The organism is Hyphomonas sp. (genome assembly GCF_022844445.1).
Lineage (GTDB): Bacteria > Pseudomonadota > Alphaproteobacteria > Caulobacterales > Hyphomonadaceae > Hyphomonas.
The window spans coordinates 1-112,807 of the sequence record NZ_JALHLS010000012.1; the positions used below are offsets into that span (position 1 = coordinate 1).

Genomic DNA, 112,807 nt, shown 5'->3' on the forward strand with positions numbered 1-112,807 from the left:
AGGATGATCGTGATCGCTGCCGTCAGCGTCGTCTTGCCGTGGTCAACGTGGCCAATCGTGCCAATGTTCACGTGCGGCTTCGTACGCTCAAACTTTGCCTTGCCCATCGGGCCTCTCCTTTGTTCTGAACTTGAGGACCGGGCTTACGAGCCCGAGACTTCCTGGATGATTTTCTGCGCTTCGGCGCGCGGGACTTCGTCATAGTGATCGAACAGCATGGTGAACTGTGCGCGGCCTTGCGACATGCCCCGAAGGTTGGACACATAGCCGAACATGTTGACCAGCGGCACCATCGCCGTGATCGCCGTGGCATTGCCCCGGGGCTCTGAACCCTGGATCTGGCCGCGGCGTGAGTTAAGGTCACCAATCACGTCACCCATATAGTCTTCCGGGGTGACAACTTCGACCTTCATGATGGGTTCCATCAGGCGCGGATCGCCCTTGCCTTTCAGCTCGCGGAATGCGCCGCGGGCTGCGATTTCGAAGGCCAGAACGCTCGAGTCGACATCGTGGAACGCGCCGTCAACCAGTCTGGCCCGGAAGTCGGTCACAGGATAACCGGCAAGCAGCCCGTTTTCCTTGGCCATGTCGAGACCCTTGCTGACGCCGGGAATGTATTCCTTCGGCACGGCGCCGCCGACGATTGCGCTTTCGAAGATGAAGCCCGAACCCGGCTCAAGCGGCTCGAACTCGAGCTTGATGCGGGCGAACTGGCCGGTACCGCCCGACTGCTTCTTGTGCGTGTAGTCGATCATCGCAGCGCGGCCGAGTTTCTCACGATACGCCACCTGCGGCTGGCCGATATTGGCTTCAACCTTGAACTCGCGGCGGAGGCGGTCGATCAGGATGTCGAGGTGAAGCTCGCCCATGCCTTTCATGATCGTCTGGCCGGATTCGAAATCGGTTTCGACGCGGAAGGACGGGTCTTCGGCAGCGAGGCGCTGCAGACCAACCGACATCTTCTCCTGGTCAGCCTTGGTTTTCGGCTCGACGGCGATCTCGATGACCGGCTGCGGGAACGTCATCGTTTCGAGAACGACGGGCTGGGCCGGATCGCAGACCGTATCACCGGTCGTCGTTTCCTTGAGGCCCGCCAGCGCCACGATGTCGCCCGCAAAGGCTTCAGCGATTTCGTCCTGCTTGTTGGCATGCATCATGACCATGCGGCCGACGCGTTCTTTCTTACCCTTGGTCGCGTTGAGGAAGGAGTCGCCCTTCTTCAGCTGACCGGAATAGATCCGGGTAAAGGTGAGCGTGCCCATGTAGGGGTCGTTCATGATCTTGAACGCAAGTCCGGCAAACGGCTGGCTGTCATCGGCCGAACGCGGAATGTCGCGCGTTTCGGTTTCGTCGCCCGGCTTGAAGCCCATGTAAGCGGGCACATCGAGCGGGCTCGGCAGGAAGTCGACCACGGCGTTCAGCATCGGCTGGACGCCTTTGTTCTTGAACGCCGAGCCGCACAGGACAGGCATGAATTTCAGGGCCAGCGTGCCCTTACGGATCAGCGCGCGGAGGGCAGCGATATCCGGCTCCTTGCCTTCAAGGAACGCTTCCATCGCGTCGTCGTCCATTTCGACGGCGAGCTCGATCAGATGCGCGCGCATCTCTTCGGCTTTCGCTTTCAGGCTCTCGCGGATCGGCTTCAGCACCCAGGTGGCGCCGAGGTCTTCGCCTTCCCAGACCCATTCCTTCATCGTGATGAGGTCGATGTGGCCTTCAAGCTCGGTTTCCGAGCCGATCGGAAGCTGGATCGGCGCCGGGGTTGCACCGGTGCGCTCCTTGATCATCGTCACGCAGTTGAAGAAATCCGCGCCGGTCTTGTCCATCTTGTTGACGAACACGATGCGCGGAACCTTGTAGCGGTCGGCCTGGCGCCAGACGGTTTCGGTCTGCGGCTCAACGCCGGCGTTGCCGTCCAGAAGAACGACGGCGCCATCGAGCACGGCGAGCGAACGCTCGACTTCGATCGTGAAGTCAACGTGGCCGGGCGTGTCGATGATGTTGAAGCGGAATTTCGGCGACTGGGCGGTCGAGCCGTCTTCGGTGCGTTCCCAGAACGTCGTCGTGGCAGCCGACGTGATCGTGATGCCGCGTTCCTGCTCCTGCTCCATCCAGTCCATGGTGGCGGCGCCATCGTGCACTTCGCCGATCTTGTGCGACTTGCCCGTGTAGTAGAGGACGCGCTCAGTCGTCGTGGTTTTGCCGGCATCGATGTGTGCGATGATGCCGAAGTTCCGGTAGCGCTCCAGCGGGTATTCGCGGGCCATGGTGTAAACCTTCGTGTTCAGTGTTCCAGGTAGCGGAAAGGGGTGTCTCGCCCGGGCGAGCAACCTCTTCCGCCCGGACAGTTAGTGCTGGTTACCAGCGATAGTGCGCGAACGCCTTGTTGGCGTCGGCCATGCGGTGCGTGTCTTCGCGCTTCTTCACGGCATTGCCGCGGCCTTGCGCAGCATCCATCAGCTCGCCGGCAAGACGCTCACGCATCGTGTTCTCGTTGCGGGCAGCAGCCGCAGCGGCCAGCCAGCGGATGGCAAGCGCCTGACGGCGCTCGGTGCGGACTTCGACCGGAACCTGGTAGGTGGCACCACCGACGCGGCGCGAGCGCACTTCAACCGAAGGCGCAACCGCTTCCAGCGCGTTGTGGAACACTTCGACCGGGTTCTTCTTGGAACGGGTCTCGACCAGTTCGAACGCGCCGTAAACGATGCGTTCGGCGACCGACTTTTTGCCGTCGCGCATGATCTGGTTCATGAATTTCGAAACCACGAGATCCTTGTACTTGGGATCGGTGAGGACTTCGCGTTTCTCGGCTTGGTGACGACGGGACATGGAGCTCTGGACCTCTTACTTCGGCTTCTTGGCGCCGTAGTGCGAGCGGCGTTGCTTACGGTTCTTGACGGGCTGGGTATCGAGGGCGCCGCGCACGATGTGGTAGCGCACGCCCGGAAGGTCTTTCACGCGGCCGCCGCGGATGAGCACGACCGAGTGCTCCTGCAGGTTGTGGCCTTCGCCAGGGATGTAGCACAGCGATTCAAATCCGGAGGTCATCCGCACCTTGGCCACTTTGCGAAGTGCCGAGTTCGGCTTCTTCGGCGTGGTGGTGTAGACGCGCGTGCAGACGCCGCGGCGCTGCGGACAGGCCTTCAGGGCCGGCGTCTTCGTACGGGTGCGCTTGGGCTCGCGCGGATTGCGGATCAGCTGCTGGATAGTCGGCATCGGGCCTGATGTCTCTTCATACGTTGTGGCCCGGGGGCCGATAATGACAACTGCCCCGAAGGCCTGATGTGGCATCCGGGACGGCGGGAATTTGGGGGCCAGATTGACCGGTGCATCGCTGCGGCCGGTGCGGTTTGCAGGCGCAGCGCCCGTTTACCTCTCTGACGATTTGGCGGCGTGTAGACTCGCGCGGGCGGCGCGTCAAGGGCGCCGAACCGTTGCAAGACCGTAAAGAAGAGGCCGGGCAAGCCTTCTAGAAAGGCAAAACACCGCCCCAGCTGCGAAAACACATCCAGGCGATCAGGGCGACGGCGGCCGCCGCGCACCCCGCCCCGGCCAGGTCAGCTTTCGAGAGTTTCATCGGCGCGAGTCCCGAAATGAAAAAGCCTGCCGGAAATGGCAGGCTTTTCCGTTGGTTTCAAGCGGTCAGGAGGGCGTTCAGGCGCCCGTCTTGTCCGGTGCCGGCAGGCCGGTCAGCACGAGGCTTTCCTCGGCCTTGGCCATGGCGGCGGCGCGCTTGGCCTTCAGTTTGGCATCGCGTTCGGCAGCGACCCGGCGGAACTGGCGGATACCGCCGCCGGTGCCGGCCGGGATAAGGCGGCCAACGATGACGTTCTCTTTCAGGCCTTCGAGCGTGTCGGTCTTGCCCTGTACAGCCGCTTCGGTCAGCACGCGGGTCGTCTCCTGGAACGAGGCGGCCGAGATGAAGCTCTTGGTCTGCAGCGAGGCCTTCGTGATACCGAGCAGCAGCGGCGTGGCCGTCGCTTCGACCTGGTCCTTCTTGCGCGACCGGCGGACGATGTCGTTGGCTTCCTCGAACTCGCCCACATCGATGTGCTCGCCGACGATAAACGGGGTATCCCCGCCATCGACGATCTCGACCTTCTGCAGCATCTGGCGAACGATCACCTCAATGTGCTTGTCGTTGATCGGCACGCCCTGCAGGCGGTAGACCTTCTGCACTTCGTCGATGAGGTAGTTCGCGAGGGCCTCGACGCCGAGCGTGGAGAGGATGTCCTGCGGGGCGGGGTTGCCGTCCATCAGGAACTCGCCGCGCTTGATGAAGTCGCCGTCCTGGACCGCGAGGTGCTTGCCCTTCGGAACCAGATAATCGATCGGCGGCTTGCCTTCTTCCATCGGAACGATGGTGACCTTGCGCTTGTTCTTGTAGTCGCGGCCGTATTCGACGCGGCCATCGACATCGGCGATGATCGCGTGGTCCTTCGGACGGCGGGCTTCGAAGAGTTCAGCCACGCGCGGCAGACCGCCGGTGATGTCCTTGGTCTTGGCGCCGCCGGTCGTGACACGGGCCAGCGTGTCGCCGGGCTCGATCTTGTCGCCGTCAGAGACGGAGAGGATCGCGCCGACGGAGAGCACGTAGGAGGCGGTCGAACCGTTCGGCAGCTTAACCGGCTTGCCGTCCTTGCCGATGATCTGGATCGACGGCTTGAGGTCGTTCGACTTGGAGGTCGAGCGCGGGTCGATGACGACGCGGGCCGAGATGCCAGTGGCTTCGTCTGTTTCCTCGCGGACGGTGAGGCCATCCGACAGGTCGATGAAGCGGGCTTCACCGGCGACTTCCGAAACGATCGGCTGGGCAAAGGGATCCCAGTCGGCAAGCAGCAGGCCCGGCGCAACCTTGGCGCCGTCCTTGACCATCAGGCGGGTACCATAGGCCGGGCGGAACGACTGGCGCGTACGTCCGTCGGCGTCGACGATTTCGACCTGCATGCGGCGGCCGACCACAATGATCGTCTTGTCCTTGCGGGTGACGTACTCGCCGTCCACGAAGCGGACCGTGCCTTCGAAGCTGGCTTCCAACGACGACTGGTCGGCCACCTGGGCCGCGCCGCCGATGTGGAAGGTGCGCATCGTCAGCTGCGTGCCGGGCTCGCCGATCGACTGGGCGGCGATGACGCCGACCGCTTCACCGCGGTTGACCGGCGTGCCGCGGGCAAGGTCGCGACCATAGCAGGCCACGCAGATGCCGTTCTTGGCTTCGCAGGTCAGGGCCGAACGAGCCTTGATGCGGTCCACAGCCGCCGCTTCGATGGCGGTTGCCACGTCTTCGTCAATGTAGGTGTTGGCCGGGATGATCAGCTTGCCATCGGCGCCCTTGATGTCCTCTGCCGTGACACGGCCAAGGATACGCTCGTAGAGCGAGACAACGACATCGGCGCCTTCCATGACGGCCGAGATCTCGATGCCCTTCTCAGTGCCGCAATCATCCTCGTTGATGATGCAGTCCTGAGCGACGTCGACGAGACGGCGCGTGAGGTAGCCCGAGTTGGCAGTCTTGAGCGCCGTATCGGCGAGACCCTTGCGGGCGCCGTGCGTCGAGTTGAAGTACTCGAGAACGGTGAGGCCTTCCTTGAAGTTCGAGATGATCGGCGTCTCGATAATCTCGCCCGACGGCTTGGCCATGAGGCCGCGCATACCGGCGAGCTGTTTCATCTGGTTCTTCGAACCGCGGGCACCGGAGTCGGCCATCATGAAGATCGAATTGACCTGGGCCTTGCGGTCGCCCTTGGCAGCCTGGGCCTTCGAGGCCGAGTCCATCATGGCATCTGCAACCTTGTCAGTGCAGGTCGACCAGGCATCAACGACCTTGTTGTACTTTTCGCCGCGCGTGATGAGACCATCCGCATACTGACGTTCGTACTCGGAAACGAGTTCCTTGGTCGCGTCGACCAGTTTCTTCTTCGCTTCCGGGATGACCATGTCATCCTTGCCGAAGGAAATGCCAGCCTTGCAGGCCTCCTTGAAGCCGAGCTCCATGACCTTGTCGCAGAAGATGACCGTCGCCTTCTGACCGCACAGGCGGTAGACTTCGTCGATGATCTTGCCGATCGCCTTCTTGGTGAGAACAGCGTTGACGAGTTCCGGCCCGATGCCGAGCTTGCGCGGCAGGAGGTTTGCCACGAGGAAGCGGCCCGGCGTCGTGTCGATGACGTAACGGCGCGGTTTGCCGTCGGCATCGATGCCGTCATACATCGCCTTGATTTTCGAGTGCAGCGTGATCAGCCCGGCTTCGAGCGCGTGCTCCATCTCTGCGAGGTCGGAGAACTTCATGCCCTCCCCCGGCTCGCCCTTCATGTCGATCGAGATGTAGTAGAGGCCGAGAATGATGTCCTGCGACGGAACGATGATTGGCTTGCCGTTGGCGGGCGAGAGGATGTTGTTGGTCGACATCATCAGCACGCGGCATTCCAGCTGGGCCTCGAGGCTCAGCGGGACGTGGACAGCCATCTGGTCGCCGTCAAAGTCCGCGTTGAACGCGGCGCAGACGAGCGGGTGCAGCTGGATGGCCTTGCCTTCGATCAGCTTCGGCTCGAACGCCTGAATGCCGAGACGGTGCAGCGTCGGCGCGCGGTTGAGCAGCACGGGGTGTTCGCGGATCACCTCGTCGAGGATGTCCCACACTTCCGGCTTTTCTTTTTCCACGAGCTTCTTCGCAGCCTTCACCGTGCCGGCGAGGCCTTTCGCGTCGAGGCGCGCATAGATGAACGGCTTGAACAGCTCGAGCGCCATTTTCTTCGGCAGGCCGCACTCGTGCAGCTTCAGGTTCGGGCCGACCACGATGACGGAACGGCCGGAATAGTCGACACGCTTGCCGAGAAGGTTCTGGCGGAATCGGCCCTGCTTGCCTTTCAGCATGTCAGAGATCGACTTCAGCGGGCGCTTGTTGGTGCCCGTGATCGTACGGCCGCGGCGGCCGTTGTCGAACAGGGCGTCAACCGACTCCTGAAGCATGCGCTTCTCGTTGCGGATGATGATGTCCGGCGCGCGAAGTTCCATCAGGCGCTTCAGGCGGTTGTTCCGGTTGATCACGCGGCGGTAGAGGTCGTTGAGGTCCGACGTCGCGAAGCGGCCGCCATCGAGCGGCACCAGCGGGCGCAGGTCCGGCGGGATCACCGGGACGACCGTCAGGATCATCCATTCCGGTTTGGCTTTCGACTGCAGGAAGGACTCGACCACCTTGAGGCGCTTGGAGGCTTTCTTCGTCTTCAGTTCCGAGGTCGATTCCTTCAGGTCCTCGCGCAGCTGGTCAGCCAGCGTCGGCAGGTCGAGCGACTTCAGGATCTCGCGGATGGCTTCAGCGCCGATCAGCGCCGTGAACGCGTCTTCCCCGAGACGGTCCTGCGCATCCATGTACTCTTCTTCGGTCAGAAGCTGTTTTGGCTCGAGCTCTGTCAGGCCCGGCTCGATCACGACATAGCTTTCGAAGTAGAGCACGCGCTCGACATCCTTGAGCGGCATGTCGACGAGCGTCGCGATCCGGGACGGGAGCGATTTCAGGAACCAGATGTGGGCAACCGGCGCAGCCAGGTCGATGTGGCCCATGCGCTCGCGGCGCACGCGCGCCAGCGTGACTTCCACGCCGCACTTCTCGCAGACGATGCCGCGATACTTGATGCGCTTGTACTTGCCGCAAAGGCACTCGTAGTCCTTCGTGGGTCCGAAGATCCGCGCACAAAACAGGCCGTCGCGCTCCGGCTTGAAGGTACGGTAGTTGATGGTCTCGGGTTTCTTGATCTCACCAGACGACCACGAGCGGATCTTCTCCGGGCTCGCAATCGAAATACGGATCGCCTCGAATGTCGGGGCGGGCGTATTCTGGTTGAACATGTTGGCGACGTCCTGGCGCATCGGTGTCTGCTCCTTCGGGTGGGCGTTGGGAGGCTTCGGCCCCCTGCCCTGAAAAATTCCGGTATCAGGCTTGGCCCCGCCGGCAGATCCGGACTGCCTGCGGGGCTTTGACTCTAAGCTTTCGCGTTTATTCGGCGGCCACCGACGCATCTTCGTTGAGCGCGGCGCTGCCTTCTTCGATCAACTCGACGTTCAGACCCAGCGAACGCATTTCCTTGACGAGCACGTTGAAGCTCTCGGGGATGCCGGCCTCGAACGTGTCGTCGCCGCGGACGATCGCTTCGTAGACCTTCGCGCGGCCGGCAGTGTCGTCCGACTTTACGGTCAGCATTTCCTGCAGCGTGTAGGCGGCGCCGTAAGCTTCGAGGGCCCAGACTTCCATCTCGCCGAAGCGCTGGCCACCGAACTGTGCCTTGCCGCCCAGCGGTTGCTGCGTGACGAGCGAGTACGGACCGGTCGAACGGGCGTGAATCTTCTCGTCCACAAGGTGGTGGAGCTTGAGGAGATACTTGTAGCCCACGGTGACCTGGCGGGTGAACGCCACACCGGTACGGCCGTCGTACAGCTTCACCTGGCCCGAGGTGTCGAGACCGGCACGCGTCAGCATGTCGTTGATGTCGTCTTCACGCGCGCCGTCGAACACCGGCGTTGCCATCGGCACGCCGTTGCGAAGGTTGCCGGCGAGTTCGACGATCTCTTCGTCCGTCTCCGGCATTTCCTGGTCCTTGCCATAGGCCGTCACGAGCGCCTTCTTGAGGCCTTTCATGTCCTGCTTCTGGTGGAACTCGTCGAGCGCCTTGTCGATGATCCGGCCGAGACCACGGCAGGCCCAGCCCGTGTGTGTCTCAAGGATCTGACCCACGTTCATCCGCGACGGCACGCCGAGCGGGTTGAGCACGATATCGACCGGGGTACCGTCCTCGAGGAACGGCATGTCTTCGCTCGGGTTGATCTTCGAGATCACACCCTTGTTGCCGTGACGGCCGGCCATCTTGTCGCCCGGCTGCAGCTTGCGCTTCACGGCCAGGAAGACCTTGACGACTTTCATGACGCCGGGAGGCAGGTCATCGCCGCGCTGGACCTTCTCGACCTTGTCGTTGAAGCGGGCTTCGAGTTCGCGGATCGAGGCGTCGAACTGTTCGCGCAGGGCTTTAAGCTCGGCTTGTGCCTTCTCCGATTTCAGCTCGATATCCCACAGCTGCTTCTCCGACAGGTCTTCAAGAGCCGCGGCCGTGATGCGGCCCGGTTTGAAGCCTTTCGGACCGGCTGCGGCTTCCTTGCCGGAAAGCAGGTCGTGGAGGCGTGCATAGGTGTTGCGCTCGAGGATCGACTGTTCGTCTTCCTTGTCTTCCTGCAGCTGTTCGATCTGCTCACGCTCGATCTGGAGTGCGCGCTGGTCCTTGTCGATGCCGTGGCGGTTGAAGATGCGGACATCCACCACCGTACCGGAATCGCCCGGCGGCACGCGCAGCGAGGTGTCGCGCACGTCCGAGGCTTTCTCACCGAAGATGGCGCGCAGGAGTTTTTCCTCCGGCGTCATCGGGCTTTCGCCCTTCGGCGTGACCTTGCCGACCAGGATGTCGCCCGCCTTCACTTCGGCGCCCACGGCAACGATGCCGGCTTCGTCGAGGTTGCGGAGCGCTTCTTCACCGACGTTCGGAATATCGCGCGTGATCTCTTCCGGACCCAGCTTCGTATCGCGGGCGGCGACCTCGAACTCCTCGATGTGGATCGAGGTGAAGACGTCGTCTTTCACGATCCGTTCGGAGATCAGGATCGAGTCTTCGAAGTTGTAGCCGTTCCAGGGCATGAACGCGACGAGCACGTTGCGGCCGAGCGCCAGTTCGCCGAGATCCGTGGACGGACCATCCGCGATGATGTCGTTCTTGGAAACGATGTCGCCGACTTTTACGATCGGGCGCTGGTTGATGCACGAGTTCTGGTTCGAGCGGCGGAACTTGGCGAGACGGTAGATGTCCACGCCCGATTTTGCGCCATCGATGTCCTCGGTGGCGCGCACCACGATACGCAGCGCGTCGACCTGCTCGACCACCCCTGCCCGGCGGGCAACGATGGCGGCGCGGCTGTCGCGGGCCACGACGGCTTCCATACCTGTGCCGACGAACGGCGCTTCCGACTGGACGAGCGGCACGGCCTGACGCTGCATGTTCGAGCCCATGAGCGCGCGGTTGGCGTCATCGTTCTCGAGGTAGGGAATCAGCGAGGCAGCCACCGAGACGACCTGTTTCGGCGAAACGTCCATGTACTGGATTTCGTCCTTCGAAACCATCGTCGCTTCGCCGGCGACGCGGGCGTTGACGAACTCGTTCACGAGTTCACCCTTCGCGTTCACGGTCGCGTTGGCCTGGGCGATCTTGTAGATCGATTCTTCCATGGCGGAGAGGTAGACGACCTCGGAGGTCAGCTTGCCCTTCAGGACCTTGCGGTACGGGCTTTCGATGAACCCGTACTTGTTCACACGGGCGTGGGTGGCGAGCGAGTTGATCAGGCCGATGTTCGGGCCTTCCGGCGTCTCGATCGGGCAGATGCGGCCATAGTGGGTCGGGTGCACGTCGCGCACTTCGAAGCCGGCACGCTCGCGCGTCAGGCCGCCCGGGCCAAGGGCCGAGAGACGGCGCTTGTGGGTGATTTCGGAGAGCGGGTTGGTCTGGTCCATGAACTGCGACAGCTGCGATGAGCCGAAGAATTCGCGGACAGCGGCGACCACCGGTTTGGCATTGATCAGGTCGTGCGGCATGACCGTGTCGATGTCGACGGCGCCCATGCGTTCCTTGATCGCGCGCTCCATGCGCACGAGACCGATGCGGTAGTTGTTTTCCATCAGCTCGCCGACCGAACGGACGCGGCGGTTGCCGAGGTTGTCAATGTCGTCGACTTCGCCCTTGCCGTCCTTCAGGTCGAGGATGACCTTCATGACGCCGATGATGTCTTCGTGGCGCAGGACGCGCATCGAGTCTTCGGCCGACTCGTACTCGCGCACGGCCACCGAGAGACGCATGTTCATTTTGACCCGGCCAACGGCCGACAGGTCATAACGCTCGGAGTCGAAGAACAGCTGGCCGAAAAGTGCATCAGCCGCTTCCTGCGTCGGCGGCTCGCCGGGGCGCATGACACGGTAGATATCAGAGAGCGCCTCGAAGCGCGTCTCGTTCTTGTCGGCTTTCAGCGTGTTGCGCAGCCAGGGGCCGCGGCCGCCGGCGTCGATGTCGAGCACTTCGATCATCTTCAGGCCGTAATCGCGCATTTCGGCGATCGACTCTTCTTCCAGCGTGTCACCCGCCTCGCCGAAGATTTCGCCGGTTTCCATGTTCACGACGTCGCGCGCCAGGAACTTGCCGATCAGGGCTTCCGACGGAACAAGGATTTCGTCCGTCCCGCCTTCAGCGATGCGTTTCGCTTTCAGCGCCGTGATCTTCTTGCCGGCTTCCGCAACGACCTTCTTCGATTTTGCATCGACGAGATCGTATTCCGGTTTCACGCCGCGCCAGGCGTCGGGGCGGAAGCTTGCGATCCAGCCTTTCTTGTCGAGGCGGAAGATCGAGCGGCTGTAGAAGCTGTCGAGGATCTGCTCGGTGTTGTAGCCGAGCGCGTAAAGGATCGTCGTCGCCGGCAGCTTGCGCTTGCGGTCGATCCGGATGTTCAGGATGTCTTTCGCGTCGAACTCGAAGTCGAGCCACGAGCCGCGGTAAGGGATGATCCGGGCGGCAAACAGCAGCTTGCCGGACGCGTGGGTCTTGCCTTTGTCATGATCGAAGAAGACGCCCGGCGAGCGGTGCATCTGCGAGACGATCACGCGCTCGGTGCCGTTCACGACGAACGTGCCCTTGTCGGTCATCAGCGGGATGTCGCCGAGATAGCATTCCTGCTCTTTCACTTCCTTGACGGAGCGTGCACCAGTTTCCTCGTCCACGTCGAACACGACGAGCTGGAGACGGACCTTGAGCGGCGCCTGGTAGGTCAGGTCGCGCTGCATGCACTCTTCAACGTCGAACTTCGGCTGTTCGAATTCGTAGGAAACGTATTCGAGCGTGGCGCGTTCGGAGAAGTCGGTGATCGGGAAAACCGACTTGAAGACACCGCCGAGACCATCATCCGTGCGCTTCTCGCGCGGCGTGTTCATCTGGAGGAAGGCTTCGTAGGACTCGCGCTGGACCTCGATCAGGTTTGGCATTTCGATGGCTTCGGGAATGCGGCCGAAGTTTTTGCGGATACGTTTCTTTTCCGTGAAGGAGAGTGCCATCCCAAGTTCCCATTTTTTCGGCGCCGCCAGGAGGGGCGGCAAGCCGGAGTTTGAAACGCGAGCACGCGGCGGCCTGAAAGTCAGACCGCCGCGCTGATCCAGAACAGGATGGTGCCTCGCGCGAACACCGTCCGGATACACGCCATAAGGCGCTTACTTCAGTTCGACTTTGGCGCCTGCGTCTTCGAACTTCTTCTTCAGGGCTTCGCCGTCAGCTTTCGAAACCGCTTCTTTCACGGTTTTCGGAGCGGACTCGACGAGGTCCTTGGCTTCTTTCAGGCCGAGCGAAGGAACAACTTCGCGGACGAGCTTGATGACTTCGATTTTCTTCGCACCGGCATCGGTGAGAACAACGTCGAATTCGGTTTGCACTTCGGCAGCAGCAGCGGGAGCACCGCCACCAGCAGCTGCAACGGCGACCGGCGCAGCGGCCGAAACGCCCCATTTTTCTTCGAGAAGTTTCGCAAGTTCAGCCGCTTCGAGAACGGTCAGAGCCGAGAGGTCTTCGACAATCTTGTCCAGATTTGCCATGGTTCAATGTCCTGTTGTTTGGGTCTTTGTTGAGGTCGTAGGTTTGCGAAAACGGGTATCTTAAGCCGCGTCTTTCGACGCGTAAGCGGACACCACGCGGGCAAGTTGCGATGCCGGCGCCTGAAGGATGCCAGCGATCTTCGTCGCCGGCGCCTGCACGAGGCCGATAATCTTGCCACGCAGTTGATCGAGAGAGGGCAGCTTTGCGAGCATCTCGACGCCTTTGGCATCAAGCACCTGCTCGCCCATCACCGCACCGATGATCACGAGTTTCGAATTTTCCTTCGAGAACTCGTCAGCCGCTTTCGCAGCCGACACCGGATCCGGGGAATAGGCGATGGCAACAGGACCCTGGAAGAGTTCTGCAGCCTTGTCGCCGCCCGTCCCGCCAAGGGCGATTTTCGCCAGGCGGTTCTTGACCACTTTGAAGTGCGCGCCGTCCTTGCGGAGCATGCCACGCAGCTTCGTCATTTCCGCTACGGTGAGACCGGTATAGTGGGTCACGATGACCACGCCCGACTGTTCGAACACCCCTTTCAGGGTATCGAGAGCCGCGCTTTTTCCAGCTTTATCCATTGCGGGTCTCCATTGAGGCGTCCGGACCATCCGGCCGCCCTGGTAATCGCCTTCCGCCTTGCGGCATCCAGCGCCTGCCCAGGGATTGGCCTGCCCGGTACGCCCTTCCCTGAAAAATCCAGGAAAATCCGAACCGTATCTACGCCTCACCCCGTCTGCATAGGTGGCCTTGCGGCCCTTGGCACCCTGTAGAAGAGCGGCCTATGGTCTGTGACAGGAAACGGGAGTCCCCCGAATACACATCGGTGAACTCCCGTCAAGCGGCGGGCATTAACGCTTTTTCCACCGGTCCGCAACCCCCTGCCCGCTTTTTTGTGAAGGCAGTTTTCAGCCAGAAAAAACCCGGCCCCCCGCAAGTGCAGAGGCCGGGCTTTGTGACTTGAGGCGGGTTGGCCTGCGCCGATCAGCCTTTGGCTTCGGCCAGATCGATGACCACGCCGCCGCCCATGGTGGACGACAGGGTGACCTTGCGCACGAACGTGCCCTTGGCGCCCGACGGACGGGCCTTGACCAGCGCGCCGAGGAAGGCGGTGACGTTCTTCTCGATGTCAGCATCGGAGAAGGACGCCTTGCCGACGCCGGCGTGCACGATACCGGCCTTTTCGACCTTGAACTCGACGGCGCCGCCCTTGGCGTCCTTGACGGCCTGGGCGATGTTCGGGGTGACCGTGCCGACTTTCGGGTTCGGCATCAGGCCGCGCGGGCCGAGCACCTTACCGAGACGGCCGACAAGACCCATCATGTCCGGGGTCGCGATGACGCGGTCGAAGTCCATGAAGCCGCCATTGACCTTCTCAAACAGGTCTTCGGCGCCCACGATGTCGGCGCCGGCGGTGCGGGCTTCGTCAGCCTTCTTGTCCTTGGCGAACACGGCAACGCGGATGTTCTTGCCGGTACCGGCCGGCAGGTTGACCACGCTGCGGACCTGCTGGTCGGCATATTTGGGGTCAACGCCGAGGTTAACGGCGATCTCGATGGTTTCGTCGAACTTCGCTTTGGCGTTCGATTTCACGAGCTTCACAGCATCGGAGATCGTGTACGTCTTGGTGACGTCGATCGTCTGCTCGATGGCGCGGGTACGTTTTCCTTTGGCCATGATGCTTACTCCTCAACCCGAAGGCCCATCGCGCGGGCAGAGCCGGCGATGATCTTGGTGGCAGCGTCCAGATCGTTCGCGTTAAGGTCATTCATCTTGACCTTCGCAATCTCGCGGACCTGGGCCATGGTGACCTTGCCGACGGTGTCATAGCCGGGCTTCTTGGCGCCCGAGGCCGGTTTCTTGCCGAGTTTCAGGCCAGCGGCCTTCTTCAGCAGCACCGAAGCCGGCGGCGTCTTGGTGACGAAGGTGAACGACTTGTCCTGGTAATATTCGATGACCACGGGCGTCGGAATGCCTTCTTCGAGCCCTTGCGTACGCGCGTTGAAGGCTTTGCAGAATTCCATGATGTTGATGCCGCGCTGGCCCAGGGCGGGGCCCACGGGCGGCGACGGGTTAGCCTTACCGGCCGGGATCTGGAGCTTGATCTGCCCCAGAAGTTTCTTAGCCATTTTGTCCTCACAACTTTGGCGGTGGGGCGGTGGTCTTTCGATCCGCCCGGTTGATAACGAGGCTCCGCGGTACGGCTGGCAGCCTCCCGCGGAAGCGGGGCGTATGACCCAATGCCCCTCCCCGGTCAAGCGCCAGACAGAGAAAAGCCCGGACAGCGGGGCCATCCGGGCTTCAAAAGAAGGTTACTGGCAAGTCCTACATCAGGGCATAGCCGCGGGCGTTGATATAGCTGCGCAGCTCTTCGGCCCGGCGGACTGGATCGGGGTGTGTGGACATGAACTCCGGCGGGCGCTGGCCTTCGGACTGCGCAGCCATCAGCTCCCAAAGCCGGACGGACTGTTTCACGTCATAGCCGGCGCTGTGCATGTAATCGACGCCCAGCCTGTCGGCCTGCAGCTCGTGCTTGCGGCTGTAGGGCAGCACCACACCGAACTGTACGGCCGCGCCGCCGAGGGCGCCGATCATACTGCCATACTTGGACAGCTCTTCGGACGAGGCCACCGCAATCTGGCCCGCCATCAGGCCGACCTGCGCCGCGGTCGTCACCGACATCCGCTCTGCTGCATGGCGGCCAACCACGTGTCCGGTCTCGTGGCCAAGTACAGAAGAGATCTGATCATCATTCTCGGTCAGCTCAGTAATGCCGCGATACACGCCGACACGGTTGCCCGGCATAACGAAGGCGTTGACATCATCGGTGTCGAAGACGGCGACATCCCACTGGTCGTTCGGGTTCACATGGCCCTGCGCGGCAGCGCCCTTGATGGTCCGGTCCCAGATGCCGAGCACCCGGTTCTTGAGCTGCGCGTTCGACGTCTGCGGCGTCTGTGCCTTCATGTCGGTCCAGGCAGTCGCCGCCATGCTGGCGATCTGGTCATCGCCGAACAGGAGCAGCTGGCTGTCGCCGGTTGCGGCGTTGGTCGTGCAGCCGGAGACGAACGGGAACACGCTGCCGGCGGCAAGGCCCATAACGATACCCCGCCGCGACAGGCGCACGCGCGGTGCTTCGGCGAGCAGTCGGCTATCGAACGTTTCACCCAGATCATAATCACGCGACATCGGTTCATTCTCCTGTGACGGGCTTCGCGGTGAGCCTACTGCCAGCTTCACAAAAAGCAAACAGCCCGCGCCAGTGCACGGGGGTACTAGGAGAGGCGGCGTGAACCCGCTCTGAATGCGCCGGTTACGCGTCGGCCGCTTCGCCGACAAGCACGGCGGCCTGCTCAACCCAGCCTTCGCGCACGATGCGTCCGGAGAAACTCAAATACTCGTCGACCCATGCAACGTTCTCGGGCTTCCAGTCGGCAATCTGGTCAAAGTGGAAAACACCGAGCGAGTTCAGCACGTCCTGGATCTTCGGTCCGATGCCTCCGATCAGCGTCAGATCATCTGGCGTATCGGCAAACGGCCGCTCCAGTGCCATTGGCCGAACCCTCGGGATTTCCTTTACGGCTTCTGCATCCGCCAGTTCGTCCGCAGCTTCCAGCTGGCCGAGGATCGCTTCGGCGGCGCTCGGCGCTGCGCGTGTGTCCTGCTCTTGCGCCTCCGCTGCGGCCTCAGCCTTGCCGGCTTCCGTGTCACCTTCAAAATAGGCGAGCCGCCCTTCAAGGAACCGAACGCGCCAGCGCAGGCGGGCGATCTCTTCCTCGGCCGGTGCGGCTGTCTCGGGCGGCGCAGCCGCTGCGGGGGCGTCGGCGACCGGCTGAGGCGCAGCTACAGCCGGCGGCTGCGCGGGCACGTTTGCGAGCTCGGTCTGCAGCGCTTCGACGCGCGTGCGCAGATAGCCCACTTCCCATTCCAGCTTCGATGTATCGACAGCCGGCGCAGCGGGCTCCGGCGCCGCCTCGCCCGGTGCGGGCGCCGGCGCCGCCACAACGGCAGACTGCGCTTTCTCAAGTTCGGATTCCAGATGCACGACCCGGCTCTCAAGGTGCCGGTTGCGCCAGACCAGCGTATCCTCGACCTGCGCGGCTGCAGCCGGAGCCGTTGCCACCGCCGCGCCAGCAGGCGCGGCATTTGCCGCGGCCTTCAGCGCATCGATCTCGGCAGACTTACGCGCCAGTTCGGCGGTCAGCGATTCCACTTTGCGGGTCAGGATCGGATCGGGTCCGGCGGCGACCGGTGCCTCACCATTCGTAAGCTTGCGCTGCGCCGCAAACAGGCGCTCGACCTCTTCCCGCGCTTCGCCGAGTTCGACCTTCACCATGTCGCGTTCGACCATCGCCTGACGCATCTTGCCGGACAGCATCATGCCGCGGATCGACCAGCCGAGAAGCAGGGTCACAACACCGGTTGCCGCGAGCGCGATCCACATATGCGTCATCAGCCAGGTCATCGTTCGCTTCGCTCCCGTACAGTAAATTCGCGCGGCCTGTCTGAAGCCACGGCCGCGCCAGTGTCCATACCCTCGACCCCCGTTGCCGGGCCATAGGCGATTGCAGCAAGCTGCGGCCGGGACACGCCCGCACGTTCCAGATAGTCCGCCAGCGCCGCGGCGCGTGCCTGTGCCAGAGCATCCCCGTTGACGGCAAGTTCCAGCCTGACCCTGGCATCGCAGCGCCGCGCGATCCCGGCCAGCTGGTCGAGCGCGCCGGCATTCTCCCGTCGAAACTCCGCGCGGCCCGGCACGAACCCGACCGCCTCGGTTTCCAGCATCCGGTTGATGTCGTCCGTGCAGGCAGCCTCCGGCGCCAGCGCGCCGGCATCCACCACCTCGGGCACCGCCGCGATCACAACGCGCCACCGCCCCGCCGTTCGCGCCATGTCCTCGCTGAGGAACTGCAGCCTGCTCGCCGGCGCTTCGCCCTCGAAGGTGAATCCGTTCACGCCCGGATCAAACGTCATCGTGCCAGACCGGAATGCGGCCAGGTGGCCAAGGCCCGCCTTTGCGCCCTCAAGCCAGTCTGCCGCAGAAGCCTCTGCCACCACCATCTCGTCGCGCACTTCGCCGTCGAACCCGCGCCGGGCATGCGTCATCAGGGCGCGCCGATCGGCCTCGCCCGGTACCGCGCCCGACAAGACGAGTTCGCCTTCGGAACGCGTCGCTGACCAGAGCGGCACGCCCTGCACCAACGCCACCCCCCGGAACGGCGCGGCCAGCGCCAGGGTCGCCGATGTCAGCTGCGCCCGGCGCGCTTCGTCGCTCGCCTCGCCGCGCAAAGTCAGCACATGATCGGTGAGCACGGCGCTGCCTTGATCGAGGTCCGCCGTCTGCAAGAGCGCAAACTGCGCGATCCCCTGCCAGTTCCCCGCCGGCGCGCCGGCTGCCACCACCATCTCGTCGATTGGCGGTCCGTTGGACTCCGCGCCCGCTTCTTCAAGGAGCGCGGCCCGCGCCGCTTTCGACGGCACATGCCCCGAGAGTTTCAGCTGACCGCTCGCCAGTTTCTCGACGCGCCAGACATAGGGCCGGACGGGTTCGGCCGGATGCACCCGCGTCTCAACCTGGGAGACCCCGCCAAACAGGAGGCCGCCCCGGCCGCTGCTGCGCAGGACGATGCCCGCAGCTTCCTCGGCAACATCCGGCGAGGGCGCCGGTCCGGTCAGAATGGCTGTCTGCCCGTCCATGTTAACCTCAGCCCAGTCGAGCCCGGCGAGCAGCAACGCCTGCTGCGCCCGGGCCTCGAGCTGCGCTTCGAGCCTTGCGGCGCTATGGGGGGATTGGTTCACGCCCCACCACGCGATAAAGGGCAGCGCAAGGAGCGAAATGAAACCCGTCAGGTAGTCAAGCAGGCGCACGACGTCGCTGACCTCCTGTAATCATTGTCCCTCCGTCGAGGGATGCCCTATCCCTGATCGAACCGCAAGACATCAGCCCACAGGCTTCCCGATCCATGAAACGCCCCCCTGAAGTCCTGACCAGCCCATCAAACCCGCTGATCAAGTCCCTGAAAAGCCTCGAGCGGAAGAAGGAGCGTGCCGAAACCGGCCTCTTCCTGGCAGAGGGCGCGCGGATCGTGGGCGAAGGCCTGGCCCGGGGCTGGGCGGCAGAAACTGTCGTGATTGCTGCAGACATGGCCGAGCGCACTCATATCGCGGCCCTCGCCCGCGAGGCTGAGACAACCGGCGCCCGTGTCGTGCTGGCGCCTGAGCGGCTGATGTCAAAGATCACCCAGAAGGACAACGCGCAGAGCGTCGTCGCCGCCTTCCGGCAGCGCCACCTCACCCCGGAAGCTTTGCCTGCGCCGAAACCTGGCGCCCCGCTTTATGTGGCACTCTACGAAGTGCGTGACCCCGGCAACCTCGGCACGATCCTGCGCACCGCCGACTGCGCCGGCGCCAGCGGCGTCATCCTGGTCGGGACCTGCTGCGACCCTTACAGCTTCGAGGCTGTCCGCGCGTCCATGGGCTCGCTGTTCGACATGCCTTTTGCCAATGCCAGTTTTCCTGCCTTCGACGCCTGGCGCCGCAAGCAGGGCCTCTCCCTCACGGCCGCCAGCGTCAACGCCACCGCCCGCCATGACGCAGCCCCATTCACCAAGCCATCGGTCATCCTGATGGGCAACGAACAGGCCGGCCTTCCGGCCGAGGTCGAAGCCGCCTGCGACACCCTCTCGCTGATCCCCATGCGCGGCGGCGCCGACAGCCTGAACCTCGCCCAGGCCACCGCCATCATGATTTACGAAGCCTGGCGCCAGCGGGGATATGCCTGATGAAGACCGAAACCCGCCTGCTGGTCGCTGATGACTGGGACGACTACGCCCTGCTCGACAGCGGCCACCTGCAGAAACTCGAGCGCTTCGGTGGCCAGACCGTCATCCGCCCGGACCCGCAGGCCTTCTGGAACCCGGCCCGCCCGGTGCAGAGCTGGAAGGCCGATGCCCGCTTCGCCGCCAAGGGCCCGGACGAGGACGGCGCCGGCAGTTGGGAACTCCTCTCGCCGCGGGCGGTCGATGCTTGGCCGATGCGCTGGAACGGCCTGACCTTCACGGCGCGCCGCACGGCCTTCCGCCACATGGGCGTGTTTCAGGAACACTCCGTCCATTGGCGTTTCGCGCAGGAGCAGATCCGCGCCGCCGGCCGTCCCATCAAGGTGCTGAACCTCTTTGGCTATACCGGCATGATGTCGCTCGCCTGCGCAGCTGCAGGCGCCGAAGTCGTGCACCTCGACGCCAGCCCCAAATCCAACGGCTACGGAAAGGACAACCAGTCCCTTTCCGGTCTCGATGGCCAGACGATCCGCTGGATTGCCGACGATGCGATGAAGTTCGTCGCCCGCGAGCAGCGACGGGGCAGCAAGTATGATGCCGTCGTGCTCGACCCGCCGAAGTTCGGCCGCGGCACAACGGGCGAAACCTGGCGCTTCGAGGAAGACCTGCCCGCGCTCCTCGACGGCGTGCAGGCCCTGCTCGCCGAACGCCCGCTCTTCGTCATTGCGACGGCCTATGCGGTACGCCTCTCCTATCTCGCGCTCGCGCAGACGCTGGCCGACCGGATGGCGCCCTTTGGCGGCGTCATGGAGCAGGGCGAGATGGCCATCCCGCAGCAGGGCACAGACAGGCTCCTGCCGACCGCGCTCTACGCCCGCTGGCGCGCGGGCTGAGGCGCCGGAGCAGCAAGGTCAGGCCGGATCTGTCGCCGCAATGTGCTTACGCGCCGCATCTATCCAGCCCGCGCCATCCTCAATCAGATAAGGCCCTGTGAGCGGCGCGCTGTCACATGCGATCGCCTTCACCTTCTGGATGGATGGGCCCAGGATCGGCACGAATGCCTGATTGTCGTCCGACATCATCGCCGTGCCATCGGGCGCATACCGGGTGCGCGGCCCGACGCGCACGGTGTTCGCCTCGCAGTTCACCGTCATTGCCGGATATTCCTGCCAGCCGACAAACTTCTCTTCGAACTTCACCGTCTCGGGCATGTAAACATAGACTAGGCGGAAGGTCGCGGTGCCGCCCTCAGCCGGCGCGACCGGCGCGTTGGTGAAGATCGCGAAACGCTTCTCCACCTGCTCCAGTTTCAGCCACTGCGCCGGCGCTCCCGCGCCGGGCGTGGACGCACATCCTGCCAGCAAGGCGGCTGCCATGAGGGCGCCGCCAGGCGCCGCCTTGTTCCGTCCACTGAACTTGCTGCTGCGAGCCAATGCAAATCCCTCCCCTGAATCACGCGCCAAAGATGGCAGACCGTACTGCGATGTCAAAGCCCCGCGCGCCGCTGAGGCGCGCCGAAGAACACGTGCGCCTGTCACAACGAAAAACGGCGGCCCCCTGAGGGACCGCCGCCATTCAGTCTGGTCAGGCCCGGCCGGATTACTCCGGCCGCAAGCCCTAGGATCAGAAGACGAGCTTCACACCCACGAAGGCCGAGCGACCGAGAACGTCGTAGAGCGACGGATCGGTGTTCGCCTGGACGTTCGGAGTGTAGAGGCGCGGTTCCTGGTCGAGGAGGTTGTTGATACCGCCGCGCAGGATCACGTTTTCCGTGAGGTTATACGTGCCGTTCAGGTCGAGATACCAGGTCTGGTCAACGCCGGTGTTGGTGATCGGGCTACCGCCGGTCACAACGTTAGCGTTGATCATATCCTGAACGTAGCGAAGGGCCAGGTTCATCGACAGGTCGTCGTTGGAGTAGTTGGAGTTGAGCGTATAGCGCCACTCCGGCGACGCGGTACCCGTGGTCGAACCGATCGTGCCGACAAAGTCATAGATCGGGTCAGCCGCGCCGACGAGGGTCTGGCTGTCGTCCTTGACGGTGTAGGTCGCCACGGCGTTCCAGTTCAGCGAACCAATATCCATACCGACATCGGCGAGGTCGAAGCCCCAACGCGCGGTGATGTCGACGCCAGCCTTTTCAACACGGGCGTCGTTGTTGTTGAGCTGGTTGAGGTTGATGATGCCGCCGTCGCTCTGATCGCGGTTGAACAGCTGGCACCAGGAGTTCGCCGGATCATAGGTCGGGTTGGCGTTGTCGCGGTTGAAGCAACGCTGGGCAATGGTCGTGGCCGTGAAGGCACCGATCGACTGGTCCAGCTCGATCCACCAGTAGTCAACCGTCAGGCCGAGGCTTTCCGAGAAGGAATTGCCCGTGAACGGCGAGGTCATGACGATACCAGCCGTCCAGGAGGTCGACTCTTCCGGCTCCAGGTTCGGGTTGCCGCCGACAATACCGCGGGCCTGGCCGAAGGGCTGAACGTAGCCAGCACCGCCGGCCACGGCAGACTGAGCTGCACAAAGCGCGGCAACGTTTGCTCCGTTCGCACCATTCCGGCCGAATTGAGCGTTCGAAGCGTTTGCACCCGTAGTGTTGCAGGGGTCCTGGTTGGTGAAGGTCGGGAAATTGTTCACAGCGGGTGCGAACAGTTCCGCGATGCCCGGCGAACGGATAGCTTTCTGATAACCACCGCGAGCGCGGAGGTAGTCGTTGATCTTCCAATCCCCATTAAGCTTCCAGGTGTCCGAGGAACCCGAACGGCTGTTTTCCGTGAGACGGTAGCCAGCGGTAACCGACAGTTCTTCGACCAGCGGAAGATCTTTGAGGACCGGGATCAGGGCTTCCGTGTAAACGTCGTACCAGTCAAGGTAACCCTTGATCGGCAGTTGCTCGTTAAAACCGGCGACCTGACCAGGCTGCAGGCCCGAGTCCGGCCGGAAATTGAAGTCAAGCTCTCGGTACTGGAGACCAAATGCAGTTTGCAGCGCGCCGGCGGGAAGCTGCAACAGTTCCCCTTGGATCGTGCCTTCGATGACCTTCTGCTCGATCTCGGTGAGGTTTTTCGCTTGCAACGAAATATAGGCCTGGCAAGCTTGGCTGATCGGGGTGTTGCCGAACAGGTTCAGACCACCGGCGCAAATTCCTGCGCCGCCATCTGCGCGGTCAAGGAGCTCCTCGACCCGCGGAAGACGGACGTTGCCGCCTTGTACTTCGTTGAGGGTCGATCGGCCCTGCGAGAAGTAGACGTCATAGGTCCAAGTGTCGGTGCCGGCGAGCTTGCCGTCCATGCCGACCATCATCTGCCAGACGTCATGCGTCGTGCTGCCGTTACGACCGCCAAGCGCGTTGAAACGCTTGTTGAACGTGAAAGGAGCAAGCACCGGATTCGTGAAGAGCCGGTTGTCGGCTACTGCCGAGTTCGGCGATGAACCACCAACGGCCAAGCCGCCGTTTGCCAGTCCTCCGAAGCATCCACCCGCCGCGATGTTGGTCGGGGTAGCAGGGCAGGTGATAGTCGAACCAGTGCGTGTCCCGAGAAGAGCAGACAGTTCAGCCGGAATGAATGGGTTCGTTACCGGAACGGTGAAACCGTTGGCAGGGGTCGGCGCCAATTCTTGCTGGGCGTTGTAGTTCGTGAAGGTGAACTGGCCGTAGACGCGGGCGCTGTCGTTCAATTCGTAGTCGACCGAGGAGAACATGTTCCAGCGGTTGAGCGGAAGGACAAGGAAGTTGTCCGGCTCGAAGTTGTAAGAGAAGAAGTCAGGCGCAAATGCCGTTGCGATCGCCGAATCGGGACCTTCATAGCCCACGATGTTGAACCCGTTGCCAGCCGTACCGGTGCAGAACAGCGTTCCATCCGGGTTGAAGCCGAAGCCGGCCTGACCGCCGCTGCGCTCACAAAGACCTGCGCCGAAAATGCCCGTTACAGCAGCCGCAGACGGCTGGTTGGTTCCGGTCGAGTAGGAACCATCCGGGAAGGTGCCCGTGGAACTGCTGGCCTGAACGGAAAAATCACGGGCGCCTTTGCCAACGACTTCACGGGTGAAGTAGTTCAGCGACAGGACGGCGTTACCACGGTCGTCAGCAAAATTGCTGCCCAGCGTGATGCCGGTGCCCCACTCGACGCCGTCGCCTTCTTCGATCGCGGCCTTGTACTGGGTGTCGACCTCGATGCCTTCGAAGTCCTTACGGAGCATGAAGTTGGCAACGCCGGCCACGGCGTCAGCGCCGTAGGTCGAAGCGGCACCACCGGTGATGATCTCGACGCGCTCAACGAGCGCCGACGGAATGGTGTTGATGTCGATCGTGCCGGTCGCGAACGACGGCATGCCACGCTTGCCATCGATCAGGACGAGGTTGCGTGCGGAGCCGAGACCGCGAAGGTCAAGGACGGCGCGGCCGTTCGAGCTCGGGTTGTTCGACTGGGACGACAGGTTCGGCGTGATTTGCGGCAGCGTGTTCAGGAAGCCGTCAACCGTCGTATAGCCGGACTCAAGCAGGGCGTCCTGGGAAACCGTAAGGATCGGGCTTTCCGCAACTTCGTCACGGCGCGCGAAACGCGAACCGGTGATCGTGATTTTCTCCTGACGAGCTTCCGCCTCGGTCGACTCGGTCGTTACCGCGACAGTAGCGTCGTCAGCTTCCTGCGCAACGGCAGCAAGCGGGCTTGCGACGGCGAAAAGCGCGCCGGCGAAAAGCGAGGACGAAAGCAAACGCTTTTTCCACATTGGTTCGGTCAAGTTACCCTCCAAAAAAACATGCGCGGCACACGCGCGCAAAGGCTCCGCACCCAAGAATGAGTGTTCGATCCGACTCCCCGGACCTTAACCGGCAGTAATGAAGGCTGGTTCGTGACAGTCAATCGCAACCCCGCCAATCTTTAGACAAATTCCCGCCAGTGTGACTATTTGGCTTCAGGTTCAGGCAGCCGCTGCAAATTTGAGCCTTCAATCGGTCAGAGCACGCTTTCTATTTGTTCGCGGCCGGTGAAGAATGGGCACAATCGTGCGCGAACAAGCCAATCAGGGAGTAAAGTGATGATTTTCAGGATCCTTCTGGTCAGCGCCGCCGCAGTCGGCCTCGCCGGCCCCGCCCTCGCCCGCCAGTCCGTCACCAACCCGACAGACCCGATCTACGCCTGCGCCGTGATTGCAGAGGATTCGGCCCGTCTCGCCTGCTTCGACGAGGCGGTGGGCACCTTGCGAACGAAGGAAGAAGCTGGTCTCGTCCAGACCATCGATGTCGGTCAGATCGAAACCATCGAAAAGGAAGCCTTTGGCTTCTCGATGCCGAGCCTGCCGGGTCTCTTCAGCCGGTCTGCGTCAGCCGAGAAGAAAGTCGAACGCGAGGAAGTCGATGAGATTACCGTCGCCGTGAAATCTGCCCGCATCCAGGGCGTGACCGGCAAGGCCATCGTCACGCTGGAAAACGGCCAGACTTGGGAGCAGACGGACACGGCCAAGATCCAGGCCTCGTCCCTGCGCAAAGCCAAGGAAGCCCGCGTGCGCAAGGCCGCACTCGGCAGCTTCATGATGACCGTTGATGGAGGCCGCAGCTTCCGCGTGAAGCGCACCAACTGAAGATAAAGGCGCGCCGCGCACCGATCTGCGCTCGCGAACCGGAAACACGCTCAAACGTGGTTGACTTCCCGTGTGAACGCCCCAGAGTCATATCGATTATCAGCAAGGAGATCAGTTATGCGGACACACCGCTTCTGGAAACTCGTGAGCGCGACAGCGTCCGCATTCGCCATCGCACATGTGTCGTCCGCCGAACCGATTCCGATTGAGGACATTGCCCGCCTTCCGGCCATGACGTCGGTCTCGGTCTCGACCGACGGCAAGACGATGGTCGCCCTGATCGGTCCGTCGACCGGCAAGGATACCGACCGCGCCGTAATCGCTGCCTGGGACCTGACGGACCTGTCGAAGCCCCCGATCACGGCTGCGCCGGATGGCAAGGAATCGGAGTTCATCGGCGTTCGGGCTCTAAAGGACGGCAAAGTCGAGGTCTACGTGCGCCAACCCTTCACCGGACGCCTTTCAGGATGTGATGAAGGCAACGCGATCGGCACCACCCGGACCTGGACCCGCAAGGCGCTGCTCACCGACACGACCTTCAAGAAGTTTGAAGAGCCCTTCATCAATCTTGGCAGCACCCGCGGCATCGGCAAGTCCACCGAGGACTGCATCCGTATCACCGCCCGCGGTTCGGTCACCTCCCGCCTGCCGCTGGATCCGGACAACGTGCTGATCTCGCGGATCAATTCTGACTTCAACTCGGAAGTCGGCCTGCTGAACCTCAAGACCTCGGCCTTCAAGTCGCTTTACAAGGGGTCAGGCGATACCGGCGCAGGCTATACCGACCCGGCCGACGGCGAAGTGATGAGCGCGTCCGGCGTCGACGAGAAGCGCAAGTCGTTCGAGCGCTACACCCAGCTGAAGGCCGCCAAGGGCGCCAGCCTTGAAGACCACGACGCGCTGACCGTCGACGAATCTGCCTTGCAGGAAATGTCGGTCATCCACCGCGACCGTGCGACCGGCCTCTACTACGTCCTCACCAACAAGTTCTCGGACAAGAAACAGATCTTCACCTACGACCCCGCCTCCAGGGTGCTGAACCCCGAGCCCGTGTTCGCGCATCCGGACTTCGACGCCTCCGGCATCGTCACCTCCACCGCGACAAATGATTTCGGCAAGATCCTCGGCTATGCCTTCGATGCGGATGTAACCCGCTATGAGTGGCTGGATGCGGAATATGGTGGCATCGTTCTCGGCCTCGAGCAGCAGCTGAAAGCTGAAACCGTCGACATCATCTACCGCAATGACGATTTCAGCCTGATCATCTTCAGCGCGTCGGGCTCCAACATGCCGGCCCGCTATTATCTGCTGCGAGACCGCTCGAAACTCGAGCTGCTCGGGGCCGAGCGCCCGTGGATCGACACCAAGGGACTCTCGCAGACGCAGTTCATCAACTACGCCGCCCGTGACGGGCGCGCTCTCCCCGCCCTCCTGACACCCCGTCAGGGCTGGAAGGAAGGCGAAGCGCCCGGCAAGGCCGTCGTCCTCCCGCATGGCGGGCCCTGGGCGCGTGACTTCGGCGGCTGGGACATGTCCGGATGGGTGCCCTTCCTGACCTCGCGCGGTTACACCGTCCTTCAGCCGCAATACCGCGGCAGCGTTGGTTGGGGCATGGACCTCTGGCGCGCCGGCGATGCGCAGTTCGGGTACAAGGCGCAGGACGACAAGGATGACGGCGCCGCCTGGCTCGTCTCGCAAGGCTACGCTGCGCCGGACAAGATGGTGATGTTCGGTTATTCCTATGGTGGCTACGCCGCGATGGCCGCTGCAACCCGCAAGGACAGCCCCTACCAGTGCGCGATTGCGGGCGCCGGCTACGGCGAATCCGACAAGATCAATATCGGCATCGACAGCAGCCGCTTCGGCCGCATGGCCATCGGCAGCAAACTGTCAGGCCGCGATGTGATCAAGGATGTCGCCAATGCCGAAATCCCGATCCTGATCTATCACGGCGACCGGGACGTGCGCGTGCCGGACACTTACGGAAAGGCATTCTACAATGCGATCCGCAAGTACACGACGGCGAAGTATCTGAACGTCCCGGACATGCCGCACAGCCTGCCCTGGACGCCGGACCAGCAACGCCTGACGCTTGCCGAGATTGAGAAATTCCTCGTCGGCGAATGCGGCCTGAACTAACCAGGCCCTGCCTGGCCGAAACGGAAAAGGCGCGCTGCCCGGCGCGCCTTTTTCTTTTGCAAGGCCGTCTGTGGACGGCAAGTCCCTGACCCTCAAGGATCAGTCCCGGTAACCGAGCAATGCCCGCATGCCGGGCATGGCCACATCCACGAGGCGCTTCTGGATATCCGGCAGCACCGCCGGGATACGGTCATCATCCACCGACAGGTTTTCCCGAGCCGTGGCGCTCTGCTTGCGGTCCGATCCGATCAGCACGCGCTGTTTCCAGTCGGCCGGCTTCTCGATTCCGCAATCGTCCAGCAGCTTCGCGAAAAACGCTTCGGCTTCCGGGCTGTCGATGGACTTCAGTTGACGGACGATCTCCTCATACTGGTAGACGACCGTGCCAGTGCCGATCCAGGCGGCGGCATTGAACTGGTAGATGTCCAGCATCGGCGGCGCCTTGGTATGGATGCCGAAGATCATCATGTTCAGCAGCGCTTCCGGCGAAATCTGCGGGCCCTTCAGGTGCTCGAGCCCGGCTTCGAAATTCTCCGACACGAAGAACCGCGCCCGCGCCAGAACCCAGGTATACGGATCGCGTACCAGCAGGATGCGGCGTGCGGTGCGGGTCGCCATCACGGATTCATCCGAGAACAGAAGATGCCCCCAGCTCAGCATGGGACTGGCCGGATGGAACGCCTTCATGGCATGCCCGCGCAGGTTCGGGATCTGGATAAAGGTTGCGTGATACTGCTGCTCCACCGGAACGAACATCCGCATGATGTTGCGGATGAGGTGCGTGCCGCTCTTGGGAACCGAGTTCAGGAAGACCGGCGTGCGCAGCGGCGCCTGGACAAACTCCAGGTTCCGTTCGTTCAGGTTATCCTGCTTCATCGTAATGGTCGGCAAGGGCTTCGCTCCCGTATTCTGTTCCGGAAAAGAAAAAAGCGGCGGGTGTTGAGCCCGCCGCTTTCGTATTTTTACCTCGAGAAGTCTAGAACTTCTTGTTCACGTTCACGAAGAACCGGCGACCCAGCCAGTCATACTGCGACGTGAAGGCCGAGGTGCCGACGGTGTTGTACTCGCCGAGGTTCTGCGTGGTGACAGCCGGCGGGGCTTCGTCGAACACGTTGGAGACACCGGCACGGACCGTGATCTCGAACGGCAGTTCGCGGCTCAGTGACACGTTGTGATAGATCGTGTCCTCGGTCTTCAGCTTGTAGCGGACCGGGGTGCCGAAGTAGGTGCCGGTATTGCCGCCGAAGCTGTCGATGTTCGAGGTCTTGCCGATGAAGTCGACGCCCCAGAAGAGCGACCAGGGGCCGCGCTCGAGCGTTGCACTCACTTCGCCAACCCATTTCGGATCACCGAACTCGCCGTTACCATCGAGCGGGGCGCTCGTCGGCAGCAGCTGGATTTCGTCGGTGAGCTGGAAGGTGTGCGAGGTGTTCATCGTCAACGTCGCGAAGCTGAAGTCGCGGCTGTATTGCGCCTGAACATCGACGCCTTCGTTCGTTTGCTCTGCGATGTTGATGAAGTTGTTGGTGACCGAGTTGACGAGGAACAGGGTCGGGTTCCGGGTGAAAAGGTCACACAGCGGCTCGGTCGCGAACGTGTCCGAGTTGTAGCATCCCAACAGGATGTTACCTGCGCCGAGCTGGGTGATCTGATCTTCGATCTCGATCTTGAAGTAGTCCACCGACACACGGAAGTCTGCGAACGACGGCGACCACACGGCCCCGACGTTATAGGCTTTCGAGGTTTCGGCTTCGAGGTTGCCGATGTTGCCGCTTTCGAAGATTGTGGCGCTGGAACCGGCACCGGCATATGCGCCGGGAATGCCGTCTGCAGCGCAGTTGTCGGCAAGACGTTGCGAGATCGCACCGGAGGCAAGGTTACCGGCCCAGTTGATGCACGGGTCGATCGTGCGCTGGCCCGCGAAGCTCGTCTGCGAGTCAAGGAACAGCTCGAACAGCGCGGGCGCGCGGAACGACGTGCCGTAGGTCGAGCGCACACGCAGTTCCGGCGTGATCTGCCAGCCGAGACCGGCCTTGTAAGTCGTGTCCGAACCGTAGACGTCGACATCCGTCAGACGGGCCGACAGAGACAGGTCGACGGCTTCTGCGAACGGCTGGTCCTTGAGCAGAGGGATCGCAAGTTCCCCGAACACGGCCCGGGTCGTCTTGCGCCCCTTGGTGATACCGGCGCTCGAAGAGCCCCAGGCGTTGCCCTGCTGGAAGGTTTCACCCGGAACGTCGTTGATACGTTCGGCAATCCGGCTGAAGCCGATACCGGCAATCACATCGCCGGCCGGCATGGCAAACAGCGGGCCATCGAAGAAGGCTTCAAGCTGGGCTTGCTCATAGACCGTATTGCCGGTGTCGACACCGAACAGGAAATCGCGGTCAGCCTGCGAGATGTTACCTGCGAGGAATTGCGGGCTGTACCAGTCGGGCTGGCGGCAGGCCACGCCGCGCACGGGCGTGACGGGCAGAGCTGCGCAGGAACCGGCTCTAAACCAGGCGTACGGCGTGATGGCGTCGTCGTAGATCAGGTCCTGGGTGTAGTCGCCGTCCGAACGGGAGAACTGGAAGAAGGCATCCCAGTTCCAGCCTTCGACTGCGAAGTCGCCCTTCGCACCGACAACGCCGTTGACATAGTCAACCCTCACCGCCGCGTCGCTGTGATCTGTGATTGCGGTGGGGCTGAAGCCGATGAAGTTGCCCGGAGCGGTCGGGGCGGCAAGGAAGCCGTTGGCGATCACGCTCGGGTTGTTGGTGAAGGTGTAGCCAAAGTAGTTATAGGCATAGTCATACTGCCAGAACTGACGGTAGCCGTTAACCTTGGTATCGCGGCGGTTCAGGAGAAACTCGCCGTAAACCTGCATGGAGTCGGTCAGCTCATAATCGCCGCTGGCGAAGAACGTCATCCGCTCGGTTTCGGGGATCAGCGATTCGTCGTCCTGGAACGGGTGGTCACCATTGAGGAGCGCTTCCGACAAACGGGCTGTCGGCGTGTAGACCGGATCGTTGGTCGCGCCCGGGAGGAGCAGTTCGCCAAGGGCAACCGGGAACCAACCCGGCCGCAAGCTCAGTCCGAAGCCGTTCGGACCCCAGGGGGCAAGGCCGTTGGCAGCCAGCGAACCATCATAGTCATACTGCAGGAGCTGCGGACGGCCCTGATAGGGACGTCCTACGAGAGACGGCGAGTTGTCATAGTTGTAAAGCCACACATGGCCCCACGGCAGGTCATCGCAGCGGAAGCTGCCGGTGCGCGGATCGACGAGGTCGGCGCGTTGGCCGTCGGCGCCGAACACATAGGCTTCACCACACTCGAAGTAGTCGCGCTGGCCGCGGGCCAGTTCTTCCTCTTTCGTGTAGTCGATCGACACGAGGAGGTTGCCGCGATCCGTGACCGCGCCGCTCCAGGTGCCGCTGGCGCGCAGCTGTTCGCCGCCTTTTTGCTCCGGACCGCTGTAGAAGAAATCGACTTCGCCGCCTTCATCCGTTTTCGTGATGATGTTCACCACGCCGGCAACGGCGTCAGAACCGTAGATCGACGAGGCGCCGTCCTTCAGGATTTCGATGTTCGAGACAGCCGAAAGCGGGATGGCGTTGAGGTCGAATGCCGAAACACCGCCGCGGGTACCGGCGGGGCCTGCCCGGCGGCCGTTGATCAGCGTCAGGGTGCGGTTGGCGCCGAGGCCGCGCAGCGAGATCGTTTCGGTACCGATACCGCCGTTCTGCACGAAGGCAGACGACGTGGCCGAAGTAACCTGCGGCGAACCGGCTGCGACCGTGGCGGTCTGCAGCAGCGTGCTGACATCGCTGATACCTTCAAGGGCAGCAGTGTCGGCCGAGATCACGTCGAGCGGCGCGATGCTGGTATAAGGGTTGGCAAGGCGCGAACCGGTGACGCGGACGGTGTCGAGCACGCGGCCATCCGGGCCGGTCTCGGCTTCGCCTTCAGCGGCCGGAGTCGTCGTGACCGGTGCTTCGTCCTCGGTCTGCGCATAGGCGCTGAACACAAAACCCGTGGCGAGCGCAGTCACTGCGGCCGTCCGGAACAGGAATCCGTTATTGAACTTCTTTGCCATTGAAGGCCCCTCTCACACTCGTGACGCGACGTCATGTCACTCTGGTGTCCCTGGGGCGCTCCACCGCCCCGATACACCAGATCGTCAAACTGCAGGAACGATTGCAGCTCGGTAATGTGGAAATCAACCGCAAAAACGCAAAACCTCGGTATGGCCGGCAATATGTGTCCTCACCGCAACAAATTCGTCATCTGGGGTGAATTATTGCGCTCACATCGAGCAGCAAAGGCACAACCATTCCCCCTTTGGACGAACAGGCTCCATCCTTGGCAGAAATGCCGCCCGTCAACGCCGACTCAGCTCGGCACCAGATCAAATGCGACCGTCAGCCGGGGGTCGGTCCCGCTGAACTTCTCCGTCCCATGCCACATGTAGGACGGGAACAGCGCCAACAGGCCGGGTTCCGGCTTTATCCAGTGCTCGGCCGGCAGGTCCCGTCCCAGCGGCAGCCCGGGCTTGCCGAACCGGAGCCAGCCTTCCCTGCCCCCGGCCGAAACGGCAGCTGGAAGCTCGATGTAACAGGCCGACGAGATCCATCCGTCCGGGTGCACATGGTCGGCATGATGCCCGCCCGGCCGCAGCCAGACCGACCAGTTGCCGATCATCTGCGCGCTTTCGCGGTTGCGCGACCGGAAGGGGTCCGGGCCGGCCCCCAGCCGCTCCATGAAATCGCTGACCGGCTTCGAAATGGCCTCTGGAAAAGCGGCGATCGCCCGCGTCTGCACCGACAGCACGTCGGAGCGCTGACTACCGAGACGCACCGAGTGCCCGAAGGGTTGCGCCTTGAACGGATGCGCCTGCTTCAGCTCCAGGACCAGGTCGGCAAGGTAGGCTTCCAGCGTCGGCCAGGCCGCCGGCACGCTGATCGGCGCTGCCTTCACGAAGCGCTGGTAGTCGTACAGCGCACCATATCGCGGATCACCGATCAGCCGCCAGGCCGTCGTCTGAAAGGCGATGTAGCGCTGGTTCTGCGGATTCGCCGCCAAGAGGCGCGCCGCCTTCTCGTACGCCCCCGCTGCCAGCAGCGCCCGCACCTCGGCTTCGAGCGCGCCCGGATCCCCGGGCTGGGCCAGTTGAAGGGCTTCCGTCGCAAACGAGAGGGCGCCCTGCCCGTCGCCGGCATCCCCGGCGAGATATGCTGCATAGCCCAGCATCGGTACGCGCAAGGCGGGACTGAGACCTTGCCCGCTGATGAGGGCGCGCATCAGCATCAGGGCTTCGGCGGGCGCATTCATGAACTCCAGCGCCTGCGCTTTCAGCTAGGCGAGATATGTTTCGACCGGGGCCGATACGCCGACAGGCGGGTCGAACACCGACAGCGTCGCCGTGCGTCGCCGGTACGCATCCAGGTCATCTGGGCAAGTTCCATACGCGCGGCGCCGTTTTCCGGCTGGCCTGCGATGATCGCTCTGTAGAATGCCTCGGCCCCGCCGAAATCGTTCATCCCGAACCTCGCCCGGGCCCGCACCAGCAAGGTCTCCGGCGCATTCAGCCCTGCTTGCATCGCCATAGCCGCAACACGGTCGGCGTCGATGTGATTGCGCGCGTCGCCATATGCGGCCGCCAGATTGTGCAGCGCCACGGCGCTCGCCGGAAAGGCCCGCACAGCGTCCTGGTAGACATCGATCGCCTCGCCGATCCGGCCTTGCGACTTTAACGCGTTGGCATCACGGGTCAGGTCCTCTAGCGTCCGCAACATTCAGGCCTCAGGTCAGGTAAAAGCTCAGCAGCACAAGACCGGCCGCCAGCAGGTTGAGAACGATCAGGCCGGCGATCAGCAGGAAGAAGGTCCGAAGGAACGACATGATGTAGCCGGTGTCATAGGTCACCCGCAACATCCGCAGCAGGTAGACGAACACGATCAGAAACGAGCCGCCTGCCGCAAACGGCGTGAAGGGCGGGTACATCCAGGACGCGATCATCAGCACGGTCGCCAGCACATACACGAACGTCTGAAAGTGCAGCCCGGTGATCAGGTGGTCATAGATGTAGCGTTTGCGGTGCCAGGCATAGGACAGCGCCAGCAGCAAGGAAAAGATCGGGAGGAAGAGCACCGTGAAGCGCGGCGCCCATTCCTTGAGTCGGGCGCCGAAGCGTTCCTGGTTCTCGAACAGGTTCGCGAGCCGGTCTGCCGCCGCCTGCGCAAGGGCGAGGTCCTGGCCTGTAAGGTCCGGATTGGACTCCGCCACCGAGAGGCGCAGCGCCTCCCGGTCGACCGTGCCGTCCGGGCGCATCATCATGGCGGCGCTGTTGCCGTTCTGCTGGAGCGCGGCAATCTCCGCCTCGATTTCGCGCCGGCGCGGCGCGTCCAGATCGGCGCCGTCCAGCTCCGCCTCTAGCGCCGCGAGCCGTTCCGATCCGCCCAGCTTGAAGCTCGTGTCGCCAAAAACAACGAACTCGCCTTCCGGCTGCCAGCCCGGGGCGAGTTTCATTTCCTTCATCCAGGGCTGGTTTTCCAGCACCGTGAAGACTGTCAGGAAGAAGATCACCGAGGTCAGCAGGAACAGACGGAACGGAGGCACGAACCGCGCCCGGCGCCCGTCGATATAGTCCCGCGTCATCCGGCCCGGGCGCAGCATCAACATCGGCAGTGTCCGCCAGAGGCGTCCGTCGAGCGCAAACATGTCGCCGATGCTGGACGTGACAAGGTCCCAGATCGGCCTGTGGAAATCAGCCCCCAACTGGCCGCAGACCGTACAGAACCGTTCCTGGACAACCCCTCCGCAATTGCGGCAGGGCGCTCCCTTCTCGACGGGGTGATGCGTCCCGCTGTGCAGCCCGCCGGCCGCTGCCATGCCGGCAGCTTCGGCTTCATGCTCCATCCGTTACTCCCCGAGAGCGTGGACTCAGGGGGTCTTCATACCCTCCCGGCAGAGGAAACGCGAGCGGTGGTTGTCCTTGGCATTGTCTACCCAGCCCGTCAGCGTCGGGTCGACCAGGTTCTGCGTCACCTGAACCCACATCGGCGTGATCGGATATTCTTCCATCATCAGCGCTTCGGCCTGGGCGAAGATCTCGGCCCGCTTGGTGAGGTCCAGTTCCTGGTTCGACTGGTTCAGCAGCGCATCATACTCGGGGTTCGCGTACTTGCCGTAGTTCTGCTGGCCAGTCGTCGATTGCAGCAGGTAGAGATAGTTGATCGGATCATCGAAGTCCGCAAGCCAGGCGGCATCCGACACCTCGAAGTCGTTCTGGCGAAGGCGGGCGTAGAGCACCTTGGTGTCCTGCTTCACGATTACCGGCTGCACCCACGGCGCAATCTCGGCCCAGTTCTGCTGCGCCACCGGGGCAACCTTCGGATTGTCACCGGTCGAGCGGTGAATGAACTCGAACTTCAGCGGATTGTTCGGGCCGAAGCCGGCCTCTTCCAGCAGGCGTTTCGCTTCGGCCAGGCGCTCGGGGCGTGGCATCTCCTTCCAGCTGACCTGCGGGCGCGGCACCTCATAGTTCGACATGCCCGGCGGCACGAAGGCATAGGCCGGCTCAAAGCCCGGCGTCAGCACATTTCGCACCATGAACTCGCGGTCGAGCGACAGAGAAAGCGCCTTGCGCACGCGCACATCGTTGAACGGCGGTTTGGTCTGGTTGAAGGTCCAGTAGGTTACCAGCAGGCCAGGCGTCGTTCGCGGCCAGCCGGGAAACTTGGCCTCTAGCTCTGCTTTGCGCGGTCCCGAGAAGACATTGTTGATATCCAGTTCGCCGGCCGCGATCTTGTTCTCGTAGGCCGCTTCGTTCTCGATCTCGAAATAGGCGACGCGGTCGAAGCAGGCTTCCGCCGCACCGAAGCCGGTCGGGTTCTTTTCGGAGACGAGCTGGTCGCCGGTGCGCCAGTAGACGAGCTTGTAGGGACCGTTGACGACGATGTTCTCCGGCTGGATCCAGGCATCGCCGAACTGCTCGACCACGTGCTCAGGAACCGGATAGGTCGTGTAGTGCGTCAGGAGGCCCGGCAGGTAGGGCGCCGGATACTCCAGCGTCAGTTCCAGTGTCTTGTCATCGATGGCGCGCGCGCCGAGCTGGTCCGGCGGAAGTTCGCCAGCGTTCACCTTCTCGGCGTTCTTGATCAGCCAGAGCATCGAGGCGTACTGCGAGGCGATCACCGGATCCTGGATGCGGCGCAAGGCGTAGACGAAGTCGCTCGCCTTCACCGGCTGGCCGTCGGACCAGTTGTAATCGCCGATCTTGAATGTCCACACCGTGCCGGTCGGGTCCGTTTCCCAGCTTGTTGCCATGCCGGGGATCGGCTTGCCATCCACGCCATCCGTCGTCAGGCCGATCAGCATGTCGCCGATCACGATATTCTCCCACTGGGCCGAGGACTTGTGCGGGTCGAGCGTATCCACCTTGGCCGAGATGCCGCGCCGCAGGGTCGGCACGTCGCCCGGCTTTTCTTTCGCCCCTCCGCCGCCGCAGGCGGCCAGGGCAAGCGCGGCGAGCGCGAAGACGGAAGCGGTGAGAACCGAGCGGCGAGTGGTCATCGAAAGCATCTCCTGATCGCAAAAGGTGTCCCGCGCGGTTCAATTGCGCGCGTTCGGCCGGAATGGACGAAATTTCTGGCCCCTTGCTGCCAGACGCCCAGCGGATTGCAAAGCCTTAACGCGCCGCGATGAACAGTCGCTGACCGGAAATCAAGCGCGCTGGGCCACAAGATCAAACTTCGAGCGGGGCGTGGGCGCCGCATCGGGTGTCACCACGAGGCCGCGTTCGATCAGATCAAGCATGTGGCCAAGTACGCTCATTGCGGCGGCAGGGTGGAGGCGCTGGTCCACATCCTTGTACATCCGCGTCACCATTGCGGGGATCGACGTCTCGCCGCCACGCAGCTCGGCAAGGATCGCCGCTTCGCGCGCCCGGCGGTGGGCAGCGTACTCGGAAATGAACTCCGCGACAAAGGCCTTGCCGCGCACCGCGTCGCCATGCGTTGGCCACAGGATGTCGAACCCGCGCGCCGCGATCTTTTCGAGGCTGCGCATGTAATCGCCCATGTTGCCATCCGGCGGCGCGACGACCGTGGTCGACCAGCCCATGATATGATCACCAGAGAAACAGGCATTCTCTTCGCGCAGACCGAAGCAGATGTGGTTGGCGGTATGGCCCGGCGTCTCGATAACATCGAGCGTCCAGCCCGGCCCGGAAATCACCGCGCCGTCGCCAATTTCGATGTCCGGTACAAAACTCAGGTCGTCTTCGCTGCCGAGTTCGTCCTTCGCGGTATGGATGCCGCGATACAGCGAATAGGTCTTGCAACCCGCCCATGCGGCGAGCGGCGCGGCCAGCGGCGAGTGGTCGGAGTGGCCATGCGTTACCAGCACGTGCGTTACGCGTTCACCGGCGAGAGCCGCTTTCAGCGCTTCGAAATGGTCGTCCTGCATTGGCCCCGGATCGATCACGGCCACATCGCCCTTGCCAATTATGTAGACGCCGGTGCCCATGTAGGTGAAGGGGCCCGGATTGTTGGCAATCACGCGGCGGACCAGCGGGGATACCTGGTCAACGCGGCCGTATTCGAATTCGATACCGCGGACGTATGGGATGGCCATGTGAAGAGGAACCTTCAGTTAACGGACGGATCCGGCTCTCATCGTTTCTTCGGTGCAAAGGTCTCTGCGAAGGCACGGGCCATGCGGCGTGTTGCGCGCAGCTTCCCGCCCAGTTTCAGAGCGACCGGCGGACCCATGTCCGTCTTGTTCGCATCGACGATGAAGATTCGTCCCGTCGACCGATCGCGTAGGACATCCACCCCACCCCAGTCGAGCCCGATTTCAGCAGCAAAGCGCTCTATCACGCGAATTTCATCAGGCGAGTAGCAGTTGCGTGGCTCATCGAGCAAAACTTCAACATTCTCGTTGAGAAAGCGGCGTTCCAGCGGACGGCGCTTGCGGAAAACCACAATCGGTGTTCCGCCCACCAGGCAGCAGCGCAGGTCTTCGACCAGCCCGCCGGGGATCTCGTTGTCGATCAGGCGCTGATACGCCTTGCCCGGAACCGCCTCGTCCAGCGGCCCTTCGATAACCCGCCCGTCATGCGCGGCATTGGCTTCCGACTTCTCGACCATCCGGCCGCGGAAGGTCAGCGGGTCCACCAGAAGCGAATCGCCGCTGGCGGTTTCAAACGCAGCGGCGACCCGTGTCTTGGAAATGTCATTGCACCCGAAATTGATCAGGCGCGCGCCCGTCTTCACCTGCGGCGCGCGGTGCCCGGTCTCGGTCGAATCATCGAACTGCATCACGATGTCGGCCGCAGAGACGTCCTCGACCAGCTTGGCGCCGGAGACGTGCATCACAGACCAGATGAAATACCAGGGCCGCGGCTTGTCGGGATAGAAGGCGATGGTCGGGCGTTTGTGCCCGGTAATCAGGCGCCAGGTGCGCCAGTTCTGAACGAAGAAATAGAAACAGAACCACGTAAAGACGCTGTGCAGGAGCGCGATGTCCGGCACGATCCGCGCGCCGGTTTTCTTGACCAGGATAACGCCCTGCTCAAGCTTGAAGTCATCGGTCCACATACGGCCTGACATGTACTCTGCTCCCGGTTTGCCGCTTGCGCTGGCCGGATCCTCTACAGGACGTGACGCCTCGCACGCCTCGGCGTCCGCTTCAACTCCCGCTTTGTGGCGCGACTGTGTCAGCCGCCCGGTCCTACAGCAGTTCGCGCAGGCTGGAGAGGTCGTATCCGGCCCCCGCGGCCGCGTCGATGATGTCGTCCCCGGCGCCCTGACCGGCATGCACGAGGGCCCAGGCCGTGATCGAGCGCGTACCCGTCCGGCAGTAGGCCAGCACCGGTTGCGGGGCCTCGTTCAGAATATGCCCCATCCGCTCGACAATCTCCGGCGTCGGCGCACCGGAAAACGGCAATGCGGCGAATGTCAGCCCCAGGGATTCGGCTTTCGCGCGAATCGCGCCCATGCGCGGCTGGTCTACGCCGCCTTCCCCATCGGGGCGATTCGCAATCAGCGTCTTGAAACCGGCCTTGGCCACGGCGTCCAAATCGGCTTCAGTAAGTTGCGGGGCGACCGCGAAATCAGGGGTCACCTGACGGATATCGGCCATTTGTGTGCTCTCCTCGAGTGCAGCGTGTCGCTTGATCGCTTCGCGTCTCAAGCTAAGGAATGTAAAGGCCCCTGCCAAGCGGGCGTTGCCGCCCCGAACGTTCAACCTGTTGTGTCCAGAGGCTTTTCACCAACGTGTCTATGCTGCAACGCGCTTTCCGCAGGATTCCATGGGGCTATACGCTAAGGCGGCTCCTGATTGCCATCCCCACGATGCTGGCAATCATCACCGTGGCCTTCCTGATGATGCGCGCCGCCCCTGGCGGCCCCTTCGACGGCGAACGCAAGCTCCCCGCCGCCACCGAGCGCGCCATCGCCGAGAAGTTCGGCCTCGATAAGCCGCTCCACGAACAATACCTCGACTATGTTGGCGGCGTACTGCAGGGCGATTTCGGCCCCTCCTACAAGACCCTCGGCAAGAGCGTGAACGACCTGATCGCGGACGGCCTGCCCGTCTCGCTGACCATCGGCGCGCTGACCATGGTCATCTCCCTCATCCTCGGCACCGCCCTCGGCATCTTCGCGGGGCTCAGGCAAAACTCGGCGGCAGACTTCAGCGTCATGGGGGTGGCGATGGTCGGCATTTCGGTGCCGAGTTTCGTCATCGGCCCAATCCTCATCTTGATCTTCGCGCTGGGTGCCGGCCTCTTCGCGGTCGGCGGGCTCGGGACCTATCCCAACATTGGCATGAGCTGGCACAACCTCACGCTGCCGATCATCACCCTCTCGCTCGCCCAGATCGCCATCATCTCGCGCCTGATGCGCGCCTCGATCATCGAGACGATGCGCGCCAACCATATCCGCACCGCCCGCGCCAAGGGCCTCTCGGAATGGGACGTGATCACACGCCACGCCCTGCCGTCCGCCCTGCTGCCGCTCGTCTCCTATGCCGGCCCCGCGATGGCCCGCGTGATGACCGGCTCGGTTGTCATCGAGAAGATCTTCGGCCTGCCCGGCCTCGGCTCCTACTTCGTCGACGGTGCCCTGAACCGCGACTACACGCTCGTGATGGGCGCGATCATCGTCTATGCGGGCCTGATCATCCTTCTCAATCTCGTGGCCGACATTCTCTACGCCATGCTTGATCCCAAGGTGAAATACGACTGATGGCGCACCTCGATCCGGTTCTTGATCCGACTGGCCGCGTCGAAGCGGTCAACCTCGCCATCCAGGGCGGCCGCTCGCTGTGGGACGATGCCCGCGCGCGCCTCCTGCGCAACAAGGCCGCCGTCGTCTCGATGATCCTGTTCGGAATCATCGTGCTGATCGCCGCTTTCGGCCCGCTCGTCTGGGTGCACAATCACGAGACCATCTCGGACCTGCGCACCATCCCGCCGACCTTCGAGAACTGGCACATCCTCGGCACCGACTTGCAGGGCCGCGACCTCTTCGCCCGCCTGTTGATCGGCCTGCGCATCTCGCTGATGGTCGGCGTGGTCGCCACCATCGTCAGCCTTGTGATCGGCGTCACCTGGGGCGCCGTCGCAGGCTATCTCGGCGGGCGCATCGACAACTTCATGATGCGCATCGTGGATGTGCTCTACGCCCTGCCCTTCATCTTCTTCGTCATCCTGCTGCTGACCGTCTTTGAACGGAACATCGTGCTGATCTTCGCTGCCATCGGCGCGATCGAATGGCTGACGATGAGCCGCATCGTGCGCGGCCAGACCCTGTCGATTAAGAACAAGGAGTTCATCGAGGCCGCCCGCGCCGCCGGTGTCTCGCAGGCCGGCATCATCACGCGCCACATCCTGCCGAACGTCATCGGCCCGGTCGCCGTCTACGTGACCCTCACCATCCCGGTCGTCATCCTCGCCGAAAGCTTCCTCTCCTTCCTCGGCCTCGGCGTGAACGAACCGCTGACCTCGCTCGGCGTGCTGATCGCCGACGGCGCCGACATGATGGAAGACAAGCCCTGGATGCTGATCGCCCCGGCGGTCACCATGTCGGTCACCCTCCTCTGCCTCAACTTCATCGGCGACGGCCTGCGCGACGCGCTCGACCCGAAGGAGCGCTAGAGCGTACCAACGCCCGTTCAGTTGCAGTTCAGCCTGCTGGCACCAGATCGCCCATCCGCTCAGTAGGCCGCGATGGCAAACTTCAAACGCAAGGGCGCCAAGTGCGAACACACGGCGCGCGAAACGGCCAAGCGAAAAGTCGCCGCCGAAGACATCCGCCCGGCCGATACGCGGCGATAACGCCGCGATACCGAGCGATGAAAAATGAGAATGAATGAGAAAAACTCGAGTCCCGTGTGCGTTGAATGCGGACGGATGAAGCAGCCTGGAGAGGGATGGCGAGCTCAGCACCCCGAACTTGCGCCTACAAAAACCGCGCTTCCGGAAAAACAAAAAGCCAACGCGCTCAAGCCCTTGTAGGATACTCCTCAATTCCTTCCGCTACACCTCCGTGCACGGAGTTATACTCCCGGCATGATCTCTCAGGAAATTTTCAATCCCCAAGACCCCAACCGCCTACTCCGCCGCCGCCCCAACCCGCCAGGGCGGGAACCGGCGGTTCTGCCCGGCCGAGTAGAGGCAGACGCGGTTGCCGGCGGGATCGCGGAACCAGGCCTCTGTCCAGCGCCAGTCCTGGCGCTCGGGCTCGCCCAGCGGATGGATACCCACCATGCAGCGCCCGCCGACTTCCATGAAAACGTCCTTCACTTCGAAATACACTGCAGGCCAGTCCGCCGTCAGCGACGCCTCCACCTGGTGGATCGACAGCGTCGACGGCTCCTCACCGTCGAACACGGGGCACTCGAACCGCGCATAGCGCGGCGGCGAGTCGACAATCAGCGTCAGCCCGAACCGCTGCCACCAGGCCACGCTGGCGGCATATTCGGTACAAGGCAGGGTCACCTGATTGAGGCGCATGGAACAGCTCCGCTTCTTCGTCGTTGACTAGATGCCAGCGAGTTCAGCGGCCAGCAAGGCTGGCCCTGCCCGCCGGTATGGCTGTAGAAGGTAGGCAACGGCCGAGGACCGGTCCGCCCAAGGGAGAGCTCAGATGAAGTGGCAAGGCGGACGGCGCGGTGGCAATGTGGAAGACCGGCGCGGGATGAGCCCTGCGGCAGCGGTCGGCGGCGGCGGTCTCGGCGTGATGGTGATCGCGCTGATCGGCTACTTCGTGTTCGGCATCGACCCCTCGCAGACACAAGCCGTTCTCGGCGAAGCCTCGCAGGTGACCAGCGAGCAGCAGGCCGGCGTCGAGGGCACGCCTGCCGATGAGGCCGGCCTGTTCGTCGATGTGATCGGCGCCAACATCAACGATGTCTGGGTCCAGGCCCTGCCCGGCTACACGCCGCCCACCGTCGTGCTCTACGAACAGGGCACCAACACCGGCTGCGGCTTCGGCCGGGCCGCGATGGGGCCGTTCTACTGCCCGCCGGACCAGACCGTGTATCTCGATCTCTCGTTCTGGCAGGAAATGGAAACCAAGCTCGGCGCCTCAGGCGCGGAATTTGCCCGCGCCTATGTGATCGCGCACGAGTTCGGCCACCATGTGCAGACGCTGACCGGCCAGTCCCAGAAAGTACGCGAAGCGCAGCAAGCCGCGCGCAGCCAGGAAGAAGCCAACCAGTATTCCATCGCGCTGGAACTGCAGGCCGACTGCTATGCCGGCGTCTGGGCCGCGCAGGCGCCCGGCGTCTCGGGCGGCGCCGTTGCGCTGGAACAGGGCGACATGGAAGAAGGCATGAAGACCGCCAACGCGATCGGCGATGACATGATCCAGAAGCGGATGACCGGCAGGGTCACGCCCGAAGGCTTCACCCACGGCACCGCCGCGCAGAGAATGGAATGGCTGGAGCGCGGCTACCAGAGCGGCGACCCGAACGCCTGCGACACGTTCAGATAGTCGCTGGTTCCGGCGCAAGAACCGACACGGCGACACTCTGGTCCACCAGCGCGGCGGCGCCAAAGATCGTCATGAAGCTGATATCGGTCGCGTCCCGCCCGACCGCGATGCGCACGAGGCTGTCCTCGCCCGACAGCCGCGTCGGGTCGATCAGGTGCCAGGCATTGCCGAGCCAGACTTCGACGACCGCATGGAAATCCGGCGGATTGATCCCCGGCGCATAGGCCGACACCATCCGCGCCGGAATGCCGACCGCGCGGCAGAAGCTGATCAACGTATGGGCAAAATCCCGGCAGACCCCGCGACGCATCAGGAACGTATCCGTCGCCGTCGTCGTCGCATCACTGACCCCCAGGGCGTACTCGAAATTGCGGTAGATCCAGTCGGCCATCTCCAGCACCTGGTTGCCGCCCTGCGCACCGGACGAGAACTGCGTCTCGGCAAACGGCGCCAGCCGGTCGGACTCGCAATACCGGCTCGGCATCAGATAGGTGATCACCTCATGCGGCAGGTCCCGTCGCGGCGGCACGTAAAGACCCGCGATGTTGACATGCCCGCGCGTGACATCGACCAGCGCCTGGTAGCGGATGTTCACATCCCCGCCCGCGGTCGTCCACTGCCGCCGGCCCATCAGCTCCGGGCCATCCGCCAGCGTCAACGGACTCATCGGCGAGAGCGTGAGCTGGTCAGAGACGATCACCTGATCCACCGCCCGGATCGCCTCCAGCGCCAGCACGACATCCGCCGGCTGAGCAAAGTGGTAAGACAGTGAAGCGTCGATCTTCACGCGCATGGGCGGGGTCCTGGATTGAAGGGGCGGAGCATTTTAGATTTCGGCAGTCGTGGCTGATCAAGCGCACGGAACGCCGGTTCGTTGCATTGCAGAGAAAGAAAAAGGGCGGCCCGAAAGCCGCCCTTTGGATTTGGATCAGGTATCCAGGAAGCTTCGCAGCTTCCGCGACCGGCTCGGGTGCTTCAGCTTGCGCAGCGCCTTGGCTTCGATCTGGCGGATGCGTTCGCGGGTGACCGAGAATTGCTGGCCGACTTCTTCGAGCGTGTGGTCGGTGTTCATGCCGATGCCGAAGCGCATGCGCAGCACACGTTCCTCACGCGGGGTGAGCGAGGCGAGCACGCGGGTGGTCGTCTCGCGCAGGTTCGACTGGATGGCCGCGTCCACCGGAAGCAGCGCCATCTTGTCCTCGATAAAGTCGCCAAGGTTTGAATCCTCGTCGTCGCCAATCGGGGTTTCCAGCGAGATCGGCTCTTTTGCGATCTTGAGGACCTTGCGGATCTTCTCGAGCGGAAGGCCGAGCTTTTCGGCCAGTTCTTCCGGGGTGGGCTCGCGGCCGATCTCGTGCAGCATCTGGCGCTGTGTACGGATGATCTTGTTGATCGTCTCGATCATGTGCACCGGGATACGGATCGTGCGGGCCTGGTCCGCGATGGACCGGGTGATCGCCTGACGGATCCACCAGGTGGCATAGGTCGAGAACTTGTAGCCGCGGCGGTATTCGAACTTGTCGACCGCTTTCATGAGGCCGATGTTGCCCTCCTGGATGAGATCCAGGAACTGCAGGCCGCGATTGGTGTATTTCTTGGCGATCGAGATCACGAGACGGAGGTTGGCTTCCACCATCTCCTTCTTTGCGATGCGGGCTTCGCGCTCGCCCTTCTGCACGGTCTGCACGATCCGGCGGAAGTCGTCGATCGGGATGCCGATCTCGGTGGCGATCTCGGTGATCTCCGTACGGACGATTTCGATTTCGCCGCCCTTGCCGTCGATAAGGCGCTTCCACTTGGCCGAAATCGCGCGCACGCGCTCGGACCAGTTGGGCTCAAGCTCGCAGCCGATATAGTTCTCGAGGAATTCCTTGCGCGGCACGCCGTGCGCGTCAGCGAGACGCATCAGCTTGCCTTCAAGGCCCATCAGCTTCTTGTTGATCGCATAGAGCTGTTCGACCAGCGCCTCGATACGGGCGTTGTTGATGTGGATCGTCTTGAGGTTCTCGACGATCAGCAGCGACAGCTCATCATACTCGGACTGCGCTTTCGGCGTCAGGTCCTTGCCTTCGAGGCGGCGGCCGACGAGGCGGTCCTGCAGCTTGCGAAAGCGGCCGAAGCTTTCGGCGATTTCGTCGAGCTTGGCGAGCACGCCTTCGCGCAGTTCACCTTCCATCGCCGACATCGACATGGCGGCCGCGTCGTCTTCCTCTTCCTCTTCCTGCTGCTGCTGGCGCAGGCGTTCGGCTTCGACCTCGTCGATCTCTTCCTGGGTCTGGCGCTTGCCTTTGCCTTTCGCGAGGGCGACCGGCTCGGGCGGTTTCTCCTCGATGACCTTCGGTTCGGGCGGCGGGTTTTCTGCGCCGTAGGTGGCTTCAAGGTCGATGAGGTCGCGCAGCAGGATGCGCTCGTTCATCAGCTCGTCGCGCCACACCATCATGGCTTCGAAGGTCAGCGGGCTTTCGCAGAGGCCCCGGATCATCGCGTCCCGGCCGGCCTCGATACGTTTCGCAATCGCGATCTCGCCCTCGCGGGAGAGCAGCTCGACGGCGCCCATTTCGCGCAGGTACATCCGCACGGGGTCGTCGGTACGGTCGGAGCCGCGCGCGTTGCCTTTCTTGGCGAGGACTTTCTTGTCCTCGAGCTTGGTCAGGGCCTTGCCCTGCTCCTCGGCTTCTTCCTCGGTCTCGACAACCGCAATGCCCATCTCGGAGATCTGGGACATCACGTCCTCGATCTGGTCCGAGCTCATGTCCGAATCCGGGAGCAGCTGGTTGATTTCGTCATGGGTAATGAAACCGCGCTTCTGGGCGCGCTTCAGGACCTTTTTGACGTCTGTCGCGTTGAAATCGACAAGACCCGCTTCGGTCTCTTTATCGTCTTCGCCCTCGCCGTCGCCGGCCGTGTTTTTCTTCTTTTTGGTGGCTATCGCCATAGTCCGGTTTCTCCCTGGCGAAGGTGGCCGCCTGTTGCCGCCCCACGCCTTTTGCCAATCGCCCTGCCGTCAGCTGTCGCTGCGTTTGCCTGCTGCCTCGTTCATGCGGGCTTTGAGGGCCCGTCGCTCCGCGACCATTTGGTGCCTGCGCCGCCAACCCGAAGGCGACGTCGAGGCTCCCCCGCTCGCATCATCCATGCCAGAGCCGAGGTTTTCCTGGCCGGGACGCCCGGCTGCCACATACTGCTCGAGGGCGATCAGCCACTCCCGTGCCTCGGGCCCATCGGCCGCTATCTGAGACGTTACGGGATAATCTTTGAGCAAACTGGCAGCACGCATGAACCCAGTTTGCGTTAAATGGGCGGTCAGTATCGCCCGGTCAATAGGCTTTCCGGCATTTGCCATGTCGAGAAGCAGATCGCGTATTTTTACCACATCCGGGTCCGCCAAAGCGCAGGCCGCGAGGGTTTCGGCCCCCATGGCCAGCAGGAAGGGGCTGTCGATGGCCCGGACAAGGGCACCGAGGCCGCGCAGCTTGGCGGGCGCGCCCTTCTTGAGTTCGGTCTGGGCGGGCTCGCCTTCTGCGGGATTTTGTCCCGATCCGGGGCGGCCCTTCCTGTAGCTGGCACTGCGCTTTGCGTCCCTGAGGGCCCACATATGGTCGCGCAGACGGGACTTTAGATCGCGCTCGTAGGCAGCCTTAACGCCGCCATGCCGGATCTGGCCGCAAGCAGCCATCAGGCGGGCTTCGAGACCGGCCTGGCGCTCGGGCGTGTCCAGCGGCTCGGCGTCGCGTTCGCGGCGCCACAGAAGCTCCGACAGCGGTAGCCGCCGCTCGATCTCTTCACGCATGGCGAGGGCGCCGCGGGCCCGAATCAGGTCGTCGGGGTCCATGCCGTCCGGTAGCAGGACGAAGAAGATGGACCGGCCCGGCTCGACGAAGGGCAGCGCCCGGTCGAGCGCGCGGTAGGCGGCGCCGAGGCCGGCGCGGTCACCGTCGAAGCACATCACGGGCTCGGGGCCGGCTTTCCAGATCAGCTGCAGCTGTTCTTCGGTCAGTGCGGTCCCGAGCGGGGCGACGGCCTGACCGAAGCCGGCTTCCGCCAGTGCGATCGCGTCCATGTAGCCTTCGCAGACGATCAGCCCGCCGCCCTCGCCCGAGCCAAGGGCTTCGCGGGCCACCTTGTAGCGGTAGAGCACAGTGGACTTGTGGAAGAGTTCAGTGTCGCCGGAGTTCAGGTATTTGGGTTTCGCATCCGGCGTCAGGCCCCTGCCCCCGAAAGCGATGACGGCGCCGCGCACGTCGGTGATCGGGAACATCAGGCGGCCGCGGAAAAAGTCGAACGGCTCGCCGCCCTTGTCGCTTTCGCGGATCAGGCCGGCCTCGACAAGTTCCCTGTCCGTGAAACCTTGCTCGACAAGGTGCGCGCGGGTGCGGCGCCAGTCGTCCGGAGCATATCCCAAGCGGTGTCGTTTCCAGGCAGCGGGCTCAAGGCCGCGTCCGTCGAGATAGGTGCGGGCGGCGGCGCCTTCGCTGGAATGGAGCCGGTCCTCAAACCAATTGGCAGCCGCTTCGCAGGCCGAGACGAGACGCTTGCGGTGGTCATAGGCTTCGGCGGCTTCCGGGCTCGCCTTCGGCAACTGCATGCCGGCTTCTTCTGCAAGCTTCTCGACCGCCTCCATGAAGGAAAGGCGCTCGGTTTCCATGATGAAGTTGATGACGTCACCGCCGGTGCCGGAGGAGAAGCATTTGAAGATGCGTTTCTGGTCGTTGACGTAGAAGCTGGGCGTCTTCTCGTTGGTGAAGGGCGACAGGCCTACCCATTCCTTGCCCTTCTTGGTCAGCTTCACCTTGCGCCCGATCACATCCGAAGGCCGGATGCGGGCTTTCAGCTCCTCAACGAAGCCGTCAGGTATGCGGACCGTCTGAGACATCGCGCCAGTCTATCGCTTTCGGGAGACCGGGGGAACGAAGCAAATCACGCCGCTGCAAAAGAAATGGGCCCCGCCTTGCGGCAGGGCCCTCACTCGGGACGTTACGGGCCTAGTCCCGGGGGTACGCGGGAGCGGCCGCAAAGCCCACAGCATCGATGTCGAGCACCAGTTCGCCGTCAGCATCGCCTTCAGCGATGGAGATGTTACCGGCATCCACCAGGATCTGGTCCGTGCTGGCGAGGTCCGGCGAGATCACAGCATAGCGGGCCTGGCCGGTCTCGGAGAGGATGAGATCGTTGATACGGGCCGACTCTCCACTGTAGCTGATGGCCAGGGTCGAGCCGATCATTTCCGAGGCGAGGCGGAAGTCGTCCGCCGAAGCCTGCTCAAAGGAAGGCAGTGTCGACAGGTCGCCGCCGCTCATCTTCACGAACACGTCCGGTTCGCCGTCGGTGTCTTCCGGGTCCGGCGCAATCGTGGCGACGTCATAGGCCAGAGTACGCAGGTCACCGCCAACGCCGGCAACGCCGCCGTCGCGCACCACCAGCATCGGGGCCGCGCCGTTGGTGCCGAGCCAGACGTCTGAGACAGTGGCGATTTCCTCGCCGGCCGCGTTATGGACCGGGGCGCCGATCAGGTCAGAGGCTTCGTACTCGCCGGAGGCCAGAGTGTAAGTGGCCGGAGCGGCGCCGGCGACCTGCGGGGCGTCGTTCACAACCTCTTCGGTGCCCGCTCTCTGGGCCGCACCGGGGGACTCGTTGGTTGCCGTGTCCGATGCGCCGCAGGCGGCCGCGGACAGCATGAGGGCGAGGGCGCCGGCAGAGGAAAGAAGGGCTTTCATGAGAATTTCCTTTCGGGTGGGTTAGGAATTCCATGAACGGACGCTGGCCGGTTACGTTCCGGACCTAACGGCCTTTTCAGACTCGCGGCCAAGGCAAGGCGCCCGCAGGAAGGCGGCAACCAGGCAAACGGGGCGACGAAGTCAGACGGAGCGGCTGAGCGCGGTACGCACGGCCTTGCCGGCGCTGGAGGCCTCGATCAGGCCCGGATAGCGTTCCTTGAGCGCCGTCACGCAGCGGCCAAGGTCGGTCAGCTTGCGGGCGCCGAGATCCTCGACGACCTGCTTGACCGCAATATCCAGCGCCTTGCCGGAGAGCGGCTTGGGCAGGAACTGCTGGATGATCTCGATTTCGGACCGTTCGCGAATTGCATCCTCGATACGGCCTTCGTCATCATGCTCGCGGGCGGAATGTTCACGCTGGGCGACCAGCGTTTCCAGCACGATACGCACATCTTCATCGGGGCAGGAGGCGCCGTCGCCCCGGCCGCGAGCACAGACATCGCGGTCACGGATGGCGCATTCAACGAGACGCAGGGTGGCCCGCTTCGTCTCGTCGCCGCTGGAAGCCGATTCGTCCTTGAGCGCCTGCAGAATCCGGGCTCTCAGGCCCTTGCACGCTGACACATCTTCGCGGCCCATGCCGTCCTATGCCTTTCCACGCCTGCACGCTCAGCACATTGCTTGACGGTGCAGAGACTCAGCCCCAATAAGCGGCCAAGTTTTAGCCAGACTGGTTAACGATGAGTCAAGCCAGTCGAGCGCGGTGAGGTAATCGGTCTGTGACAAAGAATCAAGATATGGACTCAGCCACCGGGGCTCTTGCCCTTGCGGACGGAACGGTTTTTGCGGGGCAAGGCGCCGGGGCAACGGGCATCCGGACCGGGGAACTCTGCTTCAATACGGCGATGACAGGCTATCAGGAAATCCTGACAGACCCCTCCTACGCCCAGCAGCTGGTGCTGTTTACCTTCCCTCATATCGGCAACGTCGGCGCCAATCCCGAAGACCATGAAGAGTCCACTCCGCCAGCCGCAGATGCGGCCCGGGGCGCGATTTTCCGCGAACCGATAACGGCGCCGTCGAACTGGCGCTCGGCCGAGAATTTCGGCGTTTGGCTGGCCCGCAAGGGGATTGTCGGCCTGTCGGGCGTGGACACGCGCGCGCTGACCCGGCGCATCCGCGAGCTGGGCATGCCGAAGGCCGCCATCTGCCACCAGCCGGAAGGCAAGATAGATTTCAAGGCGCTGATCGCCGCCGCCCAGGCCTGGGCCGGACTTGATAACGCTGACCTCGCCGCGGATGTCGTCCAGGAAGAAGCGTTCGAGCATACCGAAGGCCTGTGGAAGCCGGGCGTTGGCCATGCGGCCTGCGGCAATGCCGAGTTCCATGTCGTGGTCGTCGATTTTGGCGTGAAGAAGAATATCCTGCGCAACCTCGCGAGCGCCGGCGCACGGTCAACCGTGCTGAACGGAGATGCAACCTCCGCCGAGATTCTCGCGCTGAAACCAGACGGCGTCGTGTTCTCAAACGGCCCCGGCGACCCGTCAGCGACCTATGTGCGCTCCGGCGCGATGATCCGTGAACTGATCGCTTCGGGCATCCCGATCCTCGGCATCTGCCTTGGCCACCAGATGCTGGCCCTCGCGCTCGGCGCCAAGACGATGAAAATGGCGCAGGGCCATCACGGCGCAAACCATCCGGTGAAGGATCTCGCGACCGGCAAGGTCGAGATCGTCTCGATGAACCATGGCTTCACGGTTGATGTCGCGACCCTTCCCAAAGGCGTTTCGGAAAGCCATCGCTCGCTGTTCGACGGCACAAACTCCGGCCTCGCGGTGGCGGGCAAGCCGATCATCTCGGTGCAGCACCACCCAGAAGCCTCGCCCGGCCCGCAGGACAGCTTCTACCTGTTCGAGCGTTTTGCTGGCCTGATGCGGGACCATCGACGGACATAGCTCCGCAGGCAGAGGCTGACGCAGCATGTGTGGCCGTTTTTTCCGCGAAGGCGTGACTTGGGCCGAGTATTTTGCAGCGCTGAACCTTCTCGGAGAGCTTCCGGAAACGGTCGAGCCGCCGGAAGCCACGTATAATGCGGCGCCGACGCAGATCCATCCTGTGGTGCGGCTCAACGAAGTCACGCGGGCGCGCGAGATGGTGCCGATGCAATGGGGGCTGGTGCCCTCATGGTGGACGAAGCCATTGTCGGAAAAGAAGTTCACGACCATCAATGCGCAATCCGAAACCGCGCACGAGAAGCCGGTGTTTCGCGGCGCCTTCCGGCACAAGCGCTGCCTGGTGCCGATCTCGGGCTATTATGAATGGTCCGTGAGCGGAAAGACGAAGACACCGTTTGCCTTCAAGCTGAAGAACCGGCTCTGGTTCTGCGTGGCGGGCCTGTGGGACGCGGCGCTGATCGACGGCTCCGAAATCCAGACCTTCACGATCCTGACTACACGGCCCAACGATTTCACCGCCGGCATCCATGACCGGATGCCGGTGATACTGGCGCCCGAAAATTACGGCTGGTGGCTGGACCCAGCGATGGGCGATCCCACGCCCCTGTTCGAACCGTTTCCAAGCGAGGACATGATGGCCTGGCCGATCGGCAATGCCGTCGGCAACGTCCGCAACAACTATCCGGCGCTTCTGGACGAGGTCTGACCGAGGCCGCGCAGCAGGCGTTCGAAGGTCTCGAGGAATTGTTCCTTGGAAATGCCGAGCTTGCCCTGTGCCAGCGCATAGGCGGAGGCATTGAGCGAGGCCTGCAGCATCAGTGCGACGGGCACCGACATGGATTTCGGGAAGAGGCCGCGCCCGGCCAGATAATCCGTACCCGGAACCAACGTCCCGTTACCGAGTTCGAACTCCAGCTGGTGCCAGCGCGCGGGGCCGAGAACAGAGGGCCCGTCCGCCAGGACAATGCGCTGGTATTCCGGCCGTGAAGCCCAGTCGAGATAGACCCGGCTGCCAGCGAGGAAGGCGGCGAACGGATCGCTGCGGTCGAGCGCGGCCAGGCCTGCCGCACGGGCTTCAACGTCCATTTCCAGCTGCAGGTCGCGCCAGATCTGGAGGAAGAGCTCCTCCTTGCTGGTGAAATGGTGGAACAGGGCCCCCTTGGTGACCCCGGCGGCCTCGGCGATCGCCGTGACACTGGCGGCTGAATAGCCCTGCGAGGCAAACAGCTGGCGGGCGGCGCGAAGGACGGCTTCGCGCGTTTCTGCGGCCTGCTCTGAAGTGCGTTTCGCCATGCATTTGCCTGTTGAGCCCTTATAATACCGATGGTATGTAAAAAGTCGAACTGCTTCTTTCAGGGGCAGCGAACCTAAGCTCTCTCACTCAATGGCTCGCAGGCTGGGTGGGGCCCGTTCGCGGGACCAGACTGCACATTCGGACCGCGCAGACCGCCTTATGGCGGCGTTTGCGCGGTCCTTTTTTTGTCCAGCCGGGCCTGCCGCAGGGCCTTTAGGTCGCCGCCGAGTCGCTCTTCGAAATACCGGTCGCAGCCGAGGCAGGCATTGGCGACTTCCCGCCCCTTCCCGTCCATAGCCACGGAGCGCGCGCGGAACTCCTCGCGGCTCCAGCCAGTCTCCAGACCCATGCCTTCCGGATCGCCGTCGTTGAGAGCCCGGATGGCCGGCAGCGTCTGCACACTGGTGAGGATTTCCTCCAACCGCTCTTCGGCGAGTGAGCCGAGCGGTGCTTTCGTCTTCAGGCAGCAGGGATAGATGGAACCGTCCGGCTCGATGGCGATTTCGCTGCCAGCGGCGTGCATCTTCAGGAAGTTCTTTGCCCCCGACCAGCGGGCGCAAAAGTTCGTCTCGTAGCCGGCATTGGTAAGGCCGTTGGCCCAGGCCCGCCCGCGCGGCCAAAGTTCGCCGATCCAGAGTTCAGGCTGGGCGCCGAAAAAAGGAAAGTCGGCTCGCCGCCGCGCGGCCGCGCGGCGGGATCGGGCGCGCGCAGCTTCGCGCTCTTCGCGCCGCCAAGTGAGACCTCGCGCACCCCCTTCTCGGCCATCATCGCCCGGATCTTCTCCATGAAGCGGAACTTGCGCTCCCCCTTCATGCCGACATGGTAGTCGTCGATCGAGGCAATCGCGATGGTCGTGACACCGCGGGCAAGCATGGCGTCGATATGTTCCGGCTCGAGCACGTCTCCCGTCGTCTGAACAGACAGGCGAGGCGGCGCATCCGGCCAGCGGCGGCGGATGGCGTCGAGGGCGGGGTAGAACAGCTCTTCCCGCACACCGTCGATCAGCAGTTCGCCGCCCGCCATCACGATCAGGGTCGGCTGGCGGGCCCCGGCCGCGTCGGTCCATGTCATGTCGTCCGGCAGGTTCGCCAGGATGGCCTCATAGGCCCTCTGCCCCTCGGCGACGACATCCGTCAGGGCGCTGCGCACATAGGGGCGGAAACGGTCATCGTAGCAGTGCGCGCACTTGCGGTGGCAAGCCCAGGTAAGCACCCAATAGAGCGATTGCATATCGTTTCCCCTGCTGACCTTGCTCCAGGGTGCGACCTTAGCTGCTCGGCCCTGCCGAAATCAGCAGAACCATGAAACTTCTCGGCTTTCCATGCGTATCAGCCAGCTGACGCAGTCTTGACGACGGCACTTGAGAAAGTCGAAGCAGACGTGTTCGACATAGCGATCCTCGAGGCCGGACCGTGCTGCCGGTGGCCGACACGCTGCTCCGCAAGGGTATTCCGTTCGTGTTCACTACCGCGACGGCAGAGTTCGAAGACCTGCCGGCCCCTTACAACGGCGCGCCCGTCTGTCGCAAGCCTGCCAACGAGGCCGAGCTGGCGGACCTTTTGGTCAACCTGACGCGCAGAGAAGCCCTGCCTGGCGGCGCAGAATCCCAGGGCGGCGGAACGGTCGCGGTCCCCCACCTGTTGCAGCCCGTTCAGGTTCAACTCTCTAGAACAACCTCAGAGGGTGGGGGGAAGCATACTCCTCCCTGTTCTTGGGGAATGGCCCTTTGGCGGCCCTCGCTCACAAGGCGGGGGCCGTTCTGATTCCGGAAATCAGCGCAGCTCCCCGCAGCGGGCCTCGTACTCGGCGATCGCGTCCGGCATCCATTTACGAAAGTTCTCGGCGCGGGTTTCCGAGGCCGGGTGGGTGCTCATCCATTCCGGCGGGCGCTGGCCACTTCCGATCGCGCCCATCCGCTCCCAGAGCTCCGGAGCCTCGCGGGGGTCGTAGCAGGCCCGCACCAGCAGATCGAGACCGATCTTGTCGGCCTGCGTTTCGTGATCGCGCGAGAAGGCGAGGAAGCCGCCCTGCGCCGCCACGCCGAAAGCCTGCATTACCATCTGCTGCTGGCCGGCGCTCATGTCGCCCATGCCGACGGCCACCGCCATCTGGCCGATCTGTAACAGCTGCTGCGTGCTCATCCGGGCTGCGCCGTGGTGGGCAAGCGCATGGCCGATCTCGTGGCCCATGACGACGGCGAGTTTATCTACATCCTCGAGGTCGGCGAGCGTGACGCGGCCATCATTATTGCCGGTGATGTCGAGGATGCCGGTATAGACGGCCACATAGCCGCCCGGCAGGCAGAAGGCGTTGGGCGTTGCGGAATCGACGACGTAATAGGTCCACTCGAACTTCTCCACGACGCCCGGCATATTGTAGCCGGCCGTGCGATAGTCGTTCTCGAGTTCAAGCGCCGCCTTCTCCAGCCTCGCGCCGATCTCGCGGACGGTCTCGGTCACCTCGCGCGCCTCGCCGATGCAGCTGGCCTGATCGGCGCACAGCACGGTGTTTCCCTGCTGCTGCTCGCCCTGCAGAATCTGCAGGTAGGACTCGGCGCCGAGCTTGATCTCCTGCTCGACCGACATCGTGTTCAGCTGCTTACTGCCGGGCGCGAAAGGCACCTCTTTCTGGTTCGACTGCCAGTAGATGAACAGGCCGACGAGCGCGAGCAGGATGATGCCGAACCGGCCGCCGAGCAGATCCCCGAGCCCGTTGGCGCGGATGCGGCTGTCGTCACGTCGCATGGGTCAGTATCCTTGGTTTGGCAGGCTCTGAGTATAAATAGGCGAGCGCTGGCGTCAGGGAAAGCGGCGAAGACCGGGTTTGCGAACCAGCCCCGCCACCGCTATGTGAGATGCATGACCCAGACCACAACCGCCCCCAAACTCGAGATCCGGATCGTTCCGGTCACGCCGCTGCAGCAGAACACGTCGATGATCTGGTCGACGGAGACAATGGAGGGCGTGTTCGTTGATCCGGGCGGCGATATTGACCGGCTCATGGGCGCCGCCGAGCATTTCGGGGTGAAGATCGTCGCCGTCTGGCTGACGCATGGCCACCTCGACCATGCGGGCGCGGCGATGGCGGTGAAGGAGCGCACCGGCTGCCCGATCATCGGGCCGCACAAGGACGACCAGTGGCTGCTCGACGAGATCGAAGCGCAGGGCGCGCGCTATGGCATCACCGACGGCAAGAACGTGATGCCGGACCGTTATCTGGATGACGGCGACGTGCTTGAACTGGCCGGCAACAAGTTCGGCGTGGCCCACTGTCCCGGCCACACGCCGGGCCATGTGGTCATCTACAGTCAGGAAGGCGCGATGGCCTTTGTCGGTGACGTGCTGTTCCGCGGCTCGGTGGGGCGCACGGATTTTCCGCGCGGCAATCACCAGCAGCTGATCGATTCGATTACCGGCAAGCTCTGGCCTCTCGGCGACCAGATGCGTTTCGTGCCGGGCCACGGACCGATGAGCACTTTCGGCCAGGAACGCCTCGACAATCCCTTCGTCGCGGATGCGGTGACCGGATATGCGGGCGCCGAGAAGGGCGAAGTCGACATCATCGGCCAGCGCCTGTCCAAACGGTGGACCTGATATTCCTGTAATGCGCCGGAACCGCCATATGAGGCGGGCGTTGCTTCTTCAGTATCTGAAAAGGAGCCATCGCATGAAGATCTCTCTCAAAATTGCCGCTGTCAGCACCGCCGCCCTGTTCATGGCGGCCTGTACGTCTTCTGGCACTGCCGAACGCAACGCCCTGGGCGGCGCCGCCGTCGGCGCGGTTGCCGGCGCCGCAATCGGAAACAATGTGGGTGACGGCGATGCCAAGCGCGGCGCTGCGATCGGCGCGGCTGTCGGCGGTGTAGCCGGCGCGGTGAAGGGTTGTAGCGAGGCCGGCGACTGCGGCGGCAGCAACCCGGAGACACGCGATTCTGACGGCGACGGCTATGCCGACGCCAATGACCGTTTCCCGAACGACCGCTATCGCTGGTAGCCAGTCATCGGGCTGAAAACAGAAAACCCGGCTCGCCGTAGCGGCAGCCGGGGGTCTTCTTGTATCCGTGCGAGGCTTATTCGGCAGGTCCCGGTTCGGCCGGCTCCGTCAGGTTGAGCAGGATGTTCAGAAGCCAGGGCGGCAAAGCGGGCGGCGAGCGGCACGGCTCCCGCGTTTTCCGCAAGTCTGCGAAAGATCAGGCCGGACGCCACCCGGCATTGCAGGCGCCGCTTACTTCACTTCCGAGACGACGACGAATTGCGGCGCTTCGGCGAAACCCATGAAGCTGCCCATGACGGTCTGCACCGTCTCGCCGCCCATATCCTCGGCGACGAAACCATCGAGGTCCGGAATGGCGAAGGCTTCGATATAGGCGATGCCCGGGGCGCCCTCGCCCATCAGCAGACGCTCGGCGCGGTAGGTGCGGAAATCCTGCACGCGGGCGAGCGAGCGCATGGCGGGCTGGTCGGCCGTGCGCACCCACTCTTCGAACTGCTCGGGGGTGACGCCCTCTTTCAGAGTGTAGAGGATAAAGAGGTTCGGCGTGGTGGTAACGCGTACCTCCTTGATGACCTCAACGGTTGTGACTTCCGCTGCGGCAGGCTGCGCCGGCAGCTCCGTCTCTGCGCCGATGGATACGCAAGCCGGCAAGGAAAGCGCGGCAAATGCAGCAATGGAAGCGGTGACGAAACGGCGCATGATGAGAAACCTTGTGCTAGGGATGCGAAAGCGCGCTATCCGCAGCAGGATTCGCGGGCGCTTTCCATGCGTTTCAGAACATTGCAGTGCTTGCCCGCTGCCCCGACTCCCCGCTATAGGGCAGCCGTTTGCCCGCCGACCCAGGAGAGTCCCCCATGCCGAAGCGCACAGATATCTCCTCGATCCTCATTATCGGTGCCGGACCGATCATCATCGGCCAGGCCTGCGAGTTCGACTATTCGGGCGTTCAGGCCGTCAAGGCGCTGAAGGCGGAAGGCTACCGCGTCATCCTGGTGAACTCGAACCCCGCCACGATCATGACCGATCCGGACCTGGCGGACGCAACCTATATCGAACCGATCCTGCCGGAGATCGTCGAGAAGATCATCGCTATCGAGAAGCCGGACGCCCTCCTGCCGACAATGGGCGGGCAGACAGCGCTGAACTGCGCCCTCGACCTGCACCATTCGGGCATTCTGAAAAAGTATGGCGTGGAGCTGATCGGCGCGAAGGCGGAAGCCATCGAGATGGCCGAGGACCGCAAACTCTTCCGCGAGGCGATGGACCGAATCGGCCTCGAGAACCCGCGCGCCGCGATCATTGCCTCGCCGGAACTTCCCACCGAGGCCGGCAAGCCCAAGCGCTTTGACCGCATCTCCGGCCTCAAGGCAGCGATGGATGCCATCGACATCGTCGGCCTACCTGCCGTCATCCGCCCGGCCTTCACGCTCGGCGGCACCGGCGGCGGCATTGCCTACAATGTCGAGGAGTATGAAGAGATCTGCCGCTCGGGTCTCGCCGCCTCGCCCACAGCCCAGATCCTCGTCGACGAAAGCCTCGTCGGCTGGAAGGAGTACGAAATGGAAGTCGTCCGCGACAAGGCGGACAACTGCATCATCGTCTGCTCCATCGAGAATATTGACCCGATGGGTGTCCACACCGGCGACTCCATCACCGTGGCGCCGGCGCTGACGCTGACGGACAAAGAGTATCAGGTGATGCGCAACGCCTCGATCGCGGTGCTGCGCGAGATCGGCGTGGAGACCGGCGGCTCGAACGTACAGTTCGCTGTCAATCCGAAGGACGGCCGCCTCGTCGTCATCGAGATGAACCCGCGCGTCTCGCGCTCTTCAGCGCTCGCCTCCAAGGCCACAGGCTTCCCGATTGCAAAGATCGCTGCGAAGCTCGCCGTTGGATACACGCTTGATGAACTTCTGAACGACATCACGGGCGTCACACCTGCTTCGTTCGAGCCGACCATCGATTATGTCGTCACCAAGATCCCGCGCTTCGCCTTCGAGAAGTACAAGGGCGCCGACCCCGTACTGACCACCGCGATGAAATCCGTGGGCGAAGCGATGGCTATCGGCCGCAGCTTCCAGGAGAGCCTGCAGAAGGCGCTCTGCTCGCTGGAGACGGGCCTGTCCGGCCTCAACGAAATACCCTTCGATAGCGTGGCGTCACTGCGCCAGGCGCTGGGTATTCAGTCCCCGGACCGTCTGCGCGTGATCGCTGAAGCCTTCCGCATGGGCCTCAGTGTGGAGGACGTTCAGAACGTCACCTCGTTTGACCCGTGGTTCCTGCGGCAGATCGAAGACATCGTGATGACCGAAGGCGAGATTCGGGGAAAAGGCCTGCCCCGCACCGCGCATGAGCTGATCGAGCTGAAAGCCAAGGGCTTTTCCGACAAGCGTCTCGGCGAGTTGACCGGTCAGGCCGAAGGCTGGGTGCGCGGCCTGCGTCATTCGATGAACGTGCGCCCGGTCTACAAGCGGATTGATACCTGTGCGGCCGAATTTGCTGCCAAGACGCCTTACCTCTATTCGACCTACGAGCACGCCGCGTACGGACAGGGCGCGCCGGACTGCGAGGCCCTGCCTTCAACGCGCAAGAAGGCGATGATCCTCGGTGGCGGCCCCAACCGTATCGGTCAGGGTATTGAGTTCGACTATTGCTGCTGCCACGCCGCCTTCGCGATGTCGGATCTCGGCATCGAGTCAATCATGGTCAACTGCAACCCGGAAACGGTGTCCACGGACTATGATACCTCGGACCGCCTGTATTTCGAGCCCCTGACGATCGAGCACGTGCTCGAGATTGTGCACAAGGAGCAATCGAGCGGTGAACTTCTCGGCCTGATCGTGCAATTCGGTGGTCAGACACCGCTGAAGCTGGCCGGCCCGCTGTTCGATGAGAAGGTGCCGATCCTCGGCACGACGCCCGCCTCCATCGACCTTGCCGAAGACCGCGAGCAGTTTGCCCGCCTGCTCGACGAATTGAAAATCCAGCAGGCGCCGTCGCGCACTGCGCGCAGCGTCGAGGAAGCAGAAGTGAAGGCCAACGAGATCGGATATCCGGTCATGCTGCGCCCTTCGTTCGTGCTGGGCGGCCGCGCCATGGAAATCGCGCGCAATGACGAGGACCTGCGCAAATTCGCAGCCGAAGCGCTGAAGGTGTCCGGCGACCAGTCACTGTTCATCGACCGCTATCTCTCTGACGCCATCGAGGTGGACGTCGATGCGATCTGCGACGGGCACGATGTGCACGTGGCCGGCATCATGGAGCATATCGAGGAAGCCGGCGTGCACTCGGGCGACTCCGCCTGCGCTCTGCCACCCTTCACACTGTCGCCCGCGTTGCAGGGCCGGCTGGCCAAGCAGACCATTGCGCTTGCCCGTGCGCTGAACGTCCGCGGCCTGATCAACATCCAGTTCGCGGTCAAAGGTGAGGAGATCTACGTCCTCGAAGCGAACCCCCGCGCCAGCCGCACGGTGCCCTTCGTGGCCAAAGCCGTCGGTGCACCGATTGCGGCTATCGCGGCCAAGGTGATGGCCGGCCGTCCGCTGACGGACTTCGACCTGCGCCACGCCAACCCGCGCCGCATCGCCATCAAGGAAGCTGTCTTCCCCTTCGCCCGCTTCCCGGGCGTAGACCCGCAGCTTGGCCCAGAGATGCGTTCGACCGGCGAAGTCATGGGCTGGGACGATGATTTCGGAATGGCATTCCTGAAGAGCCAGCTTGGCGGCGGCATCCGCCTGCCGGCCGAAGGCGCAGTGTTCATCTCAGTGCGCGACAATGACAAGCCGGGCGCCGTGGAAGCGGCCCGCAACCTGGTCGAGATGGGCTTCACGATCCTCGCGACCAGCGGCACGGCTACGCATCTGGAAGCGAACGGCATCCCGATCAAGCGCGTCAACAAGGTCCTCGAAGGCCAGCCCCACATCGTGGACGCGATGATCAACGGCGAAGTGCAGCTGATGTTCAACACGACCGAAGGCGCCGCCTCCTTGTCGGATTCCGCCTCCATCCGGCGCACCGCGGTCGCCCGTAAAATCCCTTATTTCACAACACTTGCCGCCTCGATTGCCGCTGTTCAGGCCATCGCGAGCCTGAAAACACAGGAAATCTCGGTGCGTGCCTTGCAAAGCACCTGAGCTCGCCCCACTTGACGCGATTGCTTTTTGAAACCACGCTTTCTTGCCGCGCAAGATGAGGGAATCTCACGATGGAACGCATACCGATGACCGCCGAAGGCCATGCTGCACTTCAGGCTGAACTCAAGGTGCTGAAATCCGTCGAGCGGCCCAGCATCATTGCGGCCATTTCCGAAGCGCGTTCGCATGGCGATCTGTCCGAAAACGCGGAATACCACGCCGCCAAGGAGAAGCAGAGCTTCATCGAGGGCCGCATTAGCGAACTCGACGACAAGCTTGCACGTGCTGACATCATCGATGTCAGCAAGCTGAACGGCAAGAAAATCCGCTTCGGCGCGACGGTGACCATCGTCGATGTCGATTCCGAAGAGAAGTTCACCTACAAGATCGTCGGCGAAGACGAGGCCAGCGTTAAGGACGGCAAGATCTCCGTCACTTCGCCCCTCGCCCGTGCCATGATTGGTAAGGAAGAAGGCGACGAGGCAGAAGTCTCGGCCCCCTCGGGCGCGCGCGCCTACGAAATCGCCAAGGTCGTTTACAAGTAAGGATACGCGCCATGGGGTCACCCATGAGGACGTTGGGGCCTTCCATCTGGTCGGTCTCCGATGGCCGCGCCGGCAACGCCTCGCAGGTGCGCGCCCTTGTGCACGCGCTGGGCGAGCCATCGCGCTGGCTGCGGATCGCGCACATCATGGGCGAGGCCCACAGGGCGGAACCCATGGTCCTGACGCCGCGCGCGCCCTGGACCTGGCTTCCGGCTGGCACATGGCCGTCGCCGCTGAGCGCTCTGCCCAAGGCGCAGCGCAGCCTCATTGCGCCGCCCTGGCCGACCTTGTGGATCGCTGCGGGGCGCCGCTCGGCGGCCTTCAGCAAACTCGTCCGTGAACGGTCGGACGGCAAGACTTTCACCGTGCAGATCCTCGATCCGAAGATCGATGCCTCAAACTTTGACCTGCTGGTCGTGCCGCAACACGACGGCGTCAGCGGCGCGAATGTCATCACCACGGTCGGCTCACCGGCGCATTTCGGCGCCGAGATGCTGGAAGAGACCGGCCAGGCCTTTGCCCCGCTGGCGGACGAAACGCGGCGCAGTGTGGTCGTGGTGCTGGGCGGTCATTCCAAGGTGCACCGGTTCACGCCCGACGCGGCTGCGCGGCTGGAGGCTCAGCTGCGCAAACTGGCCGCCGAAGGCTGGCGGCTTCGGATCACGACTTCCCGCCGCACGCCCCTCGAAGTCATCACGCCGTTCCGCAAGATGGCGGACGAGACCGGCGGCCAGTTCTGGTCCGGTGCGCAGGACGGGCCCAATCCCTACCTGGCCTGGCTAATGTTCTCGACCGCGGCCATTGTCACCGAAGATAGTGCCAACATGCTTTCGGAAGCAGCCTGGCACGGCTTGCCGGTGCATATTGCGCCGCTGGAAGGTCATGCGCCGAAGTTCACGCGGCTGCACGAGAGCCTGATCGCGCGCGGAGCCGCGCGGCGCTTTACCGGCACACTTGATCAGTGGACGTACGAACCCGTGCGCGAGGCTGACCGCGTCGCCGACCTGATCGTGGAGAAGCTGCTCGCGCGCTACCCTGCTCCGGCCTTCACCTCGGGCGTCGCAGCGCCTGACTGGCTGAGCTGACGCTCAGCCCTGTACGAGATCAGCCTGGATTTTTTCCAGGAGTTCAATTTCTTCGGCGTGGGCGAGACCGTCTGCCAGCATCACTTCGGAGCAGGCCAGCACCACGTCCATCTGCGCCTTGACAGACCGCGCCGAGATTTCGTCGATAGCGGCGCTGATCTGTTGCTCGGTGGGACGCAGGCGGCGGATGAAGCCCTGCAGCTTGTGTGTGCGCGCCTCATCAAGGTGGATGCCGAGGAGTTCCGAACGGCCATGCGCGTAGGCGAGAATCGCCGCGGACTCGGCCAGTGAAACCTGACCGTCCGATTCTGCCATTGCCGTCAGCAAGGTCAGCTCGTTGCGCAGCTGCTGGCGCAGTACGCTGAAGGCCTCGTCCTTCGGCGGCCAGGTGACGCCCCGGCCGGCTGATTCGGCCGCAAGCAGCGCGGCATCCGACGGGCCCAGGCCAAAAATCTCGACGAGGAACATCGCCGGCGGCTCGTAGACCTCGCCGGTAATGTCCATGCAGTACTTGATCCGGTCGGCGCGGAAACTCATCACTTCCCTGGTCTCGGCGCAGCGTGCAAACAGCAGGACCCGCGCTTCCGGCGTACGCTTCAGGGCATGCATCGTGATGCGCCGCGTACTCTGGGCTGCTTTTGCGTTGACGTAGCAGATCACGAAAGTCTGGCCTTCCACGTCCGCACTCGAGGCCAGCGGGGTGGTTTCCGGATGCGGCTCGTCTGCGTCCAGAATCCGCGAAGGAAGGCTGGGTACGAATCCCACATCCAGCACGGGCGTATGATGGGCCTCTGCCTTCTTGAGCAGGAACGCGGACAAACTCGATTTCAACCCCATAGGTGTCTCCTTTGGCGGGTGGACGCTACTGCCAGTCGCCCAATCGTCAACTGCCATTGCGGAACTATTTGGCGGGGGCCCGCTCAGATCGCCGCCACGCGGTCATCTGCGGGCAGGGCGCGCGCGATGAAGCCGCCGCCGAGAATCCGGGTGGAGCCTTCCGGATCATACAGCACGGCCGCCTGACCGCGCGCCACGCCCTCTTCCGGTGCATCGAAAAACACCGACGGCTGGCCATCCTCATAGCCGAGGCGACCGGGCACCGGCGGACGGGTCGACCGTACACGGATCAGGACGCGCGCGCTGTCGCGCGCCGCCGCTTCGAGGCTACCCTGGCCGAGCCAGTTCAGTTCTTCGAGCAGCAGGCCGCGCGTCATCAGCGCCTCGCGCGGGCCCACCAGCACGCGGCGTTTCGGGGCGTCGATCTTCACCACGAAGAGCGGCTCGCCGGTCGCGACACCAAGGCCGCGGCGCTGGCCTATCGTGTAGTTTATCACGCCTTCATGCGCGCCGAGCACGCGCCCGTCGATATGCTGGATTTCGCCCGCGCGGCCCGAACCCGGGCGCAGCTTCTCCACGACCTTCGCATATGAGCCGTCCGGCACGAAGCAGATATCCTGGCTGTCGGGCTTGGCGGCGACCGGCAGGCTGAACTTTTCTGCAAGTTCGCGAACCTCCGTCTTCGGAAGATCGCCGAGCGGAAAGCGGATGTATTCCAGCTGCGCGCGCGTGGTGGCGAACAGGAAGTAGGACTGGTCGCGGCTGGCATCGCGCGCACGGTGAAGCTCCGGCCCTTCGGGGCCGTCCGTGCGGCGGATGTAATGGCCGGTCGCAAGGCAATCGGCGCCGAGCTCCTTCGCGGTGCGCAGCAGGTCCGAGAACTTGACCGTCTGGTTGCAGCGTATGCAGGGTATCGGTGTCGAGCCTGCCAGATAAGTGTCGGCAAAATCCTCCATGACCTGCTCGCGGAATCGGCTTTCATAATCCAGCACATAGTGCGGAATGCCAATCCGGTCGGCCACGTTGCGCGCATCGTGAATGTCCTGCCCTGCGCAGCAGGCGCCCTTCTTCTCGATCGCCGCGCCATGGTCGTAAAGCTGCAGCGTGATGCCGATCACGTCATAGCCTTCGGCCTTCAGCATGGCGGCGACCACGGAGGAATCCACGCCGCCGGACATGGCAGCGACCACGCGGGTCATGTGGGGCGGCTTGGCAAAGCCAAGCGAGTTCAGGCGGCCGTCCGGCCACGTCGTATCAGGCGTCGTCATCTTTCACTCCCGCCGGGGTCAAGGCCCGGAGCAGCTGCTGTTGGCGCGCATATAGGACAAAACCGGAGGGATTGCGAGCCACCTGCCACTCAGCCAGTATCCCGGCTTCGCCGCGAGCCCGGAAAACCCCTGCCATGCTGACTGTCCGCCGCGTCCCGGCGCCCCCTGCCCTCCGGGACGTGATCAGCGGCTTCACCGAGCGCCGGGGCCATTTCGCCGAGATGTCCCAGCTGCGCCCGATGCCAGCGCCGCCTGCCTCGACCCGATCAACGGCGCCCGAGATGAAAGGTTAGGTCGTCAGGCCGCGCTGGCCTTGGCGTTCGCCGTCCCGGCCGCGACCCAGCCGCAGCGGACGTCGCCGGCGGGCTCGAGCCGGTCAGTGAGGCTGTAGAGGCTTTCGCCGTCGCCGAGGACGATCAGGCCGCCGGGGGCGAGCTGGTTGGCGAGGCTTTCGACCACGCGGACGCGCGCCGAGCGCGCCATGCCGGACAAGACGTTGCGGCACAGGATGATCTCGAACTTGCCGAGGCCGCCGGCCGGCTCCAGCAGGTTGTGGACGCGGAAGCTGACGCGGGTGCGCAGCGCCTCGGAGGCCTGCCAGTCACCGGAATCGAGCCGCGTGAAGTGCTTCAGCAGCCGGTGGATGGAGAGGCCGCGTTGCACCTCGTAATGGCCGAAGGTGCCAGAGCGCGCCTTCTCGATCGCCTGCTTGCAGAGATCAGTGGAGAGGATTTCGACCTTGGCGCCGGCAAGACCCGCAGGCGCCTCGTCTTCCAGCAGCAAGGCCAGCGAATAGGCCTCCTGCCCGGTGCTGCCACCGGCGCACCAGAGGCGGATACGGCCCGACGACGAGGCGGCAATGCGTTCCGGCAGACGGTTCTTCACCAGTCCGTCGAGCGAGCCCGGCTCGCGAAAGAACCAGGTGTCGCGGGACAGGAGCGCGGCAGCGACTTCGGCGCGGAAGACAGGATTCTGGCGCGACTCGAGGCAGTGGACGAGGTCTTCGAGGCTGCCGAAGCCTTCGCGTCGGGCGACGGCGGCGAGGCGGGCCTCGATCAGGTAGGCTTTGGATGCCGGGATCGACTGGCCCGAGGCGTTCAGGGCCAGGTCCGCGAGGGCATTGAAAATGGTGTCCTGCATGCGCCGCTCCGACGGGAGGCTTCGGGGGCCTCAAATGTTACCGTTAGGCCGCCCAATGTTAAGAAAGGCTTCAGATGAGGCCGACTTCTGCGAATTTGCTCTCGAGAATGTCGGCATCGAAGGGTTTCATAATGAACTCGTCCGCGCCGCACCCCAGCGCTTCACGGATGTGTTCGGCGTCGTTTTCGATCGAACAGAACACGACCCGGGGCGTTTTCCCGCCGTCCTCGCGGCGCAGGGCCTTCACGAAGTCGATCCCATTCATCACGGGCATGTTCCAGTCCAGGATCACGACATCCGGCATGGATTCTCGGCACATCCGCAACGCTTCTGCGCCCTCGGCGGCTTCGGTGACGGAAAACCCGAGATCCCGGACGATCCGGGACGCAACCTTCCGGACAACCCGGGAGTCGTCCACAATCAGGCACGTCTTCATAGGGCGAAAATCCGCTGAAGCGAAGGGTTTGACACGTCTGATGGGTGCCTCAGAGGTGTTAACAAACCCTGACCAAAACGTTTACGTCTGCCCTCAGGACGTTTGCTGACGCAGGCCCGTCGCCATAAAAACCACGCCGTCTTGAGTGGTTTTGGCATGCAGCGTGCCGCCAAGCCCGTCGCAGGTCATCTTAGCGAACAGGGGCTGGATATTCTCCGGCCGCCAGCCGCTTTCGGGCTCTTCACCCGCCAAAGCCTTGGCCACGTCTTCCTTAAGTACCACCCGGTCGCCCTTGCAGGTGACGACCACGTTCTTGACGCCCCCTTCCTCCCGCACACGGATATGGATGACCCCGCCACGCACGGTGGCCGTCAGGCCCACCAGGACGAGGTTCATAATCAGGCGGGCATGGCCATAGCCAAGCTCGGTGGTGGACAGATCCCATTCGATGCTGGGCTTCTGAAAGCGGACATAGTCGTCCGTCAGCTTTTTGAACTGGTGCGCGTCCGCCGTACCAGGCTGCAGGCCCATAGAGCCGAAGGCGTAGCGCAGGAACTGCAGTGTTGCCGCCACGCCTTGCGCGCCCTCCCGCAGGGTTCGCTCGCTGTGCGCCTTTTCTTCCGGACTGCCGGGACTGTCGAGCATCTCCAGGGACAGCGACATCGTGGCCGCTGGGGAGACAATGTCGTGACAGAGACGCGCAGCGATAAACGCTGCGAAACGCGCAGGGTCGAGGTTCATTGGTTTCAGCCCGTCTTTGGATCCAGCCATGCGCTAGAATCGGGTGCTCCGCCCGGTGTGTCAATCAAGCGTGCGTGACAGGAGTGTAAGGCAGTCCGAATCGGCGATCCTGCTTAACTACCTGCAGGCGGATCGATATCGTCGTGGCCGTGCCGGGCGCTGTAGAAGCTGAGCGCGAAAAGTCCTGCGGAAAGGCCCAGCGTCAGCACGCCGCCGAGGATGTAGGCAAACCAGCCATGGCCGCTGAGGCCACTGCCCAGTCCTTGCCAGAAGAAAGTTGCGCCCCAGAGGAGCGCGCCAAGGCCCACGAGGGCCGCGACAATCCAGACGATGAAGGTACGTGACATCTGTCCTGAATAGAACATCCCGCCGATCTATGAAATCGGCGGGATGCTGTGTTTGCTTTATGCCGCGGGCAGGAGAGCCTACTTGGCCTGCCAGCTGCCAGACTCGTCCATGTAGAACTGGCCGGGCTCGAGCTTGGTGATCTGCTTCTCGCCGGCAAGCTGCGCGACAATCTGCACGGTCGTCCTGTTCTCCTTGGCGGTCTGCTCGTAGACGGCGCGGCGGCGATTGTTGATGTCCTGAACCTTGCGGGTCACAGCAGCGTCGGCATTGCTGACAACGCCGAGATAGCCGTCAATGCGCTCGCCAACCGTACCGGACGCGATGGCCGCGTCGATGACGGGGTCGCCCGCCGTTGCTGGCGGGGCAAAGGCGAAAGCAGCCAGGGCAAGGCTGATCGAGATCAGAAGTGTGCGAAGGGCAGTCATTGAATGTCTCCTCGGCTTCGCGGCTAGAACAGGTCTGGGTTGCTGGCGATCAGGTCTTCGACCTCGCGGTCGAGCTGGATGCGCACAGTCTGGTCGATCTTCACATTGAGATCGATCTTGATCGGCTTGTCGGAAGGCTCGATCCGCACGGTCGGCGTGCAGGCTGCGAGCGTAGCGGCGCTGGCCGCGACAAGCAGTAGTCTTTGGTAGGCCATGACGGCAAACTCCTGATACCACAACGAGACAATGACACGCCGGGGCTTAACGTCAATCGACTGGCCTGTTGCCCGTCATTCAGATGGCGGCTCCGCGGGCGCCTCCGGAACCTGCCCCTCGCGGACCTGATCATCGTTCAAAAGCTCCAGCGTGGCATCGATCAGGTCATCCTGGCTGATGAGGCCGAGACGGTTCTCGATCAGCGTGCCGAGAGGCAGGTCAAATCCGATGGCAAATTCAAAGGCCTGCCCGGCGGGCAGCGTCAGACGGTTGCCCATCGGCAGCGGATTGATGTTCTCGCCGATCAGCAGCAGGTCCGCGCGCAGGTCACCCGCAAGATCACCGTTGATGCCGACTTCCAGCACTTCGAACTTAAGATCACGCAGCGCGTCAAAGGCAAGGCTCGCATTCGCGTCCTGCCCCGCCGCTGCGTCTACAGCGCCGCCGGTATACGAAAGGCGCCCGCCGGGATCATCAGCGCGCAAGCGCGCGTCCTTGATCTGTACACGGTTGTCCGTGAACACGATCGGGAAGGAACCGCTGACGGTGCCGGTCGCGGTGGTATCCGGCAGTTTCAGGATCTCGACGAGGCGGCCAAGGTCGATGGCATCAGCGGTTACTGCAACTGACTGGTCCTGCAGACCTCCATCCAGCGCCCAGTCGAACGGCGCTATGGCGAGCCTGCCGCCGCCAAAGGGGAAGGTCACCGTGTCGAGATGGAGAATGCCGCCATCGCGCAGCTCGAAGATGACGTGACCGTCCGCGAGCGGAATACCCGGATTGACGCTCGCCACGTTGAGCATCTGACCGGGCGCCGTCTTCAGACCCATCAGGTCGGCAAAGTACACGTTGCCATCGATCCCGGTGACCCGGCCGAGGCGCGTCGTCTGAAAGCCGAAATCCTGCACGCGCACATCTGCCGTGCCGGAAATCGTGCCGCCGGTGATTGTGAAACGCGCGTCGCTGGAAACGCCCCCTACGGCATCTGTGAAGAGGCCGGTGAAGCGGCCGGAGATCATATCCGGCTGCAGGCCGCTTCGGCGGAACACCAGCGGACGGGTGACTACTGAAGCATCGCCGTCGAGGCTGATGATGTTGAGATCGACGACGGCGTCGGCCAGCGGCGTGCCCGTCGCCTGAAGTTGCAGCGGTCCAGTCAGCTTCAGGCGGTTCTCGCCGAGCGTGCCGGAAAACTCAGCGGTCACCGGCTTGAAGAGGGGATCGGCATTGATGTCGGTGATCAGCACGCCAGCGCCGGTCACCTTTCCTTCGACGCCGGAAGCCGCGCTGACCCCGTTGAACGAGAAAGCTGCGGCCGAGACATTCGCGGGAATAAGGCTGCCGCCGAAGACGGTTTCGCCAAGGCGAGCGGTGATCTGCGCGGGACCCTTGCCGGTGACGATGTCGATGCGCGGCGCGTCGCCTCGGATCGTCAGTGTACGCTCCCCCAGCTGCAATGGCAGGTCTAGCGTGCGCGCCCGGGCGGTGAGGGCAAAGCCACCGTCGGCGGTCCAGTCGATGGCCGCGCTGTCGAGCTTCAGAACGCCGTCACCGGACTCCATTGTGAATGGCAGACTGAGCGAGCCCAGAAGTTCGGAACCGCCAGGCACTGCCCCCTGGCGCATAAACCTGCCATTCGCGGGACAGACATCGATAGTTGCCGGCAAGAGGCGGATGGCTCCCATCGTCAGACCTTGGGTATCCACTGCGAGACAAGGCGCGCCCAGCGACTGCACCCGCCAACCGGTGCGGTCGCGCGTGGCATCCAGACCGCCCTTGATGCGCGTGGCTGCCAGCGTCACACCGCCGGCATCTCCGGCAAAGGACAGCTCTCCGGAACCGGAAAGCTCCAGCGTCTCGGGCTGGCTTTCCAGCCGGAGACCGCGCAGGTTTGCCGCCAGCATGCGTCCGCCCACGGACCATTTCGACAGTGTAAATGTCTCCGCGTCCAGCATGATTGCACCGGCCATCATGGAAAAATTCCTGACGTCCATCGAAGCGGATGGCGCACCGCCGCCCGACAATCGGATAACGCCCTGCCCTGTCACGCCGTCCGGAAGCACAGCGAGCCAGGGCTTAAACTTGTCCGGCGTCACTGTGAGGCTGAGCCCCGAGGCCGACGTCAGGACGCCGTCGCTGCTCGCCAGAACACTGAATGCCTTGCCGTCGGTCTGCAGTGCGAGGTTGGCGTCTGCATCGAACCCGGACAGCGCCCGGTCGAGTGCGAGACGCAGATGGCTCGCATGGCCCTCCAGAACGCCCGGCAAACTGAAGGCTGCACTGGTTTGCGCACGCAGGTCCGCGTCCAGAGCCGCTCCGTGTACGGATATCTTTCCGTCAAAACCTGCCGCGCCGCTTTCGCGCCGGTCCATCTCACCGGCCAGGGACAGGTCAGTGACGGAACCGGCCGGTCCGGTGACCATGCCGGTCGTCGCGATCAGCGGGCCGGAAACATCCCCATCATTGCCCGCGAGTTCGCCCTTGATCGAGGCCGCATCGAACGTATAGCCGCGGAGCGTCAGGCTCGAGGCCTCCACATCGAAAACCGCCGCGGCGAGTTCGTTCATCGCCGCGGCGATCGTGGCCTCCGGAAGCGTCTTGAATTCAGTGCGCCCCGCCGTCCGGATATCGGTGGCGCGCAGTTCCGGCGAGGCGATGCGGGCGGCGCGCAGCGACCATTCGAACGCAGCAGGATGGCCGGCATCTGAATTGAACTCGGCGCGAGTCAGAAGGTCGAAATCCTCAAGCCCGATCTGGCCAACGGCCGCTTCGCCGATACCGAGCCCCAGCTCGGCCTCGACAGCGCCGTCCACCGCGCGCACATCGAGGCGCCCTTCGCGCACGTTGGCGCGGGCGAGCGGATTGCTCAGTTCGCCAGGATCGAGCCGCAGCGTGATTGTGCCATTTCGAGGCAGGGTGCCGGAGACGGTCAGGGTGGCGCTGGTCGGGCCGAAGGGTGTGTCTAGCAGGATGCGGGCATCGGCAATCTCGATCGGCGGCGCCTTGCTGCCTCCACTGCCTGTTTGGACAAGCCTTTCAAGCCCGCCGAAGCGCAGACCGTTTGCATCCAGCGTACCGCGAAGGGAAAGCCCGTTAACCGTAACGCCGGTCAACTCGGGCGTGAACAGCCCGGTCCAGCGGATGTCGGCGCGCACTTGCGCTGCTTCAGCCGGCATGGCTGTGCCGGAGGAGACCTTCACCGCCGAAACGGTGATGCCAGAGGTGTCCAGTTCGGTGAAATTTGCGTCACACTTGAGGTCGCGCTCGGCGCACCAGGCCGAAAGGGCCTGCTCCGCCACGGGTTTGCGCAGGAACCAGAGGAGCAGCGATCCTCCCAGAAAAACAAAGACAAAGCCGCCGATAACGTACCAGACACGCCCTCCCCGGCGCCGCTTCGCAGGCTCCGCAGGCGCGTCCTGTTCGGGGGCTTTATCAGGAGTCACTGGTCCGACCGGCTTGCTTCTTGCTTTTCGTACGACATAAAGTCCTAACTTGGCATCTAAGTCTTGCGGCTCAAGTTCTTGAATCCTTAAGCGGGAAGCGAGACGATGGGTTTGTGCAGCGGACGTGCCAGCTCTAGGGCCTGGGGGCGCCAGAATGACAGGAAACCGATCCTTGCTTCCACACGAGTCTGCTGAATCCGCCCTCACGGTGCGTGAAACCCCGGCGCTCCCGAAACCGGGCCTGTCGCAGGGGTTGAAAAGCCTGATTGTTCTGGGCGTGCTCGGTAGCGCCTCGGCCCTTGCGGGAATCGTCATGGCCGGGCGCACACCGAACCCCCTTATCCAGACAGCCGACGCCGGCATTCCCGTGCCGCTTGCCGCCCGCCTCGTCAGCGCGGTCGATATTGTCGATGCACGGCCGCTGGAACGTGCCGAAGGCAAACTTGAACGCAACGAAACCCTCACGGGCCTTCTCACCCGCCTCGGTGCCGAGCCTGGTGAGGCTGGCGCGGCGTTGCATGCGCTGACTGGCACGGATGTCATCGATAGCCGCCGCCTGCTGCCCGGCAAGACGCAGGCCGAGGCCTGGTTCGACGATGGCAAGCTCCAGGCCGTCTCCGTACGCTCCGGTTTTGACAGCAGCCTTTTGATCACCCGCACCGCAGCCGACGGCTGGTCCGCCACGCCGCTCTACGCCAAACTGACACCGGGCTACCTGCGCGTCGAAGCGGAAATCGAAAGTTCCATCTACGCCGCCGCCCTGGCGCGCGGGGCTGATGACCAGCAGGTCGCCGATTTCGCCAGTGCCTTCGCCTATGACATTGACTTCCAGCGCGAAATCCACCCGGGCGACCGTTTCGAAATTCTTTTCGAAACGGCCTACGACGAGCGCGGAAACCGGGTCCGCAACGGCGAAGTTCTCTATGCCGCCCTGAACGGGAAGGCGCTGAAGCGTGGTTTCTACCACTTTACGCCCTCCGATGACGGCGTCGCCGACTACTTTGATGAAAACGGCGAGAGCGCCACAAAGTTCCTGATGAAGACGCCGATCAACGGCGCGCGCATCTCCTCGAACTTCGGAACCCGCAAGCACCCGATCTCCGGCTATACCCGCCTGCACAAGGGTACCGACTTCGCTGCCCCCACCGGCACACCGATTTATGCCGCCGGCAACGGCACTGTGGAGCGCGCCAGCCGCAATGGCGGTTACGGTAACTATATCCGCATCGAGCATCCGCGCGGCTACGAGACGGCCTATGCGCACCTCTCGCGCTACGCCAAGGGCATCAAGGCCGGCAAGAAGGTGAAACAGGGCGACGTCATCGGCTATGTCGGCTCGACCGGCGCCTCGACCGGGCCGCACCTCCATTACGAGGTCTACATCAAGGGCAAGCCGGTCAACGTGATGTCCCTGAAGCTGCCGAACGGCCGCAAGCTGGAAGAAGAGCCTGCGATGCTGGCCGAGTTCAAGGCTCATAAGGCCATGGTGGACGCCCTGCGCGCCGCCGAGGGCGGGCAGATGGCCGAGGCCACTTTCTTTGCAGGCCCGGTGACTGCCCCCCCGCCTGTCACACCCTGAAACACCGCTCCTTGCGCGAGTTGCCTGGTTAATCTCGCCGCAAGGGGGAATCTGGCCCCGTTCTTGCTCCGCTCGTGCTTGAAGACCCGATCTTCAGGAAACGAGGTTAACGCATGGCCAGTTCCAAGCCGCCAACCCCCGCAACCGTGAAGCGCCTTGAGTCGCCCCACCGGTGGCTGGAGCGCTTTGGCGCGTTAGCCGTGCTGGTCGTGATGTCGGGTCTGTTCCTGTTAGTGCGGGCTGCGCCGTCCCCCGACACGGCGAGCCGTTTTGCCGCCACCGATTTCCGCCTTGAGGCGCCCTCTGCCGCCCCATCCGCCCGGACGGGCCGGATCACCGCCAACGTGGCCACTGCAGATGCGCTCGAAGTGCTCGGCGCTTCGCCCATCGATGCCGCCGCCGCCGCCGCCGCGCTGCGCGAGGCGGCGCCGACCCGCGGCACGCGCCTGCGCCCTGGCTCGCCTTTCATCGCCTATTTTGACGAAAGCGGCCTCGACGGTGTTCCGGTGTTGACCGGGGTGAGCATCCGGATCGATCCGAAAACCACCCTCGCCGCCACCCGCCGCGAAGACGGCACCTATTTCGCCAGCGCGCTCGCCGCCAAGACAACCGTCGCGCTCCACCGGATCTCCGGTGAGATCGGTACATCACTCACCGAGGCGATTGCAGACGAGGGTGGCACACGTGCCCATGCCGACACGTTCGCCAGCCTCTTCCCTGAGGATCCGAAACTCGCCCAAGGGGGCCGCAGGGGCGAGCGTTTTGACATCGTGGTCGAGATGATCGCCGACGAGCGCGGCAATTTTCTCGAGGCGGGCGATCTCGTCTTTGCCGCCTTCAATGGCCAGAAGGCCGCCGGCAGCTGGTACCGCTACGTTCCGGAAGACACCGGCGTGCCTGAATTCTTCAACCGCAACGGCGTGGCCGGCGATGAGTTCCTCGTGCGCGACCCGGTGCGCGGCGGCGAGATCAGTTCCGGCTTCGGAAACCGCATCCATCCCATCACTGGCGACATGCTGCTGCACGCCGGCGTCGACTTCCGCGCACCGCCCGGCACACCGATCCGCGCCGCCGGCTCGGGCCTGATAACCGATATGAAGTTCGGCGACGGCTATGGCTGGTTCATCCGCATACAGCACGAACGCGGATTCGAGACCGTCTATGCACATATGTCGGCCTTTGCTGAAGGGCTGACGCCTGGCCGCACCGTGATGCGCGGCGACACAATCGGCTATGTCGGCTCGACCGGATCCAGCACCGGCGCCCACTTGCACTATGAAGTGCTGCGCAACGGCGTCTACGTGAACCCTATGACGCTGGAATTGCCGACCGGCCGTGACCTTTCCCGTAACGCATCCGCCTTCGAGTCCTTCCGGGTTCAGCGCGACGTGATCGACAAGCTGCGCGGGGCCGATACGAAGGAGGCCGCCGCCAGCGAGGTGCTGACGGCAGAACTCAAGGCAACCCGCAACGGATCGCGCTAGGCCTCAGTTGAGGGCCGCACGGCCCTTGGTGAAGTTGTTCGGCACGCCGTTGATCGACAGCGCGTCGCCTTCGACATCCACAAGGATCGTCTCCCCGTCGAGGATGCGGCCTTCAAGCAGCAGGCGCGCAAGCGGGTCCTGCAGCTCCTTCTGGATGACGCGCTTGAGGGGGCGGGCGCCATAGGCGGGATCATAGCCCCGGGCGGCCAGCCAGTTGCGGGCTGCAAGGCTAAGCTCCAGCTTCATCTTCCGCTCACGAAGCAGCCCTTCGAGACGGCCCATCTGGATGTCCACGATATGGTCGATCTCTCCGCGACCCAGCCGTTTGAAGAAGACGATCTCGTCAATCCGGTTGATGAATTCAGGCCGGAAGTGACGGCGGATCGCGCTCATCACCTGCTCGCGTGCGCTTTCGGACACGTCACCCTCCTCCCCGCTCGCCAGCGCATCTGCGCCAAGGTTCGAGGTCATGATGATGATCGTGTTCTTGAAGTCGACTGTACGGCCCTGGCCATCGGTGAGACGGCCGTCATCGAGCACCTGCAGCAGCGTGTTGAACAGGTCCGGGTGGGCCTTCTCGACCTCGTCGAACAGGACGACCTGATAAGGACGTCTGCGGACGGCTTCAGTCAACGCGCCGCCTTCGTCATAGCCGACATAACCCGGAGGCGCGCCGATCAGGCGGGCTACAGAGTGCTTCTCGGAGTATTCTGACATGTCGAGCCGCAAAACGGCGGTCTCGTCATCGAACATGAATCCCGCGAGCGCCTTTGTAAGCTCCGTCTTTCCGACGCCGGTCGGGCCGACAAAGAGGAATGAGCCGATCGGACGGTTTGGGTCCTGCAGGCCTGCGCGCGCGCGGCGCACCGCGTTCGAGACCGCCAGCAGCGCATCTTCCTGCCCGACCACGCGGCCGCGCAGCGTGTCTTCCATGCGCAGAAGCTTCTCGCGCTCGCCTTCCATCATCTTGTCGACCGGGATGCCGGTCCACTTGGACACGACGCCGGCGATGTGCTCGGGACGAACGACTTCGGAGACGAGCCCGCCATCGGCGTCGCCCTTGCCTTCGACTTCGGCGATAAGTTTCTCCAGTGCCGGGATGGTCGAAAATTTCAGCTCCGAGGCTTTCGCCAGATCACCCTGGCGCTGCGCTTCGGCCATGTCCGAATAGGCCCTATCGAGTTTCTCCTTCGCGGAAGCGGCGCCTTTCAGCTTGTCCTTTTCGGCGCCCCATGCGGTCGTCAACTCGCGAGAACGCGTGTCGAGACCGGCGATTTCGCCTTCGATGGTTTTAAGCCGGTCCTGCGAAGCCGTGTCCTTTTCCTTCTTCAGCGCTTCGGCCTCAATGCGCAGCTGCATCAGGCGCCGGTCGAGTTCGTCGAGTTCTTCCGGTTTCGAATCCACCTGCATGCGAAGGCGTGCGGCCGCCTCGTCCATCAGGTCGATGGCCTTGTCTGGCAGGAAGCGGTCTGTGATGTAGCGGTTCGACAGCGTCGCTGCCGAGACAATGGCTGCATCCGAGATGCGCACGCCGTGGTGCGCCTCGTAGCGGCCCTTCAGACCACGGAGGATCGAAATCGTGTCCTCGACCGTCGGCTCGTCTACATAGACCGCCATGAAGCGGCGGGCGAGCGCGGGGTCGCCCTCCACATGCTTTCGGTACTCGTCGAGCGTGGTGGCACCGATACAGTGCAGCTCGCCGCGCGCCAGCGCAGGCTTCAGCAGGTTGGACGCATCCATCGCGCCTTCGGATTTGCCTGCGCCGACCAGTGTGTGCATCTCGTCGATGAACAGGATCACGCCGCCTTCAGCCTGGGTGACTTCCGTCAGCACCGCCTTCAGACGCTCCTCGAACTCGCCGCGGAATTTTGCGCCCGCAATCAGCGCGCCCATGTCGAGTGCAAGCAGCTTCTTGCCCTTCAGGCTTTCCGGCACATCGCCATTGACGATTCGCAGCGCAAGACCTTCGGCAATCGCCGTCTTGCCCACGCCGGGCTCGCCGATCAGCACCGGGTTGTTCTTGGAACGGCGCGACAAGACCTGAATCGCGCGGCGGATTTCCTCGTCGCGCCCAATCACCGGATCAAGCTTGCCTTCACGCGCATCCTTCGTCAGGTCGCGCGCATACTTCTTCAGCGCCTCATAGCCTTCTTCGGCATTCTGGCTGTCAGCCGTACGGCCTTGGCGCAGTTGCGCGATGGCGCCCTCAAGACCTTTGGGCGTGACACCGGCCGCCTTCAGCGCTTCGGCCGCCGGATCACCCGTGAGCCCGGCAATGGCGAGCAGCAAGCGCTCCGCAGTCACAAAGGCATCACCCGCTTTTTTCGCGGCGGCTTCGGCCTCCTGGAACAGTTTCGCGCCGGCCTGTTCAAGGCGCAGCCCGCCGGCGCCCGCGCCCGAAACTTTCGGCTGCTTCGCCAGCGCTGCATCAACCCCTTGGACGGCCAGCTCCGGCCGCCCGCCGCTCGCGCGGATCAGGTTCACGGCCAACTGGTCACGGTCGTCAAACAGGGCTTTGAGGATATGGGCGGGGGTGAGCACCTGATGCCCTCCGGCAAGGGCCTGGGTCTGGGCGCTCTGGATCAGGCTGCGCGCACGTTCTGTATACTGTTCGATGTTCATGGTTTTGCATCCCCTGTGAAAGGCAGATTGAAGGCTCGGGTTCGGCCCCGCTCAGCGGCAGCCGTTGTGTTGGTCAGGATTTGGGAAGGCGAGCCGCCCGGCGCAAGCTGCCTTGCGCAAATGAAACGCCCCGCCGGCGAGGGCGGGGCGCTGGCATCTGGTCGCAGTACTTGTACCTAGTCGGTCGTCTCTGCCGGGGCGCCCTCTTCCGGGGCCGGCTTGCGGCGCCCACGGGCGAGCGTCTTCATTACCCCGTCGGTTTCCGAAACGGCGACCACCGGCTCACGCGGCGGGCGCGGTTCTCGGGGCACGCGGTCGTCGCGCGGCGGGCGGTCCTCGCGGACAACGCCTTCCTCCCGCGGACGGTAGGGTTTGCGGGCGCGGCGGTTCTTGTCACCGCCGGCACGCTCGCCGCGGTTCTCGGCGGGGGCGCCATCGCTGGCTTCGGCGGCGTCTTCCCGATCATCATCGCGGTCGATCACCCGCAGCGAATCGGATTCGTCTTCGCCGGACCGGTGGGCGCTGACGGGCGCTACAACTTCGGCTTCGCCCTGGTCGTCGTAGCTCTGGCTGGATTCCTCGTTGCCACCGCCACGGGGGTCGCGGTCCTGGCTGCCGCGCGGGTCGCGGTCATCGCGCGGGCCGTTGCCGTTACCATTGCCATTGCCGCTGCGGTTCTGCGGCTGGCCGCCCTGCTGCTGGGTGCGGGCCTCGTTCTGCTTGGCGACAATTCGCTGATAGTGTTCCGCATACTGGAAATAGGCTTCCGACAGGACGCGGTCACCGCTGGTATGCGCGTCGCGCGCGTACTGCTGGTACTTCTCGAGCACCTGCTGGGCGGAGCCGCGAATCTTAACATCCGGGCCGACGCTTTCAAAGTGACGGTTCGGGTTGTTGAAGGCGTTCTGCTGATTGCCGCCTGGGCGCCTGTTGCGACCGCGTGAGCGTTTCATGAATGGGTCTTGTCCTGTGTTCGTAAACCAGCGGTCACCGGCAAGCCAAGTTTTCGAATGGTCATCTTGCTTGCAGGCGGGATTGGGGGTTGGACTTTGGCCGTTTCCACCGAACCCGAACGAAGGCAGCGTTAATTGTCTGCCTCTCCGGCAGACTGCCCCTCGCTGGAAAGGTTCTACTGTGTAACGGACGGGCCAACAAGCGGAAAATCAGTGGCTCGGGCCCGGCGCCAGACCCCAGACACACCTGTCATTGCCGCCAAGGTCCTTTCGGTGTCCCATTCTGGAATACCCGGCGGCGCGCATCAGCTCCTGCACGGCCGCGCGCTGATCATGGCCGATCTCAAGCACCAGGGGGACGCCCGGCTTCAGCAGTGCCCGCCCGAGGGCGATGATCTCTCGGTAGGCGGCGAGGCCGTCCTCCCCACCGTCCAGCGCCGGCATCGGATCGAACCGGCGCACTTCCGGGGCGAGCACCGCAATCTCGCCGGTAGCGATATAGGGCGGATTGGAGATGACGAGGCCTGCCTCACCCCATCCGGTCCAGTCCGACCAGCGGCCTTCGAAGACCTCTGCGCGCGCGTCCATGCCCAGCTGCCGGAAATTCTCCCGCGCGAGGCTGGCGGCGGCCGGGCTCGCCTCAACGCCGGTACCTGTCTCGAGCGGACGCTGCGAGAGGATCGCGGCAAGGAGGCACCCCGTCCCGGTGCCGAGGTCCGCCACCCGGACAGAGCGGCCGGGCGCCAGCAGGTCGAGCGCGGCTTCGACCACGACTTCACTGTCCGGGCGCGGAATCAGCGCGCGCGCATCGGAGAGAATCTCGAGCCCGTAAAAGCCTGTATGGCCGAGGATGTGCTGCACCGGCTCGCGCGACAGCCGCCGGGCAAGCGCCGTCTCGAACGCGTCCTGAATGCCTTTCGGCACCAGCGAGGCGCCGGCCGAGATCAGCGCCGCGCGCGTATCGCCGAACGCCGCCAGCATCAGCAGCATTGCATTCTGGCGCGCATCCTCGATGCCGGCATCGGCCAGCGCCTGTGACGCCGCGCGGATCAGCTCGTCATAGGTCAGCGCGGTCATTGCAAGCGTCTCAGCCAGCGTCCATGGCGGCCAGCTTGCGCGCCTGGTCTTCCGTGATCAGAGCTTCCACAACATCGTTCAGCTTGTCGCCAGCAACGATGCGGTCGAGCGAGTAGAGCGTCAGGCCGATGCGGTGATCGGTGACGCGGTTTTCCGGATAGTTGTAGGTACGCACCTTCTGGCTGCGGTCACCGGTGCCAACCATGCCGGCACGGGCTTCGGCGCGGGCAGAGTCGCGTTCGTGGCGGAGTTTCTCATAGAGACGGATCTTGAGCTGATCCATGGCCTTCTCTCGGTTCACGTGCTGGGACTTTTCCGAACTCGTCACCACGATGCCCGACGGAAAGTGCGTGATGCGCACGGCCGAGTCGGTCTTGTTGACGTGCTGGCCGCCCGCGCCTGAAGCGCGCATCGTGTCGATCCGGATGTCCTCTGCGCGAATGTCGATCTCGATATTCTCCGGGGCCGGAAGGATCGCCACCGTCGCAGCTGAAGTGTGGATACGCCCTTGCGTTTCGGTTGCCGGCACGCGCTGCACGCGGTGGACGCCGCTTTCCCATTTCATCCGGCCGAAAACGCCGTCGCCCGACACGTTCGCGATGATCTCCTTGTAACCGCCCGCCTCCCCTTCCGAGGCATCGACGATCTCGACCTTCCAGCCCTGTAGCTGCGCATAGCGCATGTACATCCGGTAAAGGTCGCCCGCAAACAGCGCCGCCTCGTCGCCGCCGGTGCCGGCCCGCACCTCGAGCACGACATTGGCCGCGTCATCGACATCCTTGGGCAGCAGCAGGATCTGCATGCCCTGCTCAAGTGCCGGCAGCCGTTCCTTCAGGTCCTCGATCTCCATTCGGGCGAGATCGGCCATCTCGGGGTCGCCCGCGGCGGCCAGCGTCTCGGCCTCGATCAGACCACGGCGGGCAGCCAGCAGCTCGCGCGCTTTCTCCACCACGGGGCGGAGCTCGGCATGTTCCTTGGACAGGGTAATGATCTCTTTGGAGTCGGAGGTCGCGCCCATCCGGGCCTCGACCTCCTCGTACCGGTCGATCACCTGCTGGAGGCGTGTAACGGACAGGGAGGGCATAGCTCGCCCTTTAGTCCGGTTTCACGCCGCTTGGAAGCCTTACAGCGCCGGGGACATCAGGAAGATGCGCAAGGCTTCCCTGCCGGCGAGGAAGAACAAGCAGAAGGACGCGGCCGCGAAGACCAGGAAGCGAAGGGCGACCTTACCGATCACGACCTGCACGACCGAATGCAGAACGCGCAAGCCGACATAGATCCAGGCCACCAGACCGGCCAGATTGTCGTTGCCCCCAGTCAGCGCCATAAAGAACATGAGGGCGTAGAAGATGACCGGCTGCTCATGCAGGTGGTTGTAGTTGTCGGCGGCCGAGCGAACATGCGGTGGCAGCTTGTCGCTGTAGGTGCCGGGATGGCGGGCATCGTCCGGGTTGATCTTGTATTTTGAGAAGGCCGGCAGGCGAAGGGCATACATCCAGAACCACATGAAGCAGGTCCAAAGGACCAGCGCGAGCACGGGCTTCAGGAAATCGACATCAATGGTCACAGGTTCAGCCTCCCAACTGATTTGAAGGCAGACCTTACCGGGGTGTCTCAGCAATTGGCAACACGGCCGCCGAGCCCCCCGGCTGCACCGCCGCGGGACCCGGCCGCACCTTCAGGAACTCGAGGAAGGCCAGAACGTCGTCGTCCACGATGCTGTGCCCGCCAGGTCTCAGCCACCAGACGATGCCGTCGGTGGGATCGAAGGTGCGCATGTCCTCACCGCTGATTCCAGGCACGCCCATAGCGGTCCACATCGCGCTCGCTGCCTGAGCCGCGCGGAAACTCGAGTTAGGATCCGACCAGACATCCCGGCGCGCATTGCCGAGGAACAGTCGGCGCGGCGCAACCAGCGCCAGCAGCATATGCTGGTCATAGGGCAGCGTGGACGGATTGCGCGCATAGCCCTGCGCCTCGGGCGACAGCCAGTGCGGATAGGATTTCGCCATCCGGTCGAGGCGCTCGCCGGTGCCCGAGCGCGAGAGCGAGGCGCCTGCAAATCCGGACTGGTGGGCGATCACCGCCTCGACGCGCTGGTCCCACGCCGCCGCCAGCAGCGCCGCTTTGCCATGGCGCGAATGGCCCATAATCGAGGTGTGGCGTGTGTCGACACGCGGGTCATTCTCCAGCACGTCCATCGCCGCCGAAAAGGCAAAGGCCCAGGCCATCAAGGTGCTGGTAGGGTTCACATCCGCGCCGAGGCCCGCCAGCGCGGCCGGCGCACGCTGGGCACTGTCCGGAATGAAGTCGCCCGCGTGAAAGCTCGCGTAAACGAAGCCTTCGTCGAAATAGAGTCCCACAGGCGCCTCGGCAATATACTCGCCGAACAGCGTCTCCACGATGAAGCTTACCACCGCGCCATAGTCGCGTGCCGTACACGGATCACCGTCTTCACTGGTCACGGTCTCGCCCGGGAAGGTTGCGCAGTTTGAGCTGAACGTCTGGCTAAGCACCAGGGGATTGCTCATCGCTGCGGCCGGGAAAGCCGCCACCAGCTGGAAGGTCCGCGCGCCCTCGCCCCGGCCTATCGTGATGTCCAACTCCTCGAGCGTACCGCGCCCTTCGAGATAGTCCGGATTTACAATCCGCCAGTCGCTGATCACAACCGGCAGACCTTCCGGCCAGGGGCCATAAAGCGTATCCTCCAGCATCTCCAGCGCTTCGGCCCGCCCCTCGGGCGTCATCAGCCGGTCAATGTCGATCGCCGGCACAGACGCCGGCTTGTTGGCCGTATCGAGGCTCGCATAATTGAGCCCCAACATCGTGCAGCTTGTTGTGACCAACAGTGCGAGGGCCGCCAGAAGCGTCAGGCCAATCCACCGCAAAATCCGGAAAAACATGAAGACCGTCCCGCCCCAATGAATTCGGCCGATTGCTAGCGAGTTCCGGCTGTTTCGCCCAGCCGTCTTGCTTGGCACTTGCGTCCAGCAGCGGTCACGTTAGCGTGTTTTCATGAAGATTGTCAGCGCACTTGTGGGCCTTATCCTCGGCGCCGGGCTCGGCGTCGGCAGCGCCTTAGCGGCGGCCGGCATCATCGGTCCCGGTATGCGCCTTGGAGGGGCGATCGATCTCGACGGCTGGACCAGCGACTGGACCATCGGCTCCGAAGCGGCCAACCCATGGACCCGCGCCAGAGTGGCTCGTCATGGCCTGCTGGCCCTGTCCAAGGACGAGGCGGTCTACTTCACTCGCAACACCGACGATGCGGGAGACCGGCTGGCAGAGGCCTGCACCTACCGGGTCTCCGGCGGTATCCACCCGGCGCAATGGTGGTCGATCACGCTTTATGATGCGACAAGCTACCTGCCGCGCAATACCGACGATGCCCTCTCGTTTGATCTGACCGACGCTGAGGCCGCGGGCACCACGGAAGACTGGTCCTTCCTCATTGCGCCGCTTCCAGCAGACAGCGAATGGGTCTCCAGCCGCGACGCCGGCCAGTTCGACCTGACGCTGCGCCTCTACAAGCCGTCACCGGAACTGATCGCGGCCCCGGAAGCCACGCTCACTCCGCCGCGAATCGAAAAGCTCGGCTGCGGGGAGGCCAACTGATGCGCCTGCCCCTGATCGGTGCCGCCACGTTCATCATCGGCTTTGCCGCTGCGCATGTCGTGGTGCTGAATGCCCTGCCTGGCGAGATCATGTCGAAAGCACGTGAACGGATGACCGGCAGCGGCATTCCCGTCCATAAGTGGCAGATGAGCCCGCGCGTCACGCCGCAGACGCAGACCATCGTGCGCCCCTCGCCGGATCTTGCCTACGCGATCTGCGTGATCGACGTGACCGGCGGCCCGGTCACTCTAACCGTCCCGACCTGGCCGGAATATGGCTCACTGTCGATCTTTGATGCGTCTACGGATAATGTTTATGCCGGCTCGCTTGATGCACGCCTGCCGGACGCGCCGGGTACGCGAACGGTCGTGGTCAAGCTGGAGGAGCAGGCTTTCGATCCTGCTGAAGGCGTCGATATCGTCACTCTGAAAGCCCCGGAAGCCCTCGCCCTGATCCGGCGTCTTGCGCCGTCGCAAGGGCTATATGATGCGGCAGCCGCGCTGGTGCCGGTGAGCACCTGCGGGCCGACCTGACCTCTTGCAAAGCCGCCCTTCGTGACCGCCTCCGCAAGCGGCCAAAGGGTCCGCCGGGGTATTAGCCTGGGGTATTAGCCAGTGCGTTTTCAAACCCGCCCGCCCTGGCGCCGATGATAACCCGGATCGCCGGGTCAGAGTTGAAATCTCTCCGCGCAGGCCATCATTCTCGGACGTGCCGGGCCTGGAAGGAAAGTTTAATCAAGCCGATACGGCGATCGCAGGCACCTGGTTCGATCTGGCCGCACCGGTGCAACATGAACGCCGCTATCATCGACAAAGGAATAGTGGAGCGCCCCGGTCGGGATAAAGGTGTTCAGGGTCAGCTCGGACCTGACGATATCGTCGACTGCCCCGACCGCCGGTTCGATGGGCGCAGCCGATAGAATACCGCGCCTAAAGACCCAAACGGCGCCAGCACAGCGGTGATCTGGCTGACAGAATGGACTTCTCCGAGTGTCAGGAGCGTCCCTCCCGCTCCGTACGCTTCCCACACCGGAATGGCCAAATACAGAGGTGAAGGAAGCCAGGGCCCGCTTACTCTGCCGGAACCTGCTCAGCCTCGCGCTGAGCTTTCAGGTTCGCGGCCTTGTCTTCGACCAGCTTCACGATGTGCTCCACCATGTCGGCGGTCGAGACGTTATGGTCGGCTCGTCCGTTCACGAACATCTTGCCACTGTCCTTGCCACCCCCGGTGAAGCCGAGATCGGTCAGCGCCGCCTCGCCCGGTCCGTTAACAACGCAGCCGATGATCGACAGCGATATGGGCTCGGAGATATGCGCGAGGCGCTTCTCCAGAGTCTCCACCGTTCGGATCACGTCGAAGCCCTGCCGCGCGCAGCTCGGGCAGGCAACGATGTTGACACCGCGCGTGCGCAGGCCGAGCGACTTCAGCATCTCGAATCCGACCTTCACTTCCTCCTCCGGCTCGGCCGAAAGGGAAACGCGGATCGTGTCGCCGATGCCGGCCCAGAGCAGCGCGCCCATACCGATGGAGGACTTGACCGTGCCCGTACGAAGTCCGCCCGCCTCGGTGATGCCGAGGTGCAGCGGTGCATCGGTTGCCTCGGCGAGCAACTGGTAAGCCGCCACGGTGAGGAACATGTCCGAGGCCTTCACCGAAATCTTGTAATCGTGGAAGCCGAGATCATCGAGGATGCGCGCATGGTCCAGCGCGCTCTCCACCATCGCGTCCGGGCACGGCTCGCCGTACTTTTCCAGCAGATGCCTTTCAAGGCTGCCACCATTGACGCCTATCCGCATCGAGCAACCGTTCGCACGCGCCGCCGCGACAACTTCCTTCACCCGCGCCTGCGACCCGATATTGCCGGGATTGATGCGCAGACAGGCGGCGCCGGCGTCTGCTGCCTCGATGCCGCGCTTGTAGTGGAAATGGATGTCCGCCACGAGTGGGACCGGACTCGCCTTGACGATCTCGTACATCGCCTTCGTTGACTCTTCCGTCGGACAGGAGACCCGCACGATGTCGGCGCCCGCCTCCGCGCAGCGCTGGATCTGCGCGATGGTGGCGGCCGCGTCTTCGGTCGGCGTGTTGGTCATCGATTGCACGGCAATCGGGGCATCGCCCCCGATCAGGATATTGCCGACACGGATTTGGCGGGACTTGCGTCGCTCGATATTGCGCCAGGGGCGGATCGGGTTGTGGCTCATCGCTGTTCAGCGCCTTCTCGGGCTTCCGGTGAGCCCCACATGTGGCGCCGCGCGGGCGCCGCGTAAAGGGCCTAGCGGGTCGCGTTGCCGTTGGCGGCAGCGGGCGGGACGTCCGCTTCAGCCACGACCGGGGCCGAGATTTCGGCGGCACGCACCAACTGATCGTCAACACCAATGGAGAAGACCTGTGCGCCTTCCGGACCGAGCGGGCCGACCGTCAGGTCGCCGACGCGCCATTCGAAGGCGCCGCCATTGCGGGCCGAGACGGTCCAGCCGGCTTTGAGGCGCGGGAAATAGTTCTCGCCTTCGGCCATCGTCCGGCTCAGGAAGATGGTGCCATCGGCGCCGCGCACTTCCAGCCAGCCCTGGCGGACGGCGACGATTTCGAGCGGCAGGTCGGCCGGAACCCCCGGGGACGAGGCATTTTTGGCAAACAGGCTATCGCGGGCGCCGCTGACGGCCACGACCGTCGGCGAGACAACCTCTTCCGGGCCCTTGTTCATCAGCAGGAACACGCTGAAACCGCCAGCCACGAACAATAGCAGCGCGCCGCAGGCGGCCACAATCAGCGGTAGCTGGGTTTGCTTCTTGCTGATCTGGCCAATCTTCGGAACTGGGGCGGAGGTTTTTACCTCGTCCACTGCGCCGCACTCGCGCGTGTAGCGCTGCACGACTTCCTGCTCCGGCAGCCCGAGATATTTAGAATAAGCGATCAGGTAGGGCACCAGGTAGCCCTTTGCGATCGTTTGAAGCTCCATCCGCTCGATGGCCATGAGGAAATTCTCGCGGATCCGCGAATCTCGCGCGATTTCGCCGAGGTCCAGCAACAGTGCCTCACGCACCCGGCGCAGCACCTGCCCCATGCGGAGCTCTTCGCCCTCGTATTTGCCCGAACGGAAAATTTCGTCGGCGCGCTGGCGACGACCATAGTCGTCGAGCTGCCGGGCTGCTTCCGCAGAGATCGGCATCACATTCGAACGGTTCGTTCCATTGTCTTCCACTCGCCCGGATTCCTCGGGTTTGTCGCCTGCAGGCTCAGTCGGTACGTTCTGTGCCATTGTCTACCAGTCTCATTGCCGAATGCCGCCACCAAATGAATTCTGGGCAAGATCCGGTCCAGAGTTTACGTAGGGCCGGGTTCGTTCCGCCGCAACACGCTTTAGCTGTCAGCCGTGTCAATCCCATGCTCAGCGGCAAGTGCTAACACTTGGTTACGGAACGATCCGTTCGGCTTGTCCATACGCTCGAAAAGACCGGCCCGGAAAGCGTTAAGGTCGACCTCGCGCAGAGCCTGCTTGACCGGGCCGATGGCCGAGGCCGCCATTGACAGGCTGGTATAGCCGAGCGCCGCAAAGCATAGCGCGACCGGGGGTGAGGCTGTCGCCTCCCCGCACACCGACAGGCGGACATTGCCGGCCTTGCACGTCTCGGCGACCATCTTGAGAAAGCGCAGGGCGGCCGGGTCCACAAGGTCGTATCGCTCGCTGACCGAGGGTGTCATCCGGTCGGCGGCGAAGAAGAACTGCAACAGGTCGTTGGTGCCAACTGACAGGAAGTCGACCTCCCCGGCCAGGTCCTGCATCGAAAACCCGAGGGCCGGGGTCTCCAGCATCACGCCGACTTCCAGCTTGGAAGGCTTGACGCCTGTGCGCTCTGCGCTCCAGCGCATTTCCTCCAACAGCAGCGCCTTGGCGTCCCGGAACTCGGACGGCACGGTCACCATCGGGAACATCACGGTCAGCGGCCGCTCCCCGGCGGCCCGCACCAGCGCCCGCAGCTGTCGGCGGAACAGACCTTTGTGGTCCAGCGCAAACCGGATCGAGCGCCAGCCAAGGGCGGGGTTCTCTTCCCGCTGAAGGTTCAGCGCAGGCAGCACCTTGTCGCCGCCAAGGTCCAACGTGCGAAATACGACCGGTCGCTCGCCTGCCCGGTCAAGCACGCGCTTGTAGAGCGCAATCTGGTCTTCAAGGCGCGGCAGGGACTCCGAGACAAGGAACTGGAACTCGGTGCGGAACAGGCCCACCCCGTCGGCGCCGGCCTGGTCCAGCATGTCAAGATCCAGGTCCAGGCCGGCGTTGAGCATGAGCGAGACATGCGTACCATCAAGGGTCTTCGCCGGCAGCCCCTTCAGGGCGGCATACCGCGCCTGGCGCTGCGAGCGCAGGGCGACGCGGGACTTGTACGCATCGTACACCGCATCATCCGGGCGGATGTGGACGGAGCCTTCCTCGGCATCCACGATGATGTAGTCGCCCTGCTCGATGCGCGTGGTCAGGTTTTCGATGCCGCCGATGGCCGGAATGCCGAGCGCGCGAGCCACGATCGCGGCGTGCGACGACGCGGCCGCCTCCTCCATCAGCAGGCCGCGCAGACCAACCTTGGCATACTCCAGCAGTTCCGCAGGCCCCAGCCGGCGAGCGACCAGCACGTTCTGCTCGCCGGTGATCTTCGGCTTGCTCTCGTCTCCGCCGAGCACGCGCAGGAGGCGGTTGTCGAGGTCTTCGAGGTCGTGAAGCCGTTCGCGCAGATAGGGGTCGCGCGCATTCTGCAGCCGCGCGCGGTGCTCGCGCCGGGCCCGGTCCACCGACGCTTCGGCGGAAAGCCCGGAGCGGATGCCCTCGTGCAGCTTCTCGGCCCAGGACGGGTCTTCGGCCAGCAGCCGGTAAGCCTCCATCACGTCACGCGGGTCACCGCCGAGGGCGGCGCCATCAATCAGCATCATCCGGTCGATGGAGGCACGCAGTTCGATCAGGCCGTCATTGAGCCTTGCCGCTTCCGCCGGCATGTCGCTGGCAAAGAACTTCGCCGCCGGCACCACAGGGTCGTGGAGCACCGCGCGGCCATAACCGAGGCCTTCGCAGAATACCCGGCCCGTGAGGTTGCCACCGCCCGGCCCGCGCACACGGCGTTCCGGCGCGCTCTGCGGGGCAGGCACCAGCACCAGCGTATGGACGATCTCTGCCAGCACCATCGAGATGGTCTGCAGCGTGTCGATCTCCTCATCGCGGTAAGACCGCTCAGTCCTGTTCTGGACGACAAGCACGCCGGTCACCCCGCCAGTGCGCAGGATCGGCACGCCGAGGAAGGCGTGGAAGGGATCTTCCCCTGTTTCCGGGCGGTAGGAGAAGGAAGGATGGCGCGGCGCGTCCTCGATGGCGATGGGCTCGGCAGTGCGGGCTACAAAGCCGACGAGGCCCTCGTTGGAGGCCATGCGCGTCTTGTTGACGGCTTCCGGCTTCAGTCCTTCGGTTGCGATCAGCAGCAGCGAGCCCTCCGGCTCACGCAGGTAGATCGAGCACACATCGGCCACCATGGTCGAGGCGATGAGGCGGACCACATGGTCCAGGCGCGAACGCGTGTCACCATCCTCCGCCATCACCTGGCGGAGGTTGTTCATGAGCACACGCGTGGCCGGCATATTATAGGGCATGCTCTCCCGTTCGGGATGGCGGGTTATTCCGAGTCCAGACCAAACGCGGTATGTAGGGCGCGAACGGCCAGTTCTGTATAGGGCGCGGCAATCAGCACGGAAATCTTGATCTCCGAGGTGGAGATGACATCGATGTTGATGCCCTTTTCCGAGAGCGCCGTGAACATTTTCTCGGCGACGCCGGTATGGCTCTTCATGCCGACGCCGATGATCGATATCTTCGAGACATCGCTGACCACTTCCAGCCGCTCATAGCCGAGATCAGCTTTCAGCTTCTCCAGCGTGTCGCGGGCAAACGGGCTGTCGCGCTCGGTACAGGTGAACACGAGGTTTGCCTTGGAGGCTTCGCGGGAGCTGGCCTGCACGATCATATCGACGTTCACTCCGGCCTTGGCGAGGGCCGAGAAGATCTTGGCCGACGATCCCGGCTTGTCGGGCACACCGTAGAGCGTGACCTTTGCTTCGTCCCGCGAATAGGCGACGCCGCTCACAACCTGCTTTTCCACGATTTCTTCCTCTGCACAGACAAGCGTTCCGGGGGATTCCTCGCCGGGCTTCACGAAGCTCGACAGCACCCGGACGGGAACATTGTGATTCATTGCGAGTTCGACCGAGCGCGTCTGCAGCACTTTCGCGCCGAGCGAGGCCATCTCGAGCATCTCTTCATATGAGATCTTGTCGATCCGCCGGGCCTTGGGGACGATCCGGGGATCGGTGGTGTAGACCCCGTCTACATCTGTATAGATGTCGCAGACCTTGGCGCCGAGGGCGGCGGCAACCGCCACGGCGCTGGTATCCGAGCCGCCCCGGCCAAGTGTCGTGACCCGGTAGTCGTCGGTGACGCCCTGGAAGCCTGCGACGACGGCGATCTCGCCGCTATCCACCGAGTCCGGCAGAGAGGAGTCGTCAAAGCCCATGATCCGCGCGCGGCCGTGGCTGTTGTCGGTTTTCAAACGCAGCTGCCAGCCGAGCCAGGAGCGGGCCTTCAGACCCCGGCGGCGCAATGCGAGCGCCAGAAGGCCGGCGGTCACCTGCTCGCCCGAGGCGACGACTACGTCATACTCGTCGTCATAGAGGCTGCGCGGCAGGTCCTTGCCGGCGGCGCCATCTGCCAGGGCGACCAGCTTGTTGGTCTCCCCCGACATGGCCGAGACGATGACAGCCATCTTCTCGCCCTTCGCGGCACGCGCCGCGACGATTTCTGCCACATTGGCAATGCGGTCCAGATCGCCGACCGATGTGCCGCCGAATTTGAGTACCGTGCGCGCCATTTCGCCCCAACCGACTATCTGCCCCGCCCGGGGCGTCCTATATCGGCCCCTGTAGGGGAAAGTTCAGCGCGGATCAAACAGGATTGCTAAACGATGGCGAGAACAATTGACGCGTCTGACTTGCCGCCGGTCACGCCAAGCATCGACCCGGCCGAAGTCGCCAAATTCTCTGCCATGGCGGCCGACTGGTGGAACCCGAACGGCAAGTTCAAGCCGCTGCACCGCTTCAACCCCGTCCGTCTGAGGTTCATCCGGGAAACCGCCGAGCGCCATTTCGGCCTCGCCGCCGGCCTGCGCACACCGCTCGATGGCCTGCGCCTGCTCGATATCGGCTGCGGCGGGGGCCTGGTCTGCGAGCCGATGGCCCGGCTCGGCGCCTCGGTCACCGGGGTGGATGCCTCAGAGGCCAACATCAAGACGGCGCTGACCCATGCGGTCGAGCAGGGCCTGAAGATCGACTACCGAGCCGGCACTGCCGAAGGCCTGCTCGCCGCCGGGGAGACCGCCTTCGACATTGTGCTGAACCTCGAAGTGGTCGAGCACGTCGCGGACCCCGCCCAGTTCCTGATGGACACGGCGCGCCTCGTGAAACCCGGCGGGCTGATGATCGTCGCGACGCTCAACAAGACCGCCAAGGCGCTCGCCACAGCCGTGATCGGCGCCGAATACATTCTCGGCTGGCTGCCACGCGGCACGCATGACTGGTCGAAATTCCTCGACCCCGAAGATGTGCGCACGCCGCTGCGCGGCGCCGGGCTGGAGATCAACGAGACCATCGGCGTCGCCTTCCAGCCGCTTACCGGCCAGTGGAAGCTCTCCCTCGATACGAGCGTCAACTACATGATCGTGGCCCGGCGCCCGGCGGCATGAGCCATCATCCCTCCCCCGAAGACATTCTCGCCTTCTGGATCGCAGATGCAGACACGCCCGAGGGGCTGAAGGCGCAATCGAAGAAATGGTTCAATGGCGGCAAGGCCTTCGACGCCGAACTCGAAGCGAAATTCCTGCCGCTGCTGGAGACGCTGTCGGCTGGTCCGCTTGCCGAGGACTGGGCGGCGCGCGGGCCGAAGGGCCGCCTCGCCGCGATTATCGTGCTCGACCAGATGAGCCGCAACATCTTCCGCGGCAGCCCGCGCGCCTTCGCGCAGGACCGGCTGGCCCTTCATCTGTGCAAGGAAGGTCTGGAAAAAGGCGAGGATGAAGGCCTGGCAGAGGCCGAGCGTGTGTTCTTCTACCTGCCGCTCGAACACTCCGAAAGAGGAGACGACCAGGACTGGTCCGTCGCCCTGTTCACCGCCCTTTTCAATACGGCGCGTGAGGGCTTCCGCGACTATACGAAGACGACGATGGACTATGCGATCCTGCACTGCGATGCGATCCGTCAGTTCGGCCGCTTTCCTCATCGCAACAAGGTCGTCGCCCGGACCAGCACGCCGGAAGAACTAGACTGGCTCGCCGAAGGAGGCGGGTTCTAGACCTCTGCCGGCACGCTGGCGAGCCGGCCGGCTGTTTCCGCCTGCACGGCGCGCGTCAGCGGGTAGTTGCGCACCACAAAATAGGTGATGAGGTAGAACACGGCGGGCAGTCCGCAGAAGATGAAAAGTAAACCCTGCACCGCCTCCGGCGAATTCTCGGCGCCGGCCTCATAACCAGCCACCAGACCCACCAACAGATAGGCGAGCCCGGTCGCGAGGCTCGCGCCGATCTTGTAGGCGCCGGCGTTCAGGCCGAAGTACAAGCCGGCCCGGTTGGTGCCGGAGCGTACGAGTTCCCACTCGACAACATCTGCCGTCATTGATCGGCCAATGACCAGCGGCGCTGTGAAGGCGAACCCGTTGATGACGGCTGCGAGCGCAAACGGCCAGAAGCCCGGGAACTGTGAGGCGATAAGGTAGAGCAGATAACTGGCGGCGGACATCAGAACGGCCACGCAGACAGCACTGTGTTTTTCCGTTCTTGAAGCGAACCGCATCCAGACCGGCAATCCGAGTACGGAGGACAGGAAAAACACGACCAGCAGGAGGCTTGCCTGCGCATCGCTGAGGCCGAACACCGATTCGGCGACGAACAGGTAGAGCGAGGCCGTGACCGTAATGCCCATGCCGATCAGCAACTCGAGCAGGAGGACGGTTTTCAGGAAGCGGTTGCCGACCGCCATGCGCAGGTCAGCAAATGTGTAGGCTTTCGCGTCCGGATCCTTCGTCCGCGGCGGGTCGGGAACGAACATACAGGCGATCAGCGCGGTAAGCGGCAGCGAAATGATAAGGCACCAGCCCATTGCGCCAATCTGTTCGAAACGATCCCCGCCATTGTTGGCGATGATGACCGGGATGATCAGCAGGACCAGCATGCTGAGCACACTGGCCATCTCGATCATCACGAAATGGCGTGAGCGGTCGTCATAGTCCGTCGCGATGTCAGCGACCCAGGCATTGCGCGCGATGATCAGCATGGTCGAGCCGAGGTAGAGGATCACCATCCAGAGCACGAAATAGAGCGCGCTGGCGCCTTCCCGCGGCGGCATGTAGATGAAGTAGGCCGCGAGCATCAGCAAGGGAACACTCGCAACGATCCAGGGCCGCGCCCTTCCCCACTTCGAATTGAAGCTATCGACCAAGTGGCCGATCGTTGGGTCCAGGATCATGTCGAGCAGACGCAGCATCATGAACAGCATGCCCGTCAGCGCGACGCCGAGACCGATTTCGTCGGCATAGAAGGGCGAAAGATACACGCCCAGCGGCAGGCCGATCCCAGACAAGGGAAAGGCAAGCGTGGACAAGGCCAGGACGCGGGGCGTGCTCAGCCGTTTCGGGGAAGGTTCAACCATGCGCTCACACTGCCGCGTGAAAAGGTGACGGCCAAGTCATTTTTTTAATGCGCCGTCGCTTGACGGCGCGCTGTGCGCACGGTCACGGTTCTTAAAACAGAAACGGGAGCTGCGCCGCACATGATCCGCAACCTTCTTATCGGACTCGCCGTGGTTTTGCTCGCGGTTGCAGCATTGGTCGGCGTGCTCGTCGTCAACGCGATCAACTATGGCGGCGAGCCCGTCGGCGGCCGTGTGGAGCTCCCAGCGCCACCGGAAATCTCGGCAGAGCGCGGCGCGCAAAACCTCTCGCGCGCAATCCAGTTTAAAACGATTACGCTGGCGAGCGGCGACCCGCGCCCCGGGCAGGACGGTGAATGGCTGGCACTGCATGCCTGGCTGGAAGAGACCTATCCGGCGGCGCATGCAGCAATGACGAAAGAAGTGGTGCCGGGCACGCTGACGTTACTCTACACTTGGCCGGGATCGGACGCGTCCCTCAAGCCGATCATGCTTATGGCGCACCAGGACGTCGTGCCGGTCAACATCGGTACCGAAGATGACTGGCAAGGCGGCCCGTTCGAGGGCGCAATCATCGATGGCTACATCTATGGCCGCGGCACGATTGACAACAAGGGCTCTCTGGTGGCGCTCATGGAAGCGGCCGAGGCGCTGGCCATCTCGGGGTTCATGCCACAGCGTACGGTGCATTTCATGTTCGGCCACGACGAGGAGGTGTCCGGATCTGGCGCCGCGGCTGCGGTGGCGCTGATGAAATCGCGCGGCATCGAGCCGGAAATGGTGCTCGACGAAGGCTTCATGGTGCTGAATCCCTCCCCGCTTTCGGGTAAGCCGGCAGGCTTCATCGGCATCGCGGAGAAAGGCTATGTGACGCTGGAAGTGATCGCCACGGCGGCGGGCGGGCATTCGTCCACGCCGCCGCGCAACTCTGCGGCGGTAAACCTCGCCCGCGCCGTCGTCGCGCTGGATGAGAACCAGATGCCGTCAGCGCTGAAAGAGGCGCCCGCATCGGAAATGTTCCGTGCTGCCGGCAAGGACATGCCGTTTGCCCAGCGACTCGCCTTTGCAAACCTCTGGCTGTTTGAAGGCGCCGTAGATGGTCAGCTGAGCAAGATTCCGGCAGGCAATGCGATGATCCGCACGACCACGGCGCCGACGATGCTGGAAGGCTCCGCCAAAGAGAACGTGCTGGCGCAGCGCGCGAAAGCGACGGTGAACTTCCGCATCCACCCGAGCAATACAGAAGAAGAGATCGTCGCCCACGTGAAAGAGGTGACCAAGGACATCGAAGGCATCGAGATCGTGGTGGGCCAGGCAGGGATCCGCGGCACCGGCGCCTCGAATGTGTCGCCCACGGACAACCGGGCTTATGCGGTCCTGGCGAGCGTGGCAGAGGCAACCTATCCCGGCGCCCCGGCGGCGCCCGGCCTGGTACTCGGCGCGACTGATGCCCGCTATGCCGAGGCGATCTCCGCGAATGTCTACCGCTTCGCGCCAGCTGTGCTGACGCCGGACGAACTCACCGGCTTCCACGGCACCAACGAACGTACGAGCGTGGAGAACATGGGGCGGCTCGCACGCGGCTACGCGCAGGTTATCCTGGCGATGGACGCGGCGGAGTAACGCTCAGTTCACCGGCCCCGTCACTCTTGAGATGTCCACATTGTAGTGGCGGGCGCAAAACTGGCAGTCGATGGAGAGGTTGCCGTCTTCTTCGACCAGTTCTCGAAGGGACTCGTCCGGCATCTGGCTTAGCGTGGTGACGAGGCGTTCCTCGCTGCAGGTACACTGGTCGAGCACGGCCATGCCGGATTCCAGCGTCACGCCCTGTTCGTGGAACAGGCGGTAGAGCAGCTCGGTCATCGGCAGCGTCGGGTCAATCAGCTCGCCCGGCGTCAGCGTCGAGAAGAGGACTTCGGCTTCACGCCAGCCCTCATCCGTTTCGCCGCGCGCGTCGTCGCCGGCGATGCGCTGCACGAGCATGCCGCCGGCGGTCCAGGTGCCGTCTTCGGCGCGGTCCACGGCGATGCGGATGCTGGAGGGTACCTGTTCCGACATGTCGAAGTAATCTTCCGCGCACTGAGCAAGCGTTGCCTTGTTGAGCGGCACGATGCCCTGGTAGGGCTGGATGTCCGGATTGTCCTGCACGAGGATCAGGCCGAGGCGGCCGGTGCGGCCGAAGAGCTGCGGCATGTGGGGCTCACCGCCCTTGTTGACGCGCTCGAGATTGGCCCAGCCTTCCGGGTTGTAGCGGGCATAGCCGCGCACGTTGCCATTGGTGTTGTACTCGCCGACCAGCAGCGTGACCGGGCCGTCGCCTTCGGCCTGGACGAGGATCTTGCCTTCGAACTTCAGCGAGGCGCCGACGAGGGCGGCCAGGGCCACGGCCTCGCCGAGGATCTGGGCGAGGTGGTGGGGATAGTCATGCCGGTGGAGGATCGGGGAGATGCTGGCAGCGCCCATACGAACGGCGCGCCCGCGGATGGGGCGGCCTTCGATCTGGAAGGTGGCGGCGAAATCGCCGGTTTCATGGGGGAACTGGGTCATGGGAGGCGGCCTTGAGGGGGGCATTCAAGCCGCCCCATGTGGCAGCGAGGGGGCCGATCGGCAAGGGGGGCCCTTCAGGCCGAGCAGCTGGCCCCGCCGAGCACGCAGAAACTGGCGCACCAGGGGTGGTTCAGCTTGACGGGCTCTGCGGTTGCCTCGGTGAATGTTGCGCCGAGGTCGAAGGCGGGGTCGTCCACCAGCAGGGTGCAGGCGAGAACGCGGGGGCCCGCCGCGCCCTTGCGGCGCACGACCATGCGCTGGCTGGCACACATGATGGAGTCCGGCGACTTGCTGAGGATGCCCCAGCAGGCGGTGGTGATTTCCGGGGGATCGGCGCGGGCGATCATCTCCGGGAAGAGGACGAGCTGTTTGGGGTCAGCCGCATCGAGCGCGAGACCGAGCGAGGCGATGAGGGCGCGGTAGCCCTCACGGGCGGCGGCCTCATCCTCGTGCAAGGCCGTGCGGCCGGCTAGCGCCAGCGGGATGTCGTTGGACGCGATCCAGCGCAACCCTTCGCAGGCCTCGGCAAAGGCGCCCTGCCCCCGCTCCGCATCATGCAGTGCGCCGTCATGGGAATCGAGGGAGACGCGCAGCGTCATCTTTCCGGGAAAGCGCGCGGAGAGGTCTGCAAGACCTGCCTGCACGCGCGGGCGCATCATCGGACGCATGGCATTCGTCAGTACAAGGAGCGTGTGGCCCCGCTCCAGCGCCGCTTCGAGGATGGCAAGGATCTCCGGCGCCATGAAAGGCTCGCCGCCGGTAATGCCGATCTCAGCAGGCAGAGTCAGCTCGGCAAGATAGGGCTCCACATCCGCACGCGTCAGATAGACGAGCCGATCATTTGTCGGGCTACTTTCGATATAGCAGTTGGCGCAAGCGATGTTGCAGAGCGTGCCGGTGTTGAACCAGAGCGTCTTGAGCCCTGCCCAAGCGACGCTGGCGCGGGTTTCGCCCTTCGCCGTGACATTAGGGTCGGAAAATTTGGCGTTGGGGATCAGGGTGTCGGCCATGGATCGAGCCTAGAATGGCGGCGCCGGCGCGCCAAGGGGCCGCGCGGGAACGTGAACGCCTACTTGCCGAGGCACCAGCGCAGGATGGCCTTCTGGGCATGGAGGCGGTTTTCTGCTTCGTCCCAGACGAGGCTGTCCGGGCCGTCGATCACTTCGGCGTCGACTTCCTCGCCGCGGTGGGCTGGCAGGCAGTGCAGGAATTTAGCGCCGCCATTGGCGAGTTCCATCAGCTCGTCAGTGACCGCAAACGGCTCGAGAATCTCGAGGCGGCGTTCGGCATCAAGGTCGCCCATCGACACGAACGTATCCGCGATCACCACATCCGCGCCGGCAACCGCTTCTTCGGCGGTCTCGAAAAGTTCGATACGGCCTTGCAGTTCGGTCGCGATGTCGAGGTCGTCTTCGTCCGGCGCGTAGCGCTGCGGCGTGCCGATGGCGAGCGAGAAGCCGAACTTGGCGGCGGCATGGATGAAGCTGGCACAGACATTGTTGCCATCCCCGACCCAGGCGAGACGGGCACCCTTGAGAGTCAGGCCATGCTCTTCCAGCGTCATCAGATCCGCCATGATCTGGCAGGGGTGCGAGCGGTCCGACAAGCCATTGATGACCGGAATGGAGGCCGCCTCGGCGAAGGTTTCGATATCGGTATGGTCGTTGGCGCGGATCATCACGGCGTCGACATAGCGCGAGAGGACACGGGCCGTGTCCTCGATGGTTTCGCCGCGGCCGAGTTGCATGTCTCCTGACGAGGTGGTGATGGATGAACCACCGAGCTGGCGCATCGCCATGTCAAACGAGAAGCGCGTACGGGTGGACGCTTTCTCGAAGATCATCGCCAGGGTATGGCCGTCGAGTGGCGCGCCGAGGTCGATGCGGCCCTTGGACCAGCCGGCGCGGGCCTTCTTTGCCCGGTGCGCCTCGTCGAGGATCGCGCGCAGCTCCGCCTGCTCAAGCGGCCAGATATCCAGAAAGTGGCGGATCGTCATCGGCGCAGCCCCCGCAAAAACAAGCGGGCCGCATAGCGTGTTATCGGGGGAATGTCATTGGGGATTTGAGAAAACCCCTCTCCCCGGCGGGAAGAGGGGTTCTGTCTGGCCCTCTGGGCAAAGATCAGGCGCGTTTCACGACGCGGATGAGCACAAGCAGGATCACGGCGCCGAGGGTAGCATGCAGGATGGACGCCAGAATGCCGCCGCCAAGGCCGAAGCCAATCGCCGGCAAGAGCAGTCCTGCAAGGAACGCACCGACGATGCCGACGACGATGTTGCCGACCAGGCCGAAGCCGAAGCCCTTGACGATCACGCCGGCCAGCCAGCCAGCGATCGCGCCGATAAGGAGGAAGATTAGCAGGCTTTCAATGGTCATTGATGATTACTCCCAGTTTCCGGGACAAGTCCCTCGCCACCAACGCGCGGCCGGGCGAAAGGATGCACAGGGCGCGGCCGGGAGGTCAGAAGCCGTAGGCGCGCTCGACCTTCACGATGCGTATGGAATAGGCCGAATACCAGGCCTCGCGCCCCATCCGCTGGGCTTCCAGGTGTTCGGTATTCTGCTTCCAGGCGCGCAGGTTTGCCTCCGTGTCCCAGTAGCAGATTGTGATTTCGGCATTGCCGTCGGCCTGCGCGGTCTCGTAGCCGAGAAAACCTGATTGCTGGTGGGCGAGTTCCACCATCCGCCCGCCCATCTTTTCGTAGTTCTCGCCGTCCTTGCCGCTGAACACGGCGCTGAAAATCACGGCCCAGTAGGGCGGCGGGGGCGTCTTTGCGATCACGTCAGCGATTCCGGTTCAGGGGAGGCGTCAACTTCGGGCATTGTCCAGTGTCTCGGCAAGCGGGATTTCATCAACCTTGGGATCGTAGAGCACGCCTTCCCATTTCGCGACCACGGCGCTCGCGATCGAATTGCCGATCACGTTGGTTGCCGTCCGGCCCATGTCCATGAACGCATCGACTGCGAGCACGAGGCCGATGGCTTCGGCGGGCATGTTGAACGTCGGCAGTGTCGCCGCGATGACAACCAGCGAGGCGCGGGGTACACCGGCGATCCCCTTGGACGTGACCATCAACATGAGCAACAGGATGATTTGCTGTGCCAGGGTCATCTCGACGCCAAGCGCCTGTGCGATGAACAGCACAGCAAAGGTGCAGTACATCATCGATCCATCTAGGTTGAACGAATAGCCAAGCGGCACGACAAAGCTCGCCACGCGGTTTGCCACACCGAAACGCTCAAGGCGTTCGAGGAGTTTGGGCAGCGCGGCTTCCGAACTCGCCGTCGAAAAGGCGATCAGCAAGGGGTCACGCACCGCGGCGATCAGCGGGAACACCCGGCCTTTCAGGACAACAAAGCCAGCGGCAATCAGCACCGCCCACAGCACGCCCACGCCCAGATAGAAACTGCCCACCAGACGCGCATAATCAGTCAGCACGCCGAGTCCCTTCAAGGCTACCACATTGGCGATAGCCGCAAATACGGCCACCGGGGCCAGCACCATCACGTACCCGGTGATCTTCAGCATGACGAATGCGCCCTGCTCAAGCAGGTCTGTGACTTTCTGGGCCTGCGGACCGAGCGCCTGCAGGGCGGCGCCGAGGAAAATCGAGAAGACGACAATCTGTAGGACCTCATTGCGCGCCATGGCATCAATGATCGAAGTCGGCACGACGTGGGTAATGAACTCCCTGAACGTAAGGCTACCGGTCGCCAGCTCGGGCTTGGCTGCGTCCAGACCCGTCGTGTCGAAGCCGACACCCGGATGCAGCACGTTTGCCATCACGAGGCCGATCGAGAGCGACACCAGTGACGCGGCGATGAACCAGGCCATCGTGCGAACTCCGATGCGACCGAGCGCGGCGCCGCCGCCGATATGCGCGATTCCGACCGCCAGGGTGGTCAGGATCAGCGGCGCGACGATCATCTTGATGAGGCGCAGGAAGATGTCCGAGAGGATCTTCACACCGTCCGCGAAGGCCGTGGCCTGTTCGGGCGTTGCGACGGAATACACGACGCCCCCAACCGCAATGCCGAGGATCAGTGCCCCGATCAGCGCCCAAAACATCCAACGGCTCATTTTCACCCCATGAGTTCGCGTAAACCAGCTCCCTTCTCCTAGCATGCGGAACGCTGGCGTCCACCCGCAGACCCCGGTCTAGCGAAGAAGGTCGGAATGCCCTAAATGGCGCCTTTCAAACCTTGCCTCTCCCCACTCTCCGAAGGGTTCTTCGCTTCATGGATAACGTACTCATCATTGGCGCCGGCGCCGCCGGCTCGGTTGTCGCCAAGAAATGCGCGATGGACCGCACCACCTTCAAGCACATCACGCTGGCCTCCCGCCGGATCGCCAGTTGCGAGAAAGTGGCGAAGGATTGCGTGACGCCGATCGAGATTGCCCAGGTGGACGCCGATGACGTGGCCGCCACGGTGGCTCTGATCAAGAAGGTGAAACCGGACCTCGTGATCAACATGGCCCTGCCTTACCAGGACCTGCCGATCATGGACGCCTGCCTCGAGGCCGGCGTGAACTATCTCGACACCGCGAACTACGAGCCGCGCGAAGTCGCGAAGTTCGAATATTCCTGGCAGTGGGCCTATCAGGACAAGTTCAAGACAGCAGGCCTGACGGCCATCCTCGGCTGCGGCTTCGATCCGGGCGTCTCGAACGTCTGGTGCGCCTATGCGCAGGAATACCTGTTCGACGAAATCGATTACATCGACATCGTGGACTGCAATGCCGGCGACCACGGCAAGACCTTCGCCACGAACTTCAACCCGGAGATCAACCTGCGCGAAGTCACGCAGGACGGCAAATACTGGAAGGACGGCGAGTGGATCGAGATCCCTGCCCTGTCCATCAAGACAATGGTGGATTATCCGGAAGTTGGCCCGCGCAAATCCTATCTCATCTACCATGAGGAAGAGGAAAGCCTCGTGAAGAACATCCGCGGCCTTAAGCAGATCCGCTTCTGGATGACCTTCGGCGACGCTTACATCAAACACCTGGAAGTGTTCAAATCCATCGGCCTGATCAGCCTCGAGCCGATCAAGCACAAGGGGATGGACATCATCCCGATGGAATTCCTGCGCGACCTGCTGCCGCCGCCCTCGTCCCTCGCCGAAAACTACACCGGCAAGACCTCCATCGGCGTGATCGTCCGTGGCCGAAAGGACGGAAAGCCGGTTGCCAAGATGCTCTACAACGTCTGCGACCATGCCGAGACCAACAAGGAAGTCGGAGCGCAGGCGGTCAGCTACACCACAGGTGTGCCGCCGGTTTCCGGCGCGGCGATGTTCTTCCGCGGCATATGGAAAGGCCCGGGCGTGTTCAACGTGGAACAGTTCCCGCCAAAGCCATTCCTCGACGACGTGGCGCTGCGCGGTCTGCCGACGACAATCATCGACATCGGACCGGGCGACCAGGACGAGCTGTTTGAGGTTGTGACCTAAGCCCTCAACGTCCGCTCATCCCGGCGAAAGCCAGGATCCAGAGCGGCAGATGAATTGATTTTGGCACTGGATTCCGGCTTTCGCCGGGATGAGCGGAAGAAAATGGATTCTATTCAAACCCCCTGCTTCGTGCTCGACACGGCCCGCCTCCGCAAAAACCTGGAGACCGCCAGGCGCGTGCGCGAGGAGGCCTGCTGCAAGGTCCTGCTGGCGACGAAAGCCTTCGCGATGCCGGCCGCCTTTCCGCTGATGCGGGACTATCTCGACGGCACGACGGCCTCGGGCGAGCATGAGGCCATCATGGGGAACGAAGAGTTCGGCAAGGAAGTGCATGTCTACTCTCCGGCCTATACGGAATCGGAAGTCCGCCGGCTGACGAAAGTCGCGCAGCACATCTACTTCAACTCCGCCGAACAACTTGCCCGCTTTGGCGATATCGCGCGCGACGCCGGCTGCCATGTCGGCCTGCGGGTCAATCCCGGCTACTCCAACGCCACGCTCGGCGGCGACCTCTACAATCCGACCGCGCCTACCAGCCGCTTCGGCGAAGTGCCGGAAAAGCTCAGCTCAGTGGACTGGTCCGGCGTCGACATCTTCCATGTCCATGCGCTTTGCGAGAGCCTGCATGAAGGCTCGGTCGGCCTGATCGAATACGTGGCTGAGCACTTCGCGCCGTACATCGCGCAGGTGAAGGCCGTGAATTTCGGCGGCGGGCATTTCCTCAACAAGCCCGGCTATAATGTCGACAAGCTGATTGCCGCGATCAAGGGGTTCAAGGCGCGCTTCGGTGTCGAGGTTATCCTCGAGCCGGGCGCGGGCCTTGTGGTCAATACGGGCGAACTGCACGCAACCGTGCTGGCACTGCACTGGAACGCGATGGACCTTGCGATCCTTGATGCCTCGGCTTCGACCCACATGCCGGACGTGCTGGAAGTGCCCTATCGCCCGGACGTGATTGGCGCAGGCCAGCCAGGTGAACATCCGCACACCTACCGCTTCGGCGGCAAGACCTGCATGACCGGCGACATCATCGGCGACTATTCCTTCGAGAAGCCGCTGCAGCCCGGCGACGAAGTAATCTTCACCGACCAGATGCACTATGCCTTCGTGAAGACGAACACATTCAACGGCACGCCGCTGGCGAACCTCGCCGTCCGCTGGGAAGACGGGCGCGTCGAGATGATCTCGGATTTCGGTTACCAAGAGTTTCGGCGGCGGCTTGGGCGGTAGGGCCTTTAGTATTCCCGCAGCAGCGGCGATCTGTCGTTTCCAAGCGACGGAATCCGCCCGCGCGCTTTCGCCACCTCTGCAAGATCAATCCGCGCCAGGATAATCCCCGGCTCAGCGCCGGTCGCTTCCGCGAGAATATCGCCCCAGGGCGAAACCATCAGCGAGTGACCGAACGTTTCACGCCCGTCCTCGTGTATGCCGCCCTGTGCGGGCGCGATAACGAAGCTGCCGGTCTCGATCGCGCGCGCGCGGACCAGAACATGCCAGTGCGCCTCGCCGGTCACGCGGGTGAAGGCCGCCGGTATCGTCAGGATATCAGCGCCTGCCTGCGCGAGGCGGCGATAGAGATGCGGAAAGCGCACATCGTAACAGACGGTCAGCCCGAGGCGTCCGAAGGGCGTTTGCGCCAGCACAGCTTCCTCGCCCGGGCGATACGCGCGGGATTCGCGGTAAGTCTGCCCGTCGCCGACTTCCACATCGAACATGTGGATCTTGTCGTAGCGCGCAACTATCCCGCCATCCGGACCGATCAGGAACGAGCGGTTGGCGAAGCGCTCGTCATCTTCCAGCGCAACCGCCAGCGAGCCGATCAGCAGCGTGACACGCAGCTCCGCTGCCAAGGCGCGCAGAACGGCAAGGCTCCCGTCCTCTGCTTCGGGACGCACCTTGGCGCGCGCCATGCCGGGACGGATGTCGAGCAGGTTGGTCATCTCCGGTGTGGCGATGAACGCGGCGCCCATCCCGGCGGCTTCGCGAATGAGGACAGAGGCTGCGGCGATATTTGCGCCCGGCTCCGTGCCGGAGCGCATCTGAATACAGGCCGCCTGAAAGCCGGTCATGTGGTGCGCGGCCCGGTCCAGAGATCGCGCGCGCCGCCTGCATTGACCGACATGTCGAGCCCGGAGGCCAGGCGCACCTTGAGCGCCGAGGCGTCAAATCCGGCGAGGCAGTTCACGTTGACGCCGTAGTGGTCCGGCATCGCGCGCTTCCTGTGGAAGGGATAAATGCCGCATACGGAGCAGAAGAAATGCCGGGCAACCCGCGTGTTCCAGTTGTACTCGCTGAGCTGGTCTGCGCCCGCAAGAAGCGTGAACGAGCCCTCGTGTACGCTGGTCATCAGCGCGCCCTTCATCCGGCACAGCGAACAGTCGCAGCGGTAGATATCCGAGATTGCGGCGGTGACGCGGAACTGCACCGCGCCGCAATGGCAGCTGCCGGAATATTCCGGCGGCGGGATCAGGCCACTTTCCATTCTGCCAGGGCCGCATCCAGCACGCCGACCGCCTCACGCACATGCGCTTCCTCGATAACCAGCGGCGGGGCGAGGCGCAGCACGTTGTTGCCGGCGACGCCGACCAGGAGGTTCCTGTCACGGGCAAGGCCCTGCAGGTTTTTCGGGTCTGCCTTCAGCTTGATGCCGGTGAGCAGGCCTTTGCCGGTGACGGCTTCGACCTTGTCCGGGTGCGTATCGGCGAGGCTCTTCAGGCCCTGCTGCAGTGTGGCCGAGACGCGGCGCACGTTGGCGAGGAAGGCCTCGTCGGAGATGATGTCCCAGACGACATTGCCGACGGCCATCGCCAGCGGGTTACCGCCATAGGTCGAGCCATGGCTGCCGGGCTGCATCGGCTCGCCGACCGCTTCGGTCATCAGGCAGGCGCCAAACGGGAAGCCGCCGCCGATGCCCTTGGCGGCGCAGAGGATATCCGGCTCCACACCGTCCGCCCACTGATAACCCCAGAGCTTGCCGGTGCGGCCCATGCCGCATTGCACTTCGTCGAAGATCAGCAGCAGGCCGAGTTCGTCGCACATCTGGCGCAGACCCTTGATGCAGGCTTCCGGCATGGCGCGCACGCCGCCTTCGCCCTGAACGACCTCAACGAAGATGGCTGCCGCCGTCGGCTCGGCCGCGGCCTTCTTCAGCGCTTCGTGATCACCCCATTCGAGGTGGACGAAGCCCGGAAGTTTCGGTCCGAAGCCTTCGAGGTATTTCGGGTTGCCGCCGGCATTGATCGCCGCGACCGAGCGGCCATGGAAGGCGCCGGTGAAGGTGATGATGTCGATCCGCTCGGGGCTGCCCTTCGACCAGTGGTATTTGCGCGCCGATTTAATGGCGCACTCGACGGCCTCGGTGCCGGAATTGGTAAAGAAGACGCGGTCAGCGAAGGTGTCGCGGCAGATCTTGTCGGCGAGTTCTTCCTGGCCCTTCACGCGGAACATGTTCGAGGTGTGCCAGAGCTTGCCGGCCTGGTCGCGCAGCGCCTCGACCAGTGCCGGATGGGCATGGCCGAGCGCGGTGACGGCGATGCCGGCAATGAAATCGAGATAGCGCCGGCCATCTTCGGTGAAGAGGTAGGCGCCCTGACCCTCGACGAACACTTCCTCCGGCGGACGGTAAACCGGCAAGATATGCTGGCGGGGATCCTGATGCGTTTTGGCCTCTGACATGGGCAGCTCCGGCGGATTCGAAAGGGGGGAAACGGGGAAATGCCACGCTTGGCGGGCAGGGGGCGCCAAGTCAACTCAGGCCGCCGGATTACATAGAATTAATCACCAGGGTGATCGAATAACAATAAAAGTAATTGACGTTATTCGATATGTTCTTATTGTTATTCGTGAAGCCGGGTTCCGGATGGCACGACGCTCCAACGCCCCTCGACTTCCCCTGAAGTCTGCCATTCTGGAACCCGGTCTTCACCTTGCAGCGCCCTGAGGCGCGCAATCTTTTTGGCAAGGACATATGCCGGAATTAAAAAAGGGACGCAGCGCCGTTGCCGGCTAGCTGCGCCCCTCCACCGTTTGCAGCGTTTCCTCCCAGAAACTTGCCTCCCCATACGGCAACGAATCCCGAGATGTGTCAAGAATGTGTCGAAACATTTTTTCAGAAATCGTGATCGCCCTGCGACAATGCGCCGGTCAGAACTGCCCGGGCAGCGGCAGCAGAGGGGCTAAACTGTGCCCGTGCCGAGGTGGCAAACGCCGCTTCGCTCTTCAGTATAACGCCGTCCCGGAGAATTTTTAGCCCATTTGCCTTCAATGTTGCCCCGGTGGTCGTGATGTCGACGATCACGTCCGCGGTGCCCGTCGCGGGGGCCGCTTCGGTCGCCCCGGCGCTTTCGACCAGGCGGTATTCACCCACGGATTTCTGGGCAAAGTAGCGGCGCGTCAGGCGCAGGTATTTGGTGGCGACCCGCAGCCGGCGGCCATGCGCCTTGCGAAAAGCAGCCCCAGCGGCCTCGAGGTCGGCCATCGTGTCCACATCGAACCAGGCTTGCGGGACGGCAACGACCACATCGGCCGGGCCGAAGCCGAGCCGTTTCAGCACGCGGAAATCCCCGGCCGGGTCCGGCGAAAGATCGTTCAGCAGGTCCTCGCCGGTGACCCCGAAATGCAGATTGCCCTCGATCAGGCCCTGCGCGATCTCACGGGCCGACAGGAGGCGCACCTCGGCGTCGAGGCCGGCAATCTCGGCGGTATAGCCCCGCTCCCCGCCGATCTGGCGAAGCGGGTGGCCGATCCCGGCGAGCCAGGCTTCGGTCTGTTCCTTGAGGCGGCCCTTGGACGGCACCGCGATGGTCAGCCGGCTCATGTCCTCGTCCTCCGTACACGCACCATCCGGTCGGGGCGCACAACCCCGCCGATGCCGGTCGCCGAAACTTTGCCGCCGGAGAGACCGGCGATCAGTCCATCATAGCGCCCACCGGCCGCAACCGGCTGGGCAGGCAACAGGCCGTCGGCAAGAACTTCGAAAACAAAGCCGTCATAATAGGTGAAGCGGCGGCCGAATCCGGCGCGGAACTCTGCCGAGCGGCGCGCGCCGGGCACCAGCGCCAGAATTTTTTCCGAGCGCGAGGCAAATGCGCCGAGCGCGGCGTCTGCGCCCGCCAAGCCATGCGCCTTCGCGAGCGCGGCCAGCTTATCCGCCGCCTCCGCCAGCGAGCAGTCCACCTCGCGCAAAGCAAGTAGCGCCGTACGGGCACCGTCCGGCAATCCGCCTGCCTCAATGGCGGCGCGGCGGGCCCGAAGGCCCTCGACGATTTCCGCAAGGCTGCGCGCGCCGACCAGCGGTACATCGCGCGCCGCCAGTACCGCGGCGAGCGCCGTCTCGGGTTCGGCCGCATTGAGTGCGGCGAGAATGTCTGCATCCAGAGGACGCGAGGCGGCATCGAGCACAGCGCGCACACCGCCCTCCTGCCGGAAGGCACGCTTCAACAGGTCGGTCGTGACGGCGGGCAGGCCCAGCGCATCAATGAAGGCCGGGAAGATCGCAAGATCGCCGGTGACGATCGCCTTCGGTTGCACACCGCAGGCCTCCACCGCGCGGTGCACCAGCGCGAAGAGTTCGGCGTCTGCGGACGGGTCCGCGGCATAGCCGAACCGCTCGAGGCCGACCTGCGTGAATTCGAACGGGTCGTCCGCGGCAGCCGGAAGGCGGAAGGCGCGCGCCGCATAAGTGTAAGTTTTCGCTGAGGGTCCTGCCTCCAGGCGCGCCGCCTCGCGCTGCGCGACGGGGAGCGTCAGGTCAGGCCGCATCGCCATTTCGGCGCCGCGATTGTCGGTGAAGACGCAGAGGCGTGCCCGCACGGCCTCGCCGGAAAGTTCCAGCGGAATGTCCGCCGGCAGAACATAGTCTGGGTCAACCGGCGTGCCACCTGCAGCCTCGAACACCGCACGGGCAACTGCCACAAGTGCGTCGTGGGTCATACCTGGGCCTCGACGATCCGGCGCACGGCCTCCACCATCCCGCCGCGCGGCACTTCGATCTGGCCGGGACGCGCCTCACGGTAGGCCTCGTTCGACGAGATGGCCTTGGCCTTGAGCGCGCCTATTTCGAGATCCTTGATGGTGACCGTGCCCTTGGCGACTTCATCGCCGCCGACGATGACGACCGCCGGCGAAGAGCGCCGGTCCGCATATTTCATCTGCGCCTTCATGGAAGCGCCGCCCATGTAGGCTTCCGCGCGTAAACCTGCGCGGCGCAGCTCTGCTGCGAGGCCGAGGGCGAGGCCCGGATTGTCCTTATCCAGATTGAGCACGACCACTGGGCCGTTGAGCTTGCCGCCTTCCCCCAGGATCGCCAGCGCGGCGGCGAGCCGCGAGATGCCGATGGAGAAGCCGGTGGCCGGCACCGTCTCGCCGGTGAAGCGCGCGACGAGATCGTCATACCGCCCACCGCCGCCGATGGAGCCGATGCGGTAAGTCTTGCCATCCTCGCCGGTTACCTCGCGCAGCAGCTCGGCTTCGAAGACCGGGCCGGTGTAGTATTCCAATCCTCTGACCACGGACGGGTCTATCCTCACGTCGTCCTCCGGCGCGCCAAGCGCCTCCAAAGCAAGTGCGATCGCTTCCAGTTCCGCAAGGCCTGCCTTGCCCTCTTCGGTGAAACCGGCTGCGCGCGCGAGGTTCGCCAGCGTCACGGCGCGCGTCGCCGCGCCCGCTTCAGCAAAAGCCAGCACGCGCTTCACTTCTTCTGCACCGAGCCCTGCACCCTTGGTGAAATCGCCGCTCTCGTCCTTGCGTCCTACGCCGAGTAGGTCTGCGACGCCTGAAGCGCCGAGCCGGTCCAGCTTGTCTAGCGCACGCAGGATGGCGAGCCGCGCGGCGGGACTTTCCGCGCCGACGGAATCCAGCACGCCGTTAAGCAGTCGCCGCGTGTTGACGCGGATCACGAACTCGCCGGGCTTCATGCCGATCGCGCGGAGCGCCTCGGCGCCCATCGCGATCATTTCGGCATCGGCATGGAACCCGGGCGCGCCCACCGTGTCCGCGTCGCACTGCCAGAATTCGCGGAACCGCCCCGGCCCCGGCTTCTCGTTGCGCCAGACCGGACCCGCCGCATACCGCCGGAACGGGCGGCCAAGCCCCTGCCCCTGCTCCGCCACGAAGCGGGCGAGCGGCGCAGTCAGATCATAACGCAGCGACATCCACTGCTCATCATCGTCCTGGATCGCGAAGACGCCAGCGTTCGGCCGATCCGCGTCCGGAAGGAACTTGCCGAGCGAATCGGCATACTCGAACGCCCCGGTATCCAGCGCCTCGAAGCCCCACTGGCGATAGACCCCGGTTACTGTTTCGACGAGGCGCGCCTGCGCCTGGATCAAGCCTTCGCGCTTGTCCGGAAAGCCGCGCGGCTTGCGGGCGAGATCCTTGCCGGAGGCGGGCGATGTTGCCTTGTCGCTCATGGTCGTTCCAGGTCCTGTGTCAGGCTGAGCCCGCTTAAACGGCGCGGGCCGGAATGGGAAGGCGGCGCGTCGAACGGGCGCGGGAGCCGGTTGGGGCCTGTCGTCGTCTGCTTCGGTTCTGGAGGGGGAACACTAATCAGAGGCGCAGCCGGACCGGTTCGCGCCTCGCCGGCGCGTCATGCGTGATGATGATGGTGGTGCGGGTGCGTGCTCATTGCCGGGCCGGATACTGAGGCAGCCCGGGAAAGTCAACCGCAGCCGGGTTAAACGGGCCTTAAAGCGGACGTGCTTGCAGGCCGCCTCAAATCGGCTAGTCATCCCTCACCGGGCTTCGTGGGCGCCCGGACAGGCGTGCGCGCCCAAGCCCCACTCGATGGCCTGTGGCCAGAGTGTGGAGACTTGAGAGATGACGCCCCCGCCCCCCTCCCTCGGCGAACTGACCGCCACAAGCTTCCGCATCGGCTGCCTTGGTTTCGGCGGCCCCGCCGGGCAGATTGCCCTGATGCACCGTATCTTCGTGGACGAGAAGAAATGGCTCGGCGAGGCGGAATACCTGCACGCCCTCAATTACTGCATGCTGCTGCCCGGACCCGAGGCGCAGCAGCTCGCCACATATGCCGGCTGGCGCCTGCACGGCGTGCGCGGCGGCGTGATTGCGGGCGGCCTGTTCGTGTTGCCGGGCGCGCTGATCGTGTTCGGGCTGACCTGGCTCTATGCGACGCTTGGCACAACGCCGCTGGTCGCGGCACTGTTCTACGGCGTCAAGGCGGCGGTGATCGGCTTCATCCTTGAAGCGCTCTGGAAGGTGGGCAAGCGGGCGCTAAATTCGGCGAGCGATGTGGCGATTGCCCTGCTCGCCTTCTTTGGCCTGCTCCTGTTTGCGCTGCCCTTCCCGCTGGTGATCGCGGCGGCGGCCTCCATTGGCCTTGCGCGGAGTTTCGGCGCGCCCCTGACAAGCGCGGAACCGAAAGCCGCCTCGCCGAAAGCCGGGCGGGCCTTTGCCACGGCGTTCGGCTGGGCGGCAATCTGGGCGGCGCCGGTGCTTGCTGCGCTCGCGCTGCTCGGGCCGGACCATGTGCTGACACGGGTCGGGCTGCTGTTCTCCAAGCTGGCGCTCGTCACGTTCGGCGGGGCCTATACGGTGCTCGCCTATCTCCAGCAGCAGGCGGTCGAGGCGGAAGGTTGGCTGACCGCGCCGCAGATGATCGACGGGCTGGGTCTTGCCGAGACGACGCCGGGGCCCCTGGTTCTGGTGAACCAGTTCGTCGGCTTCATGGCAGGCTGGCAGGCCGAGGGCGGCGGGCTCGCGCTCGCCGCCCTCGCCGCGCTGATGGCCAGCTGGTGCACCTTTGCACCTTCCTTCGTCTGGATCTTCGCGGGCGCCCCGTTTGCTGAATCCCTGCGGCGCAACCGTTTTGCCGCCGGTATCCTGAAGGCGATCACGGCGGCCGTATTCGGAATCATCGCCAAGATCGCGCTGGTCTTTGGCATCGCGGTGCTGTTCCGGGCAAGCTTCGAAACGGCCCTGCCTGCCGGAATTACCGTGGACCTGCCTGACCTTTCGACGCTTGACCCGCTGGCGCTGATGATCGCGGCCGGCGCGGCCATTGCCCTGATCCGTTTCAAGGCCAATATCCTCCTGGTCATCCTGGCCTGCGCGCTGGCAGGCCTTGTCAGGCTGGCCCTGACCCCCGGCGCTTGACGCCGGGGGGCGAGTCACTATTTTGCCGCCCACACTTGGAACCGGGCCCCTCTGGTATCTGCGGCGGCAGATGCGATGTCGGATCCCTCACGGATATTGCGCAAACGCGGCGCGCCTTTCCGGACCCCTGTCACCCCCATGCCTGAATTCCTGACCGTTACTTACGCGGGCCAACCTGTTTGGTTGTGGTTCGCCTTCCTCTCCTTCATCGCCTTCCTGCTTTGGGTCGATCTCGGCCTCCTGAACAAGAAGGACGAAGTCGTCTCCCCCAAGAAGAGCGCCATCATGTGGGCGTGCTTCGCCTCGCTCGCGGTAGCCTTCGGCTTCTATGTTTACTTCGGCTATGAGCCCGACCCGCAGTTCTACAACGAACCCGATAACCTGAACGCCCAGGCCACAATCCAGTTCGCCACCGGCTACCTGCTGGAAACAGCCCTGGCCTTCGACAACATCTTCGTCATCGGCATGGTGTTCACCTTCTTCGCCGTGCCACGCGAGTACCAGCACCGCGTTCTATTCTGGGGCATCATCGGCGCCATTGTCTTCCGGGGCATTTTCATCTCACTGGGCGCCGCGATCGTGAACGAGTTCACCTGGGTGCTCTACTTCTTCGCCGCCTTCCTGATCTTCACCGGCGGCAAAATGCTGCTCTCCGGCGGCGGAGATGACGACCACATGGACCTCAACGAGAACCCGGTCCTGAAATTCCTGAGGAAACGCCTTCGGATCACCGACACTATCGAGAACCACAATTTCGTGGTGCGCAAGCCGCATCCGGTCACCGGCAAGCTGGTCCTCTGGGGCACGCCGCTGCTGCTCTGCGTGATCATGGTCGAGGCTGTGGATATCGTGTTCGCAGTGGACTCGGTGCCGGCAATCTTCGCGGTCACGCGTGACCCGTTCATCGTTTACACGTCGAACATCTTCGCCATCCTCGGCCTGCGGTCGATGTACTTCATGCTGGCCGCCGCGATCGAGCGGTTCAAGTATCTCAAGTACGGTCTGTCGCTGGTGCTGGTGCTGATCGGCTTGAAGATCTTCTGGAACTTCCTGCTCTACAAGCAGCTGCACCTCGTGCCCTACCTCGAGCCGCAATGGTCGCTGATGCTGACCATCGCTTTCCTCGGCGGGGCGATCCTCTACTCGCTGTGGAAGACCAGCGCGAAAGAGAAAGCGCCGCTAGGCTGAAGCCCTTCGGGGCCCCTCTCCTGCAATGCGGGAGAGGGGTTCTGGGCCTCAGCCCTAGGTCTTCGCCTTTGCCGCCGCCGCCTCGCGTATCGGAGCGCCGTCACGCCTCGGGATGATCTTGAAGATGCCGGTGCCACGCATGATCGTCTTGTCGCCGGTCCAGATTCGGCCTTCGACCGTGATGATGTCGTCCTGCTGGCCGACCACGACGCCATCGCCTTCGACGAAGCTGCCGAGCGGCGCGCCGGCGAGGAAGTCGCAAAGCAGCCGGACGGTGACCCACCAGGTGTCCTCGTCGTTCTCTACGGCGCCGCCCCAGGCCATGTCGGCGAAGGTCATCAGCATCCCGCCATGCGCGTTGAGCATGCCGTTGGTGTGATACTCCTCCACCCGGAAGGCGCGCGTCAGGTGGCCGTTCTCGCGTTTCTCGAACAGCGGGCCGATCTGGCGACCAAAGCCGCGATGCCAGGCAAGCTGGGCATAACCGGGGGGAAGCTCGGTGGTCTGGTAGCGGTTGAAATCGTCAGTCATGGGCGGGGGATAAACCCAGGACCGGGGCAACTGCAAGGGATGCCTTGAATTTGCCATCGGGGATCGCAAAGCATTTGTTCCATGCTTCGCACACTGATGACCCTCGCCCTCGCCGCCAGCCTGCTGGCTCCCGCCGCGCTGGCCAAAGGCAGGGCCAGGGACAATGCGGTGGTCTCTGCCTCGGTCATGGGCTCGCGCGAGCCGCTGGACGCTTGCGGGGGCCGCGACCTCCTCGACGCCGTCGTGCCGGATGGGCCCTTCCTGGAAGCCTGCAAGTTTCACGATGCCTGCTACCGCTCTGGGCTGCTGGACCAGGGCGTCTGCGACGCCGACTTCCTGCACGACATGCGCGAAGCCTGCGATGCCAACTGGCCGAAGGCTGCCGCACCCGGCAAGCACGGTGCCTGCGAAGTGGCGGCCTACACCTATTTCCGGGCAGTCAATTCCCGCTTCGGTTCGATGCTTTATCCGCGCGGCGTGACCGAAGGCCAGTTCGGCGCCGTTACCCAGACCGTGAGCGCCGGGCTCGGAGGCACCCCTCATCTGGAAGCCTGCGCCGAGGCGCGCAATGCCTCGAACCGGAAGCTGCGCTTCTTCCTGACGCTGCATGACGAGCGGGGCAAATGGATCGCCACCGCGCCCGGCCTCTCGGCCCAGTCGCTGCAGCCCGGCGAGACGAAGACTATCTGTGCCGGTACATCGGTGTCCTTCTTCCGCAGCGCAGAAAACATCGGCGAGGCCTATGCGCTGACGCTGAAGGTGGACGATCCCTCAACACTGAACCCGTTCGGCGACCTGCTTGATGTCGACCGGATGGACTGCGAGACGGCCAGCGGCAGGTGTCAGCGGATCGCCGCGCGCTAGAGCTCGACCATGTCGAACTCGGCCTTCGGCGTGCCGCAGAGCGGGCAGATCCAGCTGCCCGGAATGTCGGCCCAGCGGGTGCCCGGTGCGAGCCCCTCGCCCGCGTCGCCTTCCGCTTCGTCATAGATGTAGCCGCAGGTCCTGCATTGCCAGGTCTTGAATGGCGCGCTCATGGGCGCTTCCCCTTTCCGGTCTTGATCTTCAGATGATCCCGCAGCGCACCGACGAGGGCGTCCCGCACCGGCGCCGGATCAAAAGACGGGTCGATCAGGCATTGCATCCGCAGGCCGAGCAGGCTGCAGCCTGCCATCAGCGCCTCGGCATCGGCATCGATCTCGGGACGGATATGGCCGCTCTTCTGGCCGCGCTCGATGAAGGCCCGGATCAGCACACGCTCGACCTCATGCGACTCTGCGAACGCGGCGCGCGTCTCCAGCCGGTCGGCCACCGCGGCAGCGAGCAGCATGAAATAGGCCGCGCTCTCGGACTGGACCGTCATTGTATTGCAGTGCAGCTGGACGAAGGCGCAGAGTGCCTCGAGCCCGTCCATCTCCGCGACGTGGCCGTCCTCAAGGATTTCTCCCTGCCACTGGTGCAGGTGCCAGATCAGCGAGCGGATCAGGCCTTCCTTGGAGCCGAACCGCTGGGTGACGAGGCCGCGCGAGAAACCGGCATCACGCGCGATCGCATCGAACGTGGCGGCCGAGACACCCTGCTCCGCCACGACCTTGATGGCCGCCGCGATCAGCTCGCGCTCCGATCGGTCGCGCCGTTCGGCCTGGGTCAGGCGCGGAGTGGCCGTGGCGGGATCAGCGCTTGTGTTCTTCATGTCGCACCTCTAACATATTTGTTGGCTGTATAGCAAGTTTGTAGTATCTCTCAGGCTGAGGCCGGGCGCTCCGGCAAAGGTGTTCAGGGAGGACACGCATGACCATACCCAAGGAAATCGCGCAGGACGTTGTTGATCCGAAAGCCTATGGCGACTGGAACCGGTCGCATGCCGCATTTGCCTGGCTCCGCAAGAATGCGCCATTGGATGTGGCCGAAGTCGAGGGCTTCGATCCCTTCTGGGTCGTCACCCGCCACGCCGATATTCTCAATATCGAGCGCCAGAACGATCTGTTCCACAACGAGGACCGCTCGGCGACGCTGACCACGATCGAGGCCGACAGGCGCGTACGCGAGATGATGGGCGGCTCGCCGAACCTGCTGCGCTCGCTCGTGCAGATGGATAACCCCGACCACATGCAGTACCGCCGCCTGACCCAATCCTGGTTCATGCCGCAGAACCTGCGGGGGCTCGAAGGCCGAATCCGCGAGATTGCGCGCGGCTTCATCGACAAGATGGCGGAAAAAGGCACCGAGTGCGACTTTGCGCGGGATGTGGCCTTCCTCTATCCACTGCACGTGATCATGGAAGTGCTCGGCGTGCCAGCGGCGGACGAGCCGCGCATGCTGAAGCTGACGCAGGAACTGTTCGGCACGCAGGACCCGGACGTGAACCGCGCCGGCAAGGAGATGCAGGACGCGGGCGAGGCGTTGAACATGATCAACGCAACCGTGCTGGACTTCATGACCTATTTCAACGCGATGACCGAGGACCGCCGGAAGACCCCGCGCGAGGACCTCGCCAGCGTGATTGCGAACGGCGCTGTATACGGACAACCGCTCGGCCACCTTGAGGCAATGAGCTACTATATCATTGCGGCGACCGCCGGGCATGACACGACCTCCAATACGACCGCCGGGGCGCTTTGGGCGCTGGCGGAGAACCCTGGCGAGTTTCGGAAAGTGAAAGACGACCTGTCGCTGATCCCCGCGATGGTGGAAGAGTCGATCCGTTGGGAGACGCCGGTGAAACACTTCATGCGCACGGCGACGGCGGACACGGAAGTCGCGGGCAAGGCGATCAGGAAGGGTGACTGGCTATTCCTCTCCTATCCGTCAGGCAATCGCGACGAGGCGGTGTTCGACGATGCCTACACGTTCAAGGCCGACCGCACGCCGAACAAGCATGTCGCGTTCGGCTACGGCGCGCACGTCTGTCTTGGCCAGCACCTCGGGCGCATGGAGATGCGCGTGCTGTGGGAAGAACTTCTGCCGCGCCTGAAGTCGGTGGAACTTAGCGGCCCGGCCCGGCGCACACAGGCAAACTTCGTGTGCGGTCCCAAGGAAGTGCCGATCCGGTTCGAGATGGCATGAGCCAGCACCGGTGGCTGGTCAGGTGTTTGCGGACCGCGTTTCTTCGATGGACGGCTTGAGGCGCAGGAGGACGAGCCACCAGAGGGCCGCCCACGCAGCGCCGAGGCACCAGCCGGCGAGCACGTCGGTGGGCCAGTGGACCCC

99 protein-coding genes (1 of these 99 cut by a window edge) are annotated in these 112,807 nt (G+C 63.7%); 28 read left to right on the forward strand and 71 right to left on the reverse strand.

The genetic code is table 11. The annotated features are described in order from the left end of the window. The 13 genes from Q0C17_RS13245 to Q0C17_RS13305 all read right to left on the reverse strand — a co-directional run. The coding region (locus Q0C17_RS13245; RefSeq protein WP_291194971.1) for a GTP-binding protein at positions 1-107 on the reverse strand (107 nt) is incomplete at its 3' end. A 36-nt stretch (positions 108-143) separates the two neighbouring features. Further along, positions 144-2,267 carry an elongation factor G gene (gene fusA / locus Q0C17_RS13250; protein ID WP_291207192.1) on the reverse strand — a complete coding sequence of 708 codons (2,124 nt, stop codon included), beginning with the start codon at positions 2,265-2,267 and terminating at the stop codon, positions 144-146. 91 nt (positions 2,268-2,358) lie between these two features. After that, positions 2,359-2,829 carry a 30S ribosomal protein S7 gene (gene rpsG, locus Q0C17_RS13255; protein ID WP_291207195.1) on the reverse strand — a complete coding sequence of 157 codons (471 nt, stop codon included), beginning with the start codon at positions 2,827-2,829 and terminating at the stop codon, positions 2,359-2,361. Between the two features lie 15 nt (positions 2,830-2,844). Then, positions 2,845-3,216 (reverse strand): 30S ribosomal protein S12, encoded by a 372-nt coding sequence (gene rpsL / locus Q0C17_RS13260; protein ID WP_011647831.1) that lies wholly within the window; start codon positions 3,214-3,216, stop codon positions 2,845-2,847. Positions 3,217-3,654: 438 nt separating this feature from the next. Next, positions 3,655-7,866 (reverse strand): DNA-directed RNA polymerase subunit beta', encoded by a 4,212-nt coding sequence (rpoC, locus tag Q0C17_RS13265; RefSeq protein WP_291207198.1) that lies wholly within the window; start codon positions 7,864-7,866, stop codon positions 3,655-3,657. 127 nt (positions 7,867-7,993) lie between these two features. Next, positions 7,994-12,127, reverse strand: a complete 4,134-nt coding sequence (gene rpoB, locus Q0C17_RS13270) for a DNA-directed RNA polymerase subunit beta (RefSeq protein ID WP_291207201.1) — start codon at positions 12,125-12,127, stop codon at positions 7,994-7,996. A 153-nt stretch (positions 12,128-12,280) separates the two neighbouring features. Next, on the reverse strand, positions 12,281-12,658 hold the full coding sequence (gene rplL, locus Q0C17_RS13275) for a 50S ribosomal protein L7/L12 (protein WP_291039825.1): 378 nt from the start codon (positions 12,656-12,658) through the stop codon (positions 12,281-12,283). A gap of 60 nt (positions 12,659-12,718) precedes the next feature. Then, complete coding sequence (rplJ, locus tag Q0C17_RS13280) at positions 12,719-13,234, reverse strand: 50S ribosomal protein L10 (RefSeq protein WP_291039834.1); 516 nt, start codon at positions 13,232-13,234, stop codon at positions 12,719-12,721. Positions 13,235-13,637: 403 nt separating this feature from the next. Beyond that, positions 13,638-14,330 (reverse strand): 50S ribosomal protein L1, encoded by a 693-nt coding sequence (gene rplA, locus Q0C17_RS13285; RefSeq protein WP_291207204.1) that lies wholly within the window; start codon positions 14,328-14,330, stop codon positions 13,638-13,640. Positions 14,331-14,335: 5 nt separating this feature from the next. Further along, entirely contained in the window at positions 14,336-14,782 is a 447-nt protein-coding gene (gene rplK / locus Q0C17_RS13290; protein WP_291207207.1) for a 50S ribosomal protein L11, read from the reverse strand. Positions 14,783-14,978: 196 nt separating this feature from the next. Continuing rightward, a complete protein-coding gene (locus Q0C17_RS13295; protein WP_291207209.1) occupies positions 14,979-15,842 on the reverse strand; it encodes a M48 family metallopeptidase in 864 nt (287 codons plus the stop codon). 124 nt (positions 15,843-15,966) lie between these two features. Beyond that, positions 15,967-17,118: a hypothetical protein gene (locus Q0C17_RS13300; protein ID WP_291207212.1), complete on the reverse strand. Its 1,152-nt coding sequence runs from the start codon at positions 17,116-17,118 to the stop codon at positions 15,967-15,969. After that, the gene (locus Q0C17_RS13305; protein ID WP_291207215.1) at positions 17,115-18,521 is read right to left on the reverse strand and encodes a hypothetical protein; all 1,407 of its coding nucleotides are present in this window, start codon (positions 18,519-18,521) and stop codon (positions 17,115-17,117) included. The genes Q0C17_RS13300 and Q0C17_RS13305 overlap by 4 nt, the downstream gene beginning before the upstream one ends. Before the next feature lie 95 nt (positions 18,522-18,616). Here Q0C17_RS13305 and Q0C17_RS13310 point away from each other — a divergent pair, with 95 nt between their 5' ends. Further along, positions 18,617-19,435: an RNA methyltransferase gene (locus Q0C17_RS13310; RefSeq protein ID WP_291207218.1), complete on the forward strand. Its 819-nt coding sequence runs from the start codon at positions 18,617-18,619 to the stop codon at positions 19,433-19,435. Continuing rightward, positions 19,435-20,325: a class I SAM-dependent methyltransferase gene (locus Q0C17_RS13315; protein WP_291207221.1), complete on the forward strand. Its 891-nt coding sequence runs from the start codon at positions 19,435-19,437 to the stop codon at positions 20,323-20,325. Before Q0C17_RS13310 ends, Q0C17_RS13315 begins: the two co-directional genes overlap by 1 nt. A gap of 18 nt (positions 20,326-20,343) precedes the next feature. Here Q0C17_RS13315 and Q0C17_RS13320 read toward each other — a convergent pair whose 3' ends face one another. Both Q0C17_RS13320 and Q0C17_RS13325 read right to left on the reverse strand, forming a co-directional pair. Next, on the reverse strand, positions 20,344-20,865 hold the full coding sequence (locus Q0C17_RS13320) for a hypothetical protein (protein ID WP_291207225.1): 522 nt from the start codon (positions 20,863-20,865) through the stop codon (positions 20,344-20,346). 190 nt (positions 20,866-21,055) lie between these two features. Next, positions 21,056-24,226, reverse strand: coding sequence for a TonB-dependent receptor (locus tag Q0C17_RS13325; RefSeq protein ID WP_291207228.1), 3,171 nt, complete (start codon positions 24,224-24,226; stop codon positions 21,056-21,058). A 243-nt stretch (positions 24,227-24,469) separates the two neighbouring features. Here Q0C17_RS13325 and Q0C17_RS13330 point away from each other — a divergent pair, with 243 nt between their 5' ends. Then, positions 24,470-25,012 carry a hypothetical protein gene (locus Q0C17_RS13330; protein WP_291207231.1) on the forward strand — a complete coding sequence of 181 codons (543 nt, stop codon included), beginning with the start codon at positions 24,470-24,472 and terminating at the stop codon, positions 25,010-25,012. Between the two features lie 117 nt (positions 25,013-25,129). Continuing rightward, positions 25,130-27,151, forward strand: coding sequence for a prolyl oligopeptidase family serine peptidase (locus Q0C17_RS13335; protein WP_291207234.1), 2,022 nt, complete (start codon positions 25,130-25,132; stop codon positions 27,149-27,151). Positions 27,152-27,250: 99 nt separating this feature from the next. Here Q0C17_RS13335 and Q0C17_RS13340 read toward each other — a convergent pair whose 3' ends face one another. The 9 genes from Q0C17_RS13340 to Q0C17_RS13380 all read right to left on the reverse strand — a co-directional run bounded on the left by Q0C17_RS13340 (position 27,251) and on the right by Q0C17_RS13380 (position 38,278). Continuing rightward, on the reverse strand, positions 27,251-28,042 hold the full coding sequence (locus Q0C17_RS13340) for a hypothetical protein (protein WP_291207238.1): 792 nt from the start codon (positions 28,040-28,042) through the stop codon (positions 27,251-27,253). Positions 28,043-28,127: 85 nt separating this feature from the next. Beyond that, on the reverse strand, positions 28,128-31,229 hold the full coding sequence (locus tag Q0C17_RS13345) for a TonB-dependent receptor (protein WP_291207241.1): 3,102 nt from the start codon (positions 31,227-31,229) through the stop codon (positions 28,128-28,130). 296 nt (positions 31,230-31,525) lie between these two features. Further along, positions 31,526-32,464: a putative 2OG-Fe(II) oxygenase gene (locus tag Q0C17_RS13350; RefSeq protein ID WP_291207243.1), complete on the reverse strand. Its 939-nt coding sequence runs from the start codon at positions 32,462-32,464 to the stop codon at positions 31,526-31,528. A gap of 20 nt (positions 32,465-32,484) precedes the next feature. Then, positions 32,485-32,928 (reverse strand): tetratricopeptide repeat protein, encoded by a 444-nt coding sequence (locus tag Q0C17_RS13355; protein WP_291207246.1) that lies wholly within the window; start codon positions 32,926-32,928, stop codon positions 32,485-32,487. A gap of 7 nt (positions 32,929-32,935) precedes the next feature. Continuing rightward, a complete protein-coding gene (locus Q0C17_RS13360) occupies positions 32,936-34,051 on the reverse strand; it encodes a DUF3667 domain-containing protein (RefSeq protein ID WP_291207248.1) in 1,116 nt (371 codons plus the stop codon). A gap of 24 nt (positions 34,052-34,075) precedes the next feature. After that, the gene (locus tag Q0C17_RS13365) at positions 34,076-35,707 is read right to left on the reverse strand and encodes a peptide ABC transporter substrate-binding protein (protein WP_291207250.1); all 1,632 of its coding nucleotides are present in this window, start codon (positions 35,705-35,707) and stop codon (positions 34,076-34,078) included. Between the two features lie 150 nt (positions 35,708-35,857). Next, positions 35,858-36,769: an MBL fold metallo-hydrolase gene (locus tag Q0C17_RS13370; protein WP_291207251.1), complete on the reverse strand. Its 912-nt coding sequence runs from the start codon at positions 36,767-36,769 to the stop codon at positions 35,858-35,860. A 38-nt stretch (positions 36,770-36,807) separates the two neighbouring features. Continuing rightward, on the reverse strand, positions 36,808-37,746 hold the full coding sequence (locus Q0C17_RS13375; RefSeq protein ID WP_291207253.1) for a hypothetical protein: 939 nt from the start codon (positions 37,744-37,746) through the stop codon (positions 36,808-36,810). 121 nt (positions 37,747-37,867) lie between these two features. Further along, complete coding sequence (locus Q0C17_RS13380; RefSeq protein ID WP_291207254.1) at positions 37,868-38,278, reverse strand: TIGR01244 family sulfur transferase; 411 nt, start codon at positions 38,276-38,278, stop codon at positions 37,868-37,870. Positions 38,279-38,418: 140 nt separating this feature from the next. Between Q0C17_RS13380 and Q0C17_RS13385 the strand changes: the two genes are divergently transcribed. Next, positions 38,419-39,384: an ABC transporter permease subunit gene (locus tag Q0C17_RS13385; RefSeq protein ID WP_291207447.1), complete on the forward strand. Its 966-nt coding sequence runs from the start codon at positions 38,419-38,421 to the stop codon at positions 39,382-39,384. After that, a complete protein-coding gene (locus Q0C17_RS13390; protein WP_291207256.1) occupies positions 39,384-40,295 on the forward strand; it encodes an ABC transporter permease subunit in 912 nt (303 codons plus the stop codon). Before Q0C17_RS13385 ends, Q0C17_RS13390 begins: the two co-directional genes overlap by 1 nt. Before the next feature lie 456 nt (positions 40,296-40,751). Here the strand turns inward: Q0C17_RS13390 and Q0C17_RS13395 are convergent, their stop codons facing one another. Then, complete coding sequence (locus Q0C17_RS13395) at positions 40,752-41,153, reverse strand: VOC family protein (protein WP_291039024.1); 402 nt, start codon at positions 41,151-41,153, stop codon at positions 40,752-40,754. A gap of 133 nt (positions 41,154-41,286) precedes the next feature. Between Q0C17_RS13395 and Q0C17_RS13400 the strand changes: the two genes are divergently transcribed. Next, complete coding sequence (locus Q0C17_RS13400; RefSeq protein WP_291039022.1) at positions 41,287-42,135, forward strand: neutral zinc metallopeptidase; 849 nt, start codon at positions 41,287-41,289, stop codon at positions 42,133-42,135. On the opposite strand, the gene Q0C17_RS13405 is transcribed toward Q0C17_RS13400, so the two are convergent. From Q0C17_RS13405 to Q0C17_RS13425, 5 genes are all read right to left on the reverse strand, one after another. Next, positions 42,128-42,928, reverse strand: coding sequence for a transglutaminase family protein (locus tag Q0C17_RS13405; RefSeq protein WP_291039019.1), 801 nt, complete (start codon positions 42,926-42,928; stop codon positions 42,128-42,130). The genes Q0C17_RS13400 and Q0C17_RS13405 overlap by 8 nt on opposite strands. Before the next feature lie 135 nt (positions 42,929-43,063). Beyond that, the gene (rpoD, locus tag Q0C17_RS13410; protein WP_291039015.1) at positions 43,064-45,070 is read right to left on the reverse strand and encodes an RNA polymerase sigma factor RpoD; all 2,007 of its coding nucleotides are present in this window, start codon (positions 45,068-45,070) and stop codon (positions 43,064-43,066) included. 69 nt (positions 45,071-45,139) lie between these two features. Beyond that, complete coding sequence (gene dnaG, locus Q0C17_RS13415; protein WP_291207258.1) at positions 45,140-47,005, reverse strand: DNA primase; 1,866 nt, start codon at positions 47,003-47,005, stop codon at positions 45,140-45,142. 109 nt (positions 47,006-47,114) lie between these two features. After that, complete coding sequence (locus Q0C17_RS13420) at positions 47,115-47,846, reverse strand: PRC-barrel domain-containing protein (protein WP_291207260.1); 732 nt, start codon at positions 47,844-47,846, stop codon at positions 47,115-47,117. A gap of 141 nt (positions 47,847-47,987) precedes the next feature. Beyond that, entirely contained in the window at positions 47,988-48,485 is a 498-nt protein-coding gene (locus Q0C17_RS13425) for a GatB/YqeY domain-containing protein (protein ID WP_291207262.1), read from the reverse strand. 158 nt (positions 48,486-48,643) lie between these two features. On the opposite strand from Q0C17_RS13425, the gene carA reads away from it, so the two are divergent. After that, positions 48,644-49,801, forward strand: coding sequence for a glutamine-hydrolyzing carbamoyl-phosphate synthase small subunit (gene carA, locus Q0C17_RS13430; protein WP_291207264.1), 1,158 nt, complete (start codon positions 48,644-48,646; stop codon positions 49,799-49,801). Between the two features lie 25 nt (positions 49,802-49,826). Further along, positions 49,827-50,507: an SOS response-associated peptidase gene (locus Q0C17_RS13435; protein WP_291207266.1), complete on the forward strand. Its 681-nt coding sequence runs from the start codon at positions 49,827-49,829 to the stop codon at positions 50,505-50,507. On the opposite strand, the gene Q0C17_RS13440 is transcribed toward Q0C17_RS13435, so the two are convergent. The 4 genes from Q0C17_RS13440 to Q0C17_RS13455 all read right to left on the reverse strand — a co-directional run bounded on the left by Q0C17_RS13440 (position 50,480) and on the right by Q0C17_RS13455 (position 53,839). Further along, on the reverse strand, positions 50,480-51,094 hold the full coding sequence (locus Q0C17_RS13440; RefSeq protein WP_291207268.1) for a TetR family transcriptional regulator: 615 nt from the start codon (positions 51,092-51,094) through the stop codon (positions 50,480-50,482). The two genes, Q0C17_RS13435 and Q0C17_RS13440, sit on opposite strands and share 28 nt — an antisense overlap. Before the next feature lie 158 nt (positions 51,095-51,252). Beyond that, a complete protein-coding gene (locus tag Q0C17_RS13445) occupies positions 51,253-51,618 on the reverse strand; it encodes an SPASM domain-containing protein (protein ID WP_291207270.1) in 366 nt (121 codons plus the stop codon). Between the two features lie 2 nt (positions 51,619-51,620). Then, entirely contained in the window at positions 51,621-52,325 is a 705-nt protein-coding gene (locus Q0C17_RS13450; protein WP_291207272.1) for a radical SAM protein, read from the reverse strand. A gap of 542 nt (positions 52,326-52,867) precedes the next feature. Then, positions 52,868-53,839 carry a M48 family metallopeptidase gene (locus Q0C17_RS13455; RefSeq protein ID WP_291207274.1) on the reverse strand — a complete coding sequence of 324 codons (972 nt, stop codon included), beginning with the start codon at positions 53,837-53,839 and terminating at the stop codon, positions 52,868-52,870. A gap of 114 nt (positions 53,840-53,953) precedes the next feature. Between Q0C17_RS13455 and Q0C17_RS13460 the strand changes: the two genes are divergently transcribed. Both Q0C17_RS13460 and Q0C17_RS13465 read left to right on the forward strand, forming a co-directional pair. Beyond that, positions 53,954-54,688: an MBL fold metallo-hydrolase gene (locus Q0C17_RS13460; protein WP_291207276.1), complete on the forward strand. Its 735-nt coding sequence runs from the start codon at positions 53,954-53,956 to the stop codon at positions 54,686-54,688. 73 nt (positions 54,689-54,761) lie between these two features. Continuing rightward, positions 54,762-55,088, forward strand: a complete 327-nt coding sequence (locus Q0C17_RS13465; RefSeq protein WP_291207278.1) for a YMGG-like glycine zipper-containing protein — start codon at positions 54,762-54,764, stop codon at positions 55,086-55,088. Positions 55,089-55,319: 231 nt separating this feature from the next. Here Q0C17_RS13465 and Q0C17_RS13470 read toward each other — a convergent pair whose 3' ends face one another. Beyond that, positions 55,320-55,787: a hypothetical protein gene (locus tag Q0C17_RS13470; RefSeq protein WP_291207280.1), complete on the reverse strand. Its 468-nt coding sequence runs from the start codon at positions 55,785-55,787 to the stop codon at positions 55,320-55,322. A 155-nt stretch (positions 55,788-55,942) separates the two neighbouring features. Between Q0C17_RS13470 and carB the strand changes: the two genes are divergently transcribed. The 3 genes from carB to Q0C17_RS13485 all read left to right on the forward strand — a co-directional run bounded on the left by carB (position 55,943) and on the right by Q0C17_RS13485 (position 60,851). Further along, the gene (gene carB, locus Q0C17_RS13475) at positions 55,943-59,221 is read left to right on the forward strand and encodes a carbamoyl-phosphate synthase large subunit (protein ID WP_291207282.1); all 3,279 of its coding nucleotides are present in this window, start codon (positions 55,943-55,945) and stop codon (positions 59,219-59,221) included. A gap of 71 nt (positions 59,222-59,292) precedes the next feature. After that, a complete protein-coding gene (gene greA / locus Q0C17_RS13480; RefSeq protein ID WP_291207284.1) occupies positions 59,293-59,766 on the forward strand; it encodes a transcription elongation factor GreA in 474 nt (157 codons plus the stop codon). An 11-nt stretch (positions 59,767-59,777) separates the two neighbouring features. Next, positions 59,778-60,851, forward strand: coding sequence for a mitochondrial fission ELM1 family protein (locus tag Q0C17_RS13485; RefSeq protein WP_291207286.1), 1,074 nt, complete (start codon positions 59,778-59,780; stop codon positions 60,849-60,851). Positions 60,852-60,854: 3 nt separating this feature from the next. Here Q0C17_RS13485 and Q0C17_RS13490 read toward each other — a convergent pair whose 3' ends face one another. Together Q0C17_RS13490 and mnmA are read right to left on the reverse strand one after the other, a co-directional pair. Next, a complete protein-coding gene (locus tag Q0C17_RS13490; protein WP_291207288.1) occupies positions 60,855-61,688 on the reverse strand; it encodes a TerB family tellurite resistance protein in 834 nt (277 codons plus the stop codon). Between the two features lie 83 nt (positions 61,689-61,771). Beyond that, on the reverse strand, positions 61,772-62,887 hold the full coding sequence (gene mnmA / locus Q0C17_RS13495; protein WP_366914827.1) for a tRNA 2-thiouridine(34) synthase MnmA: 1,116 nt from the start codon (positions 62,885-62,887) through the stop codon (positions 61,772-61,774). Positions 62,888-63,090: 203 nt separating this feature from the next. Here mnmA and Q0C17_RS13500 point away from each other — a divergent pair, with 203 nt between their 5' ends. Next, on the forward strand, positions 63,091-63,249 hold the full coding sequence (locus Q0C17_RS13500; RefSeq protein WP_291207292.1) for a hypothetical protein: 159 nt from the start codon (positions 63,091-63,093) through the stop codon (positions 63,247-63,249). Positions 63,250-63,253: 4 nt separating this feature from the next. Here the strand turns inward: Q0C17_RS13500 and Q0C17_RS13505 are convergent, their stop codons facing one another. The 7 genes from Q0C17_RS13505 to Q0C17_RS13535 all read right to left on the reverse strand — a co-directional run bounded on the left by Q0C17_RS13505 (position 63,254) and on the right by Q0C17_RS13535 (position 69,705). Continuing rightward, on the reverse strand, positions 63,254-64,096 hold the full coding sequence (locus Q0C17_RS13505) for a protein-glutamate O-methyltransferase CheR (protein WP_291207293.1): 843 nt from the start codon (positions 64,094-64,096) through the stop codon (positions 63,254-63,256). A 70-nt stretch (positions 64,097-64,166) separates the two neighbouring features. Beyond that, the gene (locus Q0C17_RS13510) at positions 64,167-64,532 is read right to left on the reverse strand and encodes a response regulator (RefSeq protein WP_291207295.1); all 366 of its coding nucleotides are present in this window, start codon (positions 64,530-64,532) and stop codon (positions 64,167-64,169) included. 93 nt (positions 64,533-64,625) lie between these two features. Then, positions 64,626-65,303 carry a histidine phosphotransferase family protein gene (locus Q0C17_RS13515; RefSeq protein WP_291207297.1) on the reverse strand — a complete coding sequence of 226 codons (678 nt, stop codon included), beginning with the start codon at positions 65,301-65,303 and terminating at the stop codon, positions 64,626-64,628. Positions 65,304-65,386: 83 nt separating this feature from the next. Further along, entirely contained in the window at positions 65,387-65,620 is a 234-nt protein-coding gene (locus tag Q0C17_RS13520) for a hypothetical protein (RefSeq protein WP_291207299.1), read from the reverse strand. 78 nt (positions 65,621-65,698) lie between these two features. Beyond that, positions 65,699-66,046: a YdbL family protein gene (locus Q0C17_RS13525; protein ID WP_291207301.1), complete on the reverse strand. Its 348-nt coding sequence runs from the start codon at positions 66,044-66,046 to the stop codon at positions 65,699-65,701. Positions 66,047-66,069: 23 nt separating this feature from the next. Continuing rightward, positions 66,070-66,261 (reverse strand): YnbE family lipoprotein, encoded by a 192-nt coding sequence (locus Q0C17_RS13530; protein ID WP_291207305.1) that lies wholly within the window; start codon positions 66,259-66,261, stop codon positions 66,070-66,072. Between the two features lie 75 nt (positions 66,262-66,336). Beyond that, on the reverse strand, positions 66,337-69,705 hold the full coding sequence (locus Q0C17_RS13535; RefSeq protein ID WP_291207307.1) for a YdbH domain-containing protein: 3,369 nt from the start codon (positions 69,703-69,705) through the stop codon (positions 66,337-66,339). Between the two features lie 172 nt (positions 69,706-69,877). On the opposite strand from Q0C17_RS13535, the gene Q0C17_RS13540 reads away from it, so the two are divergent. Together Q0C17_RS13540 and Q0C17_RS13545 are read left to right on the forward strand one after the other, a co-directional pair. Further along, the gene (locus Q0C17_RS13540; RefSeq protein ID WP_291207310.1) at positions 69,878-71,284 is read left to right on the forward strand and encodes a M23 family metallopeptidase; all 1,407 of its coding nucleotides are present in this window, start codon (positions 69,878-69,880) and stop codon (positions 71,282-71,284) included. A gap of 113 nt (positions 71,285-71,397) precedes the next feature. Further along, positions 71,398-72,768 carry a M23 family metallopeptidase gene (locus Q0C17_RS13545; protein ID WP_291207313.1) on the forward strand — a complete coding sequence of 457 codons (1,371 nt, stop codon included), beginning with the start codon at positions 71,398-71,400 and terminating at the stop codon, positions 72,766-72,768. Positions 72,769-72,771: 3 nt separating this feature from the next. On the opposite strand, the gene clpB is transcribed toward Q0C17_RS13545, so the two are convergent. The 6 genes from clpB to Q0C17_RS13575 all read right to left on the reverse strand — a co-directional run bounded on the left by clpB (position 72,772) and on the right by Q0C17_RS13575 (position 80,323). Next, positions 72,772-75,390, reverse strand: coding sequence for an ATP-dependent chaperone ClpB (gene clpB / locus Q0C17_RS13550; RefSeq protein WP_291207315.1), 2,619 nt, complete (start codon positions 75,388-75,390; stop codon positions 72,772-72,774). A gap of 176 nt (positions 75,391-75,566) precedes the next feature. After that, the gene (locus Q0C17_RS13555; protein WP_291207318.1) at positions 75,567-76,343 is read right to left on the reverse strand and encodes a DUF4167 domain-containing protein; all 777 of its coding nucleotides are present in this window, start codon (positions 76,341-76,343) and stop codon (positions 75,567-75,569) included. A 210-nt stretch (positions 76,344-76,553) separates the two neighbouring features. Next, the gene (gene prmC, locus Q0C17_RS13560; protein ID WP_291207321.1) at positions 76,554-77,420 is read right to left on the reverse strand and encodes a peptide chain release factor N(5)-glutamine methyltransferase; all 867 of its coding nucleotides are present in this window, start codon (positions 77,418-77,420) and stop codon (positions 76,554-76,556) included. 10 nt (positions 77,421-77,430) lie between these two features. Beyond that, the gene (gene prfA, locus Q0C17_RS13565) at positions 77,431-78,504 is read right to left on the reverse strand and encodes a peptide chain release factor 1 (RefSeq protein ID WP_291207323.1); all 1,074 of its coding nucleotides are present in this window, start codon (positions 78,502-78,504) and stop codon (positions 77,431-77,433) included. Between the two features lie 39 nt (positions 78,505-78,543). After that, entirely contained in the window at positions 78,544-78,987 is a 444-nt protein-coding gene (locus Q0C17_RS13570; RefSeq protein WP_291207326.1) for an MAPEG family protein, read from the reverse strand. Between the two features lie 34 nt (positions 78,988-79,021). Beyond that, positions 79,022-80,323 (reverse strand): hypothetical protein, encoded by a 1,302-nt coding sequence (locus Q0C17_RS13575; protein WP_291207330.1) that lies wholly within the window; start codon positions 80,321-80,323, stop codon positions 79,022-79,024. A gap of 112 nt (positions 80,324-80,435) precedes the next feature. On the opposite strand from Q0C17_RS13575, the gene Q0C17_RS13580 reads away from it, so the two are divergent. Continuing rightward, positions 80,436-81,035 carry a DUF1214 domain-containing protein gene (locus tag Q0C17_RS13580; RefSeq protein ID WP_291207333.1) on the forward strand — a complete coding sequence of 200 codons (600 nt, stop codon included), beginning with the start codon at positions 80,436-80,438 and terminating at the stop codon, positions 81,033-81,035. Continuing rightward, positions 81,035-81,568 carry a DUF1254 domain-containing protein gene (locus tag Q0C17_RS13585; RefSeq protein WP_291207335.1) on the forward strand — a complete coding sequence of 178 codons (534 nt, stop codon included), beginning with the start codon at positions 81,035-81,037 and terminating at the stop codon, positions 81,566-81,568. The genes Q0C17_RS13580 and Q0C17_RS13585 overlap by 1 nt, the downstream gene beginning before the upstream one ends. A 537-nt stretch (positions 81,569-82,105) precedes the next feature. Here the strand turns inward: Q0C17_RS13585 and ispG are convergent. From ispG to Q0C17_RS13605, 4 genes are all read right to left on the reverse strand, one after another. Continuing rightward, positions 82,106-83,239 (reverse strand): flavodoxin-dependent (E)-4-hydroxy-3-methylbut-2-enyl-diphosphate synthase, encoded by a 1,134-nt coding sequence (gene ispG, locus Q0C17_RS13590; protein WP_291207338.1) that lies wholly within the window; start codon positions 83,237-83,239, stop codon positions 82,106-82,108. 71 nt (positions 83,240-83,310) lie between these two features. Then, positions 83,311-84,297 (reverse strand): helix-turn-helix domain-containing protein, encoded by a 987-nt coding sequence (locus tag Q0C17_RS13595; RefSeq protein WP_291207341.1) that lies wholly within the window; start codon positions 84,295-84,297, stop codon positions 83,311-83,313. Between the two features lie 101 nt (positions 84,298-84,398). After that, positions 84,399-86,636 carry a phosphoenolpyruvate--protein phosphotransferase gene (gene ptsP / locus Q0C17_RS13600; protein ID WP_291207343.1) on the reverse strand — a complete coding sequence of 746 codons (2,238 nt, stop codon included), beginning with the start codon at positions 86,634-86,636 and terminating at the stop codon, positions 84,399-84,401. A 56-nt stretch (positions 86,637-86,692) separates the two neighbouring features. Beyond that, positions 86,693-87,940: an aspartate kinase gene (locus Q0C17_RS13605; protein ID WP_291207346.1), complete on the reverse strand. Its 1,248-nt coding sequence runs from the start codon at positions 87,938-87,940 to the stop codon at positions 86,693-86,695. Between the two features lie 93 nt (positions 87,941-88,033). Here Q0C17_RS13605 and ubiG point away from each other — a divergent pair, with 93 nt between their 5' ends. Together ubiG and Q0C17_RS13615 are read left to right on the forward strand one after the other, a co-directional pair. Then, positions 88,034-88,810, forward strand: a complete 777-nt coding sequence (gene ubiG, locus Q0C17_RS13610) for a bifunctional 2-polyprenyl-6-hydroxyphenol methylase/3-demethylubiquinol 3-O-methyltransferase UbiG (protein ID WP_291207348.1) — start codon at positions 88,034-88,036, stop codon at positions 88,808-88,810. After that, positions 88,807-89,415: a DUF924 family protein gene (locus Q0C17_RS13615; protein WP_291207351.1), complete on the forward strand. Its 609-nt coding sequence runs from the start codon at positions 88,807-88,809 to the stop codon at positions 89,413-89,415. The genes ubiG and Q0C17_RS13615 overlap by 4 nt, the downstream gene beginning before the upstream one ends. On the opposite strand, the gene Q0C17_RS13620 is transcribed toward Q0C17_RS13615, so the two are convergent. Next, complete coding sequence (locus tag Q0C17_RS13620; protein WP_291207354.1) at positions 89,412-90,767, reverse strand: MFS transporter; 1,356 nt, start codon at positions 90,765-90,767, stop codon at positions 89,412-89,414. The two genes, Q0C17_RS13615 and Q0C17_RS13620, sit on opposite strands and share 4 nt — an antisense overlap. Before the next feature lie 120 nt (positions 90,768-90,887). Between Q0C17_RS13620 and Q0C17_RS13625 the strand changes: the two genes are divergently transcribed. After that, positions 90,888-92,390 carry a M20 family peptidase gene (locus Q0C17_RS13625; RefSeq protein WP_291207356.1) on the forward strand — a complete coding sequence of 501 codons (1,503 nt, stop codon included), beginning with the start codon at positions 90,888-90,890 and terminating at the stop codon, positions 92,388-92,390. 3 nt (positions 92,391-92,393) lie between these two features. Here Q0C17_RS13625 and Q0C17_RS13630 read toward each other — a convergent pair whose 3' ends face one another. The 6 genes from Q0C17_RS13630 to Q0C17_RS13655 all read right to left on the reverse strand — a co-directional run bounded on the left by Q0C17_RS13630 (position 92,394) and on the right by Q0C17_RS13655 (position 97,394). Further along, the gene (locus Q0C17_RS13630; RefSeq protein ID WP_291207359.1) at positions 92,394-93,314 is read right to left on the reverse strand and encodes an Hsp33 family molecular chaperone HslO; all 921 of its coding nucleotides are present in this window, start codon (positions 93,312-93,314) and stop codon (positions 92,394-92,396) included. Positions 93,315-93,388: 74 nt separating this feature from the next. Further along, positions 93,389-94,324 (reverse strand): radical SAM protein, encoded by a 936-nt coding sequence (locus Q0C17_RS13635; RefSeq protein ID WP_291207362.1) that lies wholly within the window; start codon positions 94,322-94,324, stop codon positions 93,389-93,391. A gap of 59 nt (positions 94,325-94,383) precedes the next feature. After that, the gene (gene argF / locus Q0C17_RS13640) at positions 94,384-95,310 is read right to left on the reverse strand and encodes an ornithine carbamoyltransferase (RefSeq protein ID WP_291207365.1); all 927 of its coding nucleotides are present in this window, start codon (positions 95,308-95,310) and stop codon (positions 94,384-94,386) included. 124 nt (positions 95,311-95,434) lie between these two features. Next, positions 95,435-95,689: a GlsB/YeaQ/YmgE family stress response membrane protein gene (locus Q0C17_RS13645; protein ID WP_291207368.1), complete on the reverse strand. Its 255-nt coding sequence runs from the start codon at positions 95,687-95,689 to the stop codon at positions 95,435-95,437. Positions 95,690-95,774: 85 nt separating this feature from the next. After that, positions 95,775-96,095 carry an antibiotic biosynthesis monooxygenase gene (locus Q0C17_RS13650; protein WP_291207371.1) on the reverse strand — a complete coding sequence of 107 codons (321 nt, stop codon included), beginning with the start codon at positions 96,093-96,095 and terminating at the stop codon, positions 95,775-95,777. A 27-nt stretch (positions 96,096-96,122) separates the two neighbouring features. Beyond that, entirely contained in the window at positions 96,123-97,394 is a 1,272-nt protein-coding gene (locus tag Q0C17_RS13655) for a dicarboxylate/amino acid:cation symporter (RefSeq protein ID WP_291207374.1), read from the reverse strand. A 158-nt stretch (positions 97,395-97,552) separates the two neighbouring features. Between Q0C17_RS13655 and Q0C17_RS13660 the strand changes: the two genes are divergently transcribed. Beyond that, positions 97,553-98,767 (forward strand): saccharopine dehydrogenase family protein, encoded by a 1,215-nt coding sequence (locus Q0C17_RS13660; RefSeq protein WP_291207377.1) that lies wholly within the window; start codon positions 97,553-97,555, stop codon positions 98,765-98,767. Positions 98,768-98,869: 102 nt separating this feature from the next. Further along, entirely contained in the window at positions 98,870-99,997 is a 1,128-nt protein-coding gene (locus tag Q0C17_RS13665) for a carboxynorspermidine decarboxylase (protein WP_291207380.1), read from the forward strand. Between the two features lie 5 nt (positions 99,998-100,002). Here Q0C17_RS13665 and Q0C17_RS13670 read toward each other — a convergent pair whose 3' ends face one another. The 6 genes from Q0C17_RS13670 to hisS all read right to left on the reverse strand — a co-directional run bounded on the left by Q0C17_RS13670 (position 100,003) and on the right by hisS (position 106,176). Then, positions 100,003-100,836 carry a carbon-nitrogen hydrolase family protein gene (locus tag Q0C17_RS13670; protein ID WP_291207383.1) on the reverse strand — a complete coding sequence of 278 codons (834 nt, stop codon included), beginning with the start codon at positions 100,834-100,836 and terminating at the stop codon, positions 100,003-100,005. Continuing rightward, on the reverse strand, positions 100,833-101,249 hold the full coding sequence (locus tag Q0C17_RS13675; protein WP_291207386.1) for a GFA family protein: 417 nt from the start codon (positions 101,247-101,249) through the stop codon (positions 100,833-100,835). Before Q0C17_RS13675 ends, Q0C17_RS13670 begins: the two co-directional genes overlap by 4 nt. After that, positions 101,234-102,442, reverse strand: coding sequence for an aspartate aminotransferase family protein (locus Q0C17_RS13680; RefSeq protein ID WP_291207389.1), 1,209 nt, complete (start codon positions 102,440-102,442; stop codon positions 101,234-101,236). The genes Q0C17_RS13675 and Q0C17_RS13680 overlap by 16 nt, the downstream gene beginning before the upstream one ends. A gap of 433 nt (positions 102,443-102,875) precedes the next feature. After that, positions 102,876-103,583: an ATP phosphoribosyltransferase gene (gene hisG, locus Q0C17_RS13685; protein WP_291207392.1), complete on the reverse strand. Its 708-nt coding sequence runs from the start codon at positions 103,581-103,583 to the stop codon at positions 102,876-102,878. Next, positions 103,580-104,698, reverse strand: coding sequence for an ATP phosphoribosyltransferase regulatory subunit (locus tag Q0C17_RS13690; protein WP_291207394.1), 1,119 nt, complete (start codon positions 104,696-104,698; stop codon positions 103,580-103,582). The genes hisG and Q0C17_RS13690 overlap by 4 nt, the downstream gene beginning before the upstream one ends. Further along, positions 104,695-106,176, reverse strand: a complete 1,482-nt coding sequence (gene hisS / locus Q0C17_RS13695) for a histidine--tRNA ligase (protein ID WP_291207397.1) — start codon at positions 106,174-106,176, stop codon at positions 104,695-104,697. The genes Q0C17_RS13690 and hisS overlap by 4 nt, the downstream gene beginning before the upstream one ends. A 406-nt stretch (positions 106,177-106,582) precedes the next feature. On the opposite strand from hisS, the gene chrA reads away from it, so the two are divergent. Together chrA and Q0C17_RS13705 are read left to right on the forward strand one after the other, a co-directional pair. Further along, positions 106,583-107,878, forward strand: a complete 1,296-nt coding sequence (chrA, locus tag Q0C17_RS13700) for a chromate efflux transporter (RefSeq protein WP_291207399.1) — start codon at positions 106,583-106,585, stop codon at positions 107,876-107,878. A 138-nt stretch (positions 107,879-108,016) separates the two neighbouring features. Continuing rightward, complete coding sequence (locus Q0C17_RS13705) at positions 108,017-109,066, forward strand: TerC family protein (RefSeq protein WP_291207401.1); 1,050 nt, start codon at positions 108,017-108,019, stop codon at positions 109,064-109,066. Between the two features lie 54 nt (positions 109,067-109,120). On the opposite strand, the gene Q0C17_RS13710 is transcribed toward Q0C17_RS13705, so the two are convergent. Beyond that, positions 109,121-109,597 (reverse strand): PaaI family thioesterase, encoded by a 477-nt coding sequence (locus Q0C17_RS13710; protein WP_291207404.1) that lies wholly within the window; start codon positions 109,595-109,597, stop codon positions 109,121-109,123. A gap of 81 nt (positions 109,598-109,678) precedes the next feature. On the opposite strand from Q0C17_RS13710, the gene Q0C17_RS13715 reads away from it, so the two are divergent. After that, positions 109,679-110,461 carry a hypothetical protein gene (locus tag Q0C17_RS13715; RefSeq protein ID WP_291207407.1) on the forward strand — a complete coding sequence of 261 codons (783 nt, stop codon included), beginning with the start codon at positions 109,679-109,681 and terminating at the stop codon, positions 110,459-110,461. Here Q0C17_RS13715 and Q0C17_RS13720 read toward each other — a convergent pair. Next, positions 110,458-110,634: a rubredoxin gene (locus tag Q0C17_RS13720; protein WP_291207410.1), complete on the reverse strand. Its 177-nt coding sequence runs from the start codon at positions 110,632-110,634 to the stop codon at positions 110,458-110,460. The genes Q0C17_RS13715 and Q0C17_RS13720 overlap by 4 nt on opposite strands. After that, positions 110,631-111,290, reverse strand: a complete 660-nt coding sequence (locus Q0C17_RS13725) for a TetR/AcrR family transcriptional regulator (protein WP_291207413.1) — start codon at positions 111,288-111,290, stop codon at positions 110,631-110,633. Before Q0C17_RS13725 ends, Q0C17_RS13720 begins: the two co-directional genes overlap by 4 nt. Before the next feature lie 98 nt (positions 111,291-111,388). Here Q0C17_RS13725 and Q0C17_RS13730 point away from each other — a divergent pair, with 98 nt between their 5' ends. Further along, a complete protein-coding gene (locus Q0C17_RS13730) occupies positions 111,389-112,663 on the forward strand; it encodes a cytochrome P450 (RefSeq protein WP_291207416.1) in 1,275 nt (424 codons plus the stop codon). A gap of 18 nt (positions 112,664-112,681) precedes the next feature. On the opposite strand, the gene Q0C17_RS13735 is transcribed toward Q0C17_RS13730, so the two are convergent. Beyond that, positions 112,682-112,807, reverse strand: the 3' portion of a protein-coding gene (locus Q0C17_RS13735; protein WP_291207419.1) for a phosphatase PAP2 family protein. 585 nt of this gene lie beyond the right edge of the window; only the last 126 of its 711 coding nucleotides appear in the window; its start codon lies beyond the right edge, outside the window — the gene reads right to left on this strand; its stop codon occupies positions 112,682-112,684.

What these genes read in the sequence shown, in the direction of transcription:
- clpB (WP_291207315.1), bottom strand. Translation starts at nt 75,390, where the DNA reads ATGAACATCGAACAGTATACAGAACGTGCGCGCAGCCTGATCCAGAGC.
- Q0C17_RS13665 (WP_291207380.1), top strand. Translation starts at nt 98,870, where the DNA reads ATGGATTCTATTCAAACCCCCTGCTTCGTGCTCGACACGGCCCGCCTC.
- Q0C17_RS13605 (WP_291207346.1), bottom strand. Translation starts at nt 87,940, where the DNA reads ATGGCGCGCACGGTACTCAAATTCGGCGGCACATCGGTCGGCGATCTG.
- mnmA (WP_366914827.1), bottom strand. Translation starts at nt 62,887, where the DNA reads ATGACCCGCGTGGTCGCTGCCATGTCCGGCGGCGTGGATTCCTCCGTG.
- Q0C17_RS13670 (WP_291207383.1), bottom strand. Translation starts at nt 100,836, where the DNA reads ATGACCGGCTTTCAGGCGGCCTGTATTCAGATGCGCTCCGGCACGGAG.
- Q0C17_RS13500 (WP_291207292.1), top strand. Translation starts at nt 63,091, where the DNA reads ATGCTGACTGTCCGCCGCGTCCCGGCGCCCCCTGCCCTCCGGGACGTG.
- Q0C17_RS13525 (WP_291207301.1), bottom strand. Translation starts at nt 66,046, where the DNA reads ATGACTGCCCTTCGCACACTTCTGATCTCGATCAGCCTTGCCCTGGCT.
- Q0C17_RS13300 (WP_291207212.1), bottom strand. Translation starts at nt 17,118, where the DNA reads ATGACCTGGCTGATGACGCATATGTGGATCGCGCTCGCGGCAACCGGT.
- Q0C17_RS13370 (WP_291207251.1), bottom strand. Translation starts at nt 36,769, where the DNA reads ATGGCCATCCCATACGTCCGCGGTATCGAATTCGAATACGGCCGCGTT.
- carA (WP_291207264.1), top strand. Translation starts at nt 48,644, where the DNA reads ATGGACTCAGCCACCGGGGCTCTTGCCCTTGCGGACGGAACGGTTTTT.
- Q0C17_RS13660 (WP_291207377.1), top strand. Translation starts at nt 97,553, where the DNA reads ATGGATAACGTACTCATCATTGGCGCCGGCGCCGCCGGCTCGGTTGTC.
- Q0C17_RS13485 (WP_291207286.1), top strand. Translation starts at nt 59,778, where the DNA reads ATGGGGTCACCCATGAGGACGTTGGGGCCTTCCATCTGGTCGGTCTCC.
- prfA (WP_291207323.1), bottom strand. Translation starts at nt 78,504, where the DNA reads ATGCCCTCCCTGTCCGTTACACGCCTCCAGCAGGTGATCGACCGGTAC.
- carB (WP_291207282.1), top strand. Translation starts at nt 55,943, where the DNA reads ATGCCGAAGCGCACAGATATCTCCTCGATCCTCATTATCGGTGCCGGA.
- Q0C17_RS13675 (WP_291207386.1), bottom strand. Translation starts at nt 101,249, where the DNA reads ATGGAAAGTGGCCTGATCCCGCCGCCGGAATATTCCGGCAGCTGCCAT.
- Q0C17_RS13530 (WP_291207305.1), bottom strand. Translation starts at nt 66,261, where the DNA reads ATGGCCTACCAAAGACTACTGCTTGTCGCGGCCAGCGCCGCTACGCTC.
- hisG (WP_291207392.1), bottom strand. Translation starts at nt 103,583, where the DNA reads ATGAGCCGGCTGACCATCGCGGTGCCGTCCAAGGGCCGCCTCAAGGAA.
- Q0C17_RS13385 (WP_291207447.1), top strand. Translation starts at nt 38,419, where the DNA reads ATGCTGCAACGCGCTTTCCGCAGGATTCCATGGGGCTATACGCTAAGG.
- fusA (WP_291207192.1), bottom strand. Translation starts at nt 2,267, where the DNA reads ATGGCCCGCGAATACCCGCTGGAGCGCTACCGGAACTTCGGCATCATC.
- Q0C17_RS13510 (WP_291207295.1), bottom strand. Translation starts at nt 64,532, where the DNA reads ATGAAGACGTGCCTGATTGTGGACGACTCCCGGGTTGTCCGGAAGGTT.
- Q0C17_RS13355 (WP_291207246.1), bottom strand. Translation starts at nt 32,928, where the DNA reads ATGTTGCGGACGCTAGAGGACCTGACCCGTGATGCCAACGCGTTAAAG.
- rplJ (WP_291039834.1), bottom strand. Translation starts at nt 13,234, where the DNA reads ATGGATAAAGCTGGAAAAAGCGCGGCTCTCGATACCCTGAAAGGGGTG.
- Q0C17_RS13400 (WP_291039022.1), top strand. Translation starts at nt 41,287, where the DNA reads ATGAAGTGGCAAGGCGGACGGCGCGGTGGCAATGTGGAAGACCGGCGC.
- Q0C17_RS13595 (WP_291207341.1), bottom strand. Translation starts at nt 84,297, where the DNA reads ATGGCACAGAACGTACCGACTGAGCCTGCAGGCGACAAACCCGAGGAA.
- rpsL (WP_011647831.1), bottom strand. Translation starts at nt 3,216, where the DNA reads ATGCCGACTATCCAGCAGCTGATCCGCAATCCGCGCGAGCCCAAGCGC.
- Q0C17_RS13425 (WP_291207262.1), bottom strand. Translation starts at nt 48,485, where the DNA reads ATGGGCCGCGAAGATGTGTCAGCGTGCAAGGGCCTGAGAGCCCGGATT.
- Q0C17_RS13380 (WP_291207254.1), bottom strand. Translation starts at nt 38,278, where the DNA reads ATGGCCGATATCCGTCAGGTGACCCCTGATTTCGCGGTCGCCCCGCAA.
- argF (WP_291207365.1), bottom strand. Translation starts at nt 95,310, where the DNA reads ATGACGATCCGCCACTTTCTGGATATCTGGCCGCTTGAGCAGGCGGAG.
- Q0C17_RS13575 (WP_291207330.1), bottom strand. Translation starts at nt 80,323, where the DNA reads ATGTTTTTCCGGATTTTGCGGTGGATTGGCCTGACGCTTCTGGCGGCC.
- Q0C17_RS13365 (WP_291207250.1), bottom strand. Translation starts at nt 35,707, where the DNA reads ATGACCACTCGCCGCTCGGTTCTCACCGCTTCCGTCTTCGCGCTCGCC.
- rpoB (WP_291207201.1), bottom strand. Translation starts at nt 12,127, where the DNA reads ATGGCACTCTCCTTCACGGAAAAGAAACGTATCCGCAAAAACTTCGGC.
- Q0C17_RS13395 (WP_291039024.1), bottom strand. Translation starts at nt 41,153, where the DNA reads ATGCGCCTCAATCAGGTGACCCTGCCTTGTACCGAATATGCCGCCAGC.
- Q0C17_RS13390 (WP_291207256.1), top strand. Translation starts at nt 39,384, where the DNA reads ATGGCGCACCTCGATCCGGTTCTTGATCCGACTGGCCGCGTCGAAGCG.
- dnaG (WP_291207258.1), bottom strand. Translation starts at nt 47,005, where the DNA reads ATGTCTCAGACGGTCCGCATACCTGACGGCTTCGTTGAGGAGCTGAAA.
- Q0C17_RS13295 (WP_291207209.1), bottom strand. Translation starts at nt 15,842, where the DNA reads ATGTCGCGTGATTATGATCTGGGTGAAACGTTCGATAGCCGACTGCTC.
- Q0C17_RS13625 (WP_291207356.1), top strand. Translation starts at nt 90,888, where the DNA reads ATGATCCGCAACCTTCTTATCGGACTCGCCGTGGTTTTGCTCGCGGTT.
- Q0C17_RS13435 (WP_291207266.1), top strand. Translation starts at nt 49,827, where the DNA reads ATGTGTGGCCGTTTTTTCCGCGAAGGCGTGACTTGGGCCGAGTATTTT.
- Q0C17_RS13655 (WP_291207374.1), bottom strand. Translation starts at nt 97,394, where the DNA reads ATGAGCCGTTGGATGTTTTGGGCGCTGATCGGGGCACTGATCCTCGGC.
- Q0C17_RS13515 (WP_291207297.1), bottom strand. Translation starts at nt 65,303, where the DNA reads ATGGCTGGATCCAAAGACGGGCTGAAACCAATGAACCTCGACCCTGCG.
- Q0C17_RS13470 (WP_291207280.1), bottom strand. Translation starts at nt 55,787, where the DNA reads ATGCGCCGTTTCGTCACCGCTTCCATTGCTGCATTTGCCGCGCTTTCC.
- Q0C17_RS13720 (WP_291207410.1), bottom strand. Translation starts at nt 110,634, where the DNA reads ATGAGCGCGCCATTCAAGACCTGGCAATGCAGGACCTGCGGCTACATC.
- Q0C17_RS13715 (WP_291207407.1), top strand. Translation starts at nt 109,679, where the DNA reads ATGCTTCGCACACTGATGACCCTCGCCCTCGCCGCCAGCCTGCTGGCT.
- Q0C17_RS13375 (WP_291207253.1), bottom strand. Translation starts at nt 37,746, where the DNA reads ATGTCAGGCCGTATGTGGACCGATGACTTCAAGCTTGAGCAGGGCGTT.
- prmC (WP_291207321.1), bottom strand. Translation starts at nt 77,420, where the DNA reads ATGACCGCGCTGACCTATGACGAGCTGATCCGCGCGGCGTCACAGGCG.
- rplK (WP_291207207.1), bottom strand. Translation starts at nt 14,782, where the DNA reads ATGGCTAAGAAACTTCTGGGGCAGATCAAGCTCCAGATCCCGGCCGGT.
- Q0C17_RS13315 (WP_291207221.1), top strand. Translation starts at nt 19,435, where the DNA reads ATGAAGACCGAAACCCGCCTGCTGGTCGCTGATGACTGGGACGACTAC.
- Q0C17_RS13630 (WP_291207359.1), bottom strand. Translation starts at nt 93,314, where the DNA reads ATGACCCAGTTCCCCCATGAAACCGGCGATTTCGCCGCCACCTTCCAG.
- Q0C17_RS13445 (WP_291207270.1), bottom strand. Translation starts at nt 51,618, where the DNA reads ATGCACGCCGCTGGCAGCGAAATCGCCATCGAGCCGGACGGTTCCATC.
- Q0C17_RS13725 (WP_291207413.1), bottom strand. Translation starts at nt 111,290, where the DNA reads ATGAAGAACACAAGCGCTGATCCCGCCACGGCCACTCCGCGCCTGACC.
- Q0C17_RS13505 (WP_291207293.1), bottom strand. Translation starts at nt 64,096, where the DNA reads ATGCAGGACACCATTTTCAATGCCCTCGCGGACCTGGCCCTGAACGCC.
- ptsP (WP_291207343.1), bottom strand. Translation starts at nt 86,636, where the DNA reads ATGAACAACCTCCGCCAGGTGATGGCGGAGGATGGTGACACGCGTTCG.
- rpsG (WP_291207195.1), bottom strand. Translation starts at nt 2,829, where the DNA reads ATGTCCCGTCGTCACCAAGCCGAGAAACGCGAAGTCCTCACCGATCCC.
- Q0C17_RS13350 (WP_291207243.1), bottom strand. Translation starts at nt 32,464, where the DNA reads ATGAATGCGCCCGCCGAAGCCCTGATGCTGATGCGCGCCCTCATCAGC.
- Q0C17_RS13730 (WP_291207416.1), top strand. Translation starts at nt 111,389, where the DNA reads ATGACCATACCCAAGGAAATCGCGCAGGACGTTGTTGATCCGAAAGCC.
- Q0C17_RS13330 (WP_291207231.1), top strand. Translation starts at nt 24,470, where the DNA reads ATGATTTTCAGGATCCTTCTGGTCAGCGCCGCCGCAGTCGGCCTCGCC.
- Q0C17_RS13360 (WP_291207248.1), bottom strand. Translation starts at nt 34,051, where the DNA reads ATGGAGCATGAAGCCGAAGCTGCCGGCATGGCAGCGGCCGGCGGGCTG.
- hisS (WP_291207397.1), bottom strand. Translation starts at nt 106,176, where the DNA reads ATGAGCGACAAGGCAACATCGCCCGCCTCCGGCAAGGATCTCGCCCGC.
- Q0C17_RS13455 (WP_291207274.1), bottom strand. Translation starts at nt 53,839, where the DNA reads ATGCGACGTGACGACAGCCGCATCCGCGCCAACGGGCTCGGGGATCTG.
- chrA (WP_291207399.1), top strand. Translation starts at nt 106,583, where the DNA reads ATGACGCCCCCGCCCCCCTCCCTCGGCGAACTGACCGCCACAAGCTTC.
- Q0C17_RS13460 (WP_291207276.1), top strand. Translation starts at nt 53,954, where the DNA reads ATGACCCAGACCACAACCGCCCCCAAACTCGAGATCCGGATCGTTCCG.
- Q0C17_RS13450 (WP_291207272.1), bottom strand. Translation starts at nt 52,325, where the DNA reads ATGCAATCGCTCTATTGGGTGCTTACCTGGGCTTGCCACCGCAAGTGC.
- rpoD (WP_291039015.1), bottom strand. Translation starts at nt 45,070, where the DNA reads ATGGCGATAGCCACCAAAAAGAAGAAAAACACGGCCGGCGACGGCGAG.
- Q0C17_RS13680 (WP_291207389.1), bottom strand. Translation starts at nt 102,442, where the DNA reads ATGTCAGAGGCCAAAACGCATCAGGATCCCCGCCAGCATATCTTGCCG.
- Q0C17_RS13465 (WP_291207278.1), top strand. Translation starts at nt 54,762, where the DNA reads ATGAAGATCTCTCTCAAAATTGCCGCTGTCAGCACCGCCGCCCTGTTC.
- Q0C17_RS13520 (WP_291207299.1), bottom strand. Translation starts at nt 65,620, where the DNA reads ATGTCACGTACCTTCATCGTCTGGATTGTCGCGGCCCTCGTGGGCCTT.
- Q0C17_RS13555 (WP_291207318.1), bottom strand. Translation starts at nt 76,343, where the DNA reads ATGAAACGCTCACGCGGTCGCAACAGGCGCCCAGGCGGCAATCAGCAG.
- Q0C17_RS13335 (WP_291207234.1), top strand. Translation starts at nt 25,130, where the DNA reads ATGCGGACACACCGCTTCTGGAAACTCGTGAGCGCGACAGCGTCCGCA.
- Q0C17_RS13710 (WP_291207404.1), bottom strand. Translation starts at nt 109,597, where the DNA reads ATGACTGACGATTTCAACCGCTACCAGACCACCGAGCTTCCCCCCGGT.
- Q0C17_RS13705 (WP_291207401.1), top strand. Translation starts at nt 108,017, where the DNA reads ATGCCTGAATTCCTGACCGTTACTTACGCGGGCCAACCTGTTTGGTTG.
- Q0C17_RS13635 (WP_291207362.1), bottom strand. Translation starts at nt 94,324, where the DNA reads ATGGCCGACACCCTGATCCCCAACGCCAAATTTTCCGACCCTAATGTC.
- Q0C17_RS13310 (WP_291207218.1), top strand. Translation starts at nt 18,617, where the DNA reads ATGAAACGCCCCCCTGAAGTCCTGACCAGCCCATCAAACCCGCTGATC.
- rplL (WP_291039825.1), bottom strand. Translation starts at nt 12,658, where the DNA reads ATGGCAAATCTGGACAAGATTGTCGAAGACCTCTCGGCTCTGACCGTT.
- greA (WP_291207284.1), top strand. Translation starts at nt 59,293, where the DNA reads ATGGAACGCATACCGATGACCGCCGAAGGCCATGCTGCACTTCAGGCT.
- Q0C17_RS13345 (WP_291207241.1), bottom strand. Translation starts at nt 31,229, where the DNA reads ATGGCAAAGAAGTTCAATAACGGATTCCTGTTCCGGACGGCCGCAGTG.
- Q0C17_RS13615 (WP_291207351.1), top strand. Translation starts at nt 88,807, where the DNA reads ATGAGCCATCATCCCTCCCCCGAAGACATTCTCGCCTTCTGGATCGCA.
- Q0C17_RS13490 (WP_291207288.1), bottom strand. Translation starts at nt 61,688, where the DNA reads ATGGGGTTGAAATCGAGTTTGTCCGCGTTCCTGCTCAAGAAGGCAGAG.
- Q0C17_RS13645 (WP_291207368.1), bottom strand. Translation starts at nt 95,689, where the DNA reads ATGACCATTGAAAGCCTGCTAATCTTCCTCCTTATCGGCGCGATCGCT.
- Q0C17_RS13545 (WP_291207313.1), top strand. Translation starts at nt 71,398, where the DNA reads ATGGCCAGTTCCAAGCCGCCAACCCCCGCAACCGTGAAGCGCCTTGAG.
- Q0C17_RS13440 (WP_291207268.1), bottom strand. Translation starts at nt 51,094, where the DNA reads ATGGCGAAACGCACTTCAGAGCAGGCCGCAGAAACGCGCGAAGCCGTC.
- rplA (WP_291207204.1), bottom strand. Translation starts at nt 14,330, where the DNA reads ATGGCCAAAGGAAAACGTACCCGCGCCATCGAGCAGACGATCGACGTC.
- Q0C17_RS13620 (WP_291207354.1), bottom strand. Translation starts at nt 90,767, where the DNA reads ATGGTTGAACCTTCCCCGAAACGGCTGAGCACGCCCCGCGTCCTGGCC.
- Q0C17_RS13580 (WP_291207333.1), top strand. Translation starts at nt 80,436, where the DNA reads ATGAAGATTGTCAGCGCACTTGTGGGCCTTATCCTCGGCGCCGGGCTC.
- Q0C17_RS13405 (WP_291039019.1), bottom strand. Translation starts at nt 42,928, where the DNA reads ATGCGCGTGAAGATCGACGCTTCACTGTCTTACCACTTTGCTCAGCCG.
- Q0C17_RS13585 (WP_291207335.1), top strand. Translation starts at nt 81,035, where the DNA reads ATGCGCCTGCCCCTGATCGGTGCCGCCACGTTCATCATCGGCTTTGCC.
- Q0C17_RS13690 (WP_291207394.1), bottom strand. Translation starts at nt 104,698, where the DNA reads ATGACCCACGACGCACTTGTGGCAGTTGCCCGTGCGGTGTTCGAGGCT.
- ispG (WP_291207338.1), bottom strand. Translation starts at nt 83,239, where the DNA reads ATGAGCCACAACCCGATCCGCCCCTGGCGCAATATCGAGCGACGCAAG.
- rpoC (WP_291207198.1), bottom strand. Translation starts at nt 7,866, where the DNA reads ATGCGCCAGGACGTCGCCAACATGTTCAACCAGAATACGCCCGCCCCG.
- ubiG (WP_291207348.1), top strand. Translation starts at nt 88,034, where the DNA reads ATGGCGAGAACAATTGACGCGTCTGACTTGCCGCCGGTCACGCCAAGC.
- Q0C17_RS13420 (WP_291207260.1), bottom strand. Translation starts at nt 47,846, where the DNA reads ATGAAAGCCCTTCTTTCCTCTGCCGGCGCCCTCGCCCTCATGCTGTCC.